The sequence below is a fragment of the Pseudomonas sp. WS 5532 genome (assembly GCF_012985445.1).
GTDB classification, from domain to species: domain Bacteria; phylum Pseudomonadota; class Gammaproteobacteria; order Pseudomonadales; family Pseudomonadaceae; genus Aquipseudomonas; species Aquipseudomonas edaphica.
In genome coordinates, this window is record NZ_JAAQWK010000001.1 from 1 (window position 1) to 114467 (window position 114467).

109 protein-coding genes, 2 tRNA genes and 1 pseudogene are annotated in these 114467 nt (G+C 57.3%); 47 read left to right on the forward strand and 65 right to left on the reverse strand.

All coding sequences use genetic code 11. The annotated features are described in order from the left end of the window. The first annotated feature begins 240 nt into the window (after positions 1-240). Genes HBO23_RS00005 through HBO23_RS00015 form a run of 3 tightly spaced genes read left to right on the forward strand, consistent with a single transcriptional unit; the run spans position 241 to position 3806 of the window. Positions 241-900: a paraquat-inducible protein A gene (locus HBO23_RS00005; RefSeq protein ID WP_170036111.1), complete on the forward strand. Its 660-nt coding sequence runs from the start codon at positions 241-243 to the stop codon at positions 898-900. After that, the gene (locus tag HBO23_RS00010) at positions 887-1510 is read left to right on the forward strand and encodes a paraquat-inducible protein A (RefSeq protein ID WP_017134539.1); all 624 of its coding nucleotides are present in this window, start codon (positions 887-889) and stop codon (positions 1508-1510) included. The genes HBO23_RS00005 and HBO23_RS00010 overlap by 14 nt, the downstream gene beginning before the upstream one ends. After that, positions 1503-3806: an MlaD family protein gene (locus HBO23_RS00015; RefSeq protein WP_017134538.1), complete on the forward strand. Its 2304-nt coding sequence runs from the start codon at positions 1503-1505 to the stop codon at positions 3804-3806. Before HBO23_RS00010 ends, HBO23_RS00015 begins: the two co-directional genes overlap by 8 nt. Positions 3807-3977: 171 nt before the next feature. Here the strand turns inward: HBO23_RS00015 and mksF are convergent, their stop codons facing one another. Genes mksF through mksB form a run of 3 tightly spaced genes read right to left on the reverse strand, consistent with a single transcriptional unit; the run spans position 3978 to position 8789 of the window. Next, positions 3978-6818, reverse strand: coding sequence for an Mks condensin complex protein MksF (mksF, locus tag HBO23_RS00020; RefSeq protein ID WP_056859191.1), 2841 nt, complete (start codon positions 6816-6818; stop codon positions 3978-3980). After that, complete coding sequence (gene mksE, locus HBO23_RS00025) at positions 6815-7522, reverse strand: Mks condensin complex protein MksE (protein WP_017134536.1); 708 nt, start codon at positions 7520-7522, stop codon at positions 6815-6817. The genes mksF and mksE overlap by 4 nt, the downstream gene beginning before the upstream one ends. Further along, a complete protein-coding gene (mksB, locus tag HBO23_RS00030; RefSeq protein WP_017134535.1) occupies positions 7512-8789 on the reverse strand; it encodes an Mks condensin complex protein MksB in 1278 nt (425 codons plus the stop codon). Before mksB ends, mksE begins: the two co-directional genes overlap by 11 nt. 187 nt (positions 8790-8976) lie before the next feature. Between mksB and HBO23_RS00035 the strand changes: the two genes are divergently transcribed. Next, positions 8977-9720, forward strand: coding sequence for a hypothetical protein (locus HBO23_RS00035; RefSeq protein WP_026013484.1), 744 nt, complete (start codon positions 8977-8979; stop codon positions 9718-9720). Further along, entirely contained in the window at positions 9713-10165 is a 453-nt protein-coding gene (gene rimI, locus HBO23_RS00040; RefSeq protein ID WP_005784514.1) for a ribosomal protein S18-alanine N-acetyltransferase, read from the forward strand. Before HBO23_RS00035 ends, rimI begins: the two co-directional genes overlap by 8 nt. 138 nt (positions 10166-10303) lie before the next feature. On the opposite strand, the gene HBO23_RS00045 is transcribed toward rimI, so the two are convergent. Beyond that, positions 10304-10708, reverse strand: coding sequence for a serine kinase/phosphatase (locus HBO23_RS00045; protein WP_170036113.1), 405 nt, complete (start codon positions 10706-10708; stop codon positions 10304-10306). 139 nt (positions 10709-10847) lie between these two features. Here HBO23_RS00045 and can point away from each other — a divergent pair, with 139 nt between their 5' ends. Beyond that, the gene (gene can, locus HBO23_RS00050) at positions 10848-11492 is read left to right on the forward strand and encodes a carbonate dehydratase (RefSeq protein WP_099549196.1); all 645 of its coding nucleotides are present in this window, start codon (positions 10848-10850) and stop codon (positions 11490-11492) included. On the opposite strand, the gene HBO23_RS00055 is transcribed toward can, so the two are convergent. From HBO23_RS00055 to HBO23_RS00070, 4 genes are all read right to left on the reverse strand, one after another. Then, positions 11489-12013, reverse strand: coding sequence for an SET domain-containing protein-lysine N-methyltransferase (locus HBO23_RS00055; protein ID WP_017134531.1), 525 nt, complete (start codon positions 12011-12013; stop codon positions 11489-11491). The genes can and HBO23_RS00055 overlap by 4 nt on opposite strands. 146 nt (positions 12014-12159) lie before the next feature. After that, positions 12160-13329: a hypothetical protein gene (locus HBO23_RS00060; protein WP_099549198.1), complete on the reverse strand. Its 1170-nt coding sequence runs from the start codon at positions 13327-13329 to the stop codon at positions 12160-12162. A 122-nt stretch (positions 13330-13451) separates the two neighbouring features. Beyond that, positions 13452-15152, reverse strand: coding sequence for an acid phosphatase (gene acpA, locus HBO23_RS00065; protein WP_170036115.1), 1701 nt, complete (start codon positions 15150-15152; stop codon positions 13452-13454). A gap of 101 nt (positions 15153-15253) precedes the next feature. Further along, positions 15254-15574, reverse strand: coding sequence for a hypothetical protein (locus HBO23_RS00070; protein ID WP_017134528.1), 321 nt, complete (start codon positions 15572-15574; stop codon positions 15254-15256). Positions 15575-15805: 231 nt separating this feature from the next. Here HBO23_RS00070 and HBO23_RS00075 point away from each other — a divergent pair, with 231 nt between their 5' ends. Both HBO23_RS00075 and HBO23_RS00080 read left to right on the forward strand, forming a co-directional pair. Continuing rightward, positions 15806-16096, forward strand: coding sequence for a nucleotidyltransferase (locus tag HBO23_RS00075; RefSeq protein WP_017134527.1), 291 nt, complete (start codon positions 15806-15808; stop codon positions 16094-16096). Then, a complete protein-coding gene (locus HBO23_RS00080) occupies positions 16093-16437 on the forward strand; it encodes a DUF86 domain-containing protein (protein WP_138453168.1) in 345 nt (114 codons plus the stop codon). Before HBO23_RS00075 ends, HBO23_RS00080 begins: the two co-directional genes overlap by 4 nt. 33 nt (positions 16438-16470) lie before the next feature. Here HBO23_RS00080 and HBO23_RS00085 read toward each other — a convergent pair whose 3' ends face one another. After that, positions 16471-17889, reverse strand: a complete 1419-nt coding sequence (locus HBO23_RS00085; RefSeq protein ID WP_074854380.1) for a TIGR00366 family protein — start codon at positions 17887-17889, stop codon at positions 16471-16473. A gap of 186 nt (positions 17890-18075) precedes the next feature. Between HBO23_RS00085 and HBO23_RS00090 the strand changes: the two genes are divergently transcribed. Then, positions 18076-19365, forward strand: coding sequence for an MFS transporter (locus tag HBO23_RS00090; protein WP_170036117.1), 1290 nt, complete (start codon positions 18076-18078; stop codon positions 19363-19365). Positions 19366-19368: 3 nt separating this feature from the next. On the opposite strand, the gene HBO23_RS00095 is transcribed toward HBO23_RS00090, so the two are convergent. After that, positions 19369-20739 carry a gluconate:H+ symporter gene (locus HBO23_RS00095; RefSeq protein ID WP_170036119.1) on the reverse strand — a complete coding sequence of 457 codons (1371 nt, stop codon included), beginning with the start codon at positions 20737-20739 and terminating at the stop codon, positions 19369-19371. Between the two features lie 216 nt (positions 20740-20955). Between HBO23_RS00095 and HBO23_RS00100 the strand changes: the two genes are divergently transcribed. The 4 genes from HBO23_RS00100 to HBO23_RS00115 all read left to right on the forward strand — a co-directional run bounded on the left by HBO23_RS00100 (position 20956) and on the right by HBO23_RS00115 (position 27471). Further along, positions 20956-21861, forward strand: coding sequence for a cation diffusion facilitator family transporter (locus tag HBO23_RS00100; protein ID WP_017134522.1), 906 nt, complete (start codon positions 20956-20958; stop codon positions 21859-21861). 111 nt (positions 21862-21972) lie between these two features. Then, complete coding sequence (locus HBO23_RS00105; protein ID WP_170036121.1) at positions 21973-23193, forward strand: TolC family protein; 1221 nt, start codon at positions 21973-21975, stop codon at positions 23191-23193. A gap of 18 nt (positions 23194-23211) precedes the next feature. Continuing rightward, positions 23212-24318, forward strand: a complete 1107-nt coding sequence (locus tag HBO23_RS00110; protein ID WP_170036123.1) for an efflux RND transporter periplasmic adaptor subunit — start codon at positions 23212-23214, stop codon at positions 24316-24318. 18 nt (positions 24319-24336) lie between these two features. Then, positions 24337-27471 carry a CusA/CzcA family heavy metal efflux RND transporter gene (locus HBO23_RS00115; RefSeq protein WP_170036125.1) on the forward strand — a complete coding sequence of 1045 codons (3135 nt, stop codon included), beginning with the start codon at positions 24337-24339 and terminating at the stop codon, positions 27469-27471. 460 nt (positions 27472-27931) lie between these two features. Here the strand turns inward: HBO23_RS00115 and HBO23_RS00120 are convergent, their stop codons facing one another. The 3 genes from HBO23_RS00120 to HBO23_RS00130 all read right to left on the reverse strand — a co-directional run bounded on the left by HBO23_RS00120 (position 27932) and on the right by HBO23_RS00130 (position 31659). Next, a complete protein-coding gene (locus HBO23_RS00120; RefSeq protein ID WP_170036127.1) occupies positions 27932-29326 on the reverse strand; it encodes a heavy metal sensor histidine kinase in 1395 nt (464 codons plus the stop codon). Beyond that, on the reverse strand, positions 29323-29997 hold the full coding sequence (locus HBO23_RS00125; protein ID WP_017137677.1) for a heavy metal response regulator transcription factor: 675 nt from the start codon (positions 29995-29997) through the stop codon (positions 29323-29325). The genes HBO23_RS00120 and HBO23_RS00125 overlap by 4 nt, the downstream gene beginning before the upstream one ends. Before the next feature lie 342 nt (positions 29998-30339). Then, positions 30340-31659: an OprD family porin gene (locus HBO23_RS00130; protein WP_170036129.1), complete on the reverse strand. Its 1320-nt coding sequence runs from the start codon at positions 31657-31659 to the stop codon at positions 30340-30342. 226 nt (positions 31660-31885) lie between these two features. On the opposite strand from HBO23_RS00130, the gene HBO23_RS00135 reads away from it, so the two are divergent. The 3 genes from HBO23_RS00135 (at position 31886) to HBO23_RS00145 (ending at position 34277) form a co-directional block, all read left to right on the forward strand. Then, on the forward strand, positions 31886-32218 hold the full coding sequence (locus tag HBO23_RS00135) for a DUF2790 domain-containing protein (RefSeq protein WP_170036131.1): 333 nt from the start codon (positions 31886-31888) through the stop codon (positions 32216-32218). A 106-nt stretch (positions 32219-32324) separates the two neighbouring features. After that, positions 32325-33641: a PAS domain-containing methyl-accepting chemotaxis protein gene (locus HBO23_RS00140; protein ID WP_170036133.1), complete on the forward strand. Its 1317-nt coding sequence runs from the start codon at positions 32325-32327 to the stop codon at positions 33639-33641. Between the two features lie 60 nt (positions 33642-33701). Continuing rightward, positions 33702-34277 (forward strand): flavin reductase family protein, encoded by a 576-nt coding sequence (locus HBO23_RS00145; RefSeq protein ID WP_017137673.1) that lies wholly within the window; start codon positions 33702-33704, stop codon positions 34275-34277. 172 nt (positions 34278-34449) lie between these two features. Here HBO23_RS00145 and HBO23_RS00150 read toward each other — a convergent pair whose 3' ends face one another. Next, positions 34450-35259 (reverse strand): AraC family transcriptional regulator, encoded by an 810-nt coding sequence (locus tag HBO23_RS00150; RefSeq protein ID WP_017137672.1) that lies wholly within the window; start codon positions 35257-35259, stop codon positions 34450-34452. 136 nt (positions 35260-35395) lie between these two features. Between HBO23_RS00150 and HBO23_RS00155 the strand changes: the two genes are divergently transcribed. Both HBO23_RS00155 and ddlA read left to right on the forward strand, forming a co-directional pair. After that, positions 35396-36034: a LysE family transporter gene (locus HBO23_RS00155; protein WP_170036135.1), complete on the forward strand. Its 639-nt coding sequence runs from the start codon at positions 35396-35398 to the stop codon at positions 36032-36034. Positions 36035-36078: 44 nt separating this feature from the next. Further along, entirely contained in the window at positions 36079-37173 is a 1095-nt protein-coding gene (ddlA, locus tag HBO23_RS00160) for a D-alanine--D-alanine ligase (RefSeq protein WP_017137670.1), read from the forward strand. Between the two features lie 179 nt (positions 37174-37352). On the opposite strand, the gene pgeF is transcribed toward ddlA, so the two are convergent. The 14 genes and pseudogenes from pgeF to HBO23_RS33745 all read right to left on the reverse strand — a co-directional run bounded on the left by pgeF (position 37353) and on the right by HBO23_RS33745 (position 52124). Further along, on the reverse strand, positions 37353-38075 hold the full coding sequence (gene pgeF / locus HBO23_RS00165) for a peptidoglycan editing factor PgeF (RefSeq protein WP_170036137.1): 723 nt from the start codon (positions 38073-38075) through the stop codon (positions 37353-37355). Between the two features lie 25 nt (positions 38076-38100). Further along, entirely contained in the window at positions 38101-39930 is a 1830-nt protein-coding gene (ggt, locus tag HBO23_RS00170) for a gamma-glutamyltransferase (protein WP_170036139.1), read from the reverse strand. 35 nt (positions 39931-39965) lie between these two features. After that, on the reverse strand, positions 39966-40745 hold the full coding sequence (locus tag HBO23_RS00175) for a PhzF family phenazine biosynthesis protein (protein ID WP_170036141.1): 780 nt from the start codon (positions 40743-40745) through the stop codon (positions 39966-39968). Positions 40746-40841: 96 nt separating this feature from the next. Then, positions 40842-41675 (reverse strand): EamA family transporter, encoded by an 834-nt coding sequence (locus HBO23_RS00180; protein ID WP_170036143.1) that lies wholly within the window; start codon positions 41673-41675, stop codon positions 40842-40844. Positions 41676-41960: 285 nt separating this feature from the next. Then, positions 41961-42806, reverse strand: a pseudogene (locus tag HBO23_RS00185) (IS66 family transposase); the annotation flags it as partial. Positions 42807-43328: 522 nt separating this feature from the next. Further along, complete coding sequence (locus HBO23_RS00190; RefSeq protein WP_170036145.1) at positions 43329-44324, reverse strand: nucleotidyltransferase domain-containing protein; 996 nt, start codon at positions 44322-44324, stop codon at positions 43329-43331. Beyond that, positions 44314-44952, reverse strand: a complete 639-nt coding sequence (locus tag HBO23_RS00195; protein WP_170036147.1) for a deoxynucleoside kinase — start codon at positions 44950-44952, stop codon at positions 44314-44316. The genes HBO23_RS00190 and HBO23_RS00195 overlap by 11 nt, the downstream gene beginning before the upstream one ends. A 2-nt stretch (positions 44953-44954) precedes the next feature. Then, positions 44955-45782 carry a hypothetical protein gene (locus HBO23_RS00200; RefSeq protein ID WP_170036149.1) on the reverse strand — a complete coding sequence of 276 codons (828 nt, stop codon included), beginning with the start codon at positions 45780-45782 and terminating at the stop codon, positions 44955-44957. Continuing rightward, the gene (locus tag HBO23_RS00205; RefSeq protein ID WP_170036151.1) at positions 45779-47128 is read right to left on the reverse strand and encodes an NUDIX hydrolase; all 1350 of its coding nucleotides are present in this window, start codon (positions 47126-47128) and stop codon (positions 45779-45781) included. The genes HBO23_RS00200 and HBO23_RS00205 overlap by 4 nt, the downstream gene beginning before the upstream one ends. Positions 47129-48515: 1387 nt before the next feature. Next, complete coding sequence (locus tag HBO23_RS00210) at positions 48516-49640, reverse strand: radical SAM protein (protein WP_170036153.1); 1125 nt, start codon at positions 49638-49640, stop codon at positions 48516-48518. Positions 49641-49695: 55 nt separating this feature from the next. Further along, the gene (locus HBO23_RS00215) at positions 49696-49860 is read right to left on the reverse strand and encodes a hypothetical protein (RefSeq protein ID WP_170036155.1); all 165 of its coding nucleotides are present in this window, start codon (positions 49858-49860) and stop codon (positions 49696-49698) included. Positions 49861-50118: 258 nt separating this feature from the next. Next, positions 50119-50892: a Fic family protein gene (locus HBO23_RS00220; protein WP_170036157.1), complete on the reverse strand. Its 774-nt coding sequence runs from the start codon at positions 50890-50892 to the stop codon at positions 50119-50121. After that, positions 50893-51939, reverse strand: coding sequence for a hypothetical protein (locus HBO23_RS00225; protein ID WP_170036159.1), 1047 nt, complete (start codon positions 51937-51939; stop codon positions 50893-50895). 50 nt (positions 51940-51989) lie between these two features. Continuing rightward, positions 51990-52124 carry a hypothetical protein gene (locus HBO23_RS33745; RefSeq protein WP_262378146.1) on the reverse strand — a complete coding sequence of 45 codons (135 nt, stop codon included), beginning with the start codon at positions 52122-52124 and terminating at the stop codon, positions 51990-51992. A gap of 284 nt (positions 52125-52408) precedes the next feature. On the opposite strand from HBO23_RS33745, the gene HBO23_RS00230 reads away from it, so the two are divergent. From HBO23_RS00230 to HBO23_RS33750, 7 genes are all read left to right on the forward strand, one after another. Beyond that, positions 52409-53695, forward strand: a complete 1287-nt coding sequence (locus tag HBO23_RS00230) for an HlyD family efflux transporter periplasmic adaptor subunit (RefSeq protein ID WP_170036161.1) — start codon at positions 52409-52411, stop codon at positions 53693-53695. A 19-nt stretch (positions 53696-53714) separates the two neighbouring features. After that, positions 53715-55781 (forward strand): peptidase domain-containing ABC transporter, encoded by a 2067-nt coding sequence (locus HBO23_RS00235; RefSeq protein WP_170036163.1) that lies wholly within the window; start codon positions 53715-53717, stop codon positions 55779-55781. A 965-nt stretch (positions 55782-56746) separates the two neighbouring features. After that, positions 56747-57124, forward strand: a complete 378-nt coding sequence (locus tag HBO23_RS00240; protein WP_225933025.1) for a LasR-specific antiactivator QslA — start codon at positions 56747-56749, stop codon at positions 57122-57124. Positions 57125-58186: 1062 nt separating this feature from the next. After that, positions 58187-59593, forward strand: a complete 1407-nt coding sequence (locus HBO23_RS00245; RefSeq protein ID WP_170036165.1) for a YfjI family protein — start codon at positions 58187-58189, stop codon at positions 59591-59593. Continuing rightward, positions 59580-59933 (forward strand): hypothetical protein, encoded by a 354-nt coding sequence (locus tag HBO23_RS00250; RefSeq protein WP_170036167.1) that lies wholly within the window; start codon positions 59580-59582, stop codon positions 59931-59933. The genes HBO23_RS00245 and HBO23_RS00250 overlap by 14 nt, the downstream gene beginning before the upstream one ends. Beyond that, positions 59917-60897, forward strand: coding sequence for an integrase domain-containing protein (locus HBO23_RS00255; protein ID WP_170036169.1), 981 nt, complete (start codon positions 59917-59919; stop codon positions 60895-60897). The genes HBO23_RS00250 and HBO23_RS00255 overlap by 17 nt, the downstream gene beginning before the upstream one ends. After that, on the forward strand, positions 60894-61160 hold the full coding sequence (locus tag HBO23_RS33750; RefSeq protein ID WP_225933026.1) for a hypothetical protein: 267 nt from the start codon (positions 60894-60896) through the stop codon (positions 61158-61160). Before HBO23_RS00255 ends, HBO23_RS33750 begins: the two co-directional genes overlap by 4 nt. A gap of 132 nt (positions 61161-61292) precedes the next feature. On the opposite strand, the gene HBO23_RS00260 is transcribed toward HBO23_RS33750, so the two are convergent. The 3 genes from HBO23_RS00260 to HBO23_RS00270 all read right to left on the reverse strand — a co-directional run bounded on the left by HBO23_RS00260 (position 61293) and on the right by HBO23_RS00270 (position 63644). Then, positions 61293-62516 (reverse strand): tyrosine-type recombinase/integrase, encoded by a 1224-nt coding sequence (locus tag HBO23_RS00260; protein WP_170036171.1) that lies wholly within the window; start codon positions 62514-62516, stop codon positions 61293-61295. A 165-nt stretch (positions 62517-62681) separates the two neighbouring features. Beyond that, a tRNA-Met gene (locus tag HBO23_RS00265) sits at positions 62682-62758 on the reverse strand. Positions 62759-63092: 334 nt separating this feature from the next. Beyond that, complete coding sequence (locus HBO23_RS00270; protein WP_017137665.1) at positions 63093-63644, reverse strand: RNA polymerase sigma factor; 552 nt, start codon at positions 63642-63644, stop codon at positions 63093-63095. 263 nt (positions 63645-63907) lie between these two features. Here HBO23_RS00270 and HBO23_RS00275 point away from each other — a divergent pair, with 263 nt between their 5' ends. The 11 genes from HBO23_RS00275 to sctU are packed head-to-tail and all read left to right on the forward strand — an operon-like array spanning position 63908 to position 74087. Continuing rightward, positions 63908-65005: a TyeA family type III secretion system gatekeeper subunit gene (locus HBO23_RS00275; RefSeq protein ID WP_026013748.1), complete on the forward strand. Its 1098-nt coding sequence runs from the start codon at positions 63908-63910 to the stop codon at positions 65003-65005. Next, positions 65002-67095 carry a type III secretion system export apparatus subunit SctV gene (sctV, locus tag HBO23_RS00280; RefSeq protein ID WP_099549211.1) on the forward strand — a complete coding sequence of 698 codons (2094 nt, stop codon included), beginning with the start codon at positions 65002-65004 and terminating at the stop codon, positions 67093-67095. The genes HBO23_RS00275 and sctV overlap by 4 nt, the downstream gene beginning before the upstream one ends. Positions 67096-67132: 37 nt before the next feature. Beyond that, on the forward strand, positions 67133-68044 hold the full coding sequence (locus tag HBO23_RS00285) for an FHA domain-containing protein (RefSeq protein ID WP_026013747.1): 912 nt from the start codon (positions 67133-67135) through the stop codon (positions 68042-68044). After that, positions 68041-69396 carry a FliI/YscN family ATPase gene (locus HBO23_RS00290; protein WP_017137661.1) on the forward strand — a complete coding sequence of 452 codons (1356 nt, stop codon included), beginning with the start codon at positions 68041-68043 and terminating at the stop codon, positions 69394-69396. The genes HBO23_RS00285 and HBO23_RS00290 overlap by 4 nt, the downstream gene beginning before the upstream one ends. Further along, on the forward strand, positions 69383-69811 hold the full coding sequence (locus HBO23_RS00295; RefSeq protein ID WP_170036173.1) for a YscO family type III secretion system apparatus protein: 429 nt from the start codon (positions 69383-69385) through the stop codon (positions 69809-69811). Before HBO23_RS00290 ends, HBO23_RS00295 begins: the two co-directional genes overlap by 14 nt. Next, positions 69808-70263 carry a type III secretion system HrpP C-terminal domain-containing protein gene (locus HBO23_RS00300; protein ID WP_170036175.1) on the forward strand — a complete coding sequence of 152 codons (456 nt, stop codon included), beginning with the start codon at positions 69808-69810 and terminating at the stop codon, positions 70261-70263. Before HBO23_RS00295 ends, HBO23_RS00300 begins: the two co-directional genes overlap by 4 nt. Beyond that, positions 70263-71273, forward strand: coding sequence for a FliM/FliN family flagellar motor switch protein (locus HBO23_RS00305; protein WP_026013746.1), 1011 nt, complete (start codon positions 70263-70265; stop codon positions 71271-71273). The genes HBO23_RS00300 and HBO23_RS00305 overlap by 1 nt, the downstream gene beginning before the upstream one ends. Beyond that, positions 71270-71923, forward strand: a complete 654-nt coding sequence (sctR, locus tag HBO23_RS00310; RefSeq protein ID WP_017137657.1) for a type III secretion system export apparatus subunit SctR — start codon at positions 71270-71272, stop codon at positions 71921-71923. Before HBO23_RS00305 ends, sctR begins: the two co-directional genes overlap by 4 nt. Before the next feature lie 7 nt (positions 71924-71930). Beyond that, complete coding sequence (gene sctS / locus HBO23_RS00315) at positions 71931-72194, forward strand: type III secretion system export apparatus subunit SctS (RefSeq protein ID WP_099549214.1); 264 nt, start codon at positions 71931-71933, stop codon at positions 72192-72194. Positions 72195-72204: 10 nt separating this feature from the next. Further along, complete coding sequence (sctT, locus tag HBO23_RS00320) at positions 72205-72993, forward strand: type III secretion system export apparatus subunit SctT (protein WP_169986800.1); 789 nt, start codon at positions 72205-72207, stop codon at positions 72991-72993. Beyond that, positions 72990-74087 (forward strand): type III secretion system export apparatus subunit SctU, encoded by a 1098-nt coding sequence (sctU, locus tag HBO23_RS00325; protein ID WP_169986802.1) that lies wholly within the window; start codon positions 72990-72992, stop codon positions 74085-74087. The genes sctT and sctU overlap by 4 nt, the downstream gene beginning before the upstream one ends. Here sctU and HBO23_RS00330 read toward each other — a convergent pair whose 3' ends face one another. The 19 genes from HBO23_RS00330 to HBO23_RS00420 form a co-directional block, all read right to left on the reverse strand. Beyond that, entirely contained in the window at positions 74088-74459 is a 372-nt protein-coding gene (locus HBO23_RS00330; RefSeq protein WP_170036177.1) for a transcriptional regulator, read from the reverse strand. Further along, positions 74456-74659, reverse strand: coding sequence for an HrpT family type III secretion system protein (gene hrpT, locus HBO23_RS00335; RefSeq protein WP_017137653.1), 204 nt, complete (start codon positions 74657-74659; stop codon positions 74456-74458). The genes HBO23_RS00330 and hrpT overlap by 4 nt, the downstream gene beginning before the upstream one ends. After that, positions 74656-76797: a type III secretion system outer membrane ring subunit SctC gene (gene sctC, locus HBO23_RS00340; RefSeq protein WP_017137652.1), complete on the reverse strand. Its 2142-nt coding sequence runs from the start codon at positions 76795-76797 to the stop codon at positions 74656-74658. The genes hrpT and sctC overlap by 4 nt, the downstream gene beginning before the upstream one ends. Before the next feature lie 14 nt (positions 76798-76811). Then, positions 76812-77222 carry a type III secretion protein gene (locus HBO23_RS00345; RefSeq protein WP_138453482.1) on the reverse strand — a complete coding sequence of 137 codons (411 nt, stop codon included), beginning with the start codon at positions 77220-77222 and terminating at the stop codon, positions 76812-76814. Further along, positions 77212-77445 (reverse strand): hypothetical protein, encoded by a 234-nt coding sequence (locus tag HBO23_RS00350; RefSeq protein WP_099549219.1) that lies wholly within the window; start codon positions 77443-77445, stop codon positions 77212-77214. The genes HBO23_RS00345 and HBO23_RS00350 overlap by 11 nt, the downstream gene beginning before the upstream one ends. A gap of 105 nt (positions 77446-77550) precedes the next feature. Next, on the reverse strand, positions 77551-78144 hold the full coding sequence (gene sctL / locus HBO23_RS00355; RefSeq protein WP_017137650.1) for a type III secretion system stator protein SctL: 594 nt from the start codon (positions 78142-78144) through the stop codon (positions 77551-77553). After that, positions 78122-78709 (reverse strand): type III secretion protein, encoded by a 588-nt coding sequence (locus tag HBO23_RS33620; protein WP_178131759.1) that lies wholly within the window; start codon positions 78707-78709, stop codon positions 78122-78124. Before HBO23_RS33620 ends, sctL begins: the two co-directional genes overlap by 23 nt. Next, the gene (sctJ, locus tag HBO23_RS00365) at positions 78699-79478 is read right to left on the reverse strand and encodes a type III secretion inner membrane ring lipoprotein SctJ (RefSeq protein ID WP_017137647.1); all 780 of its coding nucleotides are present in this window, start codon (positions 79476-79478) and stop codon (positions 78699-78701) included. Before sctJ ends, HBO23_RS33620 begins: the two co-directional genes overlap by 11 nt. Before the next feature lie 7 nt (positions 79479-79485). Beyond that, positions 79486-79851 carry a hypothetical protein gene (locus tag HBO23_RS00370; RefSeq protein ID WP_138454137.1) on the reverse strand — a complete coding sequence of 122 codons (366 nt, stop codon included), beginning with the start codon at positions 79849-79851 and terminating at the stop codon, positions 79486-79488. Positions 79852-79917: 66 nt separating this feature from the next. Continuing rightward, complete coding sequence (locus tag HBO23_RS00375) at positions 79918-80130, reverse strand: hypothetical protein (RefSeq protein ID WP_143521844.1); 213 nt, start codon at positions 80128-80130, stop codon at positions 79918-79920. 111 nt (positions 80131-80241) lie between these two features. Further along, positions 80242-81186: a sigma 54-interacting transcriptional regulator gene (locus HBO23_RS00380; RefSeq protein ID WP_017137644.1), complete on the reverse strand. Its 945-nt coding sequence runs from the start codon at positions 81184-81186 to the stop codon at positions 80242-80244. Between the two features lie 316 nt (positions 81187-81502). Continuing rightward, the gene (ychF, locus tag HBO23_RS00385) at positions 81503-82603 is read right to left on the reverse strand and encodes a redox-regulated ATPase YchF (protein ID WP_017137643.1); all 1101 of its coding nucleotides are present in this window, start codon (positions 82601-82603) and stop codon (positions 81503-81505) included. Positions 82604-82624: 21 nt separating this feature from the next. Then, positions 82625-83209 carry an aminoacyl-tRNA hydrolase gene (pth, locus tag HBO23_RS00390; protein ID WP_010213318.1) on the reverse strand — a complete coding sequence of 195 codons (585 nt, stop codon included), beginning with the start codon at positions 83207-83209 and terminating at the stop codon, positions 82625-82627. 168 nt (positions 83210-83377) lie between these two features. Then, entirely contained in the window at positions 83378-83977 is a 600-nt protein-coding gene (locus HBO23_RS00395; RefSeq protein WP_017137642.1) for a 50S ribosomal protein L25/general stress protein Ctc, read from the reverse strand. Between the two features lie 139 nt (positions 83978-84116). Next, entirely contained in the window at positions 84117-85058 is a 942-nt protein-coding gene (locus HBO23_RS00400) for a ribose-phosphate pyrophosphokinase (RefSeq protein ID WP_003208392.1), read from the reverse strand. A gap of 46 nt (positions 85059-85104) precedes the next feature. Continuing rightward, positions 85105-85179, reverse strand: a tRNA-Gln gene (locus HBO23_RS00405). A 37-nt stretch (positions 85180-85216) separates the two neighbouring features. Beyond that, on the reverse strand, positions 85217-86020 hold the full coding sequence (gene ispE / locus HBO23_RS00410; protein ID WP_178110933.1) for a 4-(cytidine 5'-diphospho)-2-C-methyl-D-erythritol kinase: 804 nt from the start codon (positions 86018-86020) through the stop codon (positions 85217-85219). Positions 86021-86069: 49 nt separating this feature from the next. After that, positions 86070-86687, reverse strand: a complete 618-nt coding sequence (lolB, locus tag HBO23_RS00415; RefSeq protein ID WP_017137640.1) for a lipoprotein insertase outer membrane protein LolB — start codon at positions 86685-86687, stop codon at positions 86070-86072. Positions 86688-86691: 4 nt separating this feature from the next. Next, positions 86692-88416 carry a tetratricopeptide repeat protein gene (locus tag HBO23_RS00420; RefSeq protein ID WP_170036179.1) on the reverse strand — a complete coding sequence of 575 codons (1725 nt, stop codon included), beginning with the start codon at positions 88414-88416 and terminating at the stop codon, positions 86692-86694. 182 nt (positions 88417-88598) lie between these two features. On the opposite strand from HBO23_RS00420, the gene hemA reads away from it, so the two are divergent. The 6 genes from hemA (at position 88599) to HBO23_RS00450 (ending at position 93963) form a co-directional block, all read left to right on the forward strand. Then, on the forward strand, positions 88599-89888 hold the full coding sequence (gene hemA, locus HBO23_RS00425; protein ID WP_017137638.1) for a glutamyl-tRNA reductase: 1290 nt from the start codon (positions 88599-88601) through the stop codon (positions 89886-89888). Further along, entirely contained in the window at positions 89885-90967 is a 1083-nt protein-coding gene (prfA, locus tag HBO23_RS00430; RefSeq protein ID WP_099549221.1) for a peptide chain release factor 1, read from the forward strand. Before hemA ends, prfA begins: the two co-directional genes overlap by 4 nt. Continuing rightward, the gene (gene prmC, locus HBO23_RS00435) at positions 90968-91798 is read left to right on the forward strand and encodes a peptide chain release factor N(5)-glutamine methyltransferase (protein ID WP_170036181.1); all 831 of its coding nucleotides are present in this window, start codon (positions 90968-90970) and stop codon (positions 91796-91798) included. Beyond that, complete coding sequence (locus HBO23_RS00440) at positions 91792-92547, forward strand: molybdopterin-synthase adenylyltransferase MoeB (RefSeq protein ID WP_099549223.1); 756 nt, start codon at positions 91792-91794, stop codon at positions 92545-92547. The genes prmC and HBO23_RS00440 overlap by 7 nt, the downstream gene beginning before the upstream one ends. Then, complete coding sequence (gene murI, locus HBO23_RS00445) at positions 92540-93334, forward strand: glutamate racemase (protein WP_138454102.1); 795 nt, start codon at positions 92540-92542, stop codon at positions 93332-93334. Before HBO23_RS00440 ends, murI begins: the two co-directional genes overlap by 8 nt. A gap of 110 nt (positions 93335-93444) precedes the next feature. Beyond that, positions 93445-93963: an acyloxyacyl hydrolase gene (locus HBO23_RS00450; protein WP_017137633.1), complete on the forward strand. Its 519-nt coding sequence runs from the start codon at positions 93445-93447 to the stop codon at positions 93961-93963. 132 nt (positions 93964-94095) lie between these two features. Here HBO23_RS00450 and HBO23_RS00455 read toward each other — a convergent pair whose 3' ends face one another. From HBO23_RS00455 to HBO23_RS00510, 12 genes are all read right to left on the reverse strand, one after another. Beyond that, positions 94096-94401, reverse strand: coding sequence for a YkgJ family cysteine cluster protein (locus HBO23_RS00455; RefSeq protein WP_017137632.1), 306 nt, complete (start codon positions 94399-94401; stop codon positions 94096-94098). A gap of 54 nt (positions 94402-94455) precedes the next feature. Then, positions 94456-94947: a DUF2878 domain-containing protein gene (locus HBO23_RS00460; RefSeq protein WP_170036183.1), complete on the reverse strand. Its 492-nt coding sequence runs from the start codon at positions 94945-94947 to the stop codon at positions 94456-94458. Beyond that, the gene (locus HBO23_RS00465; RefSeq protein ID WP_099549226.1) at positions 94940-96211 is read right to left on the reverse strand and encodes a cyclopropane-fatty-acyl-phospholipid synthase family protein; all 1272 of its coding nucleotides are present in this window, start codon (positions 96209-96211) and stop codon (positions 94940-94942) included. The genes HBO23_RS00460 and HBO23_RS00465 overlap by 8 nt, the downstream gene beginning before the upstream one ends. After that, positions 96198-97007, reverse strand: coding sequence for a DUF1365 domain-containing protein (locus HBO23_RS00470; protein ID WP_170036185.1), 810 nt, complete (start codon positions 97005-97007; stop codon positions 96198-96200). The genes HBO23_RS00465 and HBO23_RS00470 overlap by 14 nt, the downstream gene beginning before the upstream one ends. Beyond that, positions 97004-98251, reverse strand: coding sequence for an FAD-dependent oxidoreductase (locus HBO23_RS00475; RefSeq protein WP_017137628.1), 1248 nt, complete (start codon positions 98249-98251; stop codon positions 97004-97006). Before HBO23_RS00475 ends, HBO23_RS00470 begins: the two co-directional genes overlap by 4 nt. Beyond that, positions 98248-99030, reverse strand: coding sequence for an SDR family NAD(P)-dependent oxidoreductase (locus HBO23_RS00480; RefSeq protein WP_170036187.1), 783 nt, complete (start codon positions 99028-99030; stop codon positions 98248-98250). The genes HBO23_RS00475 and HBO23_RS00480 overlap by 4 nt, the downstream gene beginning before the upstream one ends. Further along, complete coding sequence (locus HBO23_RS00485) at positions 99027-99449, reverse strand: nuclear transport factor 2 family protein (RefSeq protein WP_170036189.1); 423 nt, start codon at positions 99447-99449, stop codon at positions 99027-99029. The genes HBO23_RS00480 and HBO23_RS00485 overlap by 4 nt, the downstream gene beginning before the upstream one ends. Continuing rightward, entirely contained in the window at positions 99442-100884 is a 1443-nt protein-coding gene (phrB, locus tag HBO23_RS00490; RefSeq protein ID WP_170036190.1) for a deoxyribodipyrimidine photo-lyase, read from the reverse strand. The genes HBO23_RS00485 and phrB overlap by 8 nt, the downstream gene beginning before the upstream one ends. Further along, positions 100885-101814 carry a MerR family transcriptional regulator gene (locus HBO23_RS00495; protein ID WP_017137624.1) on the reverse strand — a complete coding sequence of 310 codons (930 nt, stop codon included), beginning with the start codon at positions 101812-101814 and terminating at the stop codon, positions 100885-100887. Between the two features lie 3 nt (positions 101815-101817). Beyond that, entirely contained in the window at positions 101818-102777 is a 960-nt protein-coding gene (locus HBO23_RS00500) for a DUF523 and DUF1722 domain-containing protein (RefSeq protein WP_170036192.1), read from the reverse strand. A 113-nt stretch (positions 102778-102890) separates the two neighbouring features. Continuing rightward, the gene (locus HBO23_RS00505; protein WP_170036194.1) at positions 102891-103106 is read right to left on the reverse strand and encodes a TIGR02450 family Trp-rich protein; all 216 of its coding nucleotides are present in this window, start codon (positions 103104-103106) and stop codon (positions 102891-102893) included. Continuing rightward, positions 103103-104089, reverse strand: a complete 987-nt coding sequence (locus HBO23_RS00510; protein WP_017137621.1) for an FAD-dependent oxidoreductase — start codon at positions 104087-104089, stop codon at positions 103103-103105. The genes HBO23_RS00505 and HBO23_RS00510 overlap by 4 nt, the downstream gene beginning before the upstream one ends. 238 nt (positions 104090-104327) lie before the next feature. Here HBO23_RS00510 and HBO23_RS00515 point away from each other — a divergent pair, with 238 nt between their 5' ends. Further along, positions 104328-105227, forward strand: coding sequence for a TIGR01777 family oxidoreductase (locus tag HBO23_RS00515; RefSeq protein ID WP_169986827.1), 900 nt, complete (start codon positions 104328-104330; stop codon positions 105225-105227). Between the two features lie 14 nt (positions 105228-105241). Next, positions 105242-106267, forward strand: a complete 1026-nt coding sequence (hemH, locus tag HBO23_RS00520) for a ferrochelatase (protein ID WP_138451169.1) — start codon at positions 105242-105244, stop codon at positions 106265-106267. A gap of 133 nt (positions 106268-106400) precedes the next feature. On the opposite strand, the gene HBO23_RS00525 is transcribed toward hemH, so the two are convergent. The 3 genes from HBO23_RS00525 to algW all read right to left on the reverse strand — a co-directional run bounded on the left by HBO23_RS00525 (position 106401) and on the right by algW (position 110494). Then, positions 106401-107120, reverse strand: coding sequence for a DUF4198 domain-containing protein (locus tag HBO23_RS00525; protein ID WP_017137618.1), 720 nt, complete (start codon positions 107118-107120; stop codon positions 106401-106403). An 11-nt stretch (positions 107121-107131) separates the two neighbouring features. After that, a complete protein-coding gene (locus HBO23_RS00530; RefSeq protein WP_170036196.1) occupies positions 107132-109231 on the reverse strand; it encodes a TonB-dependent siderophore receptor in 2100 nt (699 codons plus the stop codon). A 108-nt stretch (positions 109232-109339) separates the two neighbouring features. Next, complete coding sequence (gene algW / locus HBO23_RS00535; protein ID WP_017137616.1) at positions 109340-110494, reverse strand: Do family serine endopeptidase AlgW; 1155 nt, start codon at positions 110492-110494, stop codon at positions 109340-109342. A 102-nt stretch (positions 110495-110596) separates the two neighbouring features. On the opposite strand from algW, the gene HBO23_RS00540 reads away from it, so the two are divergent. The 3 genes from HBO23_RS00540 to cysN all read left to right on the forward strand — a co-directional run bounded on the left by HBO23_RS00540 (position 110597) and on the right by cysN (position 114425). Next, positions 110597-111355 (forward strand): Nif3-like dinuclear metal center hexameric protein, encoded by a 759-nt coding sequence (locus tag HBO23_RS00540; RefSeq protein WP_169986831.1) that lies wholly within the window; start codon positions 110597-110599, stop codon positions 111353-111355. 240 nt (positions 111356-111595) lie between these two features. Continuing rightward, positions 111596-112513: a sulfate adenylyltransferase subunit CysD gene (cysD, locus tag HBO23_RS00545; protein WP_017137614.1), complete on the forward strand. Its 918-nt coding sequence runs from the start codon at positions 111596-111598 to the stop codon at positions 112511-112513. Positions 112514-112526: 13 nt separating this feature from the next. Continuing rightward, positions 112527-114425: a sulfate adenylyltransferase subunit CysN gene (gene cysN / locus HBO23_RS00550; protein WP_017137613.1), complete on the forward strand. Its 1899-nt coding sequence runs from the start codon at positions 112527-112529 to the stop codon at positions 114423-114425. The last annotated feature ends 42 nt before the right edge of the window (positions 114426-114467 follow it).

Consider the following 114467-nt stretch of genomic DNA (forward strand, 5'->3'; position numbering starts at 1 on the left):
ATCCCGAACTCAGTAGTGAAACGATGCATCGCCGATGGTAGTGTGGGGTTTCCCCATGTGAGAGTAGGTCATCGTCAAGATTAAATTCCGAAACCCCTGATTGCTAACGCAATCAGGGGTTTTGTTTTGGGCGGTCGAAAACCCAAACCGGTCCAAAGCTGCCGACAAATTTGCACAGTTATTTCTGAACCAGACCATTAGAATAGGCACCTAACCTTTTTTAGAGTTCGAGCCCTATCTATGCCCGATCCGGTTGATACCGTCGAGGTGTCGCAGTTACCACTTGAGGATCTGGTGGCATGCCATGAGTGCGACTTGCTGATGCGCAAACCCGCACTCGCCCTCGGTGAAAAAGCCCAATGCCCACGTTGCGGTTACGAGCTTTACGCTCACCGCCACAACGTGGTTGAGCGAAGCCTCGCTTTGGTGCTGGCTGCACTGTTGCTGTACATCCCCGCGAACTTTTTACCCATCATGCAGCTCAATCTTCTCGGGCAGTCTTCGCAGGACACCGTATGGAGCGGCGTGGTAGGTCTGTTCGATACCGACATGCAAGGTGTCGCAGCCGTGGTGTTCCTGTGCAGCATGGGCATTCCCCTGCTCAAGCTGCTCTGCCAATTGGCGGTGTTGCTCAGTATCCGTTGGAACATCGGCCGCAGTTATGGGCTGTTGCTTTACCGCATTTACCATCACCTGAAGGATTGGGGGATGTTGGAGGTTTACCTGATGGGCGTGCTGGTCGCGATCGTCAAGCTCGCGGACATGGCCTCCATCACCATTGGCCTGGGGCTTGTCTGCTTCGTCAGCCTATTAGTGGTTCAAGTACTGCTGGAGGTGGTGATGTCGCCCCACCAGATCTGGCAAGCGCTTTCAGGAGAGGATGATCATGCGGGCGATTGATGCGGGCATTCTGATTTGTACCGAATGCCACGAGCTGAACAAGCAAGAGGCGGATACCGATGAGCAGCTGTGCACCCGTTGCGGTGCGCTCATCCATGCGCGTCGCCCCAACAGCCTTGTGCGTACCTGGGCGTTGCTGATCACTGCAGCGATCCTGTACATCCCGGCTAATCTGTTGCCAATCATGACCATCAACTCTCTCGGCCAGGGTGATCCCAGTACGATCATGGCGGGCGTGATTCAGCTGGTGCAGCACGGAATGTTCCCCATCGCTGCGGTGGTGTTTATCGCCAGTATTCTGGTGCCGACGTTCAAGCTGGTGGGCATTGGCTTATTGCTGTTCTCGGTGCAACGTCACCAACCGTTGTCCGCACAACAACGCATTATCATGTACCGCTTTATCGAATTCATTGGCCGCTGGTCCATGCTGGATATCTTCGTGATCGCCATCCTGGTGGCGGTTGTTAACTTTGGGCGACTTGCCAGTGTCGAGGCCAACCTTGGCGCCGCAGCGTTCGCCAGTGTGGTGATCTTGACGATGCTTGCCGCAGTAACTTTTGATCCCCGACTGATTTGGGATAACACGGAGTCGGACGACGACCATGAGTGATTTGCCTAAAGCTAAAACCCGCCCGGCCTCTAACTGGTCGGCCATTTGGGTGCTTCCCCTGATTGCGCTGATCATCGGCGGCTGGCTGGGATGGCGTGCCTATTCCCAACAGGGCATCGAGATCCAGGTGCGCTTTGAAAGTGGCGAGGGCATCCAGGTCAACAAAACCGAAGTGGTCTACAAAGGCATGACGGTGGGCAAGGTCAAAGCCTTGGCCCTGGATGACGAAGGCAGCAATCGCGGGGTGATCGCCACCATCGAGATGAACAAGGACGTCGAGCAATACCTCAAGACCAACACACGCTTCTGGCTGGTAAAGCCCAGCGTCAGCCTCGCCGGTATCACCGGCCTGGAAACCCTGGTCTCGGGTAACTACATTGCCGCCAGCCCTGGCGATGGCGAGCCCACGCGCAAATTCAAGGCGCTCTCCGAAGAGCCGCCGTTATCTGACGCCAAGCCTGGCCTGCACCTGACCCTTAAAGCCGATCGCCTCGGCTCACTGAACCGCGGCAGCCCGGTGTTCTACAAACAGATTCAGGTTGGCCAGGTCAAAAGCTACCTGCTGTCCGAGGACCAGAGCACCGTCGAGATCAAGGTTTATATCGAGCCGACTTACGCCAGCCTGGTGCGCAAACACACGCGTTTCTGGAACGCCAGCGGCATCAGCATCGACGCTAACCTGTCCGGCGTAAAAGTGCGTAGCGAATCGCTGTCCAGCATCGTCGCCGGCGGTATCGCATTCGCCACCCCTGAAAATCGCAAGGACAGCCCGCCGACCGATCCGAGCCTGCCTTTCCGTCTTTATGAGGATTTCGACGCCGCCGCCGCCGGCATCAAGGTCAAGGTAAAGCTCACCGACTTCGAAGGCCTGCAGGCCGGGCGCACCCCGGTCATGTACAAGGGCATCCAGGTCGGCAGCCTGAAAACCCTGAAGATTGACCCGGACCTGTCCAGCGCCCATGCCGAGCTGACCCTCGACCCGCTCGCCGAAGACTACCTGGTGCAAGACACCCAGTTCTGGGTGGTCAAGCCGTCCATTTCCCTGGCCGGCATCACCGGCCTGGAGGCGTTGGTAAAAGGTAACTACATTGCCATCCGCCCCGGCGACAAAGGCAGCGCACCGCAACGTGAGTACGTCGCCCGCGCCAAGGCGCCCCCACTGGATCTACGCTCCCCCGGCCTGCACATGGTGCTCTTCACCGACAACCTAGGCTCCCTGGATGTTGGCAGCCCGATCCTCTACAAACAGGTCAAGGTCGGTTCGGTGCAGAGCTACCAGTTCTCGCGCAAGAACAAGCAACTGGTGATCGGCGTCCACATCGAGAAGGAATACGAAAACCTGGTCAACGGTTCAACGCGTTTCTGGAACGCCAGCGGCGTCACCTTGACTGGCGGCCTCACCGGCGGCATCCAGGTGAAGAGTGAATCCCTGGCCAGTCTGATGGCTGGCGGTATCGCCTTCGAAACCCCGGAACAGAATGTACCGTTGAAAAAACGTATCCCGCGTTTCCGCCTGTTTGCCGATCGCGACGCGGCCAACCAGCACGGGACCCTGGTGACCATCAAGGTTGATCGCGCCGACGGCCTGCGCCCCGGCACACCCGTACGCTTCAAAGGCCTCGACGTGGGCAAGATCGAGAACGTCGACCTCAGCGCCGACATGCAGTCGGTACTGCTCAGCGCCCGGATCACCCAAGTGGCTGATCGCATCGCGCGCAGCGGCAGCCAGTTCTGGGTGGTCAAGCCTGAGCTGGGCCTGATGAAAACCGCGAACCTGGAGACCCTGGTCACCGGCCAATACATCGAAGTGCAGCCCGCCGTGAAAAACGCCGGGCCGCAAAAGAGCTTCGTCGCGTTGGACAAGCCACCAGAGGCTGTTCACCAGCAAGAAGGCCTGAGCCTGGTCCTCAGCGCCGCACGCCGTGGTTCGTTGAAGGAAGGCGTGCCAGTCACTTACCGTGAAGTCACTGTGGGCAAAGTCACCGGCTACGAACTGGGCCAGACCGCCGACCGGGTGCTGATCCACATTTTGATCGAACCTAAATACGCACCACTGGTGCGCAGTGGCAGCCGCTTCTGGAATAGCAGTGGGTTTGGTTTGGACTTCGGCTTGTTCAAGGGGGCGACGGTGCGCACGGAATCTCTGGAGACGTTGGTGGCCGGTGGTATCGCCTTTGCCACGCCAGATGGCGAGCGGATGGGCAATGCGGCGCGACCGCAGCAGACGTTCCCGTTGTTTGATAAGTTTGAGGATGAGTGGCTGACCTGGGCGCCTAAGATTCCATTGGGCAAATAGGCCGAGGCGCGGCCATCGCGGGCAAGCCCGGCTCCCACATTGGAATGCATACCTCCTGTGGGAGCCGGGCTTGCCCGCGATGAGGCCCTCAACATCACTGCAAAACCCCAGCCCATAAAAAAGGCCGCGATCCATACAGATCGCGGCCTTTTTACATTTCAGCGCAGTGGCTTAAACCTCATCCAACTCCGGCTCATCCGCCTGCACATTCACCGTCGCCTTCACCACATCATGACGACGGATGTACTTCCAATCCGCCTCATCAATGTAGATACCATTCGGCCCGCTGCCGCCTTCCAGGTCGATCGCCACTTGGGCGGACACCTGCGGCTTCACACTGGCCAAAATCGGCACAAAGCCCAGCTGCAAACTGGTTTCCAGCAACGCCGCCTGGTTCTTCTCATCGATGTCCGCTGCCTCATCGAGGTAGTACGGTAAACGCACGCGCCCGGCCTGGTCACGGTCCATCAAGTGCAGCAACAAGTACATGTTGGTCAGCGCCTTGATGGTCATGGTGGTGCCGTTGGACGCCGCGCCATCGATGTCGGTGTGGATCACTGGCTGGCCATGCACCTTGGTGATTTCGAACGCCAGCTCGAACAAGTCCTTGAGGCCCAACTGGTTATGGTTGGCGGCCACAAGACGGGCCAGGTATTCCTTGGCCTCTTCGTTCTTGTTGTCCTGTTCGGCGCTCTGGCTCAGGTCGAACACCGACAGGGTTTCGCCTTCTTCATACTGACCGGCACTGTGGATGATCTGGTCGATATGCTTGAGGGCTTCCTTGTTCGGCGCCAGCACGATGCGGAAGCTTTGCAGGTTGGACACCTGACGCTTGTTGATCTCGCGGTTGAACAAGGCCAACTGGTGCTCAAGGCTGTCGTAGTCGCTGCGGATATTACGCAAGGTCCGCGCAATATCGGTGACGGCTGCACGGCGCGCCTTGCCGAGGGTCAGGGCTTCATCGGTGCGGTGCGCATAAGCGTTGATCAGCAATTGCAGACGACGCTCTACGTCATCCTCGCTGTCGAACTTGGCCACGCCCTTGAGGCGCACCTGTGCATACAGCGCCTCAATCTGGCCATCAGCGCGCAGCAAACCTTGCCAGCTGTCCTGATAGTCATTGAGCAATGGCAACAGGTTGTCCATCGAGTCGTCGACCGGGTCCATGAACGGTGTGCCGAACGGCAAGTCGGCCGGCAACAACTGACGGCGGCGCAGGGCGTCATCCAGCGTGCGTTGCTTGGCTTCCATATCGCCAATCTGACGGCCGACCAATTGCAGCTTGGCCGACAACTGCTGGACACGCTCGGTGAAGGCATCACTGGAGCGCTTCAACTCGTCTTGTGCGGCTTCCATCTGCGCCAGGTTTTCGAGCTTCTCGCCTTCTTCCGCGCTCAGGGTTTGCGCGCGACGGAAGTCTTCCAGCGCCTTCTGCGCATCCAGCACTTGCTGGTACAGGGCTTCGGTCTGGGTCTTGCTCGCCGCACGGTCAGAGGCTACGGCCTGCTGCGTCTTGAGCTGCTTGAGTTCTTTTTCCAGGCGCTCTTTCTGGTCGCGCAACGCCGCGCGATCGGCCAGCGCCTGCAAGGCCGGTGGCTCAATATGGGAGATGTCGATCGACAGCCCCGGCACTTCAAATTTTTCACCCTTGAAGCCATCGAGGATCTGCTCCAGGGATTTAACCCACTGGCCATCCTCATCCAGCGTGATGCCATGCTCGCCCAGCGGCAAACTGAACAACGAACTGTTGAACAGGCGCATCAGACGCTCGACGTCCTGTTGTGAGAATTCTTCACGCAGTTTGGCGTAACTGTTGTTGTCGGCATGGTCGAGCTGTTGCTTGACCGACTTCAGGCGTTTCTCCAGGTCACGCAAGCGCTCATCCAGGTCCTCAGCGCTGAACTGACGGGATTGCGCCAGGGCGCCCGCCAATTCATCGTGGGCATCCTTGGCCGCCAGCAGTTGCTGCTCCAGCACCTTGACGTCATCCACCAGCGCAAAGCGATGCTTAAGCACCGACAGCTCGCCCAACCAACGCTGAATGCCACTGATTTCACGCTCCAGGCGCATTAGCTCCTGGGTACCGCCACGCTGATCGTTTTGCAGCGCGTCCTGCTCGTTACGGTAGTGCTCGGCCTGGATGGTCAGCTCTTCCTTGCGCGCACTGGCGTAGTCTGACCAGGTGCCGAGCAACGAATCCAGCAAGGGCGACAGGCGATGCAATTTGCCGCGCAATACATCGCGCAAGCGCACGCCATTGGCGAGCGCTTCAACCAACGGCCCGGCAGCCACCAGCGAGTTGTAGTCCTGCTCCATGCGCCTTACATCACGGAAGGCTTCTTCGCACGCAGCGATGTAGTCCACGCTGCCGGAACGCAGGCTGTGTTCGAACGCATCCAGGAACAATTGCTTGAGCTTGGCCGCGGTGATTTCGCGCATGTGCAGCAGGTTGATAAACAGCGCGCGGAAGGTCTTCAGGCTCTGTTCGCTGGTGGAACGCAGCGGAATCAGGGTCAGGTCCAGTGGGATTGACGTGTGGCCACCGACCAGCAAACGGCGCAGTTCATCCGGTTTGAGTTCGTAGGCTTTAAGGCCTTCGCGCTCAAGGTTGGTGAACAGCTCTTTTTGACGCAGGCAGGTGTCGTTCTTCTGGTAGTGGGCCAAGTCCAGCTTGCCGGCATAGGCAAAGAACTGGTGACCGAAACCACCGCCCGGGCCGCGCCCGACCACGCCGATTACGTGCGGGCCGTGGGGCAGCGAGACTTCCACGAGGATGTAGCTGGTGTCGGTGGCAAAGTAGAAGCGCCGCGATTGTTCCAGGGTGTACTTGCCGAAACTCATGTCCGACATACGCGCCAGGATCGGGAACTGCAAGGCGTTGATCGACGCAGATTTACCCAGGTTATTCGCGCCGTACACCGACAACGGTTCCTCCAGCGGGAACAAGCCCAGGCTGTAACCCGCGGTGTTCAATAGGGCGAAGCGGCGGATGCCGTAACGTTCCTTACTCATGCGTCGGTCTCCTGTTCTTCGGCAATGGCGCGGGCCAGGGCGTCTTCTTCGCTTTCTTCTGCGAAGTCGCTGAGGTCCAGCGGGTCATCGGTTTTCAGCAGTTTTTCATCGCTGTCTTCATCGATGATTACCGGCGCCGGCAATGGCAACACACTGTGCACGCTGGCGGCCAGGTCACGGTCCTGCTGCACGGACAGGCACACATCAAGAAAGCGGTGCATCGGCGGCAGGAAGCGATAGATGCCGTTGTCTTCGCTGGCAAAACCCAGTTGGGTCATGCGGCGCATGATCTTTTCTTCGAGCTCTTCCTGGGTCTGCACTTCGGCCTGGATAAACAGGTCGCGGTATTTTTCCAGCAACGACGGCAACTCATCGCGGCCCAGGCTGCCGCCATCGAGCACGGCGACCGGGTCGCGGCCCTGGTCGGCCAAGTGCTCGACGATGATGAAGGTGAACAGCGCCAGACGTTGCGCGGTCTTGTTGACCTGCGCCGCAGCCACGGCAGTGTCCGGCACGAAGTAGTAGAAACCGCGTGTGTCACACACCAGCTCAAAGCCCAGGGCCTTGAACAGTGTGCGGTACTGGTCCTGGAAGTTCGACAGTTGTGCGTACAGCTCCGGGTCGCGGCGGCTGACGTGGTAACCCTTGAACAGCTCGCGAAAGATCGGTGCCAGCTGGGACAGTTCGGATAGATCAAGATGCATAAGGCGTGCTCGCAGAATTCTCGGTGGCATCGGTGCCAGCCGGGAGCAGGGCGAATGAGCGCAGGCTGACCTGGTGCTCGTGTGTGTGGTAGTCGCGGCGTTCCAGGCGTTCGCGCTTGAAGCGTTTTTCCCGCGAGAGCCGTGAGAACCAGTACAGCAATTCATCGGTGGCGCCGTCCGGTTCCTGCTCCAGCAGCCAGGTCATCAGGTCCGGCATCGGTAGCGCGTCTTCGCAGCGCTCGAGCATTTCCTTGACCGTGCGCGGCGCACGCTGGGCTTCGCCCTTGTGGGATTTGTGCGCCTTGGGGAAACGCGCCGGTTTCGGCTCGAAATTGGCCAGGGCATACACGTACGCTTCGACCTGGCTGGCACTGCCCAGGAAGGTACTTTGAGGCCGGGTAAACATCGGCATCGCCGCTTGCGGCACCGCGTCCAGGCCTTTACGGCGAATGGCCGACAAGGCCAGCGCCGCGCCACGCGTCACGGCGTTGTGGCGGCGCGCTTCTTCGCGCAGCGGCAGCAGCAGTTCGCGGGCATGGCGCAAGGTGAGCTGGGCGCTGGTTTGCATTTCGAGGATGCGCGCGTGAGTACGCAGCAGCATATCGTCGTCCACCAGATGGCCGAGGCGTTGCTGCTCGGTGAGCATGCGCAGCAGCACATTCTCGACCTTGCGCACGCCTTGCTCGAAGGCGCCGTCGGCGTTCACCAGTTGGATCATGGGTTCGACGTATTCGTCCCAGGTCGCGAGTACCTCGGCGTAACGCTGGCGCAACGGGATTTGCCGGTCGCTGGTCTTGGCGCGGTCGGCCACGGCCGCCAGGGCTTGTTCGTCGTTGGCGAGTTTTTTCAGCACGTCCCGCACACGCATATCCAGCAAGCGCAGTTGGCGGGCCAGGTCGTGGCCATCACGGATGTCAAAGGCGTCCTGGATGTAACCGGCCAGACGCTCAAGGTGGCGCAGGTAGGCTTCGATTTCCAGGCACAGGCCAAGCCGGTGCTCCTTGCGAAGATAGGCGAGGAAGTCGTGGATCTGTGCATTGAGCTCGAAACGGTTCGGGCTCTTGGCGACAGGCACCAGGATATCCAGGCGAATCCACACGTCCAACAGGCTGGTGATGTCCTGTGGCGTGCTGTCCAGTTGTTGGGCCGCCAGTTGTGCGCGCAGCTCGCCCAGGCTCAAGGTGCCTTGGTCGAAGTGTTCGCACAGTGGCTCAAGCAGGGCCCAGTGTTCGGCGAGGGCGCGCAAGACGCGCTTGGGTTCGATCATCGGAATGGCCGGCTGGTTGGCGAATAAAAGTCGCGATTGTACTGCATCAGGCGCGGGATTTATCCACAGCCGGTCAGTGCGCAGTGGGCGATTGTTACCGAACAGCGGTAGAATCCCCGCTCTTTAGTTATCCACAAGTGGCCGAGCTGTGCTTATCGAGTCCCGACGTCGCGCTTACTTGACTGCCATGCAGGTGGTCAACTGGCTGCCCCGCACCGAACTGCCGTTTGCCGCCCCATCGCGGCCCGAGCTGCTGCAGGCGCTTGAGCCTTATGAGGCGTTCGAGGTGTCGGGCGAGGAGGCTGCTGCGCCGGTGGCGGTGGTCAAACCCACGCCAGAGGCTCGCCCCGCTGTCGAACGCGTGAAAGTTGAAGTGCCGCGCCCGTCACCCGTGGCCAAGCCCGTGGCGGCCGAAACGCCAGCACCGGTGGCCAAGGCTGCAGTGGTGCCACCGCCACGTTTCGCCCTGCAATTACTGCGGGCCGGGCGTTGCCTGCTGTTGGTGGAACTGCCCACCGGCGAACGTTTTCAGACCCGCGACCCGGCCTACATGCTGCTAAAAGACATGCTGCGCGCCGCCGGCCTGCCCGACAGCCCGCAAATCGTCGGCGACCCCGTGCGCTGGCCGCTGCTGGTGCGCGGCAACATGGACCAGGGCCCGGACGCTGCACGGGATTTTGTCCAGGGTTTTGTCTCGGCGCGCCTGGAAGACGAACCCTGCGTGTGCCTGTGGCTGATCGGCCTGCCCGCCGTGCGTTTTGCCGGTGAGGCGAATGCCGAAGCCTGGTATCGCGAGCTGCAGGTCGAAGGCCTGGGCTCGGTATGGGCCTTGCCGGGCCTGGAATTATTAATGGAAGAGCCACAGCGTAAGGCTGATGTCTGGCAAGCCATGCGCCGGCTGATGGCGCGCTGGAAAAGTACCGATGAGTGAAGCTTTATCGTTCCGCCCGATGACCGAGGCGGACCTCGACGCCGTACTGAAGATTGAATACGCGGCGTTCAGCCATCCCTGGACCCGTGGGATTTTTCTTGATGGGCTGGGCAAGTACCAGATCTGGCTGATGTTTGAAGGTGAGCAGCAGGTGGGCCACGGTGTGGTGCAGATCATCCTCGATGAAGCGCACTTGCTGAATATCACCGTCAAACCGGAAAACCAGGGCCGTGGCCTGGGGTTGGCGCTGCTGGAACACCTGATGTCACGCGCTTATGCCGCCAGTGCGCGGGAGTGCTTCCTGGAAGTGCGCGACAGCAATACTGGCGCGTTTCGCTTGTATGAGCGCTACGGCTTCAACGAAATCGGCCGTCGCCGGGATTACTACCCGGCCGTGGGTGGGCGCGAGGATGCCGTCGTAATGGCCTGTACTTTAGTTGACTAAGACATAGAACCCGATGTGCAAGCAGGCCCTGTGGGAGCTGGCTTGCCTGCGATAGCATCACCTCGGTCTGGCTGAAACACCGAGGCGCCTGCATCGCGGGCAAGCCCGCTCCCATACGGGAAGTGTTCACAGGCTGTGTCAGCGGTTACCGTCTATCGGGTCAATATCCGCCAATTCGGCCTCATCCAGGCCATTGCCACCGCCAATCTGATCCTCATCCACAATGCTCAGGTCCCAGTCGGCGGGTTCGTCTTCACCCGCCTCACGCGCATCCCGGGCGCCATCCTCATGGATCAGCGTTTCCGGGCTCATGTCATCATCCGTGGACTCATGATCATCGGTCGAGGCTCCAGTCATGCCAGCTTCGCGCACCCGTTCGTCGGGCATAAGGTGTTCGCGCTCGCGGCGCGGTAGTTCATCGCCGATTTCCGCGGTCGGCTCTTCCTCGTCAAAATCCAGCTCACGCATCTCACCCATGCGGTCTTCGTTGTCATCAATCGGTTCGGGCTGGGTAGCGCCGTAGGGACGTCGTGATTCAGTCATGGCCAATCCTCATACTGTGGGGCTTATAGTGTGTGGACAGGCACGGCTCGCCAAAGATTCAAGCTAATTTGCGGGCGGCGTGACCCGGACGAAGGGTCGTCAGTCACAAAACTGCGCATCATTCCTGAGGCTTTCCCTGATGAACGAACTACAAGACCTACTTGATAACAACGAACGCTGGGCGGATGCGATCAAACAGGAAGATCCCGAATTCTTCGCCAAGCTCGCCCGCCAGCAAACCCCGGAATACCTGTGGATCGGCTGCTCCGACGCACGTGTACCGGCCAACGAAATCGTCGGCATGCTGCCCGGCGACCTGTTTGTGCACCGCAACGTGGCCAACGTGGTGCTGCACACCGACCTCAATTGCCTGTCGGTGATCCAGTACGCGGTGGACGTGCTCAAGGTCAAACACATCCTCGTCACCGGCCACTACGGCTGCGGCGGCGTGCGCGCTTCGATGCAGGACCGCCAGTTCGGCCTGATCGACGGCTGGCTGCGCACTATTCGCGACCTTTATTACGAAAACCGCGAGGTGCTGGCCCAACTGTCCACCGAGGAGGAGCGGGTGGACCGCATGTGCGAGCTGAACGTGATTCAGCAAGTCGCCAACGTCGGCCACACCAGCATTGTGCAAAACGCCTGGCACCGCGGGCAGAGCCTGTCGATTCACGGCTGCATCTACGGCATCAAGGATGGCCGCTGGAAGAGCTTGAACACCACCATCAGTGGCTTCGAGCAACTGCCGCCGCAATATCGCCTGCGCCCACTGGGCGAAGCCTAAGGCCGTTTGCGCAGGCGCCAGTGGGTCATGAACGCCTGGCCTTCGGCGCTCAATGGCTCCTTGGCGCCGGTGATCCAGCCCCGGCAGTTCAGCTCGCCGCATTGGCAAGCGAACTGCCGGAACAGCGCATCTTCGGTGGTGGCGTAATCCATCGTCAGCAAGGTGCCGGGCGCAATGGGTTGCACGGTCCAGACTTCCAGGTACGTGGCATCGAAAAACACGTTCGGATTGCAGGAGTGCAACATCAGGCGACTGAACCACGGGTCATAGAGGTGGATGCGTGACGAGAGCTGCAAGGTGTGGGCACGTCGTTCGCTCAACGCATAGCCGGACACTCTGGCAATGCGCACGCGGCTGTCAAAGGCGACGCATGCTTTGAGCGCGGCGCCAATGCCGTTGGCATCGTGTACGACCTGGAAGTGTTCACTCGACGGGTAACCCTGTTCAACGAGCACCGTTTTGAAGGGGTAAAGGCAGTCACTCACAGCAGTTTTAGCCTTATCCATGGCTTGAGTTTTCATAACTCTCCTGGGCTAGGCTGCATCGACCTGCGATGGGGTCTGACTTCCAGTCTTGCAGCGGATGGGTGCCGTTCAAGACTCGCTGAAGTTGTAGGCGATTTCTACTGTCAGATCTGACAGTAGAAACCGGTTATATTTTGTACGATTTACAGTGCAGGGGCAGTAACAGCAGGGATTGGGGCGGCGTCTTTCAGCTGTTTCAACTGCGCCTTGATGGGCGGGGTGGCGCATTTGGCGTTGGCTTGCTCCGGGGTCAGGTTGCGCACCGAGGTGTAGAACAGCTCACAGGTCTGCTCCTTGCGCGTGACTTGCCAGGTGTTCATGCACGCCTTGAGCAACACATTTGGGTCACTGGCGGGTTTCTGGCCCATGCCGGCTTGCCAGCAGGCGGCGCTCAAGTCTTGCCCCATCACTTTCAAACCAGCCTCATCGGCTTTTTGTTCATTGCCGTCATAGCTGGCCGGATCCGCCGCATACCAGATGTAGCTCGGGTGGTTGGAGCCCAGTACCGACACGGTTTTACCGGCAACCGGGCTGATCTGCGCCAGCCCCAGCACGGCGACGGTTTGGCCGTACTGTTGTTTGATCCAGTTACGCACCGGTGCGCCGAATGCCACCATCGGCAATGAGCCGTTGGCGTGCAGGCTCAGCTCCTTGACCATGCGCGTCTGGTAGTCGGCAAAGTAGCTGTAGACGTTTTCCAGGTCCTTGCCCGCATTGGACGGCGCGGCGATCGGCGCAATATCGATGATGGTCTGGTAGGCCGGTGTTTCCGTGGCCGGGATGCCATTGTCCGTGAGCAAAGTGGCCCAGCGGTCAGTGGTGGCCGATTCCAGGTAATCCTGGGCCTGGGTCAGCGAGTAGTCCGGCGGGAAGTGCAGCAGTTCGATGCTCTTGCGGTTTTCCAGGGCCATGCCCAGCGGCAGGAACAAGTACCAGTTGTAGGCCCACTTGCCGTCGCTGTTGAGTTTGCTGGCGCCCTGGTAAGCCAGGTCTGCGGTGTTGAGCAGCGTGGTCAGGGGCTGGCCATAGTGCTCGGGCACACCGCTGAAGGTAGCTGAAACCTGGCCGTCGTGGGTTTTCACACTGACCTTGGCACGGCTGTACCCATCGCGTTGCAAGCTCTGGTTCAAATAGTGCTCGGCGGTCTGCTCCAGCGTCCATGGCCGAAAGCAGATTACGTTGCAGTTATTGGGGAACGCGAACAGTTGGGTGACGCGTTGCGTACTGCCCAGTGGTACTTCGATGTCGGCCTGTACGACCGCACTGGCCAGCAGTGCGGCCAGTGTGAAGGACAGCCTGGTCGGTTTAAACATAGTTGGTTCCTTGTCAGCGAAAGCCCGTCTGCGCGGGGTGAAAGCCCACTTGCACACAGTAGCGGTTGACCAGGAAAACCGCGTGCTAAATCGCCAGGCATGTCGCTATTGGATAAGAAAACCTACCGGTTGAACTGCAAGGCGTTGCTCAAATCGCCCATGGGCTTCTGGCCGCGGGCGATCATCGCGTCATCGCGCTGCTTGAGGCCGTCCAGTGTCTCCAACTGGAACACGCGGGTGATCAAACGCAGGATCGACGCGGTGTCGTAAACCGTATGGTCCACCGTGCCTTTGCGTGCAAACGGCGACACCACCAACGCCGGAACCCGCGTGCCCGGGCCCCAGCGATCGCCTTTGGGCGGTGCCACGTGGTCCCACCAGCCGCCGTTTTCATCGACAGTGACCACCACCACCATGTTTTTCCACTGCGGGCTTTCTTGCAGCACTTTCAAGGCGCGGGCGATATGGCGGTCGCCCGAGGCCACATCGGCGTAGCCGGCGTGCATGTTCAGGTTGCCCTGGGGCTTATAGAACGTCACGGCGGGCAGCTTGCCGGCCTGGGCATCGGCGAAGAACTTGTTGGTGCCGGAATCATCGCCCAAACCGCCGTCACGCAAGCGTTTGTCGCGCTCAGCACGGTTTTGCGGGCCTTGTTGCTTGAAGTAGTTGAACGGTTGGTGGTGGTACTGGAAGTTCGGAATCTTCGGGATACCGCCCGAGTCCTTGAACTGGTCCAGGGTCGCCTGCCAGGCACCGGCGTACCAGGCCCAGTCAACGTTCTTTTTCGACAGTTTGTCGCCAATGTGTTCGTGGGTTTGCGGCACCAGCACGTTGGGCAGATCGGGTTTGGAGTAGTCCGGGTTTTGCGGGTCGCGGATCCAGGTCGGCCAGTATGGCGGTGCCAGGGTGTTCACGCCGTAACCGTCCGGCGTCAAGGCACTGGGGCCGAACTGCGGCGGGCCGGTCATGGCGCTGGCCGGGGACTTGTCCAGCGGCTTGAGGCGCGGGTCGGTGGGGTTATCGCTTTGCAGCGTGGCTATTTGCGCCTTGGCCACCGATTGTGCGGCATTCGGATAAAACGGCGCGGTGGCGCTGATCAGGTACTGGTGGTTGAGGAACGAGCCACCGAAAGCGCCCTGGAAGAAGTTGTCGCACAGCACAAACTCCTTGGCCACGTCCCACAAGCGCAGGGAATATCGACTCTGGGCGTAGTACCCCATCACCAGGCCACCGGAATCGGCCCAGGCGACAAAGTTGTCGTTCTTGCCGCCGTTGATCTGCATCTGGTTCTGGTAGAACACATGCCACAAATCACGAGTGACCAGGCTCAAAGGCAGGTCCTCGGCATTCGGGCCTTTGAGGGCGAATGGCGCGTTGGGCAGGTTTTCCTGGAATTGCACTTCGCTGGGGTAAGTCACCCCGTCCACACTTTGCGGGCCGACTTGCAACACGCCGCCCCAGGCCGGTGGCAGGGTGCTAAGCAGGCTGCCATCACGGTCACGTTGCTGCACGTCGGCTGCGGAGAGCGCCGACAGTGGTTTCTCCACGCCAGGGAAGTCTGCGAACAGGTTATTGAAACTGCGGTTCTCGGCGTAGATCACCACGACTGTCTTCACCTGCTCGTGCAAGGCCTTGTCCAGCTCTTGCGGTGTAAGCGGCCGCACCTCTGGCTTGCCCGCAGGCTCGCTGGTATTGCCGCAAGCACTCAAGGTCGCACCAACCCCCAGCACCGCCGCGCCCCCGAGGAAACGCCGACGGCTGGTGTCCACGGGCGGTTGGGTTACGGAATCGGGAGAAGGGCGGTCTTCGTGCTCGTCACTCATTGCTGGGCGTTCCTGCTGGCTGATTGTTGCAAGATATTTCGCAGGACGGTAGCAATGCAATGTGACGGAACGAAGACAGCGGTTAGAAAGCTAAAGGGTGGTCACAGCAAGTGCAGTGCCAGTTGGCTGCCCGCGCGCAAGTACTCCACTTGAGCCGTCAGCGCATCCTTGACGATTGCCTCACCCGTGTCGGTCAGCTTGGCTTTTTTTGCATCGATGACCGTGGTTTGCAAAAGCTGCATGGCCACGTCCATCACTTTTTGGAAGGCTGTGACGTTATTGTGCAGGCCAAACTCATTGACGACGGCAGCCATACGCCGATCGGCATCGTCTCGCAGAGCCGTGTACTCGACGAACGACACGTGGTCGTCCTTGTAAATATCATTGATCAACTCTTCCAGTGATTTGGACAGGGGCGTCATCGGATTTTCCTTGGTGTTTGTGGGTGGTAATCCAAGGCAGGTTAATCAAAGGCGCGAGGGAGGGAAGTCAGAGGCTGTCACTGCAATAAGTGGGAAAGCCCGATACATCTGGCCAGGGAATTAGCAATGCAATGTGACGCAATGACGAGGTTGATGTAAGAAATCGGGCATGTATACACACACCCTGGCACTGCTAAACTGCGTCAATAATGGATGCCACCGAGGTGAACCGTGAAACCTTCAATCGCCCTTGATCTAAAACGGGCCGCCGTCAGAGAGGTGGTGGGGCGTTTCCGTATCTCAAATCCAAGGGTGTTTGGGTCTGTCTTGCTGGGTACCGATCAAGAAGGTAGCGACCTTGATCTGCTGGTAGATGCTCCGCCGGGGACCACGCTTTTTGATCTTGGTGGATTGCAGGTAGAGCTGGAGGATCTGCTCGGGGTCAATGTGGACCTGCTGACGCCTGGCGATTTACCACTGAAGTTTCGCGCAAAAGTGTTGGCTGAGGCACGCCCGGTATGACAGTAAATCGCCTCGGGGACTATTTGGATCACATAAGGCAAGCCACCGCTGATGCGATCACATTTGTTGACGGCTTGAACAAAGAAGAGTTTCTGGAAGACAGACGTACTCAACAAGCAGTTGTCATGAGTCTGATCATCATTGGTGAGGCATCAACAAAAATCATGGATCAGCATCCAGATTTCGCTGCGAGTCACCCGCAGATCCCTTGGCGTAGCATGCGCGGGATGCGCAACCGGATTGCCCACGGTTATTTCGATATCAACCTCGATGTGGTTTGGGACACGATCCAGGAGGCGTTGCCTGATCTATTGCATCGCCTTCCTGTGGTTCCAGCCTGACTGCGCCTGTGCAACAAGCGCAGTCAGGGTCGTTTAAGGCATCACCGGCGGCAAATACTTCAACGTCGTCCCCAGCGCCCACAACAGAAACAACACCAGCGGCGTGTGCACCAGCAACTGCACAAATGAAAACCCGATCAGATCCCGTGCCTTCAGCCCCAGCACGCCCAGCAGCGGCAGCATATAAAACGGGTTGATCAAGTTCGGCAGCGCCTCAGCCGCGTTATAGATCTGCACCGCCCAGCCCAGGTGGTATTGCAGGTCATTGGCCACTTGCATCACGTAAGGCGCTTCAATAATCCACTTGCCACCGCCCGACGGGATAAAGAAGCCCAGCACCGCCGAGTACACGCCCATCAACAGCGCGTAAGTGTCGTGGGAGGCGATGGAGGTGAAGAACAACGAGATATGGTGCGCCAGGGTCTGGCCGTCACCGCCTTTCACCACGGTCATCAACGCGGCGATCGAGCCATACAGCGGGAACTGGATCAACACGCCCGTGGTGGTCGGCACGGCACGCGCCACCGCATCAAGAAAGCTGCGCGGACGCCAGTGCAGCAGCGCACCGACCATGATGAACAGGAAGTTATAGGTGTTCAGCCCCGAAATCGCACTGATCGCAGGTTTGGTCGAGAACTCATGGAACAACCAGCCAGCCGCCAGCAAGGCCAGCAAGATGGTCAGCAGCGGGCTGTGTTCCAGCCATTCGCCCGGACGCGTCGGCGGTTGTGGTTTAGGCATATTGAAGGCCGGGTCGACACCACAGGCCTTGGCATCACGCGCACTATTGGGGCCGGGTGCGGTGGCATAGGCGATGATCAGCGACACCACGATCAGCGCCAGTAACAACACGCCCGATTGCCACAGGAAGATGGTCTCGGTGAACGGGATCATCCCGGTAATCGACAGGATCGACGGCGGCAAGCTGGCCGGGTTGGCCTGCAACTGCGCCGCCGACGACGACAGCCCCAGTGCCCACACTGCGCCCAAACCCAAATAAGCCGCAGCCCCGGCGGCGCGGTAATCCATGCGCAAATCCGTGCGACGGGCCAGGGCGCGTACCAGCAAACCGCCAAACACCAGGGACAAGCCCCAGTTGAGCAAAGAGGCGACCATGGAAATCAACGCGACCCACGCCACGGCCGAGCGGCCATTCTTGGGGATACGTGCCAGACGGTCGATCAGCTTCACGGCGGGCGGCGAACTGGCCACCACATACCCGCCGATCACCACAAAGGCCATCTGCATGGTGAACGGGATCAGGCTCCAGAACCCGTCGCCAAAGGCCTTGGCGGCTTCGGTCGGCGCGGCACCCATGCCCAGGGTCGCCACGGCAACAATGATCACCGCCAGTGCGGCAAACACCCAGGAATCCGGAAACCAGCGTTCGGCGAAGTTGGAACAGCGCAGGGCAAATCGGGCATAGCGGCTTTCTTCGATAGCATCGGCCACGAGTCTTTCCTCTTGTATTTATTATGGGTGTTGGCAGTTTTACGGCATGTTCCGCTACAGGCATTGATATGGGAATGCAGTTATCTTCATCGATCCATGAGGAAAACAAATATATCTGTCGCGATTGCCATCACTGGGCGCAGCTCATAACCTGCACGCCATTTTGTTTGTCTGCCGAGCCTTTACATGACTGCCACCTTTTCCCCACGGGCGCAGCGTTTTTCCCCTTCCGACTACAAAACCCTGGGCCTGGCCGCCCTCGGCGGCGCGCTGGAAATCTACGACTTCATTATCTTCGTGTTCTTTGCGCTGACCCTCAGCCAATTGTTCTTCCCGCCGGAAATGCCCGAATGGCTGCGCCTGCTGCAAAGCTTCGGCATCTTCGTCACCGGTTACCTGGCGCGCCCGCTGGGCGGCATTCTGATGGCGCACTTCGCCGATCACCTGGGGCGCAAACGCGTGTTCAGCCTGAGCATCCTGATGATGGCCTTGCCGTGCCTGCTGATCGGGATCATGCCCACCTACGCGCAAATCGGTTATTTCGCCCCGCTGATTCTGTTGGCCCTGCGCGTGCTGCAAGGCGCCGCAGTGGGCGGCGAAGTGCCGAGTGCCTGGACCTTCGTCGCCGAACACGCACCGCGCCACCACCGAGGCTACGCGCTGGGCTTCCTGCAAGCGGGGCTGACCTTCGGCTACCTGCTCGGCGCACTCACGGCCACCTTGCTGGCGCAAATCTTCACCCCCGCCGAAATCCTCGACTACGCCTGGCGCTTCCCGTTCCTGCTCGGCGGCGTGTTCGGTGTGATCGGCGTGTGGCTGCGCCGCTGGCTCAGCGAAACCCCGGTGTTCCTCGAAATGCAGGCTCGCCGCCAGGCCGCCGCTGAAATGCCGTTGCGCACCGTGCTGCGCGACCATCGCGCCGTATTGCTGCCGGCGATGATCCTCACCTGTGTCCTGACCTCGGCAGTCGTGGTGTTGGTGGTCATCACGCCAACCATGATGCAAAAAACCTTTGGCATGAGCCCCAGCCACACCTTCGCCCTGAGCGCGCTGGGTATTGTCTTCCTGAATATCGGCTGCGTGCTCGCCGGTTTGCTGGTCGACCGCATCGGCGCCTGGCGCGCAGTGCTGGTCTACAGCCTGTTGCTGCCGGTGGGCATTGCGGTGCTGTATGCCAGCCTGATCAGTGGCGGCGTGTGGCTGGGCGCGGCGTATGCCGTGGCGGGCTTGAGTTGCGGCGTGGTAGGCGCGGTGCCGTCGGTGATGGTCGGTCTGTTCCCGGCGCAGGTGCGGGTGTCGGGGATTTCGTTTACCTACAACATTGCCTATGCGTTGTGGGCGAGTACAACGCCACTGTTGCTGATCGCGTTGATGCCGACCAGCCCGTGGATTTGCGTGGGGTATTGCGTGGTGATGGGCGCGGTGGGCGTGGCGAGTGTGGCGCTGTTTGGCAAGCGCCACACCTTGGCCGCCTGAGGGTCAGGTCAAAAAGTGCCAGAGCAGCAGCGTACCGACCAGCCCGACCACCGAAACAATCGTCTGCAACACCGACCACACCCAAATCGTCTGCTTCAGCTGCAAACCAAAATACTCACGCACCATCCAGAACCCAGCATCGTTGACGTGGCAAAAGAACACCGAGCCCGCGCCAATCGCCATCGCTACCAATGAGCTTTGGGTTGCGGCCAGCCCGGCCATCATCGGCGCGAGGATACCCGCCGTTGTGGTGGTCGCGACCGTCGCCGAGCCGGTAGCCTGGCGCAGGGCCACGGCGATCAGCCAGGCCAGCAGCAGATACGGCATGTGCGCGCCTTCGGCGACCTTGCTGATGGTCTGGCTGACGCCGGCGTCCAGCAGGGTTTGCTTGAGGCCGCCGCCGGCGCCGATGGTCAGCAGTAATACGGCGATGGGCGCGAGGGCTTTGCGCAGGGTGTTGCCGACTTCGGCACGTGGCATGCCGGCGGCCCAGCCCAGGCAGATAACGGCAGCGATCACGGCCAGGCCGAGGGCGATCAGCGGTTCACCGAGGAACTTCAGGGTCAGGCCGACGGTACTTTCGGCTGGCAACGCGACTTTGGCCAAGGTGCTGCCGAGCATTAAAATCACCGGTAACAAAATGATCAGCAGCGACACGCCAAAGCTCGGCTGGCGCGGCGCCTTGGGCGGTGCGCTGAACAGCGCGCCGATGTCGGCCGGCTCATCCACATGCAGACGCTTGGACAGCCAGTTGCCATAGAGCGGGCCAGCGAGAATCACTGCCGGCACCGCCAGGCAGAAGCCCAGCAGCATGGTCAGGCCCAGGTCGGCGTGCAACGCGCCCACCGCAATCAACGGCCCCGGATGCGGTGGCATCAGGGCGTGCAGGGTGGTCATGCCCGCCAGCGCCGGGATGGCAATTTTCAGCAATGGCTGGTTCGAACGTTTAGCCATCACGAAGATAATCGGCACCATCATCACCAGGCCGACTTCGAAGAACAGCGGCAACCCAATCACCATGGCCACCAGCGCCATCACCCACGGCAGTGACTTGCCTTTGCCCAACCCAAGCAAGGTGGTGGCGATGCGGTCGGCCGCGCCGGATTCGGCCATCAGCGCGCCGAGCATCGAGCCCAGGGCGATGATGATCCCGGCTTCACCGAGGATCGCCCCAGCGCCTTTGCTGAAGGCTTTGGCGACTTCTTCCGGCGGCAGCCCGGCGCCCACACCGGCGATGAACGTACCGATCAGGATCGACAGGAACGGCGGCAGTTTGGTGGCGCTGATCAACACAATGATGCTGGCGATGGCCAGCAGAACACAAAACATGAGGCGGGTGTCGTGAACCATCCACGCGGCAGTCGATAACTCCAAAACGGGACTCCTTATCGAACAGGTTGGCTAATTTGTTTCTTTTTGTTTCCTGCTCGAAAAGCATACCTGATAGAAATGCCGCAGCGCATGCATGGGCGATTTTGGTGCGATCAATCTAACGATGAGCTGGCGGGCGAGTGACAAGTTTGCAAGGTATGCGCGGGAATTTGGCCTATAGCTCTATGATCAACGGACTACACACCACGAGGACATGCCATGAGCGCAGGACACAGCCACGCCCAAGTACGCGCCGGCCACGAACGCAAGTTATGGATGGCCCTGGGGCTGACCGGCAGCTTCATGATTGCCGAGGTTATTGGCGCTTTTGTCACCGGCAGCCTGGCGTTGTTGTCCGACGCCGCGCACATGATGACCGACGCCCTGGCCCTGGCGATTTCCCTGGTGGCCATTCAGGTCGCCAAGCGTGCGGCCGACCGCAAGCGCACTTTTGGTTATGCGCGTTTCGAAATCCTGGCGGCGGCCTTTAATGCGCTGCTGCTGTTCGCCGTGGCGTTTTACATCCTTTACGAGGCTTATCAACGACTGCAGGCGCCAGCCGAAATCCAGTCCACCGGCATGCTGGTGATTGCGGTGCTGGGGCTGATCGTCAACCTGATCTCCATGCGCCTGCTCAGTGCTGCCAGCGGTGAAAGCCTGAATGTGAAGGGCGCTTATCTGGAAGTCTGGAGCGACATGCTCGGTTCTATCGGCGTGATCATCGCGGCGGTGGTCATTATGTTTACCGGCTGGGGCTGGGTCGACTCCGTGGTGGCGGCGGCGATTGGTTTCTGGGTGTTGCCACGCACCTGGACGCTGCTCAAGGAAAGCATGAACGTACTGCTGCAAGGCGTGCCGGACGGCATGGATATCGATCAGGTTGAGCAGGCCATTCGCAGCGTGCCTGGAGTCAAGGACGTACACGACCTGCATATCTGGGCGCTGACCAGCGGCAAGAATGTGCTCAGCACGCATTTGGTCGCGGATCCTTCCCAAGGCACTGAGCAACAAATCCTCACGCGGGTGACGGAGTTGCTGCACGAACAGTTCGATATTTCCCACGTCACCTTGCAGGTCGAAGGCGAAGGTTTTCATCACGACGACCCTGACGAGGTGCACGCTTGAGGCTGTGCCTTTCGGATTTGTAATCTTTGCTCCACCGCTCTGATAAGTCGCGAAAGCTACATTGCCCCCGCTGGTAAACCTCAGCGAATTCATGGGCGTGGAACTCTCGTTATGGCACTTTCGTTTAGAACATTTTTGGGGGGCGCAGCGTTGTGGGTAGCGGCGAACGCTGCCCAGGCGCAAACCCTGACTCTTGATTCAGCCCTGCAAACCGCCTTCGCCAACAACCCCGACCTGGCCGCCGCGCAATGGGAAATCGACATTGCCCAAGGCGGCCGCCAGCAGGCGGGCTTGATCCCCAACCCAGTGGCTTCCTGGGATGCCGAAGACACCCGCCGCAACTCGCGCACCACCACCATCAAACTCAGCCAGACCTTGGAACTGGGCGGCAAACGCGGTGCGCGCATTGATGTGGCAACACGCGCTCAGGATGCCGCCGCGTTGACCCTTGAGCAGCGGCGCAATGGCCTGCGCGCCGATGTGATCGACAGCTACTACGGCGCCCTGCGTGCCCAGGAGCGCCTCGACCTGGCGCAACGCTCAATGGCCTTGGCCGAGCGCGGCCTGGTGGTCGCCAATGGCCGCGTCAAAGCCGGCAAATCGTCGCCGGTAGAAGCCACTCGCGCCCAGGTGCAGTTGTCGGAGATCCGCCTGGAACTCAACCGCGCACAGATCGGCCTCACGGATGCCTACCGCCGCCTCGCCGCCAGCACCGGCAGCGCCAACCCTGATTTCCAGGCGGTCGCCACGCAAAGCCAATCCGCACCACCGTTGCCGCCCTCCGCACCCTTGCTGGCGCGCCTGGAGCAAACCACCGAGTTGCGCCTGGCCGAACTGCACATCCAGCAAAGTGAGGCCAGCGTGGGCCTGGAAAAAGCCCAGCGGATTCCCGACCTCGATGTGTCGATCGGCAGCCAGTACGACGCCAGCGTGCGTGAACGTGTGAACGTGGTGGGTGTGTCCATGCCGATCCCGTTGTTCAACCGTAACCAGGGCAATGTCCTTGCCGCCAGCCGCCGCTCCGACCAGGCCCGCGACCTGCGTAACGCTGTCGAACTGCGCCTGCGCACCGAGACCCGCCAGGCCCTGGACCTGTGGCAAACCGCCGATACCGAAGTGCGCGCCTTCAACCAACAGATCCTGCCCGCCGCCCAAAGCGCGGTGGACAGCGCCACCCGTGGCTTCGAGATGGGCAAGTTCAACTTCCTCGACGTGCTCGACGCCCAGCGCACCTTGATCGCCGCACGCACCCAATACCTCACGGCGACCGCTCAGGCCACCGATGCCTGGGTGCGCATCGAACGAATTTACGGCGACCTCGCCCGGTTTTGATTTTTTCTGGAGTCCTCTATGAAACATAAACATGGCGTGGCGCTGGCCGTCGCCCTGGGCCTGATGCTGTCTGGCTTTGCCGTCGCCGATGAAGAGGAAGGCGCACTCGAACTCACCGAGCAGCAGATTCAGGCTGCCGGTATCCAACTCGCCCAGGCACAACCGCGATCGATCAGTACAGTGCTGACGCTGCCGGGGGAAGTGCGTTTCGACGAGGACCGTACCTCGCACATCGTCCCGCGTGCGGCCGGTGTGGTGGAGGCGGTGAAGGTCAACCTTGGCCAGTCGGTGAAGAAAGGCGAGCTGTTGGCGGTCATCTCCAGCCAGCAGATCTCCGACCAGCGCAGCGAGCTGGCGGCCAGCGAGCGCCGGGTCGAATTGGCGCGCACTACGTTCCAACGCGAGCGCCAATTGTGGAAAGACGAAATCTCCGCCGAACAGGATTACCTGCTGGCGCGTCAGACCTTGCAAGAGGCCGAAATCGCCCTGAACAATGCGCGCCAGAAGATGACTGCCCTCAGCGGCAGCGCGGTCCTGGTTGGCGGCAATCGTTATGAACTGCGTGCGCCGTTCGCCGGCGTAGTGGTGGAAAAACACCTCGGCGTCGGCGAGGTGGTCGGCGAGACCAGCAACGCCTTCACGCTCTCGGACCTGTCCCAGGTGTGGATCACCTTCGGTGTGTTTCCCAAGGATTTGAACAAGGTCCGGGTCGGCAAACCGGTGAAGGTCACCTCCACGGAAATGGACACGCAGGTGCAGGGCACCGTGGCCTATGTGGGCAACCTGCTTGGCGAGCAGACGCGTACTGCCACCGTGCGCGTGACCGTGCCCAACCCCGATGACGCCTGGCGCCCGGGCCTGTTTGTGACGGTGCAATTGGCCACCGATACCTACCAGGCCAAGGTCACCGTGCCAGAAACCGCGATCCAGACCGTCGAGGACAAACCCTCAGTGTTTGTGCGCACTGCGCAAGGCTTTATCACCCGTCACCTCGAACTCGGTGTGAGCGAAAACGGCTACGTCGAAGTGCGCCAGGGCCTTGAGGCCGGGGCGCAGGTGGCCACTGTCGGCAGCTTCATCCTCAAGTCCGAACTGGGTAAAGGCTCGGCCGAGCACGCCCATTGATCCTGCGAGTGATTCCCCATGTTTGAGCGCCTTATCCAATTCGCCATCGAGCAGCGCATCATTGTGCTGCTGGCGGTGCTGTTGATGGCCGGTGTCGGCATCGCCAGCTATCAGAAGTTGCCCATCGACGCGGTGCCTGACATTACCAACGTGCAAGTGCAGATTAACTCGGCGGCGGCCGGTTTTTCGCCGCTGGAAACCGAGCAGCGCATTACCTTTCCGATTGAAACCGCCATGGCCGGGCTGCCGGGTTTGCAGCAGACGCGTTCGCTGTCGCGTTCGGGGTTGTCCCAGGTGACGGTGATTTTCAAAGACGGCACCGACCTGTTTTTCGCCCGGCAATTGGTCAATGAGCGCCTGCAAGTGGCACGCGGGCAACTGCCGTTGGGCATCGAAACCGCGATGGGGCCGATCTCCACCGGCCTTGGCGAAATTTTCCTGTGGACCGTCGAGGCCGAAGACGGCGCGCGCAAGGATGACGGCACGCCCTACACGCCGACCGACCTGCGCGTGATCCAGGACTGGATCATCAAGCCGCAACTGCGCAATGTGCCGGGCGTGGCCGAGATCAACACCATCGGTGGTTTCGCCAAGGAATACCAGATAGCCCCGGACCCCAAGCGCCTGGCGGCCTACAACCTGACCTTGGGTGATCTGGTCACGGCGCTGGAGCGCAACAATGCCAACGTCGGTGCCGGTTACATCGAGCGCAGTGGCGAGCAATTTCTGATCCGTGCGCCGGGTCAGGTGGCGTCGATTGATGATATTGCCAACATTGTGATCACGACCTCGGACGGCACGCCGATCCGCGTGCGCAATGTGGCGCAAGTCGAAATCGGCCGCGAGTTGCGCACCGGCGCGGCCACCGAAAACGGCCGTGAAGTGGTGCTGGGCACGGTGTTCATGTTGATCGGCGAAAACAGCCGCACCGTGTCCCAGGCGGTGGCGAAGAAACTCGAGGAAATCAACCGTTCGCTGCCCGCCGGCGTGGTCGCCGTGACGGTCTACGACCGCACCAACCTGGTGGAAAAAGCCATCGCCACCGTGAAGAAAAACCTCTTCGAAGGCGCGCTGTTGGTGGTCGCGGTGTTGTTTCTGTTCCTGGGCAATATCCGCGCGGCGCTGATCACGGCGATGGTGATTCCGCTGGCAATGTTGTTCACCTTTACCGGCATGTTCACCAACAAAGTCAGCGCCAACCTGATGAGCCTCGGCGCGCTGGACTTCGGCATTATCGTCGACGGCGCGGTGGTGATCGTCGAAAACGCGATCCGCCGTCTGGCCCATGCGCAGCAGCGACATGGGCGGTTATTGACGCGCAGCGAGCGCCTGCATGAAGTGTTCGCGGCGGCCAAGGAAGCACGGCGTGCGCTGATCTTCGGGCAGTTGATCATCATGGTGGTTTACCTGCCGATTTTCGCCCTCACTGGCGTGGCCGGGAAGATGTTCCATCCCATGGCGTTTACCGTGGTGATTGCGCTGCTGGGCGCGATGATTCTGTCGGTGACGTTCGTGCCCGCCGCGATTGCGCTGTTCGTGACCGGCAAGGTCAAGGAAGAAGAAAACCTGGTGATGCGCACTGCGCGTCGGGTCTATGCGCCGGTGCTGGATTGGGTCATGACGCGCCGTTCATTGGTGTTCGGTTTGGCGGTGTTGACCATCGTCGCCTCGGGCGCGGTAGCGAGTCGCATGGGCAGCGAGTTTATCCCCAGCCTCAGTGAAGGCGACTTCGCCCAACAGGCTTTGCGCGTACCCGGCACCAGCCTGTCGCAATCGGTGCAGATGCAGCAGCAGCTGGAAAAAATACTGATCGCCCAAGTGCCGGAAATCGAGCGCGTGTTTGCGCGCACGGGCACGGCGGAAATCGCTTCCGACCCGATGCCGCCGAACATTTCCGACAGCTACGTGATGCTTAAACCGAAGGACCAATGGCCAGACCCGAAGAAGTCCCGCGAGGCGCTGATTGCCGATATCCAGCGCGCCAGTGCGATTGTGCCGGGCAGTGCGTATGAACTGTCGCAACCGATTCAGCTGCGGTTCAACGAGCTGATTTCCGGGGTGCGCAGCGATGTGGCGGTGAAAGTATTTGGCGATGACATGGCGGTGCTCAACAAGACCGCCGGGGAAATCGCCGAGACCTTGCAAAAGCTTGATGGTGCCTCGGAGGTGAAGGTGGAGCAGACCTCCGGCCTGCCGGTGCTGACGATCAATATCGACCGTGACAAGGCCGCACGTTTTGGCCTGAACGTGGGTGATGTGCAGGACACCATTGCCGTGGCCGTGGGTGGGCGCCAGGCCGGTACGTTGTACGAAGGCGACCGGCGTTTTGACATGGTGGTGCGGTTATCCGACGCGTTGCGCACCGATATCGAAGGCTTGTCGCGGCTGTTGATTCCGGTGCCGGCGTTGGCCGGGAGTGCGGCGGGGCAGTTGGGATTTATTGCGTTGTCTCAGGTCGCCAGCCTGGACCTGGTGCTCGGCCCGAACCAGATCAGCCGCGAGAATGGCAAGCGTCTGGTAATTGTCAGCGCCAACGTGCGCGGGCGTGATATCGGCTCGTTTGTCGAAGAGGCCGAGACGGCCATCAGCACCCAGGTGAAGGTGCCCGCCGGTTACTGGACCACCTGGGGCGGCCAGTTCGAACAGTTGAAGGAAGCCTCCGAGCGTTTGCGCATCGTGGTGCCGGTGGCGTTGCTGCTGGTGTTCGGGTTGCTGTTTATGATGTTCAACAACCTCAAGGACGGCTTACTGGTGTTTACCGGGATTCCGTTCGCCTTGACCGGTGGCATCATGGCGTTGTGGCTGCGCGATATTCCGCTATCGATCTCGGCAGGCGTGGGCTTTATCGCGTTGTCCGGTGTGGCGGTGCTGAACGGCCTGGTGATGATTGCCTTTATCCGCAACCTGCGTGAAGAAGGCCGCTCGTTAGCGCTGGCGGTCAACGAAGGCGCTCTGACGCGCTTGCGCCCGGTGTTGATGACGGCGCTGGTAGCGTCACTTGGATTTATCCCCATGGCACTCGCCACCGGCACCGGCGCCGAAGTGCAGCGGCCGCTGGCGACGGTGGTGATCGGCGGAATTATTTCCTCTACGTTGCTGACCTTGCTGGTGCTGCCGGCGCTGTACCAGTGGGCGCACCGCAAGGAAGAATGACGCGTGTGAGCTGAGCGGGCTTGATACTGAAATCACCAACGCTCCCACAGTGGATCGGCTTTGTTGCTTAGGTCTTGGTCAGCAGGGCCATCGCGTCGAACGCAGATTTTGCCAGCGACAAAGCTCAAATGTGGGAGCTGTCGAGCCCCAGCGAGGCTGCGAAGGCGGCGGCACAGGCGAGAATAAGGTGCCTGACCCACCGCTTTCGCAGCCTCGCTAAAGCTCGACAGCTCCCACAGGGGATCGGCTTTGTTGCTTAGGTCTTGGTCAGCAGGGCCATCGCGTCGAACGCAGATTCCACCAGCAACAAAGCTCAACTGTGGGAGCTGTCGAGCCCCAGCGAGGCTGCGAAGACGGCGGCATAGGCGACATATAAGTTGCCTGACCCACCGCTTTCGTAGCCTCGCTAAAGCTCGACAGCTCCCACAGGGGATCGGCTTTGGTTTGAAGTCCGCATTCCCTATTCAGGCAATACCCGAGGAAACACCAGGCGAAACAAGGTAAAGCCACCGGGCAGGCTGCGCACATCAGCCTGCCCCTGGTGCAGGGCCATGATTGATTGCACGATGGCCAGGCCCAGCCCGGTGCCGCCTTCGGTACGGGCGCGGCTGCTGTCGACGCGGTAGAAACGTTCGAACAGGTGCGGCAGGTGCTGCGCCTCAATCCCCGGGCCGGGGTTGCTGACCGACAGCGCAACCTGATTGCCATAGGCCTCCACCAGCATTGAAATATGCGACTGCGCCGGGCTGTGGCGAATGGCATTGGACAGCAGGTTGGACAGGGCACGTTGAATCATCAGGCGATCGCCCTGTACCTGGGCATCGCCGCTGAGGGTCAGGGTCAGTTGTTTGTCTTCGGCACTCAAGGCGAATAAATCCATCACTCGATGGGCCTCTTCTGCCAGCGACACTTGGGTAAATGAGCCTCGCGCGGCCGGATGGCTGACCTGGGCCAGAAACAGCATGTCGGAGACGATGCGCGCCAGGCGTTCGAGCTCTTCGGTGTTGGACTCCAGCACTGCTTTGTATTCCTCCGGTGGCCGCTGGCGGGACAGCGTCACCTGAGCCTTGCCCATCAGGTTGGTCAGTGGCGCGCGCATTTCGTGGGCAAGGTCGTCGGAGAACTGCGACAGCTGTTGCACGCCCGCGTCCAGGCGGTCGAGCATCACGTTGAAGCCATGGGCCAGTTCGCCCAGTTCCTGGGGCAGGTTGTCGATGGATAAACGGTGGGTCAGGTCCTGGGTGGTGACCTTGGCCGCCACATGACTGAACTGCTTCAGTGGCGCGAGCCCGCGTTGCACCAGCCACCAGGCGCCCATGCCGATCAGGATCAGCAGCATCGGCAAGGCAATCAACGTGGCGCGCAGGTAGGCACTGAGCAACGCCTGATCGTCCATGCGGTCCAGCGACAGCAGTACGCGCACCCGTTCGCCATTGGCCAGACGCATCAGGCTGGAGGCGCTGAGCACCTGGTTGCCATTGCTGTCGGCCCAATTGAGGTAGCCGAGGGTTTCCCTGGGGGTGAAGTCCGTCAGCAAAGGCTCCTGGGGCTTGGCGCCGATGCTCAGCAAGACGCTTTCATCCGGTGCGGTGCCGACGATGGTCAGGTAGAAATTGTCGTGGCCGATCACCAGGTCCATCAATGAGTGCGGGCGGGCGCGGATGCGGTTGGCATCCAGGCCTTGGGCCAGGCTGTGCTGGATCTGCTCCATCTTGCTTTCCAGGTTCTTGCGCGCCAGCTTTTCCAACTCGTGGGTCAGGGCCACGTACGCCAGGGTCGCCAGCAACAGCACCAGGCCGGCGCCCATCAGGCTGACCGTCAAGCCGAGGCGCATCGACAAACTCCCGGTTCTCATCCACGTGCCTCCAGCACATAACCCACGCCGCGAATGGTGTGGATCAGTTTCACTTCGCTCTGGTCATCGACCTTGGCCCGCAGGCGGCTGATGGAGACTTCCACCACATTGGTGTCGCAGTCGAAATTCATGTCCCACACCAGCGAAATAATCTGCGTGCGGGTCAGTACTTCGCCGGTCTGGCGCATCAGCACCTGCAGCAGCGCAAACTCCTTGGTGGTCAGGTCGATACGCCGGGTGCCGCGATAGGCGCGATGGCGACGCGGGTCCAGTTCCAGGTCCAAAACGCGGAACACGTCCGGCTGGGGGATATGCTCACTGCGCCGCAACAGGGTACGCACCCGCGCCAGCAGCTCGGGAAACTCGAAGGGTTTGACCAGGTAATCATCGGCGCCCATGTCCAGGCCCTTGATCTTGTCGGCCAGGCGGCCACGGGCCGTCAGCATCATCACCCGTTGTGTGCCATTGCGGCGCAATTGCTCCAGCACTTCCCAGCCATCCTTGCCCGGCAGGTTGACGTCGAGGATGACCAGCTCATAGGCGTGCTGCCCGGCCAGGTGCAGGCCGTCGATGCCATTGGACGCGCAGTCCACCACATAGCCGCTTTCATTCAGGCCCTGTTGCAGGTAGTCGGCGGTTTTTTGCTCGTCCTCAACCACAAGGATACGCATGGGGGGTTACCTTTTACTGAGGGATAAGGGCTCCATTTCCTTATGGAATCAGGTGTTTTGGGAGTAGGAAAAGTCTGAACCGTGAAGTAGCTTCAGGGTCAACTGCGACCATTGGTCGCTGCTAAACCTGCCCGCAAAAAAAAACGCCCCGAGGGGCGTTAAAAATTCATCTCTTTCCAAAGGAGCTACAAAAAAGCTTCTAGAGACGAATGTTGCTCGGTGCAAATAAGTTGATGCGAGTATAGGAACTTCAACTTAACGGGAAGCTGAGCTCAATATTACAGTTTTGATACCTGGCTATTTGTGAACAGATGTTAGTTAACGGCAAACGAATGTAAGGGCTCACAGTGCAACCAGTGGATACTCGGCAATCAAGCGAACTTCCTCCAGGTCTGACTCGAACGTACTGGAGCGCACCGTGGCCTGGCGTAAACGCAAGGACAAATCCTTGAGGCTGCCACTTTGCACCACGTACTTGGCCTCGATATCCCGTTCCCATCGGCGTTGATCGGTCAGCGGGTTACCGGCTGCATCGCGGCGCATGTACACCGCGTTGGCATTGCTGTAGTCGGCGCCGGTGCCTTTGGCGTAGCGGGTCATGAATGAGAGGCCGGGAATGCCGAAGGCCTGCATGTCGAGGTCGTAGCGGGCCATCCATGAGCGCTCCTTGGGCGAGTTGAAATCGCTGTACTGGATCGAGTTGTTGAGGAAGATCGAGTCCGACTGGCGCAGGTAGTCGAAGTCGTCATTGCCATTGTTGCGCTGGTGCGAGAGGGCCAGGCTGTGGGCGCCGACCTTGACCCCGAGCCTGGCGCTCCAGATGTTGTTGTTGAATTCGCCCAGCAGTTTTTTGCCTTCGTCCACGGCCTTGTAATAGTTCACGTCACCGAACAAGGACACGTTTTCACTCAATGGGTAACTGGCGTTGGTGCCGACGTAGTACTGGTCCCAGGCGTCCTTCAGGCGGCTGCTGTACGCACTGACACTGAGGTGTTTGTTCACCGCGTATTCGCCGCCGAAATAGCCGATCCAGGGCGAGTCGACCTTACCTGCATAGAAGGTCGCAAAGCCCTTGTTCATGCCGCTTTCACTCGGCTGGCTCATGCCGCTCAAGCGCCCGCCTTGCAGGCTCAGGCCCTCAAAGCTGGTGTTGTGAGCGGTGACGCCGCGAAAGCTTTCCGGCAACAGGCGCGAATCGCCAGCGGCCACCACCGGCGTGGCGGGGAACACATCGCCAGCTTTTATCACCGTATCCAGCACCCGTAGTTTCGCCGCGCCGCCGAATTTGCTGTAGCTGCTTTCGGGGTGGTTGTCGCTGTCTACCGGCAGCACGCCGAACGACCCCTTGCCGCCGCTGCGACCGGTGCCCGAGTCGAGCTTGAGGCCGTACATGACGAACGCATCCAGGCCGAAGCCAACGGTGCCTTGGGTAAACCCGGATTCGAATTTGCCGATCAAGCCCTGCGCCAGGGCTTCAGAGTAACCGTTGCCGGTAGGGCTGGACTGGCCCTTGCGGTCATCGCGGTTGAAGTAAAACGTGCGCGCCAGCACGTTCACGCTGCTGCCTTCGATAAAACCGTCGGGCTTGTCCTCTAAGGCCACGGCCGCCAGGGGCAGTGCGGCGAGCAAGGAAAAGGGAAGGATATGGTTAGTAATGCGCATGGTTCGCTCCTGGGTAGTGGCAGTTTTCAGCTTCTTATAGAGGCGGGCGTTCTTATTGATCTGGCCCGGGCCGATAGTTGCAAACCGCGGATAACGAACTCATGGCGTGAACATTACAATTCTGGAAACTCACGGCCACCTAACAAATAAGTAATGTTTTGGTGAACATTGCGTCAGGGTTGGTTGATTAATCTCGTCACTGAACTTTTCTGACGAGGAACTAATGATGAACGCTTATAAAGTTGCCCTGGGTGTATTGGTCGCGGTCCTGTCTTTTGGCGCGTTGGCCGAAGGCGGCGGGGACCGCACCTTTGCCCTGATGATGGAGCGCAATGAAAAAGCCATGGCTGCTTACGCCGAAAAGAAGGGCAAGCCCGCACCCGAGGTGCAGGCCTACCGCTATGGCATGAAGCTGGACATTGAGAAGGTGGTGAACGTAACGCCGCCGATCCGCTCCTGCGAGGCGGTGCCCTCGCGCATGACCTATGAAGACTCCACCGGCAAGCTCAATACCCTGGAATACCAAGTGATGGGTGTGTGTCGAAACAACGGCGGTTAATGGATCCAAAAAAAGACAGCTGGCTGCGGCGAAAAAAACGCTTCAGAAAACGCCCGCAGCGCCGATGCAGGTCAGATACACCTCACCCAATGCCCATCGGTGCCCCATGTTCAATACCCGCCTGAAGCAAGAGCTGTCTGCTCTTCGCGAAGAATTGTCGAGCTTGCAGCAGGTCAAGGAGAGCCTGGAAAGTGAAATGCTGTGCCTGACGCTGGATGCCGACGGCCGGGTGGAGTGGGCCAATGCCAACTTCCTGCAAGAACTGGTTTACCAGGCCAGTAACATTGTGGGGCGTCACATTGATGAGCTGGTGCCGCCGCATGTGCGCCAGGACGAATTCCAGCTGCGCTTTAAAAATGCCCTGGTGCGCGGCGAACACTTCGCCGGCACCGTGCGCCTGATGCGTGGCAACGGCAAGGAAGCGTGGCTGCGCTCGATTGTGCAGCCGGTGCGCAACTCGGAGGGGCGCATCAAGCATTTTTCGATTTACTCAAGCGACCTCACCCGCACCATCGAGGCGTCGCGCGAGCATGAAAACCTGATTACCGCGCTGGTGCGTTCCACGGCGGTGATCGAGTTCGACCTCGACGGGCATGTACTCACGGCCAACGATCGCTTTCTCGGCGGCATGGGTTACAGCCTGGCGCAGATCCAGGGCAAACATCACCGCATGTTCTGCGAACCGCAGGAGTACAACAGTGCCCAATACCAACAGTTCTGGAAGCGCCTGAACGCCGGTGAATTTGTTGCGGCACGCTTCAAACGGGTCGACAGCCATGGCCGCACGGTTTGGCTGGAAGCCACGTACAACCCGGTGCTGGACGCCAATGACCGCCTGTACAAAGTGGTCAAGTTCGCCACGGTGATTACCGATCAGGTCAATCAGGAACAAGCCGTGGCCGAGGCTGCCAATATCGCCTACAGCACCTCGCTGCAAACCGACAACAGCGCCCAGCGCGGCACCACCGTGGTAACCCAGGCGGTGGATGTGATGCGTGATCTGGCCAAGCATATGCAACAGGCCGGTGACGGCATCGAGGCGCTGAATGCCCAATCCCAAGTGATCGGCACTATCGTCAAGACCATCAGCGGTATCGCCGAACAGACCAACCTGCTGGCGCTCAACGCAGCCATTGAAGCGGCACGTGCCGGTGAACAGGGCCGTGGCTTTGCGGTGGTGGCCGATGAGGTACGTCAGTTGGCCTCGCGTACCAGCAAAGCCACGGAAGAGATTGTCGGCGTAGTCCGCCAGAACCAGGACATGGCCCGCGATGCAGTGACCTTGATGAACGATGGCCGCCTGCAGGCCGAACAAGGCCTGGCCCTGGCGGCCGAGGCGGGCACGGTGATCGTGGAGATCCAGGACGGTGCGCAAAAAGTCGTCAGCGCGGTGGGCCAGTTCGCCAATCAGCTGTCGAGCTGACCCGTAGGGCGTGTGCTTGAGGTATCGTAGGTTTTTTCTTGCTTGAAGAGCCGACCCTCCATGAGCCCGACCCACCGTCGCCCCGTTCCGCTGTCCAAGGCCTACCGCTTGCTCAACCACGGCCCGACTGTGCTGGTCAGCGCAGCCCACGATGGCAAACGCAACATCATGGCCGCCGCCTGGGCGATGCCGCTGGATTTTGAACCGCCCAAAGTCGCCGTGGTGTTGGACAAGTCCACCTGGACTCGGCAACTGCTGGAAGGCGCCGGCACGTTTGTGTTGCAAGTACCCTGTGTGGCGCAGGCCGATCTGGTGCAGACGGTCGGCAATACCAGCGGTTCCGAGACCGACAAGTTCGCCGCCTACGGCCTGCACACCTTCAGTGGCGAGCACACCCAGGCGCCGCTTCTGGAAGGCTGCGTGGCCTGGCTGGAGTGCCGCTTGCTGCCCGAGCCGCACAACCAGCAGACCTACGACCTGTTTCTCGGCGAAGTGATCGGCGCCTATGCCGACGAGCGCGTGTTCAGCGACGGGCATTGGCACTTCGAAGGGCATGACGAATTGCGCACCTTGCACCATATCGCCGGCGGAAATTTCCTCAGCATCGGTGCACCGGTTGTCGGGCGCCAATTGTAAGCCACGGCTGCAGCGTTCTGCAGGCCGGGTGAGTGTTTTTGCCGGCGACCCCGCATTGTGGGAGCTGGCTTGCCTGCGATAGCGTGTGTCAGGCACCCAATATATTGACTGATGCACCGCCATCGCAGGCAAGCCAGCTCCCACAGGTTTAATCGCATTTCAGGTGGGCCAATCAGCGCCCTAGCATCTTCACCCATCGCGACGGCGGCATGCCGTAGGTGCTGCGAAATTGCCGGGTCATATGGCTCTGGTCGGTGAAACCTGCGGTCAGCGCCGCGTCCACCAGCGATTGGCCCTGGGCCAGCAAGCTGCGCACCAAGTCCAGCCGGCGCATGGTCAGGTAGCGGTAGGGGCTGGTGCCGAACAACAAACGAAAGTCTCGCGACAGCGCCCAGCGATCGCGCCCGCAGTGGTCGGCCATTTCATCCAGGGTGATGCTGCGGCCCAGGGCGCTGTGGATAAACTCGCGGGCGCGCTCGGCAGCCACATAATCGAACGACTTGCGGCTGATGATCGCGCCGGATGCCGCGTTCAGCGCGTGTGCCAGGTCGAACAGGGCGTCCTGTTCCTGCATCGGGTCAACCGGGCAGTCGAGGTTTTGCAGCAACACTTCGCTGGCGCGGAAAAGGCGTGGGTCAGTCGACAAACCGTTGTGGATAAACGGCAATGGCCGACCACCGAGAATCTGCTGGATCAGCGCCGGCTCCACATAAATCATCCGGTACTTGAACCCCTCCACGCTGCTGGCGCGGCCGTCATGGGATTCATCGGGGTGAATCACCATGGTCCTGCCCGGCAGGCTATGGGTCATGCAGCCACGGTAGTGGTAGCTTTGCACGCCAAACAAGGTGCGGCCGATGGCGTAGGTGTCGTGGCGATGCGGGTCAAACGCAAAGCCTGCAAAGTACGCCTCGATACGGTCCAGGCCGCTGGCGTGCGGGGCGCGGTGCAGCCAGTCGAGGGTGGAAGTGGGTTGGCCCATGATGACTTGTCACATGTAGAGGTGGAAACACGTTAACCGAGTCTGCATCGGTTGTCTGCCGAGGTCTTGTACGATTGTGCAGGCGTTGGGCTAGGCCTATGATCCGGGTTCGTGTACTGCGCTGACGGAGCTGCCCATGGACGTTATCAACCCTGCCTATGTGGCCCCGCTGGTCTCGCTGGCGCTGCTGTGGACAGTCGCTGTCGTAACGCCTGGGCCGAACTTTTTCAACACCGCGCAGTTGGCTGCCAACTGCTCCAGGCGCCATGGCGTTGTGGCGTCGGCGGGTGTAGCCAGCGGCACGATCATTTGGGGCTTGGCGGGCGGCTTGGGCATCAAGTCGCTGTTTACCGCCGCGCCGATGCTCTACCTGGCATTCAAGATCATCGGCGGTTGCTACCTGATCTACCTTGGGCTCAAGTTGTTCAAACGCTCGGCTCCGGCTGCGGGCCAGACGGTTCTGCCCGACGCACCGCGCCGCTCATTGTTCTCTGCCTGGCGGTTCGGGTTACTGGGCAACTTGTCCAACCCCAAGGCTGCGCTGTTCGTCGCGACGGCCTTTGCCTCGACCATGCCGCCATCTCCTTCGCCCGCGCTGCTTACCCTGGCCGTCATCACCATGGCCACCTTGTCGTTCAGTTGGTATTCCAGTGTTGCCCTGGTGTTTTCCAGCGAGCGCATGGCCAGCCTTTACGCGCGTTCACGCAAATGGCTCGACCGCTTTGCCGGTGGTTGCTACCTGCTGTTCGGCGCACATCTGGTAGCGAATCGCTGACCGCTCATGGTAAGAAGCCTTACTTTCAACAGTGAGGCCGGGTCATGAGCAAGGTGCGTGTAGGTATTATTTTTGGTGGCCGTTCGGCCGAGCACGAAGTCTCGTTGCAGTCGGCGCGCAATATCGTCGATGCGCTGGACCGTTCGCGCTTTGAGCCGGTCTTGATCGGCATCGACAAGGCCGGCCACTGGCACCTCAACGACACGTCGAACTTTCTGATCAACCAGGAAAACCCGGCGCTCATCGCTCTTAACCAATCCAACCGTGAACTTGCAGTGGTGCCGGGCAAGGCCAACCAGCAAGTGGTGGAAACCTCCGGTCAGGGCCTGCTGGAACATATCGACGTGATCTTCCCCATCGTCCACGGCACCCTCGGCGAAGACGGCTGCCTGCAAGGCCTGCTGCGCATGGCCGACCTGCCTTTCGTCGGCTCCGACGTGCTGGGTTCGGCGGTCTGCATGGACAAAGACATCAGCAAGCGTCTGCTGCGCGATGCCGGTATTGCTGTCACACCGTTTATCACCCTGACTCGCCGCAACGCGGCGCGTACCTCGTTTGAAGCGGCTGTGAACAAGCTCGGTTTGCCGATGTTCGTCAAACCCGCCAACCAGGGTTCTTCGGTGGGTGTGAGTAAGGTTGGCAACGAGGCCGAGTACCATGCTGCTGTTGAACTGGCCTTGGGCTTCGATGAAAAAGTGCTGGTGGAGTCCGCGGTCCAAGGCCGTGAAATCGAATGCGCCGTATTGGGCAACGACAACCCCATCGCCAGTGGCTGTGGCGAGATTGTGGTGAGCAATGGCTTTTACTCCTACGACAGCAAATACATCGACGGCCAGGCGGCCCAAGTGGTGGTGCCGGCCGATATCAGCGTCGAAGCCAGCGAGCGCATTCGCCACCTCGCCATTGAGGCGTTTGAAGTGCTGGGCTGCGCAGGCCTGGCGCGGGTTGATGTGTTCCTCACCGATGACGGTGAAGTGCTGATCAACGAGATCAACTCACTGCCAGGCTTCACACGTATCAGCATGTACCCGAAGCTGTGGCAGGCGGCGGGGATGAGTTACAGCGAGCTGGTGAGCCGGTTGATCGAGCTGGCGCTGGAGCGGCATGCCGGGCGTAAGGGGCTTAAGATCAGCCGATGAAATGACTCGAGTAACATGTGGCCTCTGTGGCGAGGGAGCTTGCTCCCGTTGGGGCGCGAAGCGGCCCCAACACCAGACAGCACGGTTCTACCTTGAAATAACGTAGTGGCTAAATTGGGGCTGCTGCGCAGCCCAACGCGGGGCAAGCCCGCTCGCCACAAAAGCGCCCTTGGCACTGATCAGGGGTTGCGAGCAATCCACGAATAGATCAACGTCTTCGCTTCTTCAGGGTGATGCGTGCGCCTGCGATAGCTGGCGAAAGTGGAGGATGTGCAATACGTACACACTTCACTGACTTCGATCTGCTCACGCTTAAGCCCTGCTGCTAACAGCAACATTACCCCGAAGCCGCTCAAATCAAACCAGGCACTTCCCGTTTGCCTGGCATAGGGCGGGGCAATTTCGGGGGGCAGCAATGGCGCCGGTTGTACGAAGCTCCACGGTGCCCGGTCGTCAGGCCACAGATGGCCTTGATCCGCCTGAAACTGCGCAATAAAGTCCTCGCTCACTTCATAGCAGCACGGTTTGATTGACGGCCCGATTGCCACCTGCAACTGCTCCACGGCGATGCCTTTGTCGGCAAATTGCTGCACGCCATTGGCGATGATCCCGCCTTGCAACCCCTTCCAACCGCCATGCACCGCTGCGACCGTCGCACCGTCTTCAGCCGCGATAAGAATGGGCAGGCAATCGGCTGTGATCACCGCAATCGGCTGATGCTCGCGCGTGAACACGCCATCCGCCGCCACGCTGTTGGTTGCCAACTGCGCCTGCCATTCAATCACCGTCGCGCTGTGTACCTGCTTGCAGATGAACACTGCATCCGGGCGCTGGGGGTCATTGATCGAGCAAAAACCATGGTCGACGCCGCCAAGGGCGCCGAGGTTATCGGCCTGTTGCACAGCACGCTCTCCGTTCGTAGAACATTCAGTCACCGACCGCTTCGCCTTCACGCCGAGGGTCGGCGCCGCCGCTCAGGGTTACCTTGCCTTGAGCATCGCGCGTGCGAACAATGGCCTGGATGCCGCTGGTCATATCGATTTCGCTCAACGCGTGGCCCTTGTCACGCAGCGCTTGTTTCAACGCAGGGCTGAACAGGCCGGCCTCCAACTCGGTCGCGCCGTTGCGGCTACCAAAGTTGGGCAGGCTGATGGCGGCTTGCGGGTCGAGGTTCCAGTCGAGCATTGCCACCAGGGATTTGCTCACGTATTCGATGATTTGCGAACCGCCCGGTGAACCCACCGTCGCCAGCAGCTCGCCGCTCTTGCGGTCGAACACCAGGGTAGGCGCCATGGCTGAGCGAGGGCGCTTGCCGGGTTCGACGCGGTTGGCCACGGGCTGGCCGTTTTCTTCAGGGAGAAACGAAAAGTCGGTCATCTGGTTGTTGAGCAAAAAGCCCTGAACCATCACGTGGGAGCCGAACGCCGCTTCTACCGTGGTGGTCATCGACACCGCGCCGCCCTGGTCATCCACTGCCACCACTTGCGAGGTGGAGATGCGCAGCGGCGAGCGGTCCGGCGCGTAGGCCACCTGGATGCCCGCTGGTGTGCCCGGCTTGGCAATGCCCATGCTGCGTTCGCCAATCAATGTGGCGCGCTGTGCCAGGTAGTTGGGGGAGACAAGGCCCGCGACCGGTACTGGGGTGAAGTCCGAGTCGGCCACATACAGCGCACGGTCGGCAAACGCCAGGCGGCCGGCTTCGGCGATCAGGTGTACGGCTTCGGGCACAGGCTCAAGGCCGGTAGGCGATGCACTCTTCACCGGTTTCATCGGCGCGATGGCCAGGCGCGGGTCACGGGCCTCCACTGCCTGCAAGGTGCCGAGGATCTGTGCGACGGCTATCCCGCCCGACGACGGCGGCGGCATGCCGCACACCCGGTATTGCTTGTAGTCGGTGCACAGCGGCGTGCGTTCCTTGGCGGTGTAACCCTTAAGGTCAGCCTGCGAGAGGCTGCCCGCATTGCGATTGCCCTGGACCTTGCGCGCGATTTCATCGGCAATCGGCCCGTGGTACAGCGCGTCTGGGCCTTCCTTGGCGATGCGCTTGAACACAGCAGCCAGTGCCGGGTTTTTCAACAGTGTGCCGGTGGCTTTAGGCGAGCCATCGGCGTTCAGAAAGTAAGCCGCCATTTCCGGCGACTGGGGAATGTAGCGGTCGGCCGCAATCAGTGCGTGCAAGCGTGGGGAAATCGCGAAGCCTTGCTCCGACAGCCTGATCGCCGGTTCAAACAACTTGGACCATTGCAGGTGCCCGGTCTTTTGATGCGCCATCTGCAGTGCCCGCAAGACGCCCGGCGTGCCGACCGAACGTCCGCCAATCTGCGCTTCGGGAAACGCCATCGGCGTGCCGTCGGCCTTCAGGAACAAGCGCTCAGTCGCGCCGGCGGGCGCCGTTTCACGGCCGTCATAGGCGTGTACGTTCTTGCCGTCCCACAGCATGATGAACGCGCCGCCGCCGATGCCGGAAGACTGCGGTTCCACCAGGGTCAGCACCGCCTGCATCGCTATCGCGGCGTCAATCGCCGAACCGCCCTGGCGCAACATCTCCCGCCCGGCTTCGGCCGCCAGCGGGTTGGCGGCGGCGGCCATATGGCGTTCGGCGTGGCGGGTGGTGAGGTCGGTGCGGTAACCCGAGCCCAGTTCCGGTGCCGGAGGCTGTTCGTTGACAGGTGTGTGGCAGCCGGCCAGCACCAGGGCTGCGGCAACCATCGACAGTTGACGGCGGAAAATCGTGAACACGCGCTGAACTCCGTTCATTTTGAGAATGATCTGTTGTCCTTGGGCAATCCCTTTTACAGGTAAATCGTGCCTTGCAGGTAGAGTGCTGCATGGCCTGAGATGATCACGCGGTCACCTTTGAGTTCACACCGCAGTTGCCCACGGCGCCTGCCGCCCTGTTCGGCGCTCAACTGCGACTTGCCCAGGCGCTCGGCCCAGAACGGTGCCAGCGAGGTGTGTGCCGAGCCGGTGACCGGGTCTTCATTGACGCCCACATTCGGGCCAAACCAACGGGAAACAAAATCAAAGCGCGTGCCTTTGGCCGTCACTGCTATCCCGCGTTTGGGCAGGCCCTTGAGGCGTGCAAAATCTGGCGTGAGTGCCGCGACCTGGGCTTCGTCATCAACGACAACGATATAGTCATCAGTGGCATACACCTCGGCGTGTTCGAGGCCCAGCGCGCTCAACATGCCGGCTGGCGGCTCGCAACGCTCGGGCTGTTTGGCCGGGAAGTCCATTGCCAGTTCGTCGCCATTGCGCGTCACGCGAAGCTCACCGCTGCGGGTGGCAAAACGCAAGATCTCAGGGGGATTCGGGAGTTTGTGAATCAGCACCCAGGCAGCGGCCAACGTCGCATGGCCACACAGGTCCACTTCGACTTCGGGGGTGAGCCAACGCAGCTCATACACCTCGCCACGAGGCACGAAAAATGCGGTTTCGGAAAGGTTGTTTTCGGCGGCGATGTGGTGAAGCTGCTCTGTGGGCAACCACTCGGTCAGCGGGCAGACGGCCGCCGGGTTACCACCGAAGACCTGTTGGCTGAACGCGTCGACTTGATAGATATCCAGTTTCATCACAGGTGCTCCATGTAGGGAGGCAGGACACTAGCAGTGGGTTACGTGGAGCGTCAAAGTACAGATCCTCAGTTTTTTTGCGCGCATGTGTCCTGGTCAGCCCAGGCGCAACACCATCGCCCCGACGGCAATGATGCAGGCGGCAATGATGCGAGCCCGCGTGAGATGCTCTTTGAGCACCCACGCCGAAATCACTACGCCAAACAGGATCGAGGTCTCACGCAAGGCCGAAACCGTCGCGATGGGCGCGTGTGTCATCGCCCACAACGCCAGGCCGTATGACGCCACAGTGCCTGCGCCCCCGACGGCGCCAAGCTGCCAGTTACGGGCGACGTAGCGACAGAACGCTGCACGCCGCGCGGCTAAGGCCCACGCGGCGAGCGGGATGCCGGTCAGCAAAAATATCCACAGCGTGTAAGCCGCGGGTGCGCCGGACTTGCGCACGCCAAGGCCATCAATCAGCGTATAGCCGGCTATCACCAAGGCGTTTATCAGCGCCAGCACCAGTCCTTTTTTATGACCGGTCGAGGGCGCTGCGGCCATGCTCAAGATACCCAGGCAGATCACGCCAATGCCAAGCCAGGCAAACGCCGAGAGTGGCTCGTGCAACACCAGCACACTCACCAACGCCACCAGCAGTGGCGCAGTGCCACGCATGATCGGATAGGTCTGGCTCATGTCGGCAATGCGGTAGGTCGAGGCCACCAGTACGAAATACAACACCTGCAAAACCACCGATGCGCCGATGAAGGGCCAGCTTTCTCTGGCCGGTAGCGCCAGAAACGGGATGGCCGCCAGCGCAATCAATGAAGCGGCGGATGCAATCATGCAGGTGGTCAGCAGCTTGTCGACGCCGCCTTTGACCACCGCATTCCACGTGGCGTGAAGGGCGGCGCCCAGCAGGATGATTGCGAATACGCTCAGGCTCATGGATGGCACTCAAAGCAGCATTTTGGGATGTTAATCGCAGAGAGTATGCCCGAGCACTTTTGTGCAGGCATAAAAAAACGGCCTACCTTTCGGTAAGCCGTTTTTAGTACTTGGTGGTACGCAGTCATTTGAACCAAACCCAAAGCTATCTGTATTTAATACATTTTATATACTACTCAATAAGTCAGGCATACACACAGGCATACATATTGCCGAGAACTGAGCGAATGCCCTTTTATCGTAACCGATCCACGAACTACACCTACCTAAACGCAAGGTGGTCGTTTATTGTGACATTCCTAGCAAGTAGTTCCATGGTAGTAAGGCTCCGTAGTCCCCAACCGATTGCGCTTGCGGCCGTCTTCCAGTACGTGGCGTAGCCACGTATGGGGCTCCTGGCCGTTGACCTTGGCGGCCTCGACCGAACTGTAAATCTGGGCACTGGCGGTGGCGCCTTTGGGCATGTCGCTGAACAGCAGGCCTTGCGTCCTATTACAAACGGCTTGATCGCTCTTTCGGCCGGATTGCCGTCGATCGATAAAAAAACCAGCTGCCACGTAGCGCCCCAGCTGGCTCAAGTTGTTGGCCAGATAATTCACCGCCTTGCCCAGCACACTTTGTGGTGCCACTTGAGATTGCGTTTTATCCAGCCCGCTTTTCAACTGGGCCAAGATCGGCAGACTTATTTTTTGACGACCGATAAATCGCTGCTCATTGCTGAGGTCCTTGAGGTTACGCTCGATGCCATACAGTTTATTGATCATCGCCAGCGCGATATCGGCACGGCTGGTCTTGCCCTTAGGTTGCACTTTCTGCGCATCGACAAACTTACGACGTGCGTGCAGCCAATCGCTCCACTCCAGACTGCAACGCCACCGCGTTATAATCGTGGGTCATTACGTAGCCGAGACAGTCGCCAAGCAGTCGCAACGGCACCTCCTGCGCTCGGCTGGTGGTGTAATCAAAAAGAATCACTGGCCGCTCTAGCGGGCAACTGGCTTGTACCCGCATCCGGGATTAGCTGGTCGGGTCTCGATCCGGCTCTTTGAGTACTTGGACGTGGGTTTCGTCACAATGGATCACACAACACGCCAGTGTCGGGCATGGAATATCGACGCCGTGTCGACTCAGTGAGATTGATGTTGACAACACAGCCGCCAAAAAATATCACAGCATCTGAATGTTTTTTTTCGCTTCGGCGCTAAGCGCAGCTAGTGCCAATCGTATTGGTACAAACTTCAGCTGCTTGGTTCTATTGGAGGCAGTGTCAAACATACTGGGGCAATCTGAACAGGCCTTATCTTCTATTGAATATGATAGATAGTATTCAGTTTGCATTTGGATTTTAATGCCTAATAGGAGTAGCACTCCGATTGTTTTCAGCTTGTATCCAATCTAAAAATTGTGCTTCGTATCCTCGATAAACAGTGATCTTTTTGCTGCAGTATGTCAACTGGTAGCTAAATCATATCGGTGTCCCCAGAAACATCCTGCCTGTCGCCCACTCAGCCGCCGAAATTAATGTGGATTATGTATACGTTTCGCCAGACTAAGAGACGTCTCGACGTTTATATCCTGCTTGCGGTCCTTTTCGGAGATGTTTCCGAAATCGTCACCAAACCCGTAAAGATCCACAGGGCTGAAGCTTACTCTTTACGCTTCGTGTTCTGGCTGTATTAACTTGCGATTAATTAATGCATCAATTCTTTCTTTTGCTTTTGCTTGGCCAATTCCTAAAGAAAAACAACATGCGTGTAAGGCTGTTTCGATATTACTAGGTTCGTTAAAAGCTGCTAAGATCTTCAGGGTCGTTAAGTCTATTGAGTACATGACTTGTTTGGACTTGACATAGTAACGATCTCCGTCCGCATAAAAAAATACCCAAGAGGAAATACAATACTGAGTTGAACCACTCAATAATATATCTTGATGTATGTTGTCTGGAATCGCTAGTATGGCTCTAAAAAAAATTCGTCTTACGGCATATAGAAAATCCTTGATTCTGACTTGTTCGGGACTTCCAAGTACTGACTTTCTAAAGATGATAGCAACGGGCTCCGATTGTGCATAAGTTCTATCGATTCTCCTTGGCCGCCACTTAGTTTTCAAATAAAAATCACCTCCAGCCACAAGGAATGCCTCTAATGCAAACTCGAAGAGACAACGCGCTTGATAGCTAGCCGTGATCTCTGATTCGTGCATATCACTACCTACGACATCGTCATACATAGGCTGAAGCATTGAGTAGAAGTAGCAAATAAGTCGTTCCATAAATAGGCAGCTTGAGTTTCTTATGATAAGTAATTGTTCCGGTATCGGGCCGTCGATCACAAAGCCACGAATGAGTTTGCTGATTTGTTCCAAGCGCCTTTGGCTTAGCCCAATATATGATTCTCTATTTAAATCGTCTAACACAAGATTTAACTCGTTTTCACCCCAAAACGTAAGCTCTATCTTTCGATCTTCAAATATTAAGTTTAAGAGTGGTGGCGTAATAGCCTGAGGGCCAAAATAAAATATATCGACGTCGGAGGTTGGTGATTCCAAACCTTCTGCGATTGAGCCAGTTAAAAGCATAGATGTGCCATGAATAAATTTCATATTTAGAAAGTCCCTTAGCTTTCCAATAAATTCATTATTATTTATCATTGTGGCGATCCATCGTGGTTTTTAATTTTTTAGCGATGTCAAAAGCAAGGCGCCGGAGGGTATCAATGTCTGTAATATTATCTACTACAACGACTTGGCAATTTATAGTTTTGTTAGATTCGATCAAAAGCTGATTATAGGCGCGCTGAATTAAATTAAGTTCAGCTGGACGCTCATAGTGTTGAGCTATCCGTCCGCGTTGAATAATTCGTTCGTATGCTAATTCGACTGGTGTGCGCAAATAAATAACAATAGATGGCAATATAACTCCGCATGCTTTCTGCGCAGCTATCGTATGCTCCATTGGTACCGAATATAGCGCATAATGATAAGCGATATCACTGTGCACCCACCTATCGGCGAGTACTATTCCTGAGGATAGCTTAGGGGCAATATTTTTAATCGTATGATGATATTTATCCTGAACATAGGATGAAGTGATTTCTGCGGTAGTTAATTTTATTCGCTGTTGACGTAATCCTACTATTTTATAAGTTTCGATTGGGGACAGCCAAGAATGTTGTCCTATTGTGTGGCAATTAACATTTAATTTGCCCAAAGCATTTTCTAAAAAAGACCTAAAAGTGGTCTTGCCGCTGCCATCGCAACCTTCAAGGCTTATAAACATATCTATGTATTCTCCTTTTCCTTAAAATCAGCGAGGCAAGTGAGATAATCATATGGAGAACCTGCAATAAGCGACCAGCGATCGGGTTGAGGAAGCCACAATGAGAAGATATGTTTAGTCAGCGGAAATCCTCTGAATTCAAGGTCGAGCGAAGCTGCGGTCCAGTCTCCTATTGCAGTCATTGAGTGTGGGATATTGGCCCTCGCAGCCCAGCACAGAGTAATGGCATCACAAAATTCCGTGCTGAAACGCTCAACAGAATCAGAGGATATGCCGTATATAAACTTCTCACTACGAATGAATGAACTTATGAAGTTTATGGCGGCACCCTTAATTAATAATTCTGCGAGAGATGATGAGTCTAGTTCGAGCAGTTGAGATGAACTAAGGTTGACGCTATAAAAGTTTTTCGAACATTCAATGTCGTGTATAACAATGTTGCCTATTGATAAATTCACCAGCCAAGCAAAGCTAGCCTGTTCTAATGATTTGATTGCTGCATAGAGCTTTTTGGTTGCTGCGCTATCCAGTGTTTTTCCGGGAGCGCTGTGTAAGTAAATCTCAATTCCTGAAACCTCAATTGTAATAAACGAATAACCGCTAAGAACAAGTTTTTCCTTCCGCGGAAGAAAAAAACCAATAGGGACATCACTATCTCCTTCCGTTGCTACGCAGTCTGGATGAATCTTACACAACACAGGGTGAAGAAGGAGAAAGAAGAAGTGCACGCACCGGCCATCGATCATATGATCATAGCTCTTATTTTCTAATAGCGAAGACTTGAAGTTAGGGAATAAACGCTCATACAAGAAATCATTTGAAAGTTTCATGATCTATACTTACCGTTGAAGGCGCGATTTATTTCTTCACAAATAATGGCTTTTGTTTTGCTTTCTGGAAAGATCGCCAATGCCTCTCCAAGGATCGCTTTAGAGTCTTCCAGTTTACGTTGCTCTACGGCTATCCGACTGTCTAAATAATCATGGTATTCATGGCCCTGTCGAGATTTTTTGAGGTAGAAGAAGAACTCTAATAACACTGAAAATACTAAGGCGGCATGAATTAGACCTACTACAGGGCGTAATTTCTTTCGCCAAGGTGAGAAAAATGTTTGATCATTTGGAACTTCTATCATTTCGGAGTTTATTGCCATGTTTAACCAGTTGTGTATGGATTCATGTAAGATCATTTCAGCCATGCGCACGGAGTGAGCTGAAAAGTCACAGAATACTGTGCCTGGTAAACATTCCAGAGTGTAGCTTTGGCTCGGTGCATCATTAGCTACGTTGTCAAGCAGGCAGATGATCTTTGAGAGGCTTATGAAGTGAAAATAGCCACATTCTTCAATCAGAGAAATAGCGGAATGCACATTAGATAAAATCTTCTTTGGTGCCAATCTAGTGTGTGCTGTAATTAAGTAACACGGCGATTCGTGTGTCGTTTCAATACGAAACATCTCAGTGTGCGAGGCTATAAATGGAGAGTCTGTTGAATACTTTTTTAGACTATCCATCACTGCTTTACCATGAGCAGCCAACTCAGCAGAATTTCGCTCAGCACTTAGCTGTATAAAATATGTGGCTTGGTGCATGGCCGTAAAGTCGGCGCCCTCACTATACTCTAACTCAGTTTGATCTTCAGTACGATTCCACGCGGCGGCAATATACTTGGTAGCGTCAGTTTTTCTTTTGTCAATTAGTGTAGATAGACAGTCATACTCAATGCGGGGGTGCAGTTTTGGCACTACAGATCTTGAAGAAACCGCTTCTATTAAGCGAGCCTGACCAACCGCCAAAAAACGGAAATCTACCATCTTCAACGGTATCCATTGAAATACAAATTCAGTAGTCGTATTGTCTGGATGAACCTCCATGTGAGTCCAATTTGAAGGGGCGCTATCTAAAGTCTTTGAGCGCAATACGAAAAAATACCTATGGTGTACTTCGTCGCGGAATGGCCACATATCGTGGCGGCCTTCACCAACACTCTTTAGGTCCTCAAGCTGAACAGTAAGTCCCGTCTCTTCGAAGAATTCACGACGTGCTGCAACTAGCGGAGATTCATCTGGTTCAATAGTGCCACTTGGTACTTGATATCCTACCTCAGGATATTTTTTATGAAAAAATACTAATAAGTGATCATGCCTAAAGGCATAAATTACTATCTTCTTTTTCATATGGAAGGCTTCCTAAAAACAAATAGTATATTACTTCTACATTCGGTTACATCTGTGTATAATATAGAGCTCAACTGGCGAGTGTCGACGTGCCGAAAACCAGCAAATCGAAAAGCCCTGTACACGTTTATTCGCCTTAAGCATTCAATTAAGTATGCATCTACTAATCTTAATTTAGACTCGTATAGAGACATATTGCATGCTCCCCTATACCTACGGGTGAGAATCGTTAGTTGATTAGTATTCTGACATTTTAGATCTGGGTACACAGATATGCCAGCCATGTTTCCCCAAGGACGAAACTCTCCAATTACAAATCCACCTGGCATAAGTGCTCGATGGGCCAAGCGTAAAACTTCTCTCAGATTATCCGCATGCAAAGAATTTAAGGTTTCGTATCCTAAGATAATGACGTTAAAACGCAGTTTTGTGGTTCGTAGCCAATACTTAAACACTGAGTTAATAACGTTATGTTTGGTTCGCAATGTGCGGTTGTTTTTTGCGTACTTACAAATTTTAGGATTAATTTCGATTGCTATATGTGATTTACAATCTATCCCGGTACGCATCGGTATGGGTATTGGTCCACAGTTAGCCTCGAGGACTGCGGCCGACCGATTCAGGAAATTGAACCTTTTATAATAACGTAATATTTTTTTTTGAGATGTCCTCTTCCTGGTTCCTTGATCGGTTGTTGCGTCCAAATGCACAGCTAAAGCTTGATCAGCATAAGCAGAGTCTAAGAAATACCTAGCGGGGTGCATCTTAACGTGTTTGATAATACCCTCGATGGATAAGTAATCCATCTATTGACTCCAATTCTTGCGCATTATGTTAGCCAGGATATTACATGCGATTTTACATGCTAACTTATAATCATCGAAGTTTACTGCTAAGTCTAAGAAATATAAGTCATAGCATGGATAGTTTTGATTAGCCTGCGTGCAGTGTAAACTCCCTTCGTATACCACTAGCTCAGGCATAGAAACGTCACGAACCATTCTATAAGCTTCCGTCACTTTGAGGAGAAATTGCTTTAGGTCTCCGTTCCGATCAATCGTGCCTACGTGCCAGAGATCTCTTTGTCCGTTACTGTATTCATGGCCTTCACAACTGGTATAAGTAACAATACCGAGACTAACCGCAGTTAAAACAGCTTCAGCGACGACAGGCTCTAAGCTTGTGTCAAAGCCAGGATCCTTTGGAGTGAATGGCGTGGCATACTTACATGCGCTTTCGCCTAGCAGATTTAGATTTCCAAACTCACTCCTGAGAGGTTGAGAAATAGATAAGGCACTTTCTCTCGAGCTCCAGCGCCTTAAAAATAAATCTACTCCGTCGAATCTATTTATCGGTCTAATCGTTGATAAGCACAAAAAATTTCCTATCATTGGTTGAACCCCTCAAATAACTGAAATCGTGCATCACAATACTCTCGGCTTCGACCCGCTTTTAAAAAACGCTGGCGTGTCGCGATGCATCCGCCTCCACAAAGACTGAAGAGGGAGCAGGTTGAACATTGCTCCAGTAGGAGATTAACGTCTTTCCGATTTAGAAAATTTTCGAGAATGGTTTTCGTTTTTTGCATATCCGCTATTGTCAGAGGTAGCTTTTGACTTTCTCCTGAAGCCAATTCGTCACACGTTCCGACATGCCCGTCAGGATAAATGGTTATTACGTGCCCACATTTTTTAATACCATAGTCACAGTCGTTTACAATTAACCCCATCTGTTTTTTTAGAATAGACACACCTGGCTCAAGATTGAAGCTGCGGAACAGCCCTTTCTCTTTCCAATAACCATGCGCCGCGATAACAAAATCGGAAAAATCCTTTGGGTTTATTGACCAAGGCATCTGAGCTCCCTCACTCGAGGCTATCAGATTTTTCGTTATATTACGTCTTTTAGGACCTTCGCCTTGAGTAACGGAAACGTCAAAACATGGAACTAACTTCAATGCTTTGACATTAGAAAATGTTGAAACGTGCTGAACCAGTTGATCTGGATATTTTATATTTTTCGATGTTATAACTGATATGATTCCTATGGGGATATTTAGTTCGGTTGTATATCGTATAGATTGCTCTATCAGAGAAGTTGCGCTTTTACCCTCGTAGTCTATACGGAAAGTATCATCTAACCCATCGAAACTTATCCCAAGTTGGAGGCGCGGAAACCAACCAATTAACTTTGAGATCATTTCTTTATCTAGGAGTGTCGCATTTGTTTGAATTCTAACGCTATGAACCTTAGAGCCTAGCTGAATCAAAAGCTTGGAAAGTTTTTCGAACTCGGACTCAGGGTATAATAACGGCTCTCCTCCATGAAGCTCAATGGCGAGCTGTTTGTCTAAACCAGTGAGGAAATTAGATATCGAATCTACCCGTAGAACCCTAGAACCAGAGTATGGACGTCTCTTCTCATAGCAATATATACAATCTAAATTGCATGTCTCCCCTACCAGCTTTAGGATTACTGACAGGATATTCCCTTCCAATGCTGGCGCTATCATGCTTTACCTCACCTCGGCTACCAAAGGTGCGGGGGCATGCCACCGCACCAATTTATCATTCGGGCTGAGTGTCTGGAAGCTGAGCCATTGCCCAAGCATCTACCTCTACAGCCGAATGATGGCATGCCGCGTTATCTGTGTTGGCAAGAAGGCCATAAGCCTTTAAGTTCTCGAGAAAATCTGTGTAATCTAATAGTTTCGCGTTGGTATCATTATTCACGATATCAGCCTCGCATAGTGTGCCGGAGTGGCAATCTTATTGTGAGTGCAGTAGTTTGCGGAATAATTTAGATTTTATTACTAAAATATGAAGGTTGAGCGGTTAGCCGAGGTTGCATTATGTTGCGGGTTTTGTATTTGCAACAACATCTAAAACTATAATAAAATTAGGTTCAGATATTTATATAAGTCATCCTGACTGCAGGGTAGGATGAGGAGTGCCTCCACACCAATCCATGTTTATAGCAGATTCTGTTTTCTAGCGCACTCGATCCAGTTCTACTGCTAAAAACAGATGGCTATAATAATAAATTATTTCAGACCAGTTGTTTGAAAATGCTGCTATTCTGCAGCGAATACCATATCCGCCTCTAGATAGAACATTTAGCTCCGAAAATGGAATATATGTAGTTGGTGATCTCTCGAGAGTAAGATTCGTCAATATCCGCATAACACGGCCATTACCATCACTAAAAGGGTGTAGGGCAAGTAGGTAAGTAGCAATCACAGCGACCGCAGCTACGCTTTTTGTAGTCTTATATTGAAGAAAGGAGATAAGTTCATCAATACCGCTTCGTAGTAATTCTGCGGGAGGATAGATAACGCATACTCCATGCAAATCTTTACCAGTGCGAACGTTAGAGTTTCGAATTATGCTTTTAGAGTTTAGGACCGTGCTGCTAATATCTTCCAGAATGTCTATCAAGACTTGACTGTTATAATATAACTGCGCATATCTATATTTTTCATAAACGTACGCATAGATTCGTTTTTCATCCTCTATTCTTGATACGTGTGGCCAAGACTTCGCCCGCTTCAGGTGAAAGCTACTTAGTCTATGGTCAAACCTATATGCATCATAATGTTTCATGGCGTTCTTCGCTGAGTCCACATTGAGAGCTCTTTCGACAGACTCCTGGAGCATTAGCAACTCGTTGGCTGAACGCACCACTTTCATCTGGCTTATTTCTTCAAACTCTTTTATAGGAGTTTGGGGGCTTGGCATGTAGATTTCACGATTTTCAACAGTCACTTAATTTTCCTTTCTATAGTTAGTTGACCCGCCAAGATAAAGATCTAAATCGCGCTGAGTGTATACATGAGCCTTTTTGCTATTACCTATAATAAGTTCACATAGTTTTTTTTCGCAGATGTTTAGTTTATCCAATAAATCTGAATGTTGATGGGTGTCGCATTTTCCCATATCGATTATAGGTCCTGCCATTTTTGTTCTAAGTTCTAAGTTTTTAATCATTAGGGACGTCGTACCGATATGGTATGATCGCCTGATATGATGCTGTAATGGAAATGCGAATGTTGCGGGCACGTTTTCTAGAATCGTGCCATTGCTAATTAAAGTGTTAATTTTTAATATTTCATATCGACTTATAATGTATTCAATCTGAAGTTTTAATTGTGCAAAATATATTGCTTTGTCGATCTGTTCTACATATTGAGGCTGTCTATCATGCTTGTTCTGAGAGAAAATTTCCTCGACTAATAATTTGATCATTCTAGGGCTGGCTGCGCAAACCTCGCGCCGCCCGTTCAGTAACTTGTTATCGTATATGTAATTTACAACCTCACCGGCATCTGACCAATGTTCCCAGCCGGAATTAGGTGTATATAACGCGTGTAGAAATGCACTTAGCACGCCGTGGCTCAATTTTGAGACACTAGCCTCAGTGGTATTTATCTCTTTGCCAACTAAGTGTCGATAAAGAGGCAGCGTCCAGCCCACATAGCTCAAAAATGCCGACTTGATTACTGGATGAACTGGTGCTCCACATTTGGAGGAGGTTCTAATCTGGTCCGCCATGATGCCAATTAAGTTTCTTGCATTATTGTATATTGCAGATAGTTCTTTCAGCGCTCCTATATTCATGAGCTTTTCGCTGTTGTATCGGTAATCAGGATACCGGCATAGGGCATAATCTTCCGGTTTTATGAATGCAACACCAGATCTTCCCTCAAGCACGTTTCGACCTTTAACGTCGTTTCGCTCGAACGGATAGAAAATGTAGAGGGCGAGCCTTGATGAAAACCAACTAGCGGGTATGGCGCATGGTAATCTTTTCATACTTTTACCTTATAAGCATGAATGCCCTTAGGCATTCATGCCTTTCAAACTTAGGCTGATTTCGAACCGCCTCCGCCGCCATATCCGCCAGAAATATATGCGATTTCTTCTGGAGTAAGTTCAATCAACTCCATTTCAAACTCGTCTTCAATTTTTTCAGAGGTTGGTTGGTATTGTTGGCTCATGATCGGTATCTCCGTTGATTTTATCGGGATGCACATTGTGCGATTTCACTGTTAATAATCCTGGTTGAGTTAGTCAAGCAACACAATCAAATATTTTTACGTTGCCAGGTATTTATCGTTTTAATACTATGATTTATATGGGTTTATTGCTTTTTGAAATTTATGTTACGCCTTTTTTTTGACATAAAATTGAAATTCAAAATTAACATTTATCGTGGAGCATTGCCGCAATAGCACATTCTATGGTCCTAGCTGAAGTGTGCTTGAATTTGGAAATTATGGAAATGTTGAATACTGACGCTCCAGCGGTAGGTCATTCTGAAAGAAGCGAAGGCAAGAGTAATAACCGTAGTCGAAGTCTCTTTCGAACGAACGCTGCCCGTGCTGCCCGTGAGCGAACATTTTATGGAACTGTTAGTATAGCTACTCCAGTTCCTTATGTATTAGTAGCGATATTTTCTTTGTTACTCGTCATCAGCGGAGTTCTAGGCGTTTGTTATTTAAAATATGATCATAAGGTTATAGGTAATGGTGCTATAAGGGTCGCAAGTGGTGAGTATAATGCTTACTCGCCTATAGCCGGGAATGTTATAGAAGTTACATGCCAGCTTGGAGATCCAGTAAAGAAAGGTCAGGTGATAGCTAGAATAAAATCGAATAACTATATAAGCAGCACTCAGTCTTTAACTGAAACAGCATTGCGGCTTGTAGGCCAAAGGAAGGAGTACAATCGCTCTGCGTACGTAGCCGAATTGTCGCGACTTGAACAGCTGATAATTGTTCAGAAGCTGAATATTGATAAATGGACTTCTGTGCGTAACTCATTACTCAGCGATTCGCAAGAGTTGAAAGAACATGGTGTTTTACTCGCGAAGGTGCTTAAAGACTATTCGCTCTTGCATCGTGATCACACTATATCTATCAACGACTACTTAGCGAAGCTTACCCAAAATCTTTCTAATACGCTGCTAATTAATGAGACTCAGCGTCATTTGCATGAACAAGAAAACGAGATACACAAGGCTAAATCCCTTATAAGTGACTATGAGGAAAAAATAAAAATTGAACATGCTAATTTTCTTGAGCGACAAGCGCTACTAAAAAAAGAGCTCGCCATATTGTCCTCTGAAAATAGCATCGTTATTGTGAGTCAAGCGACGGGGTTTATATCCCAGTTAAATGTGCGGCAGGGTGATAGTGTTTCACCGAGCAGTAATATTGCAGTAGTTACTCCCGATGATTACAAGCTCGAGGGCTTGATAACTCTTTTTTCTAAAGACGTTGGACTGGTTGCTAAAGGTCAAACCGTTAATATAAAGGTTGATGCTTTTCCTTTTTTAAAATACGGCAGTCTATCTGGCGTAGTTTCGAATATAAGCTGGAAGCAGAATCACAGCGCGATCGAGGGTACGCAGCAAGATGAAAGTGCCTATAGTGTATCAGTGAATATCAATCCAAAGACGGATGAGGAATTTACAATTTATAAGAGGTTGCGTTCCGGCTTTACGTTCTCTGGAGAGATAGTACTTGATAATACCAGTCTGTTTTCATGGGTGTTTAAGGGAAACTAAATTTTAACATGGTGCCTAAATGAAGTACCTAAGACGCAACGTTGAATTTGTGAGACAGTCTGAGTCATCAGAGTGTGGTCTGGCTTGCATCAATATGATTGCTAAATATCACGGGTATCACATTACGTTATCTGAACTACGCAAAAATTTTCCTATAAGCTCTAGAGGAATGAATCTCAGTCGGTTAATTGAGATAAGTGATCTAATTAAAATGAGGGCTAGAGCGGTAAGACTTAGTCATAGTGAAATATCAAAGTTGAGCCTGCCATGCATTTTACACTGGGATTTCAATCACTTTGTTGTTCTTTCGGAGGTCCGTCGGGGCGGGGTGAAAATTCTGGATCCCGCTAGGGGTGAGTTACTAGTTTCGCATCGAGAACTCGATGATCGTTTCACTGGCGTCGCCGTAGAGTTTAGCCTTATCTCCGGGTTCGTTGCTCGTAAGGAAGAAAAAAAAGCTTCAGTGACGACATATTTCAAAGAGATTTTTGGGCTAAAAAAAGCAGCTGTTACGTTGGCTTCTATAGCTTTTGCATTGGAATTTATCACGCTTATTAATCCCTTATACGTACAAATTGTGTTGGACAGAATTATAGGTACTGGTGAAATCACGCTGTTGCTTCCATTGTCTATTGTGTTTTTTTTGATTTTGTTAATGCAGTTCGTTCTTGCTATATGTAGGTCTTGGTTAATTATAAATATGGGGTCCAAGATAAATGTTAGTTGGTTGGATGGTTTGTATAGTCATCTAATTCGGTTGCCATATAGTTGGTTTGAAGTCCATTCAAAAGCAGATGTGGTATCGCGCTTTAATTCAATTAGGAGCATCCAGTCTGGACTGGCGGCTACAATTCTAGCGTCTTTTTTTGATGGCCTTATCGGTTTGATAACTGTATTGATTCTGTTTCTATATAGCACGAGCCTTGCATTCTTGGTACTAGGTTTCTTTGTTGTGTATCTCGTTATAAAAATTGTATTTCTTCCAAAATTAAGAAGGGCCACTACGGAAGTCGTTTTGAATCAAACATGGCAGCAGCATGAACTGATAGAGTCGTTAGGCGCATTGCTTGCTATTAAAATAAATAACAAGCAGTTTTTTAGAGAGGCTAAGTTTAGGTGCGTTGTAGGCCATTCATCAAACGCAGAAATATCTATTCAGCGTTTGATAGCCTGTTCTACTGCGGCTAGTCAATGGACCATGGCAACTATGCGTATTTTTGCTATTGCAGGGGGGTCTTACTTGGTTTCCAGTCACAATATGAGTGCTGGCATGTTAATTTCTTTTTTGATTTATGCCGACTTGTTTGTTTCTCGTTCATTCAGTTTTATGGATAAGTTTTATGATATTAAGCTTCTTCAATTTCATTTTGATCGCATTCAGGAGGTTATGAGGACGGAAACAGAGAGACTTGATCATGAGACTAGCACATCGTTCTTCACGTTAGGTAGTTCTGATCTTGAATGCCGAGATCTATGGTTCAAGTATCCAGGAACTGAGGGGTGGATACTGAAAAATCTAAACTTTAAAGTTAGTGGGGGAGAAAGTGTTGTCATAGTTGGTCCATCAGGCTGTGGAAAAAGTACGCTGGCTAAATTGATTTTGGGCCTACTTTCTCCTAGTCAAGGAACTATATCTGTTGATGGTGTGTTGCCTAGCGCAATGGGTCTTGCTAACTTTCGTAACTTATTTGGAACGGTGATGCAAGAGGATCGTTTGTTGAGTGGTTCTATATTTGATAATATATCATTCTTCGATTCGCTTGCTAGTTTTGACTTGGTACAGTCCGCTGCTAAGTTGGCAGCGATCGATGGGGAAATCTTGCGCATGCCTATGGGTTATCACACAATAATAGGTGATATGGGCTCTTCATTGTCGGGTGGTCAGATTCAGCGCATATTGCTTGCAAGAGCGTTATACCGTGAGCCAAAAATACTTATCCTGGACGAGGCTACTAGTCATTTAAACGTTGAATTGGAGGAGGTAGTGAGTGCCAATATTAAAGGCTTGAATATAACTAGAGTTATTATTGCGCATCGGCCGGAAACTATTAATAGCGCGGATCGAGTAATTTCACTTGGTGATTAATATTTGGCGTGCATAATATTTGAATATATTCCTCCGTTTTATACATGTGCCACCGTTTTCTAGTTGTTACTTAACTTTTGATTTAAACAGTGTTCTTCCTAGGGCGTAGCTCCAACTGACGGGCTTCAGGGGGGCGCTTGGGGCCTTTATGGTAGATGAAAGCTGTGACGCGGTGGCATTGTTTCCATCCAAGTGCAGCCTATCAGCGTCTGGTTTTATCATACGAGCGCGCTGCGCCGTGAGGTAGCCGATAAGCGTGTTACGCCAATGCAATTACTCTTGGCTAAAATCTGCGATAGATGAGCGCCGCAAGGTTCTGATTTGCTCGTTGCGGCTTGAACTAGGTTTTCGGCGAGCTTATGCCCGTCGCTATCTTCGGCTGAGGGGGCTGGCTGTCAAAGCGGAATCAAGACTTTAGTTTGAAATTTAGTTAATCCAGTTGAGACAGAATTATCATAACCACTTTCACAAACCTGATTTTTCTGGAATTTCTTTGTAGTTCTTGTTCCGCATGCCGCAATCGGGGGGCGCAACCTGAATCGAACCAAGGCGCGGTATGCGCCTTATCGCACAGTCAGTACTTCAAGTGCTAGCTGCTGCTTTTCTATGACGCACCGTGCAGGCCAGGTTTCGTTCCTTGGTTTCCGGTTTGCGACCCCTGTACGTTGTGCCACCCACTCGTGTCGCAACGGTGGATGGCATTCCTTAATCAAACCAAGGAGATAAGGAAAATGGCATGTCTCCCTTTTAAGTCCGTGCGCCACCTTGGCCGTCTGCTTCGCACTGCAAACTATTTCGGAAAATTCCGCGATGTTTGATCTCTCGTTTCTCATTGGCCTCCCTAAATCCAACAGCATCGATACTTCATCGTTTACCAAGGTGCAGCGATTAGCCTGCGGCAGGCTGCCACTCTCCGGCTTAACGGATCCCAGAGTATTCTGCTTCATTTTCCGCAAGACATTGAGTTGGCAGTTGAGCTGTTGGATGACGCCGCCGTGTTGTACGACAAGGCATTCCGGAATCTAACTGGCATTCCGGCTCAAAGCGTTCATCAACAGATCCATGGGTATGTTTTTGTCCCGTCCGCTGAAGGGGCTCCCGCGATCCAAACACCGTGGGTTGATGAGTTCGCTCCGCTAACAAAGGAGGATGTTCGTTGCGCAGAGACTTGGCTTGGAGGCTCATCATTACTGTTATGGTGGGCGCTGTCTCAGAACCGAAAACGTCATCGTTTAGGTGATCCGCAAGAAGCATTTAAAGCAGGGTTTTTGCTGCGGTTGCAGCAGACGCTGATCATGCGGCGTGAGGCAGTGCCTTCCCAATCGACCAGCTTTGATGCCTGAGTCTGTATTGACGTTTGAGATTTGCTTTTCCCGCGAAACCCTCCGATCAAGCGATCTTTGATCGCGCCGATCGGAGGGTTCACTCGCTTTTCTTGAAGCCACCTCGTTCCACTTTCCCATTTTCAAATTTGATTAGCGTCACGCTTGCTTTCACACCTCAGTAATTCCCCGCGATTTCCATCGAGCGCAGCGCCATCCAGTGTGCGCAAATCTTTCGTTGGGCATGGATATAGGTGTGGCGACAGCGGCGACGCCGGCGACAGCCCACGTGGAACGTGGCTTGGAGCATGGCGACAAAATTGGCGACAGTCGCCACTTTCTGAGCACTTCGGCCGTGACGCTTGACCGCCTTTTCAAGGGGGTATAAAAATTGGCGCACGGATCGCTGTCGTTGACAGCACCCGCCCAGGTAGCCAGAACCTTTAAGGCTACGCCACTTGCCTGGTGGTTCTTCCCCAAGTGCGATTAGCGTCCGGCAGCTCGCACGGTCACTCCTCTAGAGTGATGGATGCCTACACGACTTATCTGCCCACTGCGGCAGACGATGGACCTTCCTCGCTGCACTGCAGCACCTCACCTCCCGGCACACTTCGCTGCGCCAATCCGCGCCCGTCTCTTTCTTCTGGAAAGAGACGGGCGCTCGTAGCACTGCTGCAAGCCTCGTCGTACAGGGCATTGCCGCAACTCTCCTCGTGACAATCGGCCTGACAAATCCGATTCGTCGCCATCCGCAACGACACAGGCACCGGTGCCGCAGCCAATGGAAAGGCTGCACCTGACTGACAGTCAGGCATGCCCCAGGTGTCGATGTTGTTGCCTTCTCCCACTCAGGATCTCCAGGTGCCGAACTCGTCAGTCGGCACAGCCTCCACCCGCCCGCATTTTCGGATGCGTCTAAGGAGGCCAGATTCATGGGTTTATGCCCTTGCTCCCGGTTGTAAGGAGCCGTTCGTTCCGCGTCAGTGAACACCTCACAGGCCGCAGGGGCCTTGATCCCTGATAACACTCAACAGCCGTGGCGGGACTACGTGAGGACACCAGCAATGAACGAGGAGAGGGCCCATGCAGCAGTTAGATCCGAAGCTTGAACTACCGCAACCACCTCGACCGCTGATTGAGTCGAATCCCGTGGCCCAGCCTTATCCGGTACTGGCACTGGGTGGGATTCTTGGGCCTGCGGTAGAGCGAATGGCCGAGGTCATCGGCGTGCCCCAGGCACTGGCCGCGCAATCAGTGTTGGCTGCCTCGGCGCTGGCCACTCAAGGTCATGCGGGCTTACAGCTCGACGGGAGAAATTATCCCCTGTCGCTGTACCTGATCACGGTGGCCGCGTCAGGTGATCGCAAGACCGCCGCAGACCGATGTGCATTGCTGCCGGCACGGCAATGGGAGCGTGAACAGTGGCAGCGCTATCGCGAACAACTTGCCCGGTACCGTGCCGCACAGCGACAGGCGCAGCGTATCAAGCCTGGCGATCCTGAGCCCGCAAACGGAATGTCGCTCGAAGCGGAGCCCTCAGCCCCTAGACTGATCACCACCGACCCGACTATCGAGGCCCTGATCAAGGGGCTCTGTCATGACCTGCCTAGCATGGGTCTGTTCTGTGATGAGGGTGGACAATTCCTCGGCAGCAGCACCATGAGTCGGGATAACCGTTTGAAAGCGGTCACAACCTTGTCGTCACTCTGGGATGGCAGCCCGATAGATCGCGCGCGTTCCATGGTTGGTGAAAGCTTGCGAGCCTATGACCGACGCTTGAGCCTGCACCTGATGCTGCAACCGTATTTGGCCATGCAGTTACTCAGTGATCCGTTGCTGCAGGGGCAAGGCATTCTAGGGCGCTGCTTGATGACCTGGCCCACCAGTCTAGCCGGGCGACGTAGCTACCAGGCTGTCGACTTGTCCAAAGACGCTGCCCTCAAGCGCTATCATCATCGCCTTTCGGCTCTGTTTTATCAGCCTTGGTCACTTTCCGCTGGCGGAGCCTTGCAACTGTCACCGCTGAGCCTCAGTCCGCTGGCGCGTCGTCGCTGGATTGATTTGCATGATGCTATCGAAGCTCAACTGGGTGAGTTTGGCGATCTGGCCAGCGTGCGCCCCAGCGGTTCGAAGGCCGCCGACAACCTTTTGCGCGTCGCCGGCATTTTGGCCGTTGTGGAGGAGAGCAGTGTCGTGGAGGCCGACCACATCCAACGGGCCTCCGCTTTAGTCGGCTACTACCTCACCGAGATCCAGCGCCTGACTGAGCAGGAGCCAGTGTGTCGAGTAAAAGAAGAGGCAGACCGGCTGCTGCGATGGCTACAGGTCAAAGATTGGAAGCGCTTCAGTATTCGAGATCTGAATCGCAACGGTCCCCGCTTTGCCCGCAAGAGCAGTCGTCATACCGCCAAGCTGTTGGTCGAATTGATTGATCATCAGTGGTTGATCTCCGACGGCCACACCTTCGAGGTGCGCCATGTTCAATCTTGATGAAGCGCTGCGCAACCATCTGGCTCAACGCCAAAAGGAGCCGAAAGTGCGATTTGTCGCCGGTACTGTCGCCACTTTGTCGCCACGCTCAAAGGCAGGCAAGGCAAGGGTTGTCGCCGGTGTCGCCGGTGTCGCCACCCTCCATAGAACCATCACCTCGACGACCTCCATTATCCAATGGTTGGAAGAGCAGGGCGCGCATCTTTACGTCACCGACAACACGCTGTGTTTTCGCCCGACTGATTGGGCTCAGTTCGCGATTGTAAGTGCGCACTGGCGAGCCCTTCTACATGAGCTCGCTGCAGTCGATCAGGAACAGAAAAATGGCTCGCGTCGGTAAGCGAGCGGGGCGCAATTTCGGCTTCGGTCGCCAGCTTAGTTATGCTGGACCGCAAGCACTGAAAGACCTGTTTGGCGACGGCCATTTTGCTTCCGTCAAAGCCCATAGTGATCGCTGGCAGGCATTCGTGAATTGGTGTCGATCCGAGGAAGGTCCGGGACTCAATGACGCGCGACAGATCGACCGTGACATCCTCATGCGGTACGCCACGTATGTGAGGGAGCAGGTTGATCAGGGCAACATCGGCATTGCCACCGCGCAGAACCGCCTGTCCAGTGTGAACCGAACGATGGCCGCGCTGCGCGGTGATCAGTACGTCAAAATCCCCAGTCCGAGCAAGGCGCTGGGCTTGCAGCGCTCAAGCGTGCGTAGTGAGGCCCCGAAAGGCCAAGACCGTGTGCAGGTCAGGCTGATTGCGCAAGCGCTGTCAGAGCGACAGCAACTGAGGGTGAGTGCCATCGTGCTCCTCGCTCGGGAGACCGGCATGCGCCTGCGTGAAGCGATCTTGGCGGACTTGCCCCGGCTGCAACGTGAGGCTCGGCAACTGGGCAAGATCAATATCCAGGACGGCACCAAAGGCGGTCGATCAGGAGCATCGGCACCGCGTTGGATTGCGGTCACGGATCAAGTTCGTGGCGCCCTCGACAGGGCCAGCGAGGCCTCACCCAAGGGCAGTCGGAATTTGTTAACACCTGATGAAAGCTACAAAGACTTCTTACAGACAATCGTACGACCGGCGCGGGACATCATGCATGAGCATGGATTGAAAGGCTTTCATGAATTGCGGGCGGCTTACGCCTGTGAGCGCTATGAACAACTGACCGGCTTCTCCGCGCCCATCAATGGCGGTCGTGGTCAACGAGAGGATCGAGCACTCGATCAGCGTGCACGTCAGCAGATCAGCCACGAGTTGGGGCATAACCGCATCGACGTGGTGAGTGCCTACATCGGAGGTCGGCGATGATGGCCGAGTTCGATATGACGTTGTTTCTGAGTCCTGTGCTCAAAGGTGCGCATGCCACGCGGCAGCGGCACATCAGGCAAGCGGAAATGATGCAAGAGGCGATTCGTGAGCGCTGGGGGTGCGCGACACCCTGGTCCTGGAGAGAGAAACACGTGAGATGGTTTCTGGAGCACTACCTGCGATGCTCAGCTCCAGCTACCGTCTACTATTACGAGTTAACAGCAGAATTAATTCGTAGACGGCGTGAAAGTATTAAAAGCTGACAGTCAGCTCAATTTGGTTAAGTGCTCACCAAGCTGTGGCATCCCACAACCTAAACGGTCGACGTCAAGCTAAGTCTATAGGGACGCTCTGCGGACGGTCTTCACTGGGCAAGAAGCTAAGAGGCTGTAGTTCTATTCGGCTCTGATATTTCCTGTTTCAAGCCCGTCAAGATGATCGGCGTACCACTGCATCATTGTTGTACGTTGCTCCAGATACTGCGCCTTGTTATAGATCCCGCGGACACCTGACGGCTTGTGACTGAGCTGGGCTTCAATGTGGTCCGCTGGAAAACCGTGCTCGTTGAGTACGGTGCTTGCAATATGACGGAAGCCATGTCCGGTCTGTCGTCCTTCGTAACCAAGGCGCCTTAGCGCCATCAGAAAAACGGTATCGCTGCGAGGCTTGGTTCGATCACTTCGACCAGGGAACAGCAATGGGTACGCTCCCGTGATTTTCCGTAGTTCAGTAAGAGCGCTTAGTGCCTGCTTGCAGAGTGGTACAAGGTGTTCACGCCCTTTTTTACGGCCTTTGCGTTCAACGGGGACGGTCCAAAGCCGTTTGTCAAAGTCGAACTCAGCCCAGTATGCCTCTCGAAGCTCGCTGGGGCGGACAGCCATGAGAGTAAGCAGTTGGAGGCCAAGCTGGACATCCCTGGCGTGTGGGTATGATCGTATTGCTCTGAGCAGTGCGGGAAGTTCTTCCAGGGAGACATGGGCGTAGTTCTCGGCCTTTCCCGATGACAGAAATTTATGAACCCCCTCTAAGGGGTTGTTCATCGCCCTGCCGGTTACGCGAGCCAGGTCGTAGATGTCTTTGCAGTAAGCTCTCACGCGACTCATCTGCTCGAGGATTCCCTGACGTTCGAGCCCTCTCAAAAGCTCCATCCATTCCATCGACATGATGGAGACATAAGGACGCTTTCCGACAAGAGGGAACACGTGGCGTTCCAAGGCTCCAAGGACTCTTTTTGCTGTGCCGACATCCCAGCCAGCCAAGCGAGACGTATGCCATTCACGAGCCAAGGCTTCAAAGGTTTCGTTTGTTGCTGCTATCTCCGCAGCTTTTCTAGCTTTCTTGGCGGCTATCGGATTTTTGCCTTCTGCTGCATCCGATCTCAATTCAGCAGCTTTTTGCCGAGCAAGGGCGCCGCTGACTTCTGGGTAACCGCCAAGCCCGAGCCACGACCATTTGCCGTCGGGCTTCTTATAGCGCAACTCCCACGATTTCTGCCCGTTAGGCTTGACTCTGAAATATAATCCCGAGCTGTCTAGCTCACGGTAGGCCCCCGCTTCAGGAGCGAGGTTGACTAGTGCGGTATCGGAGAGAGGACGGCGTTTAATATCGCTGCGCTTCATTTGTGTATGCCTCCGGTTCAATTTTTATTGAAGCATACATGGAGGCATACAGGATGTGAAGGATGTGGGTGGATCAGCTTGGATGTCCAGATACAAGAAAGCCCGCACGAGGCGGGCTTCTTGAGATGATTTATAGACATCCTTGGATCTCTATAAACCGGTACTTGGTGGCTACGCAGGGACTTGAACCCCGGACCCCAGCATTATGAATGCTATGCTCTAACCAACTGAGCTACGTAGCCAAGTGGCGCGCATTATTCGCGTAGAACGCATATGCGTCAAGCGTTTATTTTAAAAATTTATCTACGCTTTCAACTGTTTAAACAAAATCAGGCCAAACGGCGACGAGTGGTGTGGCGGATACGGGTATTTCAGCCACGAAGATCCCACATGGGTTTTGCGGTGTTCTGCTGATGGTATTCAACGCGTGATCGCACGGGTGTGGGCTGTAAACACTTTGACGATGATCCCCAAGGTGCCATTCGGCGCGGCTTGTGATCCTGTTCTGCGCACGGTAAAGCGTCATTCGGTTGGGCAGATATCCCTGCCGCCCAACGCTTGCCCCCCAGGGCTTGCTTACGGATGCTGCGGTGTGTGGGTGACGCGCTTCAGGTGTTCGCGCGCCCGTGACAGACGTGAGCGAACGGTACCGATGGGGATGTCCAGCACGTCGGCGGTGTCCTGGTAACTGCCATCGGTTTCTAGGGAGGCATATAACGTCTTGCGCATCTCAGCCGGCAAATGATCGATGGCGTTCAAGGTTTTTTCCAGCCGGCGGTTGACCTCGAATTCCCAATCCAGATTCTTGTTTTCTTCCTGGCCGTGCCACAGCGATTCATCGAACTCGCAATGCACCGGTTTGGCATACAGGCGCCGGAAATGGTTGCGGACCAGGTTCTGCGCAATGCCGCACATCCAGGTGCTGAGGGTAGCCTGGCCACTGAACCGCTCTCTGTTACGCCATGCCTCCAGGTAGGTCAGTTGCAGGATGTCGTCGGCGTCTTCGGGATTGAGTACGCGTTTATGAATAAAACGCCGGAGTTTTTTTTGCTGGTCGTCCGTCAGTTGGAGCATGAATTGAGGCGAGTCGCCAACGAGCTGCGCTAAAGCTTCAATAGGAATATTCACGATTTTTTCCTCAGGGTAGACGCTATCGAAATAATTTCGACGGGAACCCCTTTAGCACTGGCTGTGCCAAACAAAAAAATCTTATAACTTGCTGATTTATATATATAAATAAATTGAAATAGTGTGATTTTGCGCAGGTACTTGCAAAACGATTGGCGGCTTTGTGCAGGTATTTTCAAAGCGGGGAGTGTGGGTGGTTTTTATGGAACCGTATGGCACCGGGTTGCCACATAGAGACACAAACTCCCTGTCCTGGCATGCCCATGAAAGTCGAATTCAACCCCGATCTGCACAGAATCCAGCGCTTGGACCCATCCGTTTCAGAGAAGGTCGCCACGACCCCATCGCAGGATGCCGCGCCAGGTTTTGATGCGCTCGCGGGCATCTTCAGCCAGGAAGCTGCGGCCCATGGCACTGCGTTGACCCGACGTGCCATTGGGGGGCCTGTCACGCCGGTCGAGCAGCTCGCGCAGTTGTATGATCGACTGGGCCATCCCGCCCAGAAAAGCCTGGCAAAGATGGTCATCGTGGCCAGGCAGTATCTGGAGCGCCAGCTTAGTCTCGAAAAATTGGTGGACCTCACGGGTGGAGACCCTGCACGTACCTATGTCGTGCTTCGTCAGCTTACGGCGCAGGCCGAGGCGCAGGTGCGCCAGACACAATCCGCGTTGACGCGTGATGCGCAAGTCAAGAGCGAGGCAGCGCTGGCTCGGGCAGCGCTGGCGAGGCTGGAGATTCAGTACAAGAGGGAAATACAGGCGGGCCTTAATATTGCCCTGGCGTTGCAGTCAGGCAGTGACGATCCGGCGCAATGCCAGGCGATACGTACGCTCTACTACGCCAATGTGGTCGTGCGCCAATCCCTGGCCAGCATGATGCAGGCGCTTTTGAAAGAGTACGGTGGCGAGCAGTTTACGGTCGGGCTCAACCTCATGCGCCGGGCCCTGGCGGATGATATTGCGGCGTACGTCTCATCGATTCCCACCGCCAAATTGCGCACGCTTTTGTTGGGGTTACAGAGCTGCGGTCAATTGGGCGGGGTACTGTCCAATTGCCAGGACCTGGTTCAGCGTCTGAACGTTGAGCACGACGCCGTTGACCTGTTGCAGCGTCTGTTGGGTTATGCCGGCAATGGCATTGCCCCCTCCGAGGTTCAACTGCTGGCGGATGAATTGGCTGGGGATGCGGCGGCCCGCCAACTGGCCTCTCTCAATGCGCTCTATCCCGTGATCAAAGGTTTGCCTGCGGCCTTATGGCGCGACTCGCGGGGGCGCGAGGAGGCTTTGCATAACTTCCTGCTGGTGATGGATGAGTTCACGCGCCTGGAGAAGGGCCAGATTGAGCCGAGGGCGTTGATGTGACGGTGCTGGCGTTTATCAACCACTGGCTGCTCAAGGTTGCGCAACGTGCTGAAGTCCTTGGTGCTGTGGTGGTACTGGCCATCGTCTTTATTTTCATCGTGCCGCTGCCGACCTGGCTGGTGGACATCCTCATTGCGCTCAATATCTGTATTGCCTGCTTGTTGATTGTGCTGGCGTTGTACCTGCCCGGGCCTTTGGCGTTTTCGTCGTTCCCCTCGATTCTGCTGTTGACCACGATGTTTCGCCTGGCACTGTCTATCGCGACCACGCGTCTGATCCTGCTGGAGCAGGACGCCGGCGACATCGTCGAGGCGTTCGGCAACTTTGTGGTCGGTGGCAACCTGGCGGTAGGGTTGGTGATCTTCATGATCCTCACCCTGGTCAACTTCCTGGTCATCACCAAGGGTTCGGAGCGGGTTGCCGAAGTGGCCGCACGCTTCAGCCTGGACGCGATGCCCGGCAAGCAGATGTCCATCGACAGCGACTTGCGTGCGGGACTGATCGACGGCAATCAGGCGCGGGACAAGCGTGACCAGTTGTCCCGCGAGAGTCAGTTGTTCGGGGCCATGGACGGCGCCATGAAGTTCGTCAAGGGTGACGCTGTTGCAGGCCTTGTGATCGTGCTGATCAACCTGTTGGGCGGTTTTTCCACGGGTATGTTCCAGCATGGCATGAGCGCCAGCGAATCCATTGCGTTGTATTCGGTGCTGACCATCGGTGATGGTTTGATTGCGCAAATCCCTGCGCTGCTGATCTCGCTGACGGCGGGCATGATCATCACCCGCGCCGCACCGGATGGGCGCCGGGGCGTGACTAACATGGGCGCAGAAATTGCCCGTCAGATGACCAGCGAACCCAAGAGCTGGATGATTGCGTCAGTGGGCATGCTCGCGTTTGCGGCGTTGCCCGGCATGCCGACCCTGGTATTTATTCTTATCTCACTGATGACCGGCTCCCTGGGCTATTACCTTGCGCGCCAACGTCAACGGCAAGAGGCGCCCGAGGCCGAGGCCACGCAGGCCGTGCGCCCGGAAGAAAACGGTGACGAGGACTTGCGCGGGTTTGACCCGTCGCGCCCCTATCTCTTGCAATTTTCTCCCGTCTTGCGCGGAACGCCTGAGGTGATCGAGCTGGTTCATGGCCTTCGTCAGACGCGTAATGCACTCGTTGCGAATATCGGGCTCACGCTGCCGCCGTTTGAAGTCGAACTCAACGACTCGTTGGCGGACGACGAAATGCGCTTCTGCGTACACGAGGTGCCGATGATCAAGGCCTCGGTTGTCACCAATGTGGCCGTAGAGCGTAAAGCCTTGGCACAGGTGCCTGAGCACGCAATACCAGGCCTGGCTGAACGCGATGAGCAAGATTGGGTGTGGTTGGCGCAGGATGATCCTTTGCTCGATGACCCCCTGCTGGAGCGCTTCAGCGCGACGAGCTTGATCGTCGAACGCATGAAGCAAGCGATGATGCTGTCCGGCCCCCAGTTTCTGGGAATCCAGGAGAGTAAGTCGATCCTCAGTTGGCTTGAACATAACCAGCCGGAATTGGTACAGGAGCTGCAGCGAATCATGCCGCTGTCGCGTTTCTCGGCAGTCCTGCAACGCCTGGCAGGCGAAGGCGTACCGCTGCGTGCTGTGAGGCTGATCGTCGAGTCGCTGATTGAATACGGCCAGCATGAGCGAGAGCCGGACGCGTTGGCGGACTACGCGCGCATTGCGCTTAAAGCGCAGATTTTTCACCAATACAGTGAGGCCGACGGCCTGCATGCCTGGTTGCTGTCTCCACAGACCGAAAACGTGCTGCGCGAATCGCTGCGCCAGACCCAGACCGGGGTGTTTTTCGCCCTTGATAATGACAGCAGTGCTTCACTGATCAACCTGCTCAACCAAGCCTTCGTGGCCCGGCCAAAAAGCAAAAGCGTGATGTTGGTTGCACAGGATTTACGCAGCCCTTTGCGCACTCTTTTGCTTGAAGAATTCAACCATGTACCTGTGATGTCTTTTGCCGAATTGGGGAGCACCTCAAAGGTAAAAGTTTTGGGGCGTTTTGACCTCGGTCAGACTGACCTGATGCGTGGTACTGCGGCATGAGAAGTGCGCCAGTTTCTGCACAGGAGAGCGCTCAATGATGTTTGAGCTGCGTGTTCTCGATGGCCTGCACCAAGGGGCTGCGCTGCCGCTGTTTGGTGAACAGTGGAGCATCGGTGCTCATGCAGAGGCTGACTTGGTGCTCAGCGATCCGGGGATCGCCGAGCAGCATGCGTTGTTGCGGCTGGTCGGATCCAGTTGGTCGGTGCAGGCCCAGGCAGGGCTGTTGCAGGATGCGAAAGAGCAGGTAGTGGCACAGATCACGAATCTGGCGCTGGGCGAACAGTTTGGCGTGGGCGCCATACGGTTGTATGTCGCCGTGGCGGATCAGCCCTGGCCCGAAGCACCCGCCCCGGCCACACCGGCCAAGGTTTCGGCCAAGGTGACGGCCAGGAAAACGTCCCCGCCGTTGACGTTGTCGTCGTTGGGACACTCGCAGCAAAAGCGCCTGATCAGTGTGGTGCTGGTGGTTGCCGTCATCCTCATGGTGGTGGGTATTGCCTCCACGGGTGAGCGTGATCCCCAGGCCTCGTTGATGCCGGCAGTGCCCCACAGAGTCGAGCTGGCCTCGCCATTCGAGGTGCGCCAACAGTTGCTGAATATGCTCAGTGAGCGTGATTTGAGCCAGCGGGTCAGTTTGCAGGTCATCAATGGCCAGGTTGCACTCAACGGCGATGTTTCCGAGGAGGATCTGGCGTTGGTGACGCGCATGCTCGACCGCTTTGGTGAGCAGTTCGACAGCGTTGTACCGGTGATCAGCCGGGTGCGTGCGCGTAACAATGAGTTGCCGTTCAAGATCGTTCAGATTATCGGAGGGGCGAACGGTCACGTTGTGCTGGAGGACGGAACCCGACTGTTTGTGGGGGACCAAGTGGACGACTTGCGCCTGGTGATGATTGACAACAGCAAGGTGGTTTTCGAAGGCGCGCAGCGTTATGAGGTGCGCTGGTGATTAAGGATTTGCAGGCGCGTCTCGACACTTGGCAGCGGCACCAGACCCAGACGTTGGCAGGTTTTGCTCCGGTGACAATGCGCGGGCGCGTGCAGCGTGTGAACGGCATGTTACTGCAATGTCGGCTGCCTCAGGCACGTATAGGCGACTTGTGCCAGGTGGAAAAACAAGGCGATTACATGCTCGCCGAAATTATTGGTTTCGACCAGCAGGATGCCGTGCTCAGTGCGCTGGGTAACCTGGAAGGTGTGCGTGTGGGGGCCAGCGTAGAGCGCCTGGGCATATCCCATCAGGTACAGGTCAGCGAGAAGCTGCTGGGCCAGGTACTGGATGGATTTGGGCGGCCAATTACCGGCGAAGGCGCCAGCGCTTTTGCACTGGTCGACTCACCGGATACCAGCGCTGTGTTGTGCGAAGCGCCTTTGCCCACCGATAGGCCGCGAATCAACCGCGCGCTGGCCACCGGCGTGCGTTCGATCGATGGGCTGTTGACGCTGGGGGAGGGGCAGCGTGTCGGCCTGTTTGCCGGGGCCGGCTGCGGCAAGACCACATTGCTGGCGGAGATAGCCCGCAACGTTGAGTGTGACGTGATTGTGTTCGGCCTGATCGGCGAGCGAGGCCGAGAGCTGCGCGAGTTTCTTGATCATGAACTCGATGATCAACTGCGCGCCAAAGCGGTGTTGGTGTGTGCCACCTCTGATCGTTCGAGCATGGAGCGGGCACGCGCAGCCTTCACGGCGACAGCCTTGGCCGAAGGCTTCCGAAGCAAGGGCAAGCGCGTGCTGCTTTTGATCGATTCCCTCACACGGTTCGCCAGGGCCCAGCGAGAAATTGGCCTCGCCGCCGGCGAGCCTCTGGGCCGTGGTGGCCTGCCACCTTCGGTATACAGCCTGCTGCCGCGGTTGGTCGAGCGTGCCGGGTTGACGCGCGAAGGCGTGATCACGGCGATCTACACGGTGCTGATCGAGCAGGACTCCATGAGCGACCCGGTGGCCGATGAAGTTCGCTCGCTGCTCGACGGCCATATCGTGCTGTCTCGCAAGCTGGCCGAGCGTGGGCACTATCCGGCGGTGGACGTATTGGCCAGCCTTTCGAGGATCTTGAGCAACGTCGCCGAGCCTGGGGATATCCAGGCCGGCACGGCGTTACGTCGGCTGTTATCGGCGTACCAGCAGATCGAGCTGATGCTCAAGCTGGGCGAGTACCAGCCGGGTAGCGATGTATTGACCGACTTGGCGGTAGACAGTCGCAGCGCAGTGGACAGTTTTCTGCGCCAGGACTTGCGTGAACCCTCGCCAATGGCGGAAACACTGGAGCAACTCAAGGAGCTGACGGCCTATGTCCCATTCTGACGTGTCGATGGCTGAAATCGAGACCCTGCGGCGCCTGCGCCGTCATCGGGCCGACCGCGCTGAGCGTGCATTGCGTGAGGCCAAGCGAGCACGGCAAACCCTGCAGGCACATATCCAGGATGCCCAGCAAACCCTTGAGCAAACCCGCCAGGAGGAGGCTCGGCAAAGTGCGCAGTTGCTCAGCCAGCATCAGGGCCAGGTGCTGACGCTCAAAGCGCTGAAGACCTGGGGGTTACAAGAACGCTCATTGTCTGCAAGCACCCTGCGGGACGAAGGCCAGGTGCAAGCACTGCGAGCGCAGCACACGGAAAAGGAAATTGAGGTTGGCAGTGCCCAGAAGTACGCCACGGAGTGTTTGCGCCAGGTGGAAAAACTTCAGGAACTGTCCAAATTGCTCGCTCAGGAATCGATATGAAACAGGTTTCAAATGCCGCTCCTGAGCAGCGACGCATGCGCGAACTCCGGGAGGAGCGCGAACCCTCCGTGGCGGCCTACGTTCCCTTGGAGCAAGGGCGACTGTTTGCTTATCTGCTTGCAGGCGGTGCTGCAGAGAAACGTTTCGGACATTCGCGCATGGACATCAAGGCCTCAGTCGAGGCGGCCAGGGCCGATATGTTGGTCGAACAATTGGTGGCGCCTATACAGGCCGGTGGGCAGTGGCCGCTGCAGTTTGTGCTGTGCATGCCGCGCCTGGGGCGGGTTAACGCACTTGTACACCGTGAGCAGAACACCTGGGCCATTGAGCTGGACGCAGAGGAAGAGGCAACCAAACGTTGGCTGCGTGGCGTGCGGCAGCAATGCCAGGAACGATGCACGCAAGCCTTGGGGCAGCCGGTCAAGTTCTACCTGCCAGGTACCCGTTCATGATGAAGGTGCCCTTTTTGACATTGCCTGTGGTCAAGCACAGCACGGTCGCTGCGCGCCGCAGGCTGGGGCGTGGGCTGCGCTTGCCGTTTAAGGTTGCCGGGCAAGAGGGTGAACTGCTCATTGAACCCGGGCGTGCCCCTGTTGGCGGCGAGGCGTTGTGCTTCGAAACCGCCCTCGGTGTATTGGCGCTCGCTGAAGCGGGGCCGCTGTTGAGCCTGCTGGGCGAATGCCCTGTGCCATTGGCCAAGGCAGGAAACGATCCACATTCTTGGTTCTGGCCGCTGTTTGAGCAGCACCTCAGTCCCCAAGTCAAAGCGCTGTTTGGCTATATGCGATTGCTGGTGACTGCGCGTCCCGCAGGTTTCGGCTGCAGGTTGAGCGTGACGTTGGGGGCCTCTCGGGTCGTAGGTTATGTGTGGCTGGCTCACCAGAGCTTTCTAGCGTTGTGCGATGCCGCACCTTGGCGCTCTATCGCCGCGCCGATGCCGGCGTCGTTCAAGCTGGCCATTACCGTGCCCCTTGGGCGCGCGCAGTTACCGCTGGCACAAGTGCGCAACCTGCGGGCTGGCGATGTGTTGGTGCTTGAGCAGGCTTTTTTTCAACCCCAGGGCAATGGCTACGTGCAGGTTGGCAGGCAGCGCCTTCATGGCTGCATTGACGACGACACCGGGCCGCTGTGCCTGACCCTGACTTCTATAGAGGACACGAGTGTGGACGAGGACTTTTCAGCAGCCTATTACGCTGAGCCGGAAGACGAACCAGTGATGGAAGTGTTCGGGCATGAACCGTTCGATGAGCTGAGCATGTCGCTGAGCGTGCGTTGCGGTGTGCTGAACCTGACCCTGGGCGAACTGCGCAACCTGGTTGAGGGTTCAGTATTGGGTATTACCGGTTATGCGCCGGGAATGGCCGGCCTGTACTACGGTGATCGGCCGATCGGCCAGGGGCAGTTGGTGGAAGTGGATGGGCGCTTGGGCCTGCAAGTGACGCGAGTGGTTTTTTCTCGATGAGTATTCAGGGCATAGATCCCTTCGTACTTGCGCTGTTCCTGGGGGCATTGTCGCTGATGCCCATGCTGCTGATCGTGTGTACGGCGTTCTTGAAGATTGTCATTGTGCTGATGATCACCCGCAACGCTATCGGCGTGCAGCAAGTGCCTCCCAGCATGGCTATCAATGGCATCGCGCTGGCGGCGACGCTGTTTATCATGGCGCCTGTGGGTTACGAGATCGCCGAGAGCGTCAAGGTTTCGCCGCTGGATTTGAGCAGTGTGCAGATGGCTCTGCACACCGGCGGTGAGGCAATCAAACCCTTGCGTGCATTCATGCTGCGCAATATTGACCCGGATGTGTTGACGCACTTGCTGGAAAACACCGGGCGCCTGTGGCCGGCAGCCATGGCGCAGGAAGTCCAGCGAGAAGACTTGATTCTGTTGGTGCCTGCCTTTGTGCTGTCGCAATTGCAGGCGGGGTTCGAGATCGGCTTCCTCATCTACATTCCGTTCATTGTGATCGACCTGATTGTCTCCAATTTGCTACTGGCATTGGGCATGCAAATGGTCTCGCCGATGACCATTTCCTTGCCGCTCAAACTGTTGTTGTTCGTGATGGTTTCCGGGTGGTCACGGCTGCTCGACAGCCTCTTCTTTTCTTATCTCTGAGTGGCGTATGGAACCGATCGTGCTGTTCAAGCAGGGCATGCTGCTGGTCGTGGTGTTGTCGGCACCGCCGTTGATTGTGGCGGTGGTGGTCGGCGTATTGACCTCCCTTGTACAGGCGCTGATGCAGGTACAGGACCAGACCTTGCCGTTTGGCATAAAGCTGGTGGCAGTGGGTGTCACGCTGGTCATGACGGGGCGTTGGATCGGTGTGGAGTTGATTCAGCTGATCAATCTGACATTCGACATGATCTCTCGCTCTGCGCTGAACTGAGGTCTTGCCTGTGCTGCAGTATCTTGATTACCTGCCCAGCCTGTTGATTGGCATGGCGCGAATCTACCCTTGTGCCTTTCTGGTCGCGGCGTTTTGTTTTCAACATATCCGCGGGATGCCGCGCCACGCCATTGTGGCAGTACTGGCACTGCTGCCTGCACCGGGTATATATGCCACCTTCGCCGACCAGGAATTCTCTACGCTGATGCTCAGCGCGTTGGTGCTCAAGGAGGCGGCCCTGGGGACCTTGCTGGGCGTATTACTGTCGATGCCGTTCTGGATGTTCGAGGCGGTGGGGGCGCTGCTGGATAACCAGCGGGGAGCCTTGGCGGGTGGCCAGCTCAACCCTTCGCTTGGCCCGGATGCCACACCCATTGGGCATCTGTTCAAGGAGCTGGCGATTTTTTTGTTGATGGCCACCCTGGGGCTTGGAGCACTGACGCAGGTGATCTGGGACAGCTACTCGGTCTGGCCGCCTACCGTTTGGTTTCCACTTCCGCACGCCAATGGGTTTGGCGTGTTTCTCAACCTGCTCGGCGACACGTTCACCCACATGATGCTCTACGCCGCACCTTTTATCGCGGTGCTGCTGTTGTTGGAGTTTGGCGTTGCCCTGTTAGGACTTTATAGCCCGCAGCTGCAGGTGAGTACGCTGGCCCCACCGGTCAAGTGCCTGGCGGGTATTGGTATTTTGCTGTTGTATTTTGAACTGTTGCAGGACCTGATCGTCGGCCGCTTAAGCCTGCTGGGCGAGCTCAAGCACGCCCTGGGGCTGATGTTCAAGGTGGCGATGCCATGAGTGATTCCGGTGAGAAAAAACACCCGGCCAGTGCCAAGAAACTGCGTGATCAACGCAAGAAAGGCCAGGTTGCCCAAAGCCAGGATGTCGGCAAGCTTCTGGTGCTGACAGCCATCAGCGAGATCGCGCTATGGACCGCTGACCGCAGCCTGCAGCGGTTTCAGGAAATGATGCTGCTGCCGATATCCCGCATCAGCCGACCCTTTGTGTCAGCCTTGGAAGAGGTGCTGCTCGACGCCATGGTGGTGTTTTTTTCCTTTGCGTTGCTGATGGCTTCAGTGGCAATCGCCGTCAAGCTGCTCAGTAGCTGGATGCAGTTCGGCTTGCTGTTCGCGCCGGAAATCCTGAAGTTGGATTTCAAGCGCCTCAACCCCCTTAATCAGCTCAAACAGATGTTCTCCGCCCAGTCGCTGATGAACCTGTTGATGGGGGTCGCCAAGGCGGTGTTGTTAGGCGTGGTGTTGTATGCGGTGATCGGTCCTTCCCTTGGGGCCTTGATCAACTTGGCCAACAGCGACCTGTCCAGTTATATCCTGGCGCTGATTGATCTGTTTCGTTACCTGTTGCATGTGTGCCTGGGCCTGTTGCTGGTGTTGGCACTTCTCGACCTGACGCTGCAGAAGCACTTCTTTGCCAAGCGCATGCGCATGACCCAGGTCGAGGTGGTCAAGGAATACAAGGACATGGAAGGCGACCCCCATGTGAAGGGCCAGCGACGGTCGCTGGCGCAGCAATTGGCTCAGGAGGAGCCAAAGGTCAAGTTGCCCAAGCTGGAAGAGTCCGACATGTTGGTCGTCAACCCGACGCACTTTGCCGTCGCGTTGTATTACCGCCCCGGCAAGACACCGCTGCCGTTGCTGGTGGACAAAGGCACGGATGCCGACGCGCGTGCACTGATCAAAAGGGCTAAAGCGGCTGACGTGCCGGTCATTCAGTGTGTATGGCTGGCCCGCACGCTCTACACCAATAAGCTGGGCGCCAGTATCCCTCGTGAAACCCTGCAGGCGGTCGCGCTGATCTACCGCACCTTGCGTGAGTTGGATGATGAAGCCAAGCGCGAAACCCTGGAGTTGCCTGAGCTGGAACAACGCTGATCAACGCGTGGCGCGGGCATCCAATGCATCAAGGTTGGCCAGTGAAAGCAAGCGGCTGACGGCACTATCAAGCGCGTTGTGGTGCGTAGGCAGCGAGCGCCAGATGACCAGGGTCCCTTGGGCGTCGAGATAGACAAAGCAACCGTCGTACCTCACTGCTTGTTCAAAACGTCGCTCCAGTGCCCGCTGCACCTGCCCGGCTTGCAATGCTTCGCGCGCGATGTGCAAGGCCAACCCCGCGCGGGTGCCGGCTTGCAGCGTACACAGGTGGATACCTGGGAGGAGTTGCAGGTGGGCGGCAACGCCTCTGCGCACGTCGGCCAAAAAAACCTGACGATGCAATGCATCGTCAGGCTGTGTCGTGAGGCTCATCGTTCCAGGGAAATGGTCTGGTAGTCTGCCCGCTCCCCAGAGGGGCCGGAGTCTACGCGCATCTCTGGTGGCCACCAGACCACCATTTTGTCACTGCTCGATTGCGGGCGCGTGCAGGAGTCGCCCTTGCAGGTTGGCGTACAGCCGGCGGCGATCATTGCTGCGCCGATCAAGATAATACTCAAGAGTCCGTGCTTCATGGCGTGGTCTTCAAGGGGGCGGTGAGAAGGGAAGGGCGGGGTACGCCGATGTGTTCATCTTTCACAACGGGCCGCATGGCGATAAACACTTCAGCTTCTTCACCCGGTTTAAGCCAGGCGCGTGGCCAGACACTGACCGCCAGCGTTTGTGAGTTGCTGCATTCTTTTTCATCGATGCGCACGTTGCGTTTGATCTGGTTGCGCACGACCACCACCGCCACATTGAACTGCGCGCCGGTATACCACTGGCTGCGCTCGCTGTTGAGCGCCAACAGATCGCGCGTGGCGCACAACGTGTCCAGTTGCAGGGGCATTGGCCCTGCCTTGAAACCGTCTGGGACTTCGCCGCTGACCAGGTGCGCCAGGGTGCTGGTGATATCGCTTCGGTTTATGGGCGGCAGATGGGCGGCTTGCCGGCGCGCCAGAGGCTTGAGGGCAGCCTGCAATTGGGCCTGGTCCTCCTGGGGCAAGTAACGCGAAGGGTCAGATTGGTCGCCGATGACCCGTGGGGTGAGGATGAACAGTCGCTCGCGTCGACTGTTCTGTCGTTCAGTCGAGGAGAACAATGCCTTGCCCAGCAAAGGAATATCGCCCAGGAGCGGCACCTTGCTTTGTTTGTCCTTGTTGTCTGTGACATGGAAACCACCGACCACCAATGAGCGCTTTTCCGCCATTACCGCCTGGGTGCTCACCTTGCCACGGCGAACATCGAGGTCATCGGGCTGTAGGTTGAGTTCGTCGAAGTTACCGTCTTCAATATCCACCACCAAATGGATCTGGTGGCCACCACGGCTGGTGATCACCCGTGGCACCACCTGAAAGCTGGTGCCGACGGTCACGGGTAAAATGGTTGCGTAGTCTCTGCCGGCCTTCAGGTATCGCGTGCGGTTGAAATCGATGACCGCCGGCTGGTTCTCCAGGGTGAGCACGGAAGGGTTGGAGACCAGGGTTGCCAGCCCTTGGGACTCCAGGGCACGTATGTGAGCGTAGAAGCGCCCGGGGTTGCCAATCGACAACTGAGAAGTCGTGCCCGGTGCCACGTTGACGCCGCCGCGCCAGCGGCTGTTTTGAAAGCCCCATTCAACCCCGAACTCTTGCAACTTTGTGCGTTCGATGTCGAGGATGATGGCGTCTATCTCCACCAGCTTGCGTGCAACGTCGAGTTGGGTGATCAACTCGCGGTACATCGTTTGGCGCTCAGGCAGGTCGTAGATCAGAATCGCGTTATTACGCACGTCGGCTTCGACCCGGATTCGGCTGGTTGCGCGTGGGGCGCGAGGGCCGAGTGAGGCGCCCGTCGACAGCCCTCCTGCATTCGTGGGGTTGGCGAGCATCTGCTCCAGCAGAGGGTTGTTCAACCGCGGGACGTTGGGCGTAATCAGGGCCGACGGTGAAGAAGCGCCGGAAGATTGGGTGGCATTGGCGACTGTGGAGGTGGAACGTGGCTCCAGTAACCCACGCAGCACGCTGGCCACGCCCGCGATGGTCAGCTTCTCTCCGCGATAATCGATGATCCGGTCCGCCGCGTTGGCGTACTTGAGCGGGTAAGTCAGCACGCTCTGTTTTTCATCCGGAGATCTGCGTTGGCTGCTGAACTGTTTGATCTGCTCGATATAGCGTTTAGGACCGGAGACGAGTACAACCCCATCGTCCGGCAATTCACCCCAGCCAAATCGGCTGTCGAGCAGGCCGATATCGGTCAGGGCCTTTTTAAGGTCTGCGATCGTTTCCGACGAAACTTCCAGCCGCGCAGACTCTTGCTGATCCAGCGTGCTGATGTACAGGGTGTTGTTGTACAGGTACCACTGGAAGCGGTGTTCGACCCCCAGCCTGTCGAGCATGGACTGGGGAGTATTAGCGCGTATTTTGCCATTGACCACGCCCTCCAGCAGGCCCTCGATTTGCAGTTGGGTGCCGAAGGTCTGGGCGAAGTCTTCGAGCACTTCGCGTACAGGCTTGTACTGGGTTTCGTAGGCATACGCCGTATTTTTCCATTCCGCTGGAATGGCGGCAAGGGGGCTTTGCAGAGGTATCAACAGGCACATCAGAACTATTGGAATACGCCAGTCGGCGTGTTTGAAACGCGCACAGGGCGAGCTGATAGACAAGCGTAAACGCTTGTAAATGAGGGTGTTCATATAGGATTCTCTAGTTAATAAAACTGCGCACGCAGTGGAGTTGGCCCACATTTTTTGGGCGTTCTGGCCAGCCGCTTGGCCGTGGAACGCCAGGTGTCGCGCTGATTGAGAAGGGATTCGAGTTGGTTAAACAGAACGGCCTGATGGTCTTCCTGCGTGACGCATTGAAGTAGCCAGAGCTGCCCCGTGGAGGGCTCGACTGAAAGCGCTCCCTGAAAGTACGGCAGGCTTGCTCCACCCAGTTGTAGCCAGGTTTCCATTGTTGTTTGTGCGTGCTTTGGCTGATGGGTAAGTTGAGCGCTGAGCAAAAAACACTGTGGGTAACGACGCAGGGTTATAGTGTCGTCGCCCTCCAGCAGCGTGATTTCTTGCTCTGCCCCCGCCAGCCACTGAGTGAGCCGCGCGCTGAAACACTCAGGTCCCATTGAAAATGATTTTTCCCATCTCGGCCCGGTGGCCGAGAACCGCTCCGGCGGCAGTCGTCTGTAGCATCAAGTTTTGTTTCAGCCTGAAGTGTTCACCCAGCAGTGATGAAAACTCTTTCGAGGTTATTTCATCAGGGATGCCCTGACCGAGTTGTTCGAACTGCCGGTTGTTTTTGCTTAAATCCCTGAAGATTTGCCCGCCCTCGCGTGCGTCGAGTTTCATATGCTGATCTCCGTTGAACGTGTATTTTTTATGTGGTTTACCTTTGGGATCCGTTCCACGATTTTTTAAATATCTGGATAAAAAATGCAGCAGGCGGTTGAGAAGTTAATCCTCTGAAACAAAGTCTGTGTGAGACACCAACAGGGCATTGATCGAAGAGGCCCAGTCGATACGAAAGCTGCCTTCCTCTGCCTCCAGGATCAACATCTGTGGCTGAACAGACTCGTCACACAGCAGGCGCCAGGGCGCTTCGGTGTGTTGATCCAGCCAATGTTCCACATCCGCCTGATCCTGCGGGTTGCAGACCAACTTTGCGCGGATCGCCGGGGCCTGGGCTGCGAGCATTTGCTTGAGCATGGCAGACACCCGTTGAGTGGGCGTTGTGTCCTCGAGCAAGCTGCGAATGGCACTGTGGGTGACTGATGTGGCGATGCGTTCGATGTTGTCGAGGACCGCTTGCTGCTGCGTGTGCCACAGATGCAATTGGCGATTGGCGCGTTGCCAGAACTCATGTTGAGCCTGCAGCAGCAATTGGTCGCGTTGCACATAGGTCTGGCGCAGGATCTCATCTGCCTGAACCTGGGCACTGTTTAACAATTCGGTGTCGCGGGCGCAGTCCGCCAACGTTTCCAAGGGAATCAGCGAGCAGGTCCGTGAAGGAAGCGGCTTGCGTAGCTCAATCGTGCGTTTGCACAGCATCGTCCTGGGACTCCTCGGCGAAGGAAAACACCGGCTCGTTGTTTGACGCGCCGGTGCGCCATATTGCGGCCTTCCAAATAGTTTCAAGCTTGTCGTGGGCATCGATCAGTCGAGGGTTCTTCTCTAGGGCGAGCACCCGATGGCGGTCAAAGCTCAACCGCAGCCGCTGCCACACAGAGGGTTCTACCCAGGCGCGTAGATAGTGCAGGGGGTCTTCAGTGTGGGTTTGCAGGGTGTTGGGCAGCAGTGCCTTGGAAAGGCGTACGCACCAGAGTTGCAGGTCTTGGCTCAATGGCGTGCGGTTCTTGATCTGGTAAACACCGCCGACCAGCGTGAGGATGAGGTCTCTGCGTTGTTCAGGTTCAAGTACCAACTGCAACAGTGCTGGAGACGGTTCGACAGGCAGGCATGGATCAATTCCCAACGCCGTTGCCATTGCCGCGTGCTGGCTCTGGCAGAGTGTTCTCGAATAGGGCACTGAAGGGACGAAAGGCGGCCAGTCATGGGGCGAATCGAGCCATGGGCAGGCCCACCACTTGGCCCAACTGAGGCTGTCATGCGTCATTCGTGTTCGGCTCGGCTTGTTGGGCGCCGCGCGCCTTTTTCACCCAGAACCCCGCTGCAGCGCACCCCACTAACAGGGCGATAAAGAACAATGTCACCATGGTCTGCCAAAAAGCGAGGTCCCCGGGCTTAATCAGAAACGGCCCGAAGTAGGCGAGTTGCTGCTTTTCCTTGTAGGCGGTAGCCGGTACGAAGATCACGGTCAGTTTTTGCGGGTTTGCAACGGCTGTTGTCATGCCCGGTATGCTACTGGCGACCATCCGCCGAATGCGCGGCAGCAAGCTGTCGGGTTCCAGCCGTGGATCATGCTTGATGAAGACCGATGCCGAGGCCGGCTGTACCGGCTCTCCCGGTGCGACCCGCTCGGGCAGTACCACGTGTACCCTGGCGACGAGAACCCCATCGATATTGGACAAGGTCGCTTCCAGCTCCTGAGACAAGGCATAGATATAGCGCGCCCGTTCCTCAAGCGGTGTCGAGATGACACCTTCCTTGCGAAATACGTCGCCCAGCGTAGAGCGCGCAGTCTTTGGTAACCCGGCGGCGGCAAGCGTGTGGACCGCGGCAGCAATATCATCTGTGCGCACGCGAACGACCACGCCGTCTTTCTCCAGCTGTTTTTGTGCCCGAATGTGCTTGTCTGCCAATTCAGCGATTACCTCATTGGCTTCCTGCTCGGATAACTTGCGGTGCAGTTCGACGCTTTCACCGCATCCGCTCAGTACCGATAAGAGGGTCAGCCATAAGAGAATAAAGCGGCAGCGGCGCATGGTTCACCTATTGCAGGTTAGTGGTTTTCTCAACAAACGAAGTGCAGTGTTTTATTACCTTGACGCCGATGTTGAGGATTTCTTTTGATTCAATAATGGTCTGTGTGGCGTCCGCCATTTTCAGCTCGTTTTGGGTCTTGGTATATTCACGCAGGAGCTTGGGGATTTTTTCGTTGTTGGATTTCAACCGCTCTGATTGGCTCACCAGCGACCGACTGTTTCCTGGGGCGGGGGGGGCCGACGGATAGGGATTGTTCTGCTCCAGTGCTGCACTGAAGAAATGCGCGTCGTGGGCGCTATCACTGCTTTTTTCGACGGGAAACACAGGGGCACCTGAATAGGTTTCCCGCTCTTTTTCAAGCGTTGTGCGCATATAAACCTCCCTCAGGAAAATAGACAGGCTTTCTCTATTTAATACACTAGAGAAAGCCTGTGTTGCTTATTGTACTTTGTTAATTACCTGGCTCCACTTGCTGGCAATCGAAGCATCTTTATCCAGCTTTGCCATCTCGAGCGTTTCTTTGTTTTTTTCCTCAGTGAGCGTTTTCATTTGATCAAAAAGTTGTTTGCTGGTAATGCTGCCACCGCTGCCGACTGGAGATGTCATGATTTCACCTTTGGGTTGTCTATCGGATAGTTGAGTATTCGTCATGAGGCATTCGATTAATCGTGCTACATCGTTATTTGATAATCGATGCTCGTACACTGAGTGGCGATGCCTCTGGAAACAGTTCCATCGGCCTATTTCTACTTGTTTCAGCGTTTATTGCACTTCCTGAGCGTGCAAACACGCGTTGAGTGAAACACCCAGTTGCTTCATTCGGTAGTAGAGCGTGCGCTTGGCAACCCCCAGTTCCAACGCCACACAATCCACGCTGTAAGTGTGACGATGTAAAGACTCTTCAATGAGCGTTTTCTCAATACGCTGCAGACGGTCTTTCAGGCCCAGTTCCAGCGGTTCTGCATTCGATGCCGATAAAGGCGGCAGCCCAAGGACAAAACGCTTGGCCGTGGAGCGTAGTTCGCGGACATTGCCCGGCCACGTATGACACAACAACTGCTGGAGCAGTTCGGTTGGGGGGTGAGGGGCTGTGCAGTTGAAGTGCTCCGCCTCTTGTTTAATCATCTCCAGAAACAACGGTACGATACGCTCACGTCGGTCACGCAGCGGCTGCAGCTTGATGTTAATAACGTTCAGGCGAAAATACAGGTCCCGCCTGAAGCTGCCTTGCTCGACCATGTCATGCAGTGATTGTTGAGCGGACGCGATGACGCGCATGTCGACGGGGATGAAGCGTGTTGAGCCCAGCCGTTCAACCCCTCGTGATTCAAGCATACGCAATAGCTTGGCCTGCAGCGAAAGCGGCATGCTGTCGATTTCATCCAAATACAACGTACCCAGGTGAGCCGCCTCGATAAACCCTGCGCGTGATTGTACAGCCCCGGTATAAGCACCACTGTTGACACCGAATAATTGGCTTTCGGCGAGGCTCTCCGGAATGGCGGCGCAATTGACCGCAACAAAGTTACCTCGACGGCCGGACAGGCGATGTATTCGTTGTGCCAGGGTATCTTTGCCAGTGCCGGTTTCCCCCAGCAACAAGATGTCAACATTCAGTGTCGCGGTGCTATTGATCGTGTTCTCAATATCCGAGCCTTCAATGAATGGCGTATCGGTTTCGCTTTCTTTTTGATCGGCGGCCGACATCGGGTGGGTGCTCCACTAGCGTGATTGTTTACGATTAAAGGGCTGTGATTTAGACGGTGTTTGGGCAGAGCGTAAAGTATAAGATTTATCATCGAGTATGCAGGTAAGAGTAAGCCAGGCTTGCGTAGGAAAAGTCATTAACTTGTCGCTTAACGTCACTCGAGGTTGTTGGGCTGTTTTTGTTACGACAAATAGGAAACGTCTTAAGGTTTCAAATAGATAAGAGGATAGCTATTGTCGAAATACAAACAACCGCCCACAAAAAAGCCGATGCAGTGCATCGGCTTTTTTGTGGGCGGCAAAACCGCGATGGCGCTTAGACGTTGAAACGGAAGTGCATCACGTCGCCATCCTTGACGATGTACTCTTTGCCTTCCAGGCGCCATTTACCGGCTTCCTTGGTACCGGCTTCACCCTTGTACTGGATGAAGTCGTTGTAGGCGATGACTTCGGCGCGAATAAAGCCTTTTTCGAAGTCGGTGTGGATCACGCCGGCGGCCTGTGGTGCAGTGGCACCGACCTTGACGGTCCAGGCGCGGACTTCTTCAACACCGGCGGTGAAGTAGGTCTGCAGGTTGAGCATTTCGTAGCCGGCGCGGATCACGCGGTTCAGGCCAGGCTCTTCCAGGCCCAGGGCCTCGAGGAACATGTCTTTTTCCTCGCCGTCATCGAGCTCGGCGATTTCTGCTTCGATCTTGTTGCACACCGGCACCACGATAGCGCCTTCTTCGTCGGCGATGGCCTTGACCACATCCAGCAAAGGGTTGTTCTCGAAGCCGTCTTCGGCAACGTTGGCGATGTACATCACAGGCTTGGTGGTCAGCAGGTGGAAGCCTTTGATCACGGCTTTCTCGTCGACGCCCATGTTCTTCATCAGGCTGCGTGCCGGCTTGCCTTCGGTGAAGTGTGCGATCAGTTGCTCCAGCAGGCCTTTCTGGACCACTGCGTCCTTGTCGCCGCCCTTGGCATTACGCGCGACTTTCTGCAGTTGCTTTTCGCAGCTGTCGAGGTCGGCGAAGATCAGCTCCAGGTCGATGATCTCGATGTCGCGTTTCGGGTCAACGCTGTTGGAGACGTGAATCACGTTCTCGTCTTCAAAGCAGCGGACCACGTGGGCGATGGCATCGGTTTCACGGATGTTGGCCAAAAACTTGTTGCCCAGGCCCTCACCTTTCGACGCGCCGGCTACCAGGCCCGCGATGTCGACGAACTCCATGGTGGTCGGCAGGATACGCTTGGGATTGACGATCGCCGCCAACGCGTCCAGGCGCGGGTCTGGCATCGGCACGATACCGCTGTTGGGTTCGATGGTGCAGAAGGGGAAGTTCTCCGCCGCAATACCGGACTTGGTCAGGGCGTTGAACAGGGTGGATTTGCCGACGTTGGGCAGGCCGACGATGCCGCAATTGAATCCCATGGTGTTTCCCCTCGGTAAGAGTCAGGCCTTCTGGCTGTGCAGGTTTTTCATCGCGCGGTTCCATTCACCGGCGAAGATATCCGGCAGCACGCCGAGGGCAAAGTCGATGCTGGCATCGAGTTTTTCCTGTTCGGCGCGTGGCGCACGACCCAGGACGAAATTTGAAACCATACTGGCAACGCCTGGGTGGCCAATGCCGAGCCGCAGACGGTAAAAATTATTCTGATTACCCAACTGCGCAATGATGTCGCGCAGGCCATTGTGGCCGCCATGCCCGCCGCCTAACTTGAGTTTGGCAACGCCGGGTGGCAGGTCCAGTTCGTCATGGGCCACCAGGATTTCTTCGGGTTTGATCCGGAAGAAGCCCGCAAGCGCCGCGACAGCCTGGCCGCTGCGGTTCATGTAGGTGGTAGGAATCAGCAGACGAACATCCTGACCCTGGTGCGAGAAGCGCCCGGTCAGGCCAAAATATTTGCGATCGGCCACAAGGTTCACACCTTGTGCGTGGGCGATACGCTCAACAAAAAGGGCCCCCGCGTTATGCCGGGTCTGTTCGTATTCGGCGCCTGGATTTCCCAGGCCAACGATCAGTTTAATGGCAGTCACGACAGGGGCCCTTCCTTTGGAGTTGTGGATAACATCGCCGCAACCTGTGTGCGGCGAAAGCGGTCAACAAAAGATCATTTACTCAAGAGTAAACGCCGCGTTATCGCCCGCTTTCTCGCTACGTTCCGGTCCGCGATGTTTCCTCAAGCTCCGACATTACAGAGTGAATTACTCTGCAGCGCCTTCTTCAGCTTCTGGTGCAACGCGTGGAGCGTGAACGTTTGCAACAGCTTTGTCATCACCGTGAGCCAGTGCAACAAACTCAACGCCTTTAGGGGCTTTGAGGTCGGACAGGTGAACGATGTCGCCGATTTCCAGAGCCGACAGGTCGACTTCGATGAACTCAGGCAGGTCTTTCGGCAGGCAGGTCACTTCGATCTCGGCAACAACGTGCGAAACTTCGCCGCCTTTCTTGACCGGAGCTTCTTCACCAACAAAGTGCACAGGCACGATAGCGGTCAGTTTCTGACCGGCTACTACGCGTACGAAGTCAGCGTGCAGCACGTGGCCTTTGGCTGGGTGACGTTGCAGGGCCTTGATGATGACGTTCTGCTTCTTGCCACCAACATTCAGCTCGATGATGTGGCTGTAGGCCGCATCGTTTTCGAGCAGTTTGGCGATTTCTTTGGCCAGCATGCTGATGGATTCAGGGGCTTTGTCGCCACCGTAAACTACAGCTGGAACCAGGCTTGCGAGACGACGCAGGCGGCGGCTCGCACCTTTCCCCAGGTCGGAACGCGCTTCAGCATTCAGAGTAAAATCGTTCATGTTGTATCTCCAAAATAACCACATTCGCCCCAGCGTTTGCGACCAGCGCTAAAGGCGATATGGGCAAAAAAGCCCCGCCCCAACAGAATGCTGGGGCGGGGCGCTTTTCGTCAGTGGGATGTTTCGTAAGGTTTGACCCTTATCGGAACATCGCGCTGATCGATTCTTCGTTGCTGATGCGGCGAACCGCTTCGGCAACTACCGGTGCGATATCCAGTTGACGGATACGCGAACAGGCTTGAGCTGCTGCGGACAACGGGATGGTGTTAGTCACCACCAGTTCGTCCAGCATGGAGTTCTCGATGTTCTCGATCGCTCGGCCCGACAGCACAGGGTGTGTGCAGTAGGCGAAGACTTTTGCTGCACCATGCTCTTTCAAGGCTTTCGCCGCGTGGCACAGGGTGCCGGCGGTGTCGACCATGTCATCAACCAGAATACAGGTACGCCCTTCGACATCACCGATGATATGCATCACTTCAGAGTGATTGGCTTTCTCACGGCGTTTGTCGATGATCCCGAGGTCCACGCCCAGGGATTTGGCAACAGCCCGTGCACGCACGACGCCACCAATGTCCGGGGACACGATCATCAGGTTTTCAAAGCGCTGGTCTTCAATGTCATCCACCAATACTGGGGAGCCGTAGATGTTATCTACCGGAATATCGAAGAACCCCTGGATTTGGTCAGCGTGCAGGTCAACCGTGAGAACACGGTCGATGCCTACCACGGTCAGCATGTCAGCAACGACTTTCGCGCTGATAGCCACACGTGCGGAACGCGGACGGCGATCCTGACGGGCATAACCAAAGTAAGGGATTACAGCTGTGATTCGAGTCGCTGAGGAGCGGCGGAAGGCATCAGCCATCACGACGAGTTCCATCAGGTTATCGTTGGTCGGAGCGCAAGTCGGCTGAATAATGAAAACATCTTTACCGCGGACGTTTTCATTGATCTCGGCTGTAATTTCGCCGTCGGAGAATTTACCGACAGAGATGTCACCGAGAGGGATATGCAGCTGACGTACGACACGTCGAGCCAGATCGGGGTTGGCGTTCCCCGTAAAGACCATCATCTTGGACACGCGCAGTACCTAGAGGCTGAGGGTAACCTGGATGAGTATTAGAAAATGGCAGGGGCGGCTGGATTCGAACCAACGCATGGCAGGATCAAAACCTGCTGCCTTACCGCTTGGCGACGCCCCTGTATCTGTTGCAACGAGTACCCAGTACTCGGTTCCTTTTAGAGCAGACTTTGCAGCTTGCGATGCAACATCGAAACGTTGCTTCCCTTTGCTACAAACCCTGTAAGGGTCTCTGTAAGAAGGGCCGAGACTTTATCAGCTTCAGCTTTGCTTGGGAAGCCCCCAAACACACAACTTCCAGTTCCGGTTAATTTTGCTTCGGTAAATTTACCTAACAAATTCAAAGCGTTACGTACCTCTGGATAACGCCTTGCTACAACCGGTAAGCAGTCATTTCGACTGTTTCCCTTGGGAACGGGGCGCACTTTAATGGGAGGAGAGTTACGTGTCAACAGTGGATCTGAAAAAATTTCTGCTGTACTTACAGATACTTGCGGAACAAGCACGACATACCAAGGCTCTTCGGGGTATTCCGGGGTGAGTTTCTCCCCGACGCCTTCGGCAAAAGCCGCGTGCCCACGCACGAAAACCGGCACGTCGGCGCCCAGTGTCAGGCCCAGCGTGGCCAGGCGATCGTGGTCCCAGCCCAGTTGCCACAAGTGATTCAAACCGAGCAGCGTGGTCGCGGCATTTGAGCTGCCGCCACCGATGCCGCCGCCCATGGGCAAAATTTTATCGATCCAGATGTCGATGCCGAGTGAGCAACCGGATTGCGCCTGAAGTTTTTTCGCGGCCCTGACGATCAGATTGCTGTCGTGGGGCACGCCTTCGAATTCGGTGTGCAGTTGGATCACGCCATCGTCGCGCACGGCGAAGGTGAGTTCATCGCCGTAATCGAGAAACTGAAACAGCGTCTGCAACTCGTGGTAGCCGTCTTCACGGCGACCCAGAATGTGCAGCATCAAATTGAGTTTGGCCGGGGAGGGCAGTGTCAAGGTGGTGGCGGTCACGTTATTGCCCCAGCTTGCGCGGTTGCCATTCCTTGATCACCAGCGTGACGTCAAGGTCGGTGCCATGCAGTTTGATGCGCTCGGGCAGCCAGTAGGCGCCCTGTTGCACATAGCTGAGGTATTCAACCTGCCAGCCATCCTGCTCCAGAGTGGCCAGGCGACTGTCGCCATTGAGGCTCAGCCTGCTTTTGCTGTCCGGCGCAGGCAGGCCGCGTACCCACCACACAAGGTGCGAAACGGGGAGCTTCCAGCCAATCTGTTGTTCCAGCAGTTCTTCCGGCGTGGCTGCCTCATAGCGGCCTTGATTGGCCACTTCCAGGCTCACTTGCCCTGGCCGGCCGGTCAGGCGCGCAGCACCGCGGCCAAGTGGCCCGGACAAACGGATATCGTAATAGTCCTGGCGCTGCAGCCAGAACAACGTGCCGCTGCCGGAATCTTTCGGCGCGCGAACCCCGACCTTGCCGTCGATCTGCCAGCCGTCGATGCTGCTGAGCTGCTCTTTGTGCTGTTTCCATTGCGCCGGGTTGCCCTGGCCTTCAACGGATTCACGACTGCCGATGCCCGCGCAACCGGCGAGCAGGGCGATGAAACTGAAAACAATAACGTGGCGCAAAAACATAAGCTTAAAGGGTCTCGGATCCGGTCAGGCGCTTGATGGTGCCGCGCAGGATGGGGCTTTCGGGTTGTTCCTTGAGGAATTTTTCCCAGATTTGTCGCGCTTCGCGCTGTTTGCCATTGGCCCACAGCACTTCACCCAGGTGGGCTGCCACCTCTTGGTCAGGGAAACGTTCGAGTGCCTGGCGCAGCAGGCGTTCGGCTTCGTCCAGATTGCCCAGGCGGTAATTCACCCAACCCAGGCTGTCGAGCACGGCCGGGTCTTCCGGGTTGAGCTTGTGGGCTTGTTCGATCAGCACCTTGGCTTCGGCGTAACGCGTGGTGCGGTCCGACAGGGTGTAGCCCAGGGCATTGAGCGCCATGGCATTGTCCGGGTCGCGCTTGATGATCAGGCGCAGGTCTTTTTCCATCTGCGCCAGGTCATTGCGTTTTTCCGCCTGCATGGCGCGGGTGTACAGCAGGTTCAAGTCGTCGGGGTATTGCAGCAAGGCTTGTTGCAGCAATTTCCAGGCGCGTTCGCCCTGCTTGTTGGCCGACAGTGTTTCGGCCTGGATCAGGTACAGCTGGATCGCATAGTCCGGTTCGGCATCACGTGCCGCCGCCAGGCGTTTTTCCGCTTCGTCGGTGCGGCCGTTGCTCATCAGGATATCGGCCTGACGCAGCTGGGCCGGCAGGTAATCGTTGCCGGGGCCGACCTGGGCGTACTCAAGCAGCGCAGCCTGCGGGTCGTTGCGTTCTTCCGCGATGCGGCCGAGGTTCAGGTGCGCCGAATCCACATGGCTTTCGCGCTCGATCAGCTCCTCCAGATAACCCTTGGCCTCGTCCCAGGCCTTGGCTTCCAGGCAGACCAGTGCCAGGGAGTAACGCAGCTCGTCGTCGTCGGGGTATTGCTGGACCAGGTTGGCGAACTGCACTTTGGCGTCTTCCATGCGGTCTTGCTCCACCAGCATTCGCGCATAGGTCAGCAGCAAGCGCTTGTCGCCCGGGTATTTCTTGATGCTTTTTTCCAGCAGTGGAATCGCTTCCTTGCCGCGATTAAGGTTCTGCAGCAAGCGTGCGCGCAGCAGAATCGGGGCGATCTCGCCGTCTTCCGGCGGGTTCTGCTCCAGCAGCTTGAGGGCGGCATCGGCTTCATCATCCTGCTGCAGCAGCAAGGCTTTGCCGAAAATCAGTTGGCTGTTTTTCGGATGCTTTTGCAGCAGGCGGTCAAAACTCTTCATCAAGCCATTGCGCGTGTCCTGGTCAGTGTCGGCAGCCGACAGCGCGAGGAAGTCGAAATGCGTGTCGCCCTTGCCCTGCAGGACTTTCTCCATATACACCATGGAGTCGTCATAGCGCCCGGCGCGTGCCAGTTGCACGGCCGCCGCACGTTGCGCTTCCAGGTCTTGCGGAGCGTTTTTCGCCCAGATCAGCGAAGTATCCAGCGCGGCCTGGTCAGCGCCCAGGTATTCGGCGATGCGAAACGCACGCTCCGAAATGCCCGGGTCCTGGGTGTTGATGGCCTGGGTCACATAGTTATCCAGGGCAATATCGAAACGATTGCGCTGGCCGGCGAGTTCCGCGGTCAGCAGGCTGTAGATCGTTTCTTCATTGAACGAGGAGTAAACCTTGGGCTTTTCAGGGGCTGGGGCGCTGTCTTCGACCGGCGGCGTACCGTCCGGCGACACGGGTGCCAAGGTCTGGCAGCCGCTGAGGAAGACAAAAGCAAGGAGCAACGCGGAAGATCTATTCATATAGGAAGAGGACGACTAACCTGCGGTCGGATCATCATGACACAAGCCTTCGGCCAAACATAACCGAGTCTCAGTGGGCGCCTTTATAGGCACAAGCTACTAGGACAATAGACGACGGTGGTTGTTCTGGATCTATCGAAGTAGGACAATTGTCGGCTTCCCGACATCATCAGCGATATTGAATGGCCTTCCTCGCACTCGGTATTAACCACAAGACTGCAACCGTAGACGTGCGCGAGCGCGTGGCGTTTACGCCAGAGCAGTTGGTTGAGGCCTTGCAGCAGCTCTGCCGGCTCACCGACAGCCGCGAAGCTGCGATCCTTTCGACCTGCAATCGCAGCGAGCTTTATATAGAGCAGGAACATCTCTCAGCGGATGTGGTGCTGCGCTGGCTGGCCGATTATCACCATTTGGATCTCGAGGACCTGCGCGCCAGTGCATATGTGCACGAAGAGGATGCGGCAGTTCGTCACATGATGCGCGTCGCCGCAGGGCTCGACTCGCTGGTGTTGGGCGAGCCGCAGATCCTCGGCCAGATGAAATCCGCCTACGCCGTGGCCCGCGAGGCTGGCACCGTCGGCCCGTTGCTTGGCCGGTTGTTCCAGGCTACGTTCAATTCGGCCAAGCAGGTGCGCACCGACACCGCCATCGGTGAAAACCCGGTGTCCGTCGCGTTCGCCGCCGTCAGCCTGGCCAAACAGATTTTCAGTGACTTGCAGCGCAGCCAGGCGCTGTTGATCGGCGCCGGTGAAACCATCACCTTGGTCGCTCGCCACCTGCATGACCTGGGCGTCAAGCGTATCGTGGTCGCCAACCGCACCCTGGAGCGCGCGAGCATCCTGGCCGAGCAGTTTGGCGCCCACGCGGTGTTGCTCTCGGACATCCCGGCCGAGCTGGTGCGCAGCGATATCGTCATCAGCTCCACCGCCAGCCAGTTGCCGATCCTGGGCAAAGGCGCGGTCGAGAGCGCGCTGAAGCTGCGCAAGCACAAACCGATCTTCATGGTGGATATCGCTGTTCCCCGTGATATCGAGCCTGAAGTCGGCGAGTTGGACGACGTTTACCTCTATAGCGTCGATGATCTGCACGAAGTGGTCGCCGAAAACCTCAAGAGTCGCCAGGGCGCAGCCCAGGCCGCCGAGGAAATGGTCAGCACCGGCGCCGAAGACTTTATGGTGCGCCTGCGTGAGCTGGCGGCGGTCGACGTGCTTAAGGCGTATCGTCAGCAGGGTGAACGCCTGCGCGATGAAGAATTGATCAAGGCCCAGCGCTTGCTGGCCAACGGCAGCAGCGCCGAAGAAGTGCTGATGCAATTGGCACGTGGCCTGACCAACAAATTGCTCCACGCCCCCAGCGTTCAGTTGAAAAAGCTTACCGCCGAAGGCCGCCTCGATGCGCTGGCCATGGCCCAGGAACTCTTTGCCCTCGGTGAGGGCGCGTCAGATAGCTCTTCGGATAAAAAACCGCAATGAAAGCGTCACTGCTCAATAAACTGGACGTGCTCCAGGACCGTTTCGAAGAACTGACCGCCTTGCTCGGCGATGGCGAGGTCATCTCCGATCAGACCAAGTTCCGCGCCTATTCCAAGGAATACGCCGAAGTTGAGCCGATTGTGGCCACCTATAAAAGCCTGATGAAAGTGCAGGCCGACCTCGAAGGCGCCCAGGCGCTGCTCAAGGACAGCGACCCGGACATGCGTGAAATGGCCGTGGAAGAAGTCCGCGAAGCCAAAGAGAAGTTGGCCGAGTTGGAAGGCGACCTGCAACGCATGCTGCTGCCCAAAGACCCGAACGACGGGCGCAACGTGTTCCTCGAAATCCGCGCCGGCACCGGTGGCGACGAGGCGGCAATCTTCTCCGGCGACCTGTTCCGCATGTACTCGCGCTACGCCGAGCGACGTGGCTGGCGGGTCGAGATTTTGTCCGAGAATGAAGGTGAGCACGGCGGCTATAAAGAAGTCATCGCCCGGGTCGAAGGTGACAACGTCTACGGCAAGCTTAAATTCGAGTCCGGCGCGCACCGCGTGCAGCGGGTTCCGGCGACTGAATCCCAGGGCCGTATCCACACCTCGGCGTGCACCGTGGCCGTGTTGCCCGAGCCGGACGAGCAGGAAGCCATTGAGATCAACCCGGCGGACTTGCGTGTCGACACCTACCGTTCGTCGGGCGCCGGTGGTCAGCACGTGAACAAGACCGACTCGGCGATCCGGATCACCCACTTGCCGTCGGGCATCGTGGTCGAATGCCAGGAAGAGCGTTCCCAGCACAAAAACCGTGCGCGGGCCATGTCCTGGCTGTCGGCCAAGCTCAACGACCAACAGACCAGCGCCGCCGCCAACGCGATTGCCAGCGAGCGCAAGCTGCTGGTGGGCTCGGGCGACCGCTCCGAACGCATCCGCACCTACAACTTCGCCCAAGGCCGGGTCACCGACCACCGGGTCAACCTCACGCTTTACTCCCTCGACGAAATTCTCGCCGGCGGCGTTGATGCGGTGATCGAGCCTTTGCTGGCCGAATACCAGGCCGATCAATTGGCGGCGATAGGTGAATAAATGACCATTATTGCCAGCCTCCTGCGCGCCGCTGACCTGCCTGACTCGCCCACCGCGCGTCTGGATGTGGAACTGTTACTGGCCGCTGCCTTGGGCAAATCGCGCAGCTACTTGCACACCTGGCCGGAAAAAATCGTCAGCAGCGAAGATGCGCTGACCTTTACCGATTACCTGCAGCGTCGCCGCACGGGTGAGCCGGTGGCCTACATCCTCGGTCAGCAGGGTTTCTGGAAGCTCGACCTGGAGGTCGCGCCGCACACGCTGATCCCGCGCCCGGAAACCGAGCTGCTGGTGGAAGCCGCCCTTGAATTGTTGCCGGCCACGCCTGCCAAGGTCCTCGACCTGGGCACCGGCAGCGGCGCGATCGCCCTGGCCCTGGCCAGCGAACGCCCGGCCTGGCAGGTCACCGCCGTTGACCGTGTGCTCGAAGCCGTGGCCCTGGCCGAACGCAACCGCCAGCGCCTGCACCTGAAGAACGCCACGGTGTTGAACAGCCATTGGTTCAGCGCGCTGCAAGGCCAGCGCTTCGATTTGATCATCAGCAACCCCCCTTACATTGCCGATAATGATCCGCACCTGGTGGCAGGCGATGTGCGCTTTGAACCGGCCAGCGCCTTGGTGGCGGGCCATGATGGGCTGGACGATCTGCGGTTGATCATCGCCCAGGCCCCAGCCCACTTGAATACCGGTGGCTGGCTGCTGCTCGAACACGGTTACGACCAAGCTGCGGCGGTACGTGATTTGTTGTCGGGTGAGGGCTTTGAAGAGGTCCACAGCCGCATCGACCTCGGCGGCCACGAACGCATCACGTTGGGGCGCCGCCCGTGCTGACCGACCAGGAGCTGTTGCGCTATAGCCGACAGATTCTGTTGCAACATGTCGACATCGAAGGCCAGCTGCGTCTTAAAAACGGCCATGCGCTGATTGTCGGCCTCGGCGGCTTGGGTGCGCCAGTCGCGTTGTACCTGGCCGCTGCCGGCGTGGGCGAGTTGCACCTGGCAGACTTCGACACTGTCGACCTGACCAACCTGCAACGCCAGATCATCCACGACACCGACAGCGTCGGGCAGGCCAAGGTCGATTCGGCCATGCGTCGCCTGGCCGGCATCAACCCCGAAATTACGTTGGTCGCCCATCGCACTGCGCTGGATGCCGATTCACTCGCCGCCGCAGTGGCCGCGGTAGACGTGGTGCTCGATTGCAGCGACAACTTCGCCACCCGTGAAGCCGTCAACGCCGCTTGTGTTGCGGCTGGAAAACCATTGGTCAGCGGTGCGGCCATTCGCCTGGAAGGGCAATTGTCAGTGTTCGACCCGCGCCGCGACGAAAGCCCGTGCTACCACTGTTTATATGGGCACGGCAGCGACACCGAGCTGACCTGCAGCGAAGCCGGTGTGGTCGGTCCGTTGGTCGGGCTGGTCGGTAGCCTGCAAGCACTGGAAGCGCTGAAGTTGCTGGCAGGTTTTGGTGAACCCTTGGTGGGGCGCTTGCTACTGATCGACGCCTTGACCACGCGTTTTCGCGAACTGCGCGTCAAGCGCGACCCCGGCTGCAGCGTTTGCGGGACGGCCCATGGTTAAGGACGCGCCCATCGGTGTGTTCGATTCCGGCGTCGGCGGCCTGTCGGTGCTGGATGAAATCCAGCAGTTGTTGCCCCATGAGTCACTGCTGTACGTGGCTGATGGCGGGCATATCCCCTACGGTGAAAAATCCCCGGCGTTCATTCTTGAGCGTAGCCGTTTGGTCGCCGAGTTTTTTCGTGAACAAGGCGCCAAAGCCTTTGTGATTGCCTGCAACACCGCAACCGTCGCCGCCGTGGCTGATTTGCGCCAGGACTATCCCGACTGGCCTTTGGTGGGTATGGAGCCGGCGGTCAAGCCAGCCGCCGCTGCCACCCGCAGTGGCGTGGTCGGCGTGCTCGCCACCACCGGCACATTGCAAAGTGCCAAGTTCGCAGCATTACTCGACCGCTTTGCCACCGACGTGCGGGTGATTACCCAGCCGTGCCCGGGCCTGGTGGAGTTGATCGAAACCGGTGACCTCAATAGCACCGGGCTGCGCCAGCTGTTGCAGGGCTATGTCGACCCGCTGCTGAGCGCCGGTTGTGACACCATCATCCTCGGCTGTACCCATTACCCCTTCCTCAAGCCGCTTCTGGCACAGATGCTTCCCCCTAGCATCATCCTGATCGACACCGGCGCTGCCGTGGCGCGTCAGCTCAAGCGTCTGTTGGGCGAACGTAACCTGCTGTCGCCCGGCAAGCCTGAGCCAGCGCAGTTCTGGACCAGCGGCGACGTCGATCACCTAAGAAATATCCTACCGACACTCTGGAAATCTCCCGGTGTTGTGCGTAATTTTGGCTTGTGAAAAATTCGTGAAACATCGCGGTTAGAAGCTGAACTTCTGGCATCGCGCAAGCTTCTATAGCGTTAGCCTGTACAAAACCATACGACTTCGATCTCAAAGGATGTGCTCTTATGAAGCGCTTGTTCTGTTTGGCTGCGATTGCGGCCGCTGTGGTGGGACACTCAGTTTCGGCCCAGGCCGCCGGCCTGGAATTTGGGGTGGGGGGCACCAGCGATTCGACCATGACCTATCGATTGGGGCTGACGTCGGATTGGGATAAAAGCTGGTGGCAGAGTGATACGGGCCGACTGACCGGCTATTGGAGCGGCGCTTACACCTACTGGGATGGCGACAAACGCGCGAGTGTCAGCAGCCTGTCGTTCTCGCCGGTGTTTGTGTACGAGTTTGCCGGGGAGAAGGTCAAGCCCTATATAGAAGCCGGGATCGGTGTCGCGGTGTTTTCACGTACGCGGGTTGAAGACAACAACATCGGCCAGGCCTTCCAGTTCGAAGACCGACTGGGCTTTGGTTTGCGCTTTGCCGGTGGGCATGAAGTGGGCATTCGCGCCACGCACTATTCCAATGCGGGCATCAGCAGCAATAACGACGGGGTAGAGAGCTACTCGTTGCACTACACCTACCCGTTGTAACTCTCAAGCCTGCGCAAAACCATGTGGGAGCTGGCTTGCCTGCGATGCAGACACCTCGGTTTATCAGTTACACCGAAGTGATGCTATCGCAGGCAAGCCAGCTCCCACATTTTATATCCACCACATGTTGGATCAGCGATACGCCGTCGCAATGCCCTGGCGCTCTTCCAGGCACTCCGGCGCACCCATCTCGAATTCCCGACAGATCAACGGCCGCCGCTCGTAGATCGTGCACATCATCGTGTCCCGATCCAGCGCCGCGCACCAGCCGTCATCCAGGCGCAGCATCACTTCACCGCCCCAGTCGTCGGTATCGATATAGCGTTGCGGCACACCCGTGTCGGTAATCAGCATGACTTCCAGCTGGCAGCAGCAGGCCGCGCACGTCGAGCAGGTGACGGCGGGTTCGGTGATTTGAGTGTGGGGGATGTTGGTCATAGGCGCGCAGTGTAAGGCAAGCGCGCTGGGTGCGCATGAATGCTCTGACGGACGTCAGTGGCCAAGCTGTCGCGCCACCCAGTGCATGACGGGGAACAGGATCGCCCAGAGCAGCGCCAGGCCGATCAGCGTTAGCGTTGTGTCGTAGCCGAAACGCACACCGGCCAATTGGCTGCCGGCGTAGTAAGACAACGGCCCGCCCACCGCACCCAGCAGGCTGGCGCGCCACCAGGGTTGTGCGCTCCAGGCCAGGCAATGGCGCAGCGTAGTCGCGAGCAGTGCCCATAGTATGATTAGCCAAAAGGGAATCAGCGGCCCTGGAAAACCGAAGTGAAACACGCCAAAGGTACGCAACGAGGTATCGACTACGGTACCCAAAAGGGTCACGGCCAGGAGCACTTGGCCGTCTTCAGACCATGAGCTTGTCCACAGCAGGTGGATGACCAGCACACCAGCGCCCACCCATAACCAACGGGTGTCACCGCCCAGCACACAGGCAAACCAACCGCACTGGAACAGCACGGCATTGGCCAGCGTTTTAAGCACTGAAACGCCCGAGCAACGGCGGGTTGATCGCCGCAGGCTTGGCCAGCAGCAACTGCGCGGTACCGATCGTTCGCTCCATAAACCCACCTTCGCAGTAGCACAAGTAGAATTCCCACAGGCGCAGGAAGTATTCATCGTAGCCCAACTCGGCAAGGCGGCCATGGGCGCGACGGAAGTTCTCATGCCACAGGCGCAAGGTGCGCGCGTAGTGCAAGCCGAAGTCTTCCATGTGCAGCAGGTTCATGTCGGTGTCGCGGCTGACGATCTGCAACATGTTCTGCACGGATGGCAGGGCGCCACCGGGGAAAATATAGCGCTGGATAAAGTCGACGCTGTTCTTGGCCTGCTCAAAACGCTGCTCACGAATGGTGATGGCTTGCAGCAGCATCAGGCCGTCGCTTTTGAGCAGGTGCGCGCATTGCTTGAAGTAGGTGGGCAGGAAGCGATGGCCGACCGCTTCGATCATCTCGATGGACACCAGCTTGTCGTACTGACCGGTCAGGTCGCGATAATCTTGCAGCAGCAGCTTCACCTGATCCTTGAGGCCCAAGGCCTCGATGCGTTTTTCGGTGTAGGCAAACTGTTCTTTGGACAAGGTCGTGGTGGTGACCTTGCAGCCATAGTGCTGCGCCGCATACAACGCCATGCTGCCCCAGCCGGTGCCGATTTCGAGCAAATGGTCAGTGGGTTTGAGCGCAAGCTTCTGGCAGATGCGTTCCAGCTTGTTCAACTGCGCCTGTTCCAGGCTGTCGTCGGGCGTCAGAAACTGCGCCGCCGAATACATCATGGTCGGGTCGAGGAATTCCTCGAACAGGTCGTTGCCCAGGTCATAGTGGGCGGCGATATTTTTCTGCGAGCCCTTGCGGGTGTTGCGGTTAAGCCAGTGCAGGCCTTGGGTGAAGGGTCGCGCCAAGCGCGCCAGGCCGCCTTCCATTGCGTCAAGCACATCAAGGTTGCTGACCATCACACGCACCACGGCGGTGAGGTCCGGGCTGCTCCAGTAACCGTGGATAAACGCCTCGCCGGCGCCGATCGAACCATTGGCGGCCACCAAGCCCCAGACCGCCGAATCGTGGATCTGGATTTCGCCCAACAGATGCGCTTCGCGTGCGCCGAACACCTGGCGTTCACCCTCTTCAATCACTACCAACTGGCCGTGGCGCAGTTGGCTGAGCTGGCGCAGCACACCTTTGCGCAACAGCGCACTGGTCACGCCGTTGACGTTCAGGCGGTTGGTCTTGACCGATAAGCTAGGGGATTTCATGGCGGCGATCCTTGGTATACCCGACTGCGGTGCGAGAGGCGCCATCGGCGGCCTGATGGGAAAAAATCGGTGTGCGTTTGAGCAACAGGCGTGTGGCTTGCCAGTAAATCGCCAGGCAGGTCTTGGCGGTCATCCACGGGAAGCGCCACAGGTAACGATGCAGGCTGGCGCGGGTCAGCGTTTCTTTTTGCAGGCTCAAGGTGGCGTCGAAGACTTTTTGCGTGCCCTGCCAATCGGCCATGTGCACGCCAAGCCTGTCGGCCGGGGGGCTGAAACTCATGCGGTATTCCAGGTCGCGGGGTAAAAACGGCGACACATGGAACGCCTTGGCCACGGCGAAGTGCTGGTGTTCCTCGGCGCCTAGCGCCTGGGCCGGCAGCACATAGTGGTAACGCTCGCGCCACGGGGTGTTGGTTACTTCACACAGGATCGCGGCCAGTTGCCCGTCGGCCTCGAAGCAGTAGAAGAAACTCACCGGGTTAAAAGCCAGGCCCCAACTGCGGGCCTGGGTCAGTAGGCAGATAACGCCCCGGGGCTCGCGCCCCAGTGCCTTGCCGACTTCCTGGCGCACGGCATCGCTCAAGCTCATGCCGTGACGCGTGAATTCACGCAGGTAGTCCTGCTGGCGAAAGCCGAAGGGCGCCAGGCGGCTGTTGCCGGCCAGGGGTGATAGGCCGAGCACTTCGTCTTGTTCGCTCAAGTCCAGGTACAGCAGGCCGATGCGGTAGCGAAAGGCGTGGGCCTTGGGCGCAAACCGGCGATGGGCGATCCAGCCGCTGTACAGGGCGCTGTTCATAGGGTTTCGCCAAAGGCCTGGGCCACGCGTAATGCGCTGCTCACGCCGTCTTCATGAAAACCGTTGGCCCAGTAGGCGCCGCAGTAAAAGGTGTGCCGCGCACCGTGCAATTCTTCCCAGCGGTTTTGTGCGGCCACTGCCGCCAGGCTGTATTGCGGATGCGCATAGGTGTAGCGCGCGAGGATCTTCAGCGGGTTGATCATCGGCGTCTGGTTGAGGCTGACGCAAAAGGTGGTGTCGCTGTGGATGCCTTGCAGGATGTTCATGTCGTAAGTGACGGCCGCCTGGGTTTGCGCGCTGCCGCTCAGGCGATAATTCCAGCTGGCCCAGGCCAGTTTGCGATCGGGCAGCAGGCGCGTGTCGGTGTGCAGCACCACGTCATTGTCGGCGTAGGGCAGGGCACCAAGAATGTCCTGCTCAGCCTGGCTCGGGTCGGCCAGCAACGCCAGGGCCTGGTCGCTGTGACAGGCGAACACCACGCGGTCAAAGGTCTCGCTGCCGGCGAGGCTGTGGATAACCACGCCGTCGCCTGTGCGTTCGACTTTATCCACAGGGCAATTGAGGCGGATCTGCTCGCGAAAACTGCGGGTCAAAGGTTCGATATAACTGCTGGAACCGCCTTCGATCACGCACCATTGCGGCCGATTGCTCACCGATAGCAACCCGTGGTTCTTGAAGAACCGCACAAAGAATTGCAACGGAAAACCGAGCATGTCCGCCAGCGACATCGACCAGATCGCCGCGCCCATCGGCACGATGTAATGGCGGATAAAGCGTGGGCCATAACCCCCGGCTTCGAGGTAGTCGCCCAGGGTCATATCGGCGCTGATGCGTTGCTCTTGCAGGTCCAGCGGTGCCTGGCGATTAAAGCGCAGAATGTCGCGCAACATGCCCCAGAATCCCGGCGAGAGAATATTGCGGCGCTGGGCAAACAGGCTGTTGAGGTTATTACCGTTGTACTCGAAACCTGCGTTCTGGTCGCACACCGAAAAGCTCATTTCGGTGGGCTTGAAGGTCACGCCAATCTGCCCGAGCAGACGGATGAAATTAGGGTAGGTCCAGTCGTTGAACACGATAAAACCGGTGTCCACGGCATAGAGTTTACCTTTGACCGTGACGTTGACCGTGTGAGTGTGCCCGCCAATGCGCTCGCCCGCCTCAAACAGCGTGATGTCGTGGCGCCGGCTGAGCAGGTAAGCGCTGGTCAGCCCGGCGATACCGCTGCCGATGATGGCGATCTTCACAGGTCGTCCTTCTTCGGTGGCGGGCTGCGCAGCATGCGTTTGCCGATAATCAGTTGCGCGCGGTTGGGCAGCTTCGACAGTGGCCACAAGGTGGCGATAAACATCGCGGGGAAGGCGATTTCCAGCGGGCGCTTTTCCAATTTGGCGAAGATATGCCGCGCAGCCTTTTCGGCGGACCAGCTCAGCGGCATCGGGAAATCATTGCGTTCGGTCAGCGGGGTGTCGACAAAGCCCGGGCTGATCACCGTGACGTCGATGTTCTCCGGCGACAGGCTGATGCGCAGCGATTCGAACAGGTAACGCAGCCCGGCCTTGGACGCGCCATAGGCTTCGGCGCGTGGCATTGGCAGGTAGGTCACGGCGCTCGCAACGCCGACCAGATGTGGGGTGAGCCCTTTGCGCAACAGCGGCAGTGCAGCTTCGATGCAATAGCTGCTGGCAAGCAGGTTGGTGCGCACCACGTGCTCGACGATGGAGGAGTCGAATTGCCGGGCGTCGACATACTCACAGGTGCCGGCGTTGAGGATCACCGTGTCCAATGAACCCCAGACCTCGCCGATGTGTTCGCCGATCTCGCGCACGGTCTGGCTGTTGGTCAGGTCGCCGGCTACCACCAGCACTTGGCCTGGATAACGCTGGGCGAACGCTTCCAGCGGGCCTTTGCTGCGCGAGCTGAGCGCCACCTGCGCGCCACTGTTGAGCAGTTCGACGGCCAGAGCGGCACCGATGCCACTGCTGGCACCGGTCAACCAATAACGGCGGGGCGGTACAAGGCTCATCCCATTCTCCTTTTTAGCCAACTGACCACACGGCCGACAACCGGTAAGTGTTCATAAAGCAACGCGCCCGCATCGAAATAATCGCGATGGCGGTAGACCTTGTCGCGCCACATCAGGTGCGAGCAACCTTCCACCCGGATTACCTTGCCATTGGCCAGGCGCGGGTGGCAAAAACTCATTTTCCAGCGCAGGTAGCCTTCACCTTCGGCGACCTGGTCGAAGCCATGGAAGTCAAAACGCAACTGGCTGATGTTGCTGTACATCTCGGTGAAGTAACCGCGCAAAGCGGGCAGCCCATGCACTTCGTGCAGCGGATCGATGAAGGCAATGTCCTGGCTGTACAAGCTGTCGAGCAGGTGCAGGTTGTGCTTGTCCAGCGTGGTAAAGGCTTGGGCGAACCGGTGCAGGAAGTCACTCATGTTCGGCGACCTCCTGGCGTGAAGGCAGGTTGCGGAAGGCGGTGAGGGCGCGCTCGCGGGATTTTTTCAGGTCGACAATCGAGCGTGGGTAATCCGCCACGCCGAACAGGCCACCGGCGGCTTCGGGGTTGTGCACTTCTTTTTTGTTCAACGCCGCCAACTCTGGCAGCCAATGCTTGATGAATACCCCTTCGCTGTCGAACTTTTCCGACTGGCTCAACGGGCTGAAAATCCGGAAGTACGGTGCCGCGTCGGTGCCGGTGGACGAACTCCACTGCCAGCCGCCGTTATTGGCGGCCAGGTCGCCGTCGATCAAGTGGCGCATAAAGAAGCGCTCGCCTTCACGCCAGTCGATCAGCAGGTTCTTGGTTAAAAACATCGCCACCACCATGCGCAGGCGATTGTGCATCCAACCGGTTTCCAGCAGTTGGCGCATGGCTGCGTCAATGATCGGCAGGCCGGTGCGCGCTTGCTGCCAGGCGGCCAAGTCCTTGGGCGCATCGCGCCAGGCCAGTGCCTCGGTTTCGGGGCGGAACGCACGGTGGCGTGAGACCCGTGGGTAACCGACCAGAATGTGTTTATAGAACTCGCGCCACAGCAACTCGTTGATCCAGGTGATGGCGCCGATATCGCCGCTTTCGAACTCGCCCTGGTTGGTTTGCAGGGCGGCGTGCAGGCACTGGCGCGGCGAAACCACACCGGCGGCGAGGTAGGCCGAGAGCTGGCTGGTGCCGGGTTTGGCCGGGAAGTCGCGTTCGTCTTTGTAGTAGCTGATCTGTTGGTCGGCGAAGGCGTCGAGGCGACGCCGGGCTTCTTCTTCACCGGCGGGCCAGAAAGCGCGCAAGGTTTCGCTGGGCGGCGCGAAACCGTCGACCTGATCCGGGATGGCGTCGCTGTGCACATCCTGCGGTGCCTGTTGTTGCGGCGTGGCCACCAGGCGCGGCAAGGCGCTGTGCAGGCGGCTGTAGCAGACCTTGCGGAACTGACTGAACACCTGAAAGTAAGTGCCGGTTTTGGTCAGCACGCTGCCGGGTTGGAAAAACAGTTGGTCGAGGTAGCTGTGGAACGTCACACCGTCAGCCTCCAGGGCGTTGGCCACGGCCACATCGCGACGGCTCTCGTGGATGCCGTATTCCTCGTTGACGTGCACCGACTCCACTGACAGTTCCCGGCACAGTTTGCCCAGCACGGCGGGCGCCTGGTCCCAGGTGTCGGCGGTGCGAATCAGCAAGGGAATGTTCAGTTCGCCAAGGGCCTGGCTCAGGTGCTTGAGGTTACGCAGCCAGAAATCGACTTTGCAGGGTGCATCATCATGGGCCAGCCATTGCTGCGGTGTGATCAGGTACACGGCGGCAACCGGGCCGCGCTGGCAGGCGGCGGCGAGGGCGGTGTTGTCGTGTAGGCGCAAGTCGGTGCGCAGCCAGATCAAATGCATTTAGACAATTCCACGCTGGATCAGTAACTGGTGGGCTGACAAGGGGTCTTCGGCCACGAACAATTCAGGAGTGTCACGGGTTAATACGGCTAACTCGTCCTGGTGGATGCATACCGTTGGTCCGGCAATCAAAATTGGGCAACTGATGCCGCCCAACAGTTTGCCGAGTGCCGACAAGTGGAGGGCTTTGCTTGAGTACAGCAGCACCGCACGCGGTTGCAGGTGTTCCACGGCCAGGGCCAGTTCGCCGGTCGGCAAAGGCCAATCAAAAACCTCCACGGGGCAGTCGGCGCTGCTGGCCAGCCAGGCGCTAAGCCACAGGTGTGGCTCCAGGGGCACGTCTGACTGGTTGACCAGCAGCAACGGCGCGCCCTGGAGCTGGCGGTTGTTGTGGTAAATGCGCGCGCCGAACTTGCTGCGCAGCCAGGACAGAAAAAACACTCGCTCCATTTGCGCGCCGAACTGGCCCTGCCAGCGTTGCTCCAGCGCGTTGAGCAGCGGCAGCATCAATTGCTCACACAAGGTGCGCGGCGGGTACAGCGCCATGGCCTGGTTGAACAGGTCGTCGACCCGGCGTTCGGCCAATTCGCTGATTGCGGTGAGCAGTTTATGACGCAGCACATGCCATTCATTTTCGACGCTGTCGGGGCTGGCCTGGGCGGAATCGATCAAGCCTTTGACCTGGCTGACCGGCACACCACGGTTGAGCCAGGTCAGAATGGTGTGGATGCGTTGTACATGTTCGGCGCTGAACAGCCGGTGGCCCTTGGGCGTGCGCTGGGGCACGATCAGGCCATAACGGCGCTCCCAGGCGCGCAGGGTCACGGCGTTGACGCCGGTCTGGCGCGCCACTTCGCGAATCGGCAGCCAGCCGTCTTCGATGGCTTGGGCGATGTCTTCGACAGGGTCGTCTTGCAGGGCAGGTGTCATGGTCTAGATCGCATTACGCAGGCTGAGGTTTTCCGGGTGCGGCTGCAGGTACGCCTGCTGCGCGATGTAGCGGTCCGGGTGTTGGCGAAAGTGATGTTTGAGCAAGGTCAGCGGCACCACCAGCGGCACGATGCCGGTGCGGTATTGGCCGATGACGGTTTGCATTTCCTGCTTGTCCTCCGCGCTGATGGCTTGTTTGAGGTAGCCGCTGATGTGTTGCAGCACATTGGTGTGGGTGCCGCGTGTGGCGCACTTTTTCAGGCCGGTCATCAACTCGCTGAAATAGCCGGCGGCCAGTTCATCCAGGTTGATGCTTTTGCCCATGCTGCCCAGCAGGTGGCCAAGGCTTTTGTAATGCACAGGGCTGTGGGCCATCAGTAGGTATTTGTAGCGCGCGTGGAACGCCAAAAGGCGGTGACGGGTGATGCCCTCAGCCAGCAATTCTTGCCAGCTGGCGTACACGAACACGCGGGTGAGGAAGTTCTCGCGCAGCACCGGGTCATTCAACCGGCCGTCTTCTTCTACCGGCAGGTTGGGGTGGCGTGCGCAAAACGCCTGGGCATAAATGCCGCGCCCGCCGCCATCAACGGGCGTGCCGTTGTCGCGGTAGACCTTGACCCGCTCCAGCCCGCACGACGGCGACTTCTGCATGAAGATGTAGCCGCACAGGTCTGTGTGTTCCACAGCCATCTGCTGGCCGTAAGCATCCAATGGCTGCGTCACATTGAGGTCACGGTGCACGGTGCCGACAGCCTGCGGGTGGGCAGGGTCGCCCACCAGGCGAATCGGTTCGCGGGGGATGCCCAGGCCGATCGCCACTTCGGGGCACAACGGCACGAAGTCGAAATAGTCGGCGAGCGTTTGGCTGCACAGCAGGGATTGTTTGTGTCCGCCGTTAAAGCGCACGTTCTCGCCGAGCAGGCAGGCACTGATGGCGATCTTCGGTTTTGCGCTGCTGGACATGCTCAACCCTCTGCGAAATTCCTATACAGATTTATAATTCTGTACAACTAAATCTCATCATAGGTTTGATGCTGTACAAGTCAAATTATTTGTATAAGTATTTTCAGCGCCCGCTATTTCCAACCCATGCACCAGTCTTCGGCATTTTGCAGGGTTTGCCACGGGAGGCGTTCGGCGCGGCGGGTCATGACCGCTTGCAGCTCGATTTCGAGCACGGTGCCTTCGTCATCACGGAACAGTTCGGTGACGAGGAAGTGTTTTTCCTTGTTGCGCGGGCGTGCTGCTGTCCACTTCGACAACAGCAATTTCGTCGGGTTGAGACGGTTCATTGCAGGTGTTCGATCAGGCGGCGTGCGGCCTCCTGGCCGCTGAGCCACGCGCCTTCGACCCGCCCGGACAGGCACCAGTCACCACACACATACAAGCCCAGGTCGGCGTCGGCCAGCACGCCAAATTCATGCCGCTCCGACGGCCTGGCGTAAAGCCAGCGATGGGCCAGGCTAAAGGACGGTGCGGGCATGGCGCTGTGCAGCAGTTCGGCGAAGGCACCGTGCAGGTGTTCGATCACCGCCTCTTTGGGCAAGTCGAGATTGGCCTTGCTCCAGGCGCTGGTGGCATGCAACACCCAGGTGTCGAGGGTGGCGTCACGCCCGGGTTTACTGCGGTTGCGCGCCAGCCAGTCGAGCGGGCTGTCTTGCACAAAGCAGCCTTGCATCGGCGTATCCAGCGGCGTGTCAAAGGCCAGAGCGACGGCCCAGGTGGGGTCCATCTTCACCCCGGCGGCGGCACTTGCAAGCTTGGGCGCAGCGGCCAGCAGGGCGGTGGCCTGGGGCGCCGGCGTGGCAATGACTACGTGGCTGAACGGGCCATGATTGCCGCCGTCGGCGTCCAGCAGGTTCCAGTGCTGCTTGCCTTGGAACACTTCGGTGATGCGGCAACCGAACTCAACCGGCAAGTCGTCAAGCAGTGCGCGGGTAATAGCGCTCATGCGCGGCGTGCCGACCCAGCGGATCTGCTCGTCGGGGGAGGGCGTGAGCTGGCCGGACTTGAAGTTGTACAGCTGCGGTTTCCACTGTTCGGCCCAGCCGTTGCTTTGCCAGCGCTGTACTTCGTTGACGAAGCGCCGGTCGCGGGCCGTGAAGTATTGTGCGCCCATGTCCAACGCGCCGGCATCGCTGCGCTTGCTGGACATGCGGCCACCACTGCCACGGCTTTTATCGAAGAGTTGTACAACGTGCCCCGCGTCTCGTAACGCTCGGGCGGCGGAAAGACCGGCGATGCCGGTGCCGATGATCGCGATGGGAACAGTCATTGGGGGCCTCGTTTTACCTTTGGGTACAGACTACGCCGACACCCATAGCTGTACAATATTGTTTTTTGGTATAAGTTTTGGCGTACCTGTTCTAACGGCGTGACCTAAGGTTAAGGGTGAGGGGTTAAGAAGGAGGCCTGAACCGGCCTCTGAAACCAACGTAACGCCCACTTACAAAAGATCCATGCTTATAAAATAGACTAGCGATGGGCGGCAAACGTTACATGAGGAGAAACCCATGCATATTTTGCTGACCGGCGGTACGGGCTTGATCGGTCGCCAACTCTGTCTGCACTGGCTTGCCCAAGGGCATCGCCTGACCGTGTGGAGCCGCGAGCCGGATACCGTGGCCAAATGGTGCGGTGCCGAGGTGCTCGGTGTTGGCCGCTTGCAAGACGTGATCGGCACGGTGGATGCGGTGGTCAACCTGGCGGGCGCGCCGATTGCCGATCGCCCATGGACCAAAAAGCGCAAGGCATTGCTGTGGAGCAGCCGCATCGGCCACACCGAAACCTTGCTGGCTTGGATGCAAGGCCTGGCGCAAAAGCCGGCGGTGTTGATTTCCGGCTCTGCAGTAGGCTGGTATGGCGACGGCGGCGAGCGCGAACTGACCGAAGCCAGTGGCCCGGTGCAGGATGATTTCCCCAGCCAACTGTGCATCGCCTGGGAAGAAACCGCGTTGCGCGCCGAAGCCTTCGGCACCCGCGTGGTGCTGGTGCGCACTGGCCTGGTGTTGGCGGCCAAGGGCGGCTTTTTGTCGCGCCTGCTGCTGCCGTTCAAACTGGGGCTGGGCGGGCCGATCGGCAATGGTCGGCAGTGGATGCCGTGGGTCCATATCAAAGATCAAATCGCCCTGATTGATTTTCTTCTGCACAACGGCGACGCCAGCGGTCCTTATAATGCCTGCGCGCCACACCCGGTACGTAATCGCGAGTTTGCCAACACCCTGGGCCAGGTGCTGCACCGCCCAGCGTTCATGCCGATGCCGGCGTTTGCCTTGAAGGTCGGCCTGGGCGAGTTGTCCGGGTTGTTGCTGGGCGGGCAGAAGGCCGTCCCCGAACGGTTGCTGGCCGCCGGTTTCACTTTTCAGTTCACTGAGTTGCACGCGGCCCTGGAAGACTTGTCCAGCCGCCTCTAGCCATAGGATGTTGCATGACGGATCACGCGTTGTTACTGGTCAACCTGGGTTCACCGGCGTCCACTTCGGTGGCCGATGTGCGCAGCTACCTTAATCAGTTCCTGATGGACCCTTATGTGATCGACCTGCCGTGGCCGGTGCGGCGCTTGCTGGTGTCGCTGATCCTGATCAAGCGCCCTGAGCAATCGGCGCATGCCTACGCCTCGATCTGGTGGGAAGAGGGTTCGCCGCTTGTGGTCCTGAGCCGTCGCTTGCAAGCGCAAATGACCCAGCAGTGGACCCACGGCCCGGTGGAGCTGGCGATGCGCTACGGCGAGCCGTCGCTTGAAACCACCCTCACGCGCCTTGCGGCTCAAGGCATTCAAAAAGTCACCCTGGCGCCGTTGTATCCGCAGTTCGCTGACAGCACCGTGACCACGGTGATCGAAGAAGCCAAGCGTGTAGTCCGCGACAAGAAGCTCAACGTGCAGTTTTCTATCTTGCAGCCGTTCTACGATCAGCCGGAATACCTCGACGCCTTGGTCGCCAGCGCCCGGCCGTACGTGGCACAGGAATTCGATCACTTGTTGCTGAGCTTCCATGGGTTGCCTGAGCGCCATCTGAAAAAACTCGACCCCACAGGCCAGCATTGCTTCAAGGATGCTGATTGCTGCAAGAACGCTTCGCCCGAGGTGCTTGCCACCTGCTACCGCGCCCAGTGCTTCAGCGTGGCGCGCGACTTTGCCGCGCGCATGGGCTTGCCGGAGGGCAAGTGGTCGGTGGCGTTCCAGTCACGGCTGGGCCGTGCCAAGTGGATCGAACCCTACACCGAGGCCCGCCTGGAGACCTTGGCCCAGCAAGGCGTGAAAAAGCTGCTGGTGATGTGCCCGGCGTTTGTAGCGGACTGCATTGAGACGCTGGAAGAAATTGGTGATCGCGGGCTGGAGCAGTTCCGCGAGGCAGGGGGCGAGGAGTTGGTGTTGGTGCCGTGCTTGAACGATGAGCCGCAGTGGGCGGTGGCGCTTAATACGCTGTGCGAGCGGGCGCCAGTAGCGCTGTAGTCCGAGTGTCGAAACGATAGAGATCAACTGTGGGAGCCGGGCTTGCCCGCGATGGCGGTTTGTCAGTCGACATATTGGGTGACTGATAGGCCGCCATCGCGGGCAAGCCCGCTCCCACAGTGTTTTTCAGGGTTTATTCGTGATGCGGTTCACCGAGGAAGGTCAACGAAGTAAACAGCCCGCGGGTGGCCACGTCGGCGTTGTCCTTGAGCGGAATCTCCACCTGCGCGGCAATCACATTCAACCCTTCATTACGCACCAGCACCTGGGCGCGGCCGTCCTTGTCGGTCTCAGTGCTCAAGGTGTTCGGCGCATTGCGATAATCGCCCACCAGCTTGATCCCCGCCGCCGGTTTGCCGTCCAGCAGCACCCGCACCGGCAGTGACTTGCCTGGCCCTACGGTCAGCGGGTCGACTTCCGGCAGGATCAGCAGCTTGATCTGATCCAGTTTGGGCAGCTTCGCCCCCGGCTGGTAAATCGCCAGGCTGTACTTGAAGGTCTGGGTCGACTCAATCGCGCCTGGCACTTGGCTACGGCCCTGGTTGATCCACTTCTTGTCCGGCGTCTGCGACCACATCCCGTTATCCAACGCCACGGCTAAAACGGCGGGCGATTTGAGTGGCTTGAGGCGTGCGTGGTCGGCCAGGCGCTCCACGGTGACCGGGATCATTTTGCCGCTGGCGTCATACGCCCAGGCGCCGCTGATTTTCTGCGCCTTGAAGGCATTGTCTTCGGCGCCGTGGCCGTAGATCACTTCGATATTGCCGCGTCGTTGTTCGGTCCACAGGCCGTGGGCGGAGACTTGGCTGGCAAACAGCAGGCCGATCACGGCCAGGGATTTGAAGGCTTGCATGGGGCATCCTTTTACAGGTTAAGGGTCAGGCTGACGGTGAAGTTGCGCGGCTCGCCGGGAGTGACCCAGTAATTGCTGTAGGAGCGCTCGTAGTACTTTTCGTCGAATAGGTTGTTGAGGTTCAGGCCCACCGTGACGCTATCGCTGGCCTTGTAATGCGCCAGCAGGTCGACGGTGTGGTAGGCGGGCAGTTGGAACTGGCTGCCGGCCTCGCCGGAGCGATCACCGACGTAGGTAAACGCCGCGCCCAGGTCCGAGCCGCGCAGCGCGCCATTCTGGAATTCATACACACCCAGCAGACTGCCGCTGCGCTTGGCTACGCCCAGAATCCGGCTGCCGGTGGGGATGGATTTGTCGCCCTTGGTCACTTCGGCGTCGATGTAGGCAAAGGCGCCGATCACGCGTACCGCGTCCGTCACTTGCCCGCTCAGTTGCAGGTCAAAACCCTGGCTGCGCGCCTTGCCTATGGCGCGGCTGTTGTTGAGGGTGGCCGGGTCCTGGGTCAGAACATTTTCTTTTTCGATATGGAAGGCGGCGAGCGTGGTGCTCAAACGGTCGTCGAACAGCTCGCTCTTGATCCCCACTTCATAGCCCACGCCTTCTTCGGGCTTGAAGGATTTACCGCCGGCATCCACACCGTTGTTGGGTTTGAACGAGGTTGACGCGTTGGCGAACACCCCAACTTGCGGCGTTAGCTGATAGAGCAGACCGGCGCGTTGAGTCAGGGCGTCGTGGGTATGCCGGCTCTTGGCGTGGTTGCGGGTGAAGTCGTCGGTGCGTTGTTCGACATGCTCGAAGCGCGCACCGAGCATGCCGCGCAGGCGGTCGGTGAAGATGATCTGGTCTTGCAGGTTCAGCGCCTGGCTTTTCGTCTGTTCGAAGACGTCGGTGCCGGTGCGTGCGCCGTTGGGTTTGGTTTGGCCGTAGATCGGGTTATAGATGTCGATGGGGTAGAGGCTGCCGGCAACCGCCGACACGCGTTCCTTCTTGCGGTAGTCCTCGTATTCGCCGCCGATCAACAGTTCGTGCTGCCAGCTGCCGATGTCGAACTGGCCGCGCAGTTCCAGCTGGGTGATGCTGTCGTGCCAACCGGTGGAGCGTTCGCGCAGGCGGCGGTTAACGGTATGGCCGTTGGCATTCAGCGCACGACTTTCCGAGGCGTCACCCCACAGGCTGCCCTGTTTGTAGTGGCTGGCCAGGCGCAGTTTCCAGGCGTCATTAAGGTGATGTTCCAACGCGGCCTGGATGCGATTGTTGTGGTTGCGGATATTGCCGTCGTTGGGTTCGCCGAGGAAGGTCGAGCGGGACATGCCATGGTTGGCGACGATGCCCCGGTCGAAGGTGGAGCTGTGGCGCACGAACTCGCTTTCTACGAGAAGGCTGGTGTCGGGGTCCAACTGCCAACTGAATGATGGCGCGACGAACACGCGCTGGGCGTCGACGTGATCGCGGAAGCTGTGGTTGTCTTCCACGGCCAGGTTGACCCGCGACAGCACGCGGCCTTCGCTGTCCAACGGGGTGTTCACATCCAGTGCGGTGCGATAGCGGTCCCAGCTGCCGGCACTGGTTTGCACGGTGGTAAAGGCTTCGGGCTGCGGCTTCTTGGTGACAATGTTCACGGTGCCGCCCGGATCGCCACGGCCGTACAGGCTGGCTGCGGGGCCTTTGAGCACTTCAATGCGCTCGATGTTGGCCGCGTCCGGGGTGCTCGGGTAGCCACGGTTGGCGCTGAAACCGTCCTGGTAGAACTCCGACGTGGTGAAGCCGCGCACGCTGTACTCGTAAAGCGTCAGGCCGCCGAAGTTGTTTTGCTTGGACACGCCGCCGGCAAACTCCAGAGCACGTTCCACGCTGGTGCTGCCCAGGTCCTTGAGCACCGTGGCAGGAATCACGCTGATTGATTGTGGGATGTCGCGCAGATCGGTGTCAGTTTTGGTCGCGCTGACGGAACGGGTGGCGCGGTAGCCTTTGACGGGGCCGGTGGCGGATTCATAGGCGTCGGAGGTGACGCTGATGGTGTCCAGTTCGACAGTGTTGTCATCGGCGTAGGCGGGGTCCAGCAGCAAACCCAAGGCCAGGCCAGCCACGGGGGCGAATCTTTGAGACGGCATGATAGAGCGTTCCAATAGCGATATTGAAACAATATAACATGACCATTGAGAATGAATTTCTTTTGAAATATTCGGTAACAGGAGCCCGCGAACGGGCTCCCGTAGCCGTTATTCCTCTTCTTTCACCGGGGCGGGTGGCGGGCGCAGGCCGATCTCTGCCGACAGCTTGATCTCTTTGCCGTTGCGCATTACCAGGATCGACACCTTATCGGTCGGCTTGATCCGCGCCACCTGGTTCATCGACTTGCGGCCATCACCGGCCGGTTCGCCGTCGATGCTCAGGATCACATCGCCCAACTGCAGGCCGGCTTTCTGCGCCGGGCCGTCGCGGAAGATCCCGGCCACCACGATGCCCGGGCGCCCGGTCAAGCCGAACGACTCGGCCAGTTCCTTGGTCAACGGCTGTACTTCGATGCCCAGCCAGCCACGGATTACCTGGCCGTGCTCGATGATCGACTTCATCACTTCCATTGCCAGCTTCACCGGGATCGCAAAGCCGATGCCCTGGGAACCGCCGGACTTGGAGAAAATCGCCGTGTTGATACCGGTCAGGTTGCCATTGGCATCCACCAATGCGCCGCCAGAGTTCCCCGGATTGATCGCCGCGTCAGTCTGGATAAAGTCTTCGTAGCTGTTGAGCCCCAACTGGTTACGCCCGGTGGCGCTGATGATGCCCATGGTCACGGTCTGGCCGACGCCGAACGGGTTGCCGATGGCCAGCGCGACATCACCGACGCGCAGCCCTTCGGAGCGGCCGATGGTGATCGAGGGCAGGCTCTTGAGGTCGATCTTCAGCACCGCAAGGTCGGTTTCCGGGTCGCTGCCGACCACGCGGGCCAGGGTTTCACGGCCGTCGCGCAGGGCCACCACAATCTGGTCGGCGCCGGTGGTCACGTGGTTGTTGGTGAGGATGTAACCTTCCGGGCTCATGATCACCCCGGAACCGAGGCTGGATTCCATCCGGCGCTGCTTGGGCCCGTTGTCGCCGAAATAGCGGCGAAACTGCGGGTCTTCAAACAACGGATGCGCCGGTTTATTGATGACCTTGGTGGTGTACAGGTTGACCACTGCAGGCGCGGCGATGACCACCGCGTCGGCGTAGGTCACCGGGCCTTGCACCACCGAGCTGCTTTGTGGGGCCTGTTGCAGGTTCACATCAAGGCTGGGTAAGCCCACCCATTGGGGATAACGCTGAATAATCAGCATCGCGATCAGCACGCCAGCCAACAATGGCCATCCAAAAAAACGCAGTGCCTTGAGCATCAAGTAAGTCCTGACAGGTTGCAGGGGGCGGGATAGCGCCCATAATGTCGCGCATTATACGAGGCTGCGAGCGCCTCGGAACGGGATATTTAGGAGTCTTTTATGGCTGTCCCCCTTAGCACCCTGGTCGAGGAAGCGGACCGCTACCTTGGCAGCGCAAAAATTGCCGATTATTGCCCCAATGGCTTGCAGGTCGAGGGGCGCCCGCAGGTGATGCGCATTGTCAGCGGCGTCACGGCCAGCCAAGCGTTGCTGGACGCCGCCGTCGAAGCCCAGGCCGACCTGGTGCTGGTGCACCATGGTTATTTCTGGAAGGGCGAAAACCCGTGCATCACCGGCATGAAGCAACGCCGCCTGAAAACCCTGCTCAAGCACGACATCAGCCTGCTGGCCTACCACCTGCCGCTGGACCTGCACCCGGAAGTGGGCAACAACGTGCAACTCGCCCGTCAGCTGGATATCACCGTCGAAGGCCCGCTGGACCCCAGCAACCCGAAAATCGTCGGCCTGGTCGGCTCCCTGGCCGAACCCTTGTCGCCGCGTGATTTTGCCCGGCGCGTGCAGGATGTAATGGGTCGCGAGCCACTGTTGATCGAAGGCAGCGAGATGATCCGCCGGGTGGGTTGGTGCACGGGCGGCGGTCAGGGCTACATTGATGATGCTATTGCCGCAGGCGTTGACTTGTATCTGAGCGGCGAAGCGTCCGAACAAACATTCCACAGCGCGCGGGAAAACGACGTCAGCTTTATTGCAGCGGGCCATCACGCTACTGAGCGTTATGGCGTGCAGGCACTGGGTGACTATCTGGCACGGCGTTTCGCGCTGGAACATCTGTTCATCGATTGCCCCAACCCAATCTAAAGAACACCAAGGCTCAAATGTGGGAGCTGGCTTGCCTGCGATTGCATCACCTCGGTTTGCCTGAATGACTGAGGTGCCTGTAGAGCAGACAAGCCAGCTACCACAAGCCAAACTGAGGGGCATATTCATATACCGTTTCGATCTAGCTGGCTCCCTGAATAGAAGAAGGTGCTGTGCTAGCATGCCCCGCTCGAACACGGCCCGCTGGCCGTCCATAAGATCGTTTTTCCGTGAGTAGCCATGGTCGACAAACTGACGCATCTGAAACAGCTGGAGGCGGAAAGCATCCACATCATCCGCGAGGTCGCCGCCGAGTTCGACAACCCGGTGATGCTCTACTCGATCGGTAAAGACTCCGCCGTGATGCTGCATCTGGCGCGCAAGGCCTTCTTCCCGGGCAAATTGCCGTTCCCGGTGATGCACGTCGACACCCGCTGGAAATTCCAGGAGATGTACAAGTTCCGCGACAAAATGGTCGAAGAACTGGGCCTGGACCTGATCACCCACGTCAACCCTGATGGTGTGGCGCAGGGCATCAACCCGTTCACCCACGGCAGCGCCAAGCACACCGACATCATGAAGACCGAAGGCCTCAAGCAGGCCTTGGACAAGCATGGTTTCGACGCAGCCTTCGGCGGTGCCCGTCGCGATGAAGAGAAGTCCCGCGCCAAAGAGCGTGTGTACTCGTTCCGTGACAGCAAACACCGCTGGGACCCGAAGAACCAGCGCCCGGAGCTGTGGAACGTCTACAACGGCAACGTCAACAAAGGCGAGTCGATCCGTGTGTTCCCGCTGTCCAACTGGACCGAGCTGGACATCTGGCAGTACATCTACCTCGAAGGCATCCCGATTGTGCCGCTGTACTTCGCCGCCGAGCGCGACGTGATCGAGAAGAACGGCACGTTGATCATGATCGACGACGACCGCATCCTCGAGCACTTGTCCGACGAAGACAAAGCCCGAATCGTCAAAAAGAAAGTACGTTTCCGTACCCTTGGCTGCTACCCGTTGACGGGCGCGGTGGAGTCCGAAGCCGAGACGCTGACGGACATCATTCAGGAAATGCTCCTGACGCGAACTTCCGAGCGCCAGGGCCGGGTCATCGATCACGATGGCGCAGGCTCGATGGAAGATAAAAAACGTCAGGGTTATTTCTAAGGGGCTGTCACCAATGTCGCATCAATCTGATTTGATCAGCGAGGACATCCTCGCCTACCTGGGCCAGCACGAGCGCAAAGAGATGTTGCGCTTCCTGACCTGCGGCAACGTCGACGACGGCAAGAGCACCCTGATCGGGCGCCTGCTGCACGACTCCAAGATGATCTACGAAGATCACCTGGAAGCCATTACCCGTGATTCGAAAAAATCCGGCACCACGGGCGATGATATCGACCTGGCCTTGCTGGTTGACGGCCTGCAGGCCGAGCGTGAACAGGGCATCACCATTGATGTTGCCTACCGCTACTTCTCCACCGCCAAGCGCAAATTCATCATCGCCGACACCCCCGGCCATGAGCAGTACACCCGCAACATGGCCACCGGTGCGTCCACCTGCGACCTGGCGATCATTCTGATCGACGCCCGCTACGGCGTGCAGACCCAGACCCGCCGCCACAGCTATATCGCCTCGTTACTGGGCATCAAGCACATCGTGATTGCCGTCAACAAGATGGACATCAATGGCTTTGACCAAAGCGTGTTCGAGTCGATCAAGGCCGATTACCTGAAGTTTGCCGAGGGCATTGCGTTCAAGCCGAGCACCATGGCGTTCGTACCGATGTCGGCGCTCAAGGGCGACAACGTGGTGAACAAGAGCGAGCGCTCGCCCTGGTACACCGGCCAGTCGCTGATGGAGATCCTCGAAACCGTCGAGATCGCCAACGACCGCAACTACACCGACCTGCGTTTCCCGGTGCAGTACGTCAACCGTCCGAACCTGAACTTCCGTGGTTTCGCCGGCACCCTCGCCAGCGGCATCGTGCACAAGGGCGATGAAGTCGTGGTGCTGCCGTCGGGCAAGAGCAGCCGCGTCAAATCCATCGTCACCTTCGAGGGCGAGCTGGAACACGCAGGCCCAGGCCAGGCCGTGACCCTGACCATGGAAGACGAGATCGACATCTCCCGTGGGGACCTGTTGGTGCATGCCGACAACGTGCCGCAAGTCACCGACGCTTTCGACGCCATGCTGGTCTGGATGGCCGAAGAGCCGATGCTGCCGGGCAAGAAATATGACATCAAGCGCGCCACCAGCTACGTGCCGGGTTCGATCACCAGCATCGTGCACCGCGTGGACGTGAACACCCTGGCCGAAGGCCCGGCAAGTTCGCTGCAACTGAACGAGATTGGCCGGGTCAAGGTCAGCCTCGACGCCGCCATTGCGTTGGATGGCTATGACAGCAACCGCACCACCGGTGCGTTTATCGTCATCGACCGTTTGACCAACGGTACTGTGGCTGCGGGCATGATTATTGCGCCGCCGGTGGGCCATGGTGGCGCTGCGCAACACGGCCGCCTTGCTCATGTAGCCACCGAAGAGCGCGCCCAACGCTTCGGCCAGCAACCGGCTACCGTGTTGTTCAGCGGCCTGTCCGGCGCCGGCAAAAGCACCTTGGCCTACGCGGTTGAGCGCAAGCTGTTTGACATGGGCCGTGCGGTATTCGTACTGGATGGCCAGAACCTGCGCCGCGACTTGAACAAGGGCTTGCCGCAGGACCGCGTCGGGCGTACCGAAAACTGGCGCCGTGCTGCTCACGTGGCGCGTCAGTTCAACGAAGCCGGCCTGCTGACCCTGGCCGCGTTTGTTGCCCCGGATGCCGAAGGCCGTGAACAGGCCAAGGCGTTAATCGGCAGCGACCGCTTGCTCACCGTCTACGTGCAGGCCTCGCCGCTGGTGTGCGCCGAGCGTGACCCGCAAGGCCTGTACGCGGCGGGCGGGGACAACATCCCAGGCGAGTCCTTCCCGTACGACGTGCCGCTGAATGCCGACTTGGTGATCGACACCCAGGCCACGTCGCTGGAAGACAGCGTCAAGCAAGTGCTGGAGCTGTTGCGCCAGCGCGGCGCGATCTAAACCTCGCCGCCACAAAAAAGCCCGCCACCGATCATTCGGTGG

Bases quoted from the DNA above. Each gene is read 5' to 3' on its own strand.
- HBO23_RS00275 (WP_026013748.1), top strand. From the start codon at position 63,908: ATGAAAGTCGAATTCAACCCCGATCTGCACAGAATCCAGCGCTTGGAC.
- HBO23_RS00235 (WP_170036163.1), top strand. From the start codon at position 53,715: ATGAAGTACCTAAGACGCAACGTTGAATTTGTGAGACAGTCTGAGTCA.
- murI (WP_138454102.1), top strand. From the start codon at position 92,540: ATGGTTAAGGACGCGCCCATCGGTGTGTTCGATTCCGGCGTCGGCGGC.
- HBO23_RS00295 (WP_170036173.1), top strand. From the start codon at position 69,383: ATGTCCCATTCTGACGTGTCGATGGCTGAAATCGAGACCCTGCGGCGC.
- HBO23_RS00285 (WP_026013747.1), top strand. From the start codon at position 67,133: ATGTTTGAGCTGCGTGTTCTCGATGGCCTGCACCAAGGGGCTGCGCTG.
- HBO23_RS00505 (WP_170036194.1), bottom strand. From the start codon at position 103,106: ATGAACCGTCTCAACCCGACGAAATTGCTGTTGTCGAAGTGGACAGCA.
- HBO23_RS00305 (WP_026013746.1), top strand. From the start codon at position 70,263: ATGAAGGTGCCCTTTTTGACATTGCCTGTGGTCAAGCACAGCACGGTC.
- HBO23_RS00245 (WP_170036165.1), top strand. From the start codon at position 58,187: ATGCAGCAGTTAGATCCGAAGCTTGAACTACCGCAACCACCTCGACCG.
- HBO23_RS00115 (WP_170036125.1), top strand. From the start codon at position 24,337: ATGTTTGAGCGCCTTATCCAATTCGCCATCGAGCAGCGCATCATTGTG.
- mksF (WP_056859191.1), bottom strand. From the start codon at position 6,818: ATGAGTAAGGAACGTTACGGCATCCGCCGCTTCGCCCTATTGAACACC.
- acpA (WP_170036115.1), bottom strand. From the start codon at position 15,152: ATGAGTGACGAGCACGAAGACCGCCCTTCTCCCGATTCCGTAACCCAA.
- HBO23_RS00015 (WP_017134538.1), top strand. From the start codon at position 1,503: ATGAGTGATTTGCCTAAAGCTAAAACCCGCCCGGCCTCTAACTGGTCG.
- HBO23_RS00205 (WP_170036151.1), bottom strand. From the start codon at position 47,128: ATGAAAAAGAAGATAGTAATTTATGCCTTTAGGCATGATCACTTATTA.
- sctC (WP_017137652.1), bottom strand. From the start codon at position 76,797: ATGAACACCCTCATTTACAAGCGTTTACGCTTGTCTATCAGCTCGCCC.
- HBO23_RS00130 (WP_170036129.1), bottom strand. From the start codon at position 31,659: ATGCGCATTACTAACCATATCCTTCCCTTTTCCTTGCTCGCCGCACTG.
- HBO23_RS00510 (WP_017137621.1), bottom strand. From the start codon at position 104,089: ATGACTGTTCCCATCGCGATCATCGGCACCGGCATCGCCGGTCTTTCC.
- HBO23_RS00230 (WP_170036161.1), top strand. From the start codon at position 52,409: ATGTTGAATACTGACGCTCCAGCGGTAGGTCATTCTGAAAGAAGCGAA.
- HBO23_RS00200 (WP_170036149.1), bottom strand. From the start codon at position 45,782: ATGAAACTTTCAAATGATTTCTTGTATGAGCGTTTATTCCCTAACTTC.
- phrB (WP_170036190.1), bottom strand. From the start codon at position 100,884: ATGCATTTGATCTGGCTGCGCACCGACTTGCGCCTACACGACAACACC.
- HBO23_RS00540 (WP_169986831.1), top strand. From the start codon at position 110,597: ATGGCTGTCCCCCTTAGCACCCTGGTCGAGGAAGCGGACCGCTACCTT.
- sctL (WP_017137650.1), bottom strand. From the start codon at position 78,144: ATGCTGTGCAAACGCACGATTGAGCTACGCAAGCCGCTTCCTTCACGG.
- HBO23_RS00045 (WP_170036113.1), bottom strand. From the start codon at position 10,708: ATGACTGAATCACGACGTCCCTACGGCGCTACCCAGCCCGAACCGATT.
- ddlA (WP_017137670.1), top strand. From the start codon at position 36,079: ATGAGCAAGGTGCGTGTAGGTATTATTTTTGGTGGCCGTTCGGCCGAG.
- HBO23_RS00330 (WP_170036177.1), bottom strand. From the start codon at position 74,459: ATGAGCCTCACGACACAGCCTGACGATGCATTGCATCGTCAGGTTTTT.
- HBO23_RS00060 (WP_099549198.1), bottom strand. From the start codon at position 13,329: ATGTTTAAACCGACCAGGCTGTCCTTCACACTGGCCGCACTGCTGGCC.
- HBO23_RS00480 (WP_170036187.1), bottom strand. From the start codon at position 99,030: ATGAGCCTTGTACCGCCCCGCCGTTATTGGTTGACCGGTGCCAGCAGT.
- HBO23_RS00145 (WP_017137673.1), top strand. From the start codon at position 33,702: ATGAGCCCGACCCACCGTCGCCCCGTTCCGCTGTCCAAGGCCTACCGC.
- HBO23_RS00070 (WP_017134528.1), bottom strand. From the start codon at position 15,574: ATGACGCCCCTGTCCAAATCACTGGAAGAGTTGATCAATGATATTTAC.
- HBO23_RS00100 (WP_017134522.1), top strand. From the start codon at position 20,956: ATGAGCGCAGGACACAGCCACGCCCAAGTACGCGCCGGCCACGAACGC.
- cysD (WP_017137614.1), top strand. From the start codon at position 111,596: ATGGTCGACAAACTGACGCATCTGAAACAGCTGGAGGCGGAAAGCATC.
- sctS (WP_099549214.1), top strand. From the start codon at position 71,931: ATGGAACCGATCGTGCTGTTCAAGCAGGGCATGCTGCTGGTCGTGGTG.
- hrpT (WP_017137653.1), bottom strand. From the start codon at position 74,659: ATGAAGCACGGACTCTTGAGTATTATCTTGATCGGCGCAGCAATGATC.
- HBO23_RS00035 (WP_026013484.1), top strand. From the start codon at position 8,977: ATGCAGGTGGTCAACTGGCTGCCCCGCACCGAACTGCCGTTTGCCGCC.
- HBO23_RS00110 (WP_170036123.1), top strand. From the start codon at position 23,212: ATGAAACATAAACATGGCGTGGCGCTGGCCGTCGCCCTGGGCCTGATG.
- HBO23_RS00180 (WP_170036143.1), bottom strand. From the start codon at position 41,675: ATGAGCCTGAGCGTATTCGCAATCATCCTGCTGGGCGCCGCCCTTCAC.
- hemA (WP_017137638.1), top strand. From the start codon at position 88,599: ATGGCCTTCCTCGCACTCGGTATTAACCACAAGACTGCAACCGTAGAC.
- HBO23_RS00465 (WP_099549226.1), bottom strand. From the start codon at position 96,211: ATGAAATCCCCTAGCTTATCGGTCAAGACCAACCGCCTGAACGTCAAC.
- HBO23_RS00105 (WP_170036121.1), top strand. From the start codon at position 21,973: ATGGCACTTTCGTTTAGAACATTTTTGGGGGGCGCAGCGTTGTGGGTA.
- prfA (WP_099549221.1), top strand. From the start codon at position 89,885: ATGAAAGCGTCACTGCTCAATAAACTGGACGTGCTCCAGGACCGTTTC.
- HBO23_RS00515 (WP_169986827.1), top strand. From the start codon at position 104,328: ATGCATATTTTGCTGACCGGCGGTACGGGCTTGATCGGTCGCCAACTC.
- HBO23_RS00090 (WP_170036117.1), top strand. From the start codon at position 18,076: ATGACTGCCACCTTTTCCCCACGGGCGCAGCGTTTTTCCCCTTCCGAC.
- HBO23_RS00350 (WP_099549219.1), bottom strand. From the start codon at position 77,445: ATGAAACTCGACGCACGCGAGGGCGGGCAAATCTTCAGGGATTTAAGC.
- HBO23_RS33620 (WP_178131759.1), bottom strand. From the start codon at position 78,709: ATGACGCATGACAGCCTCAGTTGGGCCAAGTGGTGGGCCTGCCCATGG.
- HBO23_RS00530 (WP_170036196.1), bottom strand. From the start codon at position 109,231: ATGCCGTCTCAAAGATTCGCCCCCGTGGCTGGCCTGGCCTTGGGTTTG.
- HBO23_RS00495 (WP_017137624.1), bottom strand. From the start codon at position 101,814: ATGACACCTGCCCTGCAAGACGACCCTGTCGAAGACATCGCCCAAGCC.
- HBO23_RS00010 (WP_017134539.1), top strand. From the start codon at position 887: ATGCGGGCGATTGATGCGGGCATTCTGATTTGTACCGAATGCCACGAG.
- sctJ (WP_017137647.1), bottom strand. From the start codon at position 79,478: ATGCGCCGCTGCCGCTTTATTCTCTTATGGCTGACCCTCTTATCGGTA.
- HBO23_RS00210 (WP_170036153.1), bottom strand. From the start codon at position 49,640: ATGATAGCGCCAGCATTGGAAGGGAATATCCTGTCAGTAATCCTAAAG.
- HBO23_RS00255 (WP_170036169.1), top strand. From the start codon at position 59,917: ATGGCTCGCGTCGGTAAGCGAGCGGGGCGCAATTTCGGCTTCGGTCGC.
- HBO23_RS00005 (WP_170036111.1), top strand. From the start codon at position 241: ATGCCCGATCCGGTTGATACCGTCGAGGTGTCGCAGTTACCACTTGAG.
- hemH (WP_138451169.1), top strand. From the start codon at position 105,242: ATGACGGATCACGCGTTGTTACTGGTCAACCTGGGTTCACCGGCGTCC.
- HBO23_RS00450 (WP_017137633.1), top strand. From the start codon at position 93,445: ATGAAGCGCTTGTTCTGTTTGGCTGCGATTGCGGCCGCTGTGGTGGGA.
- cysN (WP_017137613.1), top strand. From the start codon at position 112,527: ATGTCGCATCAATCTGATTTGATCAGCGAGGACATCCTCGCCTACCTG.
- HBO23_RS00260 (WP_170036171.1), bottom strand. From the start codon at position 62,516: ATGAAGCGCAGCGATATTAAACGCCGTCCTCTCTCCGATACCGCACTA.
- HBO23_RS00175 (WP_170036141.1), bottom strand. From the start codon at position 40,745: ATGAAACTGGATATCTATCAAGTCGACGCGTTCAGCCAACAGGTCTTC.
- HBO23_RS00375 (WP_143521844.1), bottom strand. From the start codon at position 80,130: ATGACGAATACTCAACTATCCGATAGACAACCCAAAGGTGAAATCATG.
- HBO23_RS00300 (WP_170036175.1), top strand. From the start codon at position 69,808: ATGAAACAGGTTTCAAATGCCGCTCCTGAGCAGCGACGCATGCGCGAA.
- mksE (WP_017134536.1), bottom strand. From the start codon at position 7,522: ATGCATCTTGATCTATCCGAACTGTCCCAGCTGGCACCGATCTTTCGC.
- HBO23_RS00140 (WP_170036133.1), top strand. From the start codon at position 32,325: ATGTTCAATACCCGCCTGAAGCAAGAGCTGTCTGCTCTTCGCGAAGAA.
- HBO23_RS00370 (WP_138454137.1), bottom strand. From the start codon at position 79,851: ATGCGCACAACGCTTGAAAAAGAGCGGGAAACCTATTCAGGTGCCCCT.
- mksB (WP_017134535.1), bottom strand. From the start codon at position 8,789: ATGATCGAACCCAAGCGCGTCTTGCGCGCCCTCGCCGAACACTGGGCC.
- ychF (WP_017137643.1), bottom strand. From the start codon at position 82,603: ATGGGATTCAATTGCGGCATCGTCGGCCTGCCCAACGTCGGCAAATCC.
- HBO23_RS00150 (WP_017137672.1), bottom strand. From the start codon at position 35,259: ATGGGCCAACCCACTTCCACCCTCGACTGGCTGCACCGCGCCCCGCAC.
- rimI (WP_005784514.1), top strand. From the start codon at position 9,713: ATGAGTGAAGCTTTATCGTTCCGCCCGATGACCGAGGCGGACCTCGAC.
- HBO23_RS00155 (WP_170036135.1), top strand. From the start codon at position 35,396: ATGGACGTTATCAACCCTGCCTATGTGGCCCCGCTGGTCTCGCTGGCG.
- HBO23_RS00470 (WP_170036185.1), bottom strand. From the start codon at position 97,007: ATGAACAGCGCCCTGTACAGCGGCTGGATCGCCCATCGCCGGTTTGCG.
- can (WP_099549196.1), top strand. From the start codon at position 10,848: ATGAACGAACTACAAGACCTACTTGATAACAACGAACGCTGGGCGGAT.
- HBO23_RS00125 (WP_017137677.1), bottom strand. From the start codon at position 29,997: ATGCGTATCCTTGTGGTTGAGGACGAGCAAAAAACCGCCGACTACCTG.
- HBO23_RS33750 (WP_225933026.1), top strand. From the start codon at position 60,894: ATGATGGCCGAGTTCGATATGACGTTGTTTCTGAGTCCTGTGCTCAAA.
- HBO23_RS00525 (WP_017137618.1), bottom strand. From the start codon at position 107,120: ATGCAAGCCTTCAAATCCCTGGCCGTGATCGGCCTGCTGTTTGCCAGC.
- HBO23_RS00420 (WP_170036179.1), bottom strand. From the start codon at position 88,416: ATGAATAGATCTTCCGCGTTGCTCCTTGCTTTTGTCTTCCTCAGCGGC.
- HBO23_RS00195 (WP_170036147.1), bottom strand. From the start codon at position 44,952: ATGTTTATAAGCCTTGAAGGTTGCGATGGCAGCGGCAAGACCACTTTT.
- sctR (WP_017137657.1), top strand. From the start codon at position 71,270: ATGAGTATTCAGGGCATAGATCCCTTCGTACTTGCGCTGTTCCTGGGG.
- HBO23_RS00225 (WP_170036159.1), bottom strand. From the start codon at position 51,939: ATGAAAAGATTACCATGCGCCATACCCGCTAGTTGGTTTTCATCAAGG.
- algW (WP_017137616.1), bottom strand. From the start codon at position 110,494: ATGCTCAAGGCACTGCGTTTTTTTGGATGGCCATTGTTGGCTGGCGTG.
- HBO23_RS00055 (WP_017134531.1), bottom strand. From the start codon at position 12,013: ATGAAAACTCAAGCCATGGATAAGGCTAAAACTGCTGTGAGTGACTGC.
- ggt (WP_170036139.1), bottom strand. From the start codon at position 39,930: ATGAACGGAGTTCAGCGCGTGTTCACGATTTTCCGCCGTCAACTGTCG.
- HBO23_RS00395 (WP_017137642.1), bottom strand. From the start codon at position 83,977: ATGAACGATTTTACTCTGAATGCTGAAGCGCGTTCCGACCTGGGGAAA.
- ispE (WP_178110933.1), bottom strand. From the start codon at position 86,020: ATGCTGCACATTCTGGGTCGCCGTGAAGACGGCTACCACGAGTTGCAG.
- HBO23_RS00345 (WP_138453482.1), bottom strand. From the start codon at position 77,222: ATGGGACCTGAGTGTTTCAGCGCGCGGCTCACTCAGTGGCTGGCGGGG.
- HBO23_RS00485 (WP_170036189.1), bottom strand. From the start codon at position 99,449: ATGAGTGACTTCCTGCACCGGTTCGCCCAAGCCTTTACCACGCTGGAC.
- HBO23_RS00190 (WP_170036145.1), bottom strand. From the start codon at position 44,324: ATGATAAATAATAATGAATTTATTGGAAAGCTAAGGGACTTTCTAAAT.
- HBO23_RS00120 (WP_170036127.1), bottom strand. From the start codon at position 29,326: ATGAGAACCGGGAGTTTGTCGATGCGCCTCGGCTTGACGGTCAGCCTG.
- HBO23_RS00080 (WP_138453168.1), top strand. From the start codon at position 16,093: ATGACAGTAAATCGCCTCGGGGACTATTTGGATCACATAAGGCAAGCC.
- prmC (WP_170036181.1), top strand. From the start codon at position 90,968: ATGACCATTATTGCCAGCCTCCTGCGCGCCGCTGACCTGCCTGACTCG.
- HBO23_RS00135 (WP_170036131.1), top strand. From the start codon at position 31,886: ATGAACGCTTATAAAGTTGCCCTGGGTGTATTGGTCGCGGTCCTGTCT.
- lolB (WP_017137640.1), bottom strand. From the start codon at position 86,687: ATGTTTTTGCGCCACGTTATTGTTTTCAGTTTCATCGCCCTGCTCGCC.
- HBO23_RS00500 (WP_170036192.1), bottom strand. From the start codon at position 102,777: ATGTCCAGCAGCGCAAAACCGAAGATCGCCATCAGTGCCTGCCTGCTC.
- HBO23_RS00250 (WP_170036167.1), top strand. From the start codon at position 59,580: ATGTTCAATCTTGATGAAGCGCTGCGCAACCATCTGGCTCAACGCCAA.
- HBO23_RS33745 (WP_262378146.1), bottom strand. From the start codon at position 52,124: ATGAGCCAACAATACCAACCAACCTCTGAAAAAATTGAAGACGAGTTT.
- HBO23_RS00455 (WP_017137632.1), bottom strand. From the start codon at position 94,401: ATGACCAACATCCCCCACACTCAAATCACCGAACCCGCCGTCACCTGC.
- sctU (WP_169986802.1), top strand. From the start codon at position 72,990: ATGAGTGATTCCGGTGAGAAAAAACACCCGGCCAGTGCCAAGAAACTG.
- HBO23_RS00380 (WP_017137644.1), bottom strand. From the start codon at position 81,186: ATGTCGGCCGCCGATCAAAAAGAAAGCGAAACCGATACGCCATTCATT.